At 72.3% G+C, this 110,800-nt stretch carries 108 protein-coding genes and 2 pseudogenes (1 of these 110 cut by a window edge); 53 read left to right on the forward strand and 57 right to left on the reverse strand.

What is annotated here, in order from left to right; all coding sequences use genetic code 11:
- The first annotated feature begins 187 nt into the window (after positions 1-187).
- The 4 genes and pseudogenes from msrA to DCW30_RS28375 all read left to right on the forward strand — a co-directional run.
- On the forward strand, positions 188-895 hold the full coding sequence (gene msrA, locus DCW30_RS28360) for a peptide-methionine (S)-S-oxide reductase MsrA (protein WP_062771077.1): 708 nt from the start codon (positions 188-190) through the stop codon (positions 893-895).
- 102 nt (positions 896-997) lie between these two features.
- On the forward strand, positions 998-1,858 hold the full coding sequence (locus tag DCW30_RS28365) for a hypothetical protein (protein WP_123985600.1): 861 nt from the start codon (positions 998-1,000) through the stop codon (positions 1,856-1,858).
- A 161-nt stretch (positions 1,859-2,019) separates the two neighbouring features.
- Positions 2,020-2,688 (forward strand): ClpP family protease, encoded by a 669-nt coding sequence (locus tag DCW30_RS28370; RefSeq protein ID WP_076684826.1) that lies wholly within the window; start codon positions 2,020-2,022, stop codon positions 2,686-2,688.
- 16 nt (positions 2,689-2,704) lie between these two features.
- Positions 2,705-3,316 (forward strand): annotated as a pseudogene (locus DCW30_RS28375) (ClpP family protease); the annotation flags it as partial.
- Positions 3,317-3,335: 19 nt separating this feature from the next.
- Here the strand turns inward: DCW30_RS28375 and DCW30_RS28380 are convergent.
- The gene (locus DCW30_RS28380) at positions 3,336-3,695 is read right to left on the reverse strand and encodes a helix-turn-helix domain-containing protein (protein ID WP_076684828.1); all 360 of its coding nucleotides are present in this window, start codon (positions 3,693-3,695) and stop codon (positions 3,336-3,338) included.
- A gap of 216 nt (positions 3,696-3,911) precedes the next feature.
- Positions 3,912-4,832: a helix-turn-helix transcriptional regulator gene (locus DCW30_RS28385; RefSeq protein WP_062770941.1), complete on the reverse strand. Its 921-nt coding sequence runs from the start codon at positions 4,830-4,832 to the stop codon at positions 3,912-3,914.
- A 117-nt stretch (positions 4,833-4,949) separates the two neighbouring features.
- Here DCW30_RS28385 and DCW30_RS28390 point away from each other — a divergent pair, with 117 nt between their 5' ends.
- Positions 4,950-6,002 (forward strand): NAD(P)-dependent alcohol dehydrogenase, encoded by a 1,053-nt coding sequence (locus DCW30_RS28390; protein WP_076684829.1) that lies wholly within the window; start codon positions 4,950-4,952, stop codon positions 6,000-6,002.
- A gap of 218 nt (positions 6,003-6,220) precedes the next feature.
- Positions 6,221-6,607: a VOC family protein gene (locus DCW30_RS28395; RefSeq protein WP_076684830.1), complete on the forward strand. Its 387-nt coding sequence runs from the start codon at positions 6,221-6,223 to the stop codon at positions 6,605-6,607.
- A gap of 19 nt (positions 6,608-6,626) precedes the next feature.
- Here DCW30_RS28395 and DCW30_RS28400 read toward each other — a convergent pair whose 3' ends face one another.
- The gene (locus DCW30_RS28400; protein ID WP_076684831.1) at positions 6,627-7,016 is read right to left on the reverse strand and encodes a winged helix-turn-helix transcriptional regulator; all 390 of its coding nucleotides are present in this window, start codon (positions 7,014-7,016) and stop codon (positions 6,627-6,629) included.
- Positions 7,017-7,040: 24 nt separating this feature from the next.
- Between DCW30_RS28400 and DCW30_RS28405 the strand changes: the two genes are divergently transcribed.
- Positions 7,041-7,424, forward strand: a complete 384-nt coding sequence (locus DCW30_RS28405; protein WP_076684832.1) for a YybH family protein — start codon at positions 7,041-7,043, stop codon at positions 7,422-7,424.
- Between the two features lie 6 nt (positions 7,425-7,430).
- Here DCW30_RS28405 and DCW30_RS28410 read toward each other — a convergent pair whose 3' ends face one another.
- Both DCW30_RS28410 and DCW30_RS28415 read right to left on the reverse strand, forming a co-directional pair.
- On the reverse strand, positions 7,431-8,690 hold the full coding sequence (locus DCW30_RS28410; RefSeq protein WP_076684833.1) for a L,D-transpeptidase: 1,260 nt from the start codon (positions 8,688-8,690) through the stop codon (positions 7,431-7,433).
- Positions 8,691-8,990: 300 nt separating this feature from the next.
- The gene (locus DCW30_RS28415; RefSeq protein WP_076684834.1) at positions 8,991-9,341 is read right to left on the reverse strand and encodes a hypothetical protein; all 351 of its coding nucleotides are present in this window, start codon (positions 9,339-9,341) and stop codon (positions 8,991-8,993) included.
- A 110-nt stretch (positions 9,342-9,451) separates the two neighbouring features.
- On the opposite strand from DCW30_RS28415, the gene DCW30_RS28420 reads away from it, so the two are divergent.
- Positions 9,452-9,778, forward strand: a complete 327-nt coding sequence (locus DCW30_RS28420) for an LAETG motif-containing sortase-dependent surface protein (RefSeq protein ID WP_076684835.1) — start codon at positions 9,452-9,454, stop codon at positions 9,776-9,778.
- Here the strand turns inward: DCW30_RS28420 and hutH are convergent.
- The 5 genes from hutH to DCW30_RS28445 form a co-directional block, all read right to left on the reverse strand.
- Positions 9,759-11,297, reverse strand: a complete 1,539-nt coding sequence (gene hutH, locus DCW30_RS28425; RefSeq protein ID WP_418347331.1) for a histidine ammonia-lyase — start codon at positions 11,295-11,297, stop codon at positions 9,759-9,761. The genes DCW30_RS28420 and hutH overlap by 20 nt on opposite strands.
- Before the next feature lie 317 nt (positions 11,298-11,614).
- The gene (locus DCW30_RS28430; protein WP_076684837.1) at positions 11,615-12,784 is read right to left on the reverse strand and encodes a GGDEF domain-containing protein; all 1,170 of its coding nucleotides are present in this window, start codon (positions 12,782-12,784) and stop codon (positions 11,615-11,617) included.
- 151 nt (positions 12,785-12,935) lie between these two features.
- Complete coding sequence (locus DCW30_RS28435; protein ID WP_076684838.1) at positions 12,936-13,733, reverse strand: enoyl-CoA hydratase/isomerase family protein; 798 nt, start codon at positions 13,731-13,733, stop codon at positions 12,936-12,938.
- Between the two features lie 122 nt (positions 13,734-13,855).
- Entirely contained in the window at positions 13,856-15,016 is a 1,161-nt protein-coding gene (locus tag DCW30_RS28440) for an adenylate/guanylate cyclase domain-containing protein (RefSeq protein ID WP_062783577.1), read from the reverse strand.
- A gap of 153 nt (positions 15,017-15,169) precedes the next feature.
- Entirely contained in the window at positions 15,170-16,033 is an 864-nt protein-coding gene (locus DCW30_RS28445; RefSeq protein ID WP_062783582.1) for a biotin--[acetyl-CoA-carboxylase] ligase, read from the reverse strand.
- Between the two features lie 124 nt (positions 16,034-16,157).
- Here DCW30_RS28445 and DCW30_RS28450 point away from each other — a divergent pair, with 124 nt between their 5' ends.
- From DCW30_RS28450 to DCW30_RS28460, 4 genes are all read left to right on the forward strand, one after another.
- Positions 16,158-17,732, forward strand: a complete 1,575-nt coding sequence (locus DCW30_RS28450) for an acyl-CoA carboxylase subunit beta (RefSeq protein ID WP_076684839.1) — start codon at positions 16,158-16,160, stop codon at positions 17,730-17,732.
- A 22-nt stretch (positions 17,733-17,754) separates the two neighbouring features.
- The gene (locus DCW30_RS28455) at positions 17,755-17,961 is read left to right on the forward strand and encodes an acyl-CoA carboxylase subunit epsilon (RefSeq protein ID WP_076684840.1); all 207 of its coding nucleotides are present in this window, start codon (positions 17,755-17,757) and stop codon (positions 17,959-17,961) included.
- 86 nt (positions 17,962-18,047) lie between these two features.
- A complete protein-coding gene (mmpB, locus tag DCW30_RS37970; RefSeq protein ID WP_257788577.1) occupies positions 18,048-18,176 on the forward strand; it encodes a morphogenic membrane protein MmpB in 129 nt (42 codons plus the stop codon).
- 23 nt (positions 18,177-18,199) lie between these two features.
- A complete protein-coding gene (locus tag DCW30_RS28460) occupies positions 18,200-18,805 on the forward strand; it encodes a nucleoside triphosphate pyrophosphatase (protein WP_062783592.1) in 606 nt (201 codons plus the stop codon).
- Here DCW30_RS28460 and DCW30_RS28465 read toward each other — a convergent pair.
- Complete coding sequence (locus tag DCW30_RS28465; RefSeq protein WP_237283388.1) at positions 18,786-19,202, reverse strand: hypothetical protein; 417 nt, start codon at positions 19,200-19,202, stop codon at positions 18,786-18,788. The genes DCW30_RS28460 and DCW30_RS28465 overlap by 20 nt on opposite strands.
- Positions 19,203-19,558: 356 nt before the next feature.
- On the opposite strand from DCW30_RS28465, the gene DCW30_RS28470 reads away from it, so the two are divergent.
- Together DCW30_RS28470 and DCW30_RS28475 are read left to right on the forward strand one after the other, a co-directional pair.
- Positions 19,559-21,334: an acetyl/propionyl/methylcrotonyl-CoA carboxylase subunit alpha gene (locus DCW30_RS28470; protein WP_062783598.1), complete on the forward strand. Its 1,776-nt coding sequence runs from the start codon at positions 19,559-19,561 to the stop codon at positions 21,332-21,334.
- 485 nt (positions 21,335-21,819) lie between these two features.
- Positions 21,820-22,434 (forward strand): TetR/AcrR family transcriptional regulator, encoded by a 615-nt coding sequence (locus tag DCW30_RS28475; protein WP_076684842.1) that lies wholly within the window; start codon positions 21,820-21,822, stop codon positions 22,432-22,434.
- Between the two features lie 57 nt (positions 22,435-22,491).
- Here DCW30_RS28475 and DCW30_RS28480 read toward each other — a convergent pair whose 3' ends face one another.
- Positions 22,492-23,466 (reverse strand): DeoR/GlpR family DNA-binding transcription regulator, encoded by a 975-nt coding sequence (locus DCW30_RS28480; RefSeq protein ID WP_076684843.1) that lies wholly within the window; start codon positions 23,464-23,466, stop codon positions 22,492-22,494.
- Positions 23,467-23,642: 176 nt separating this feature from the next.
- Complete coding sequence (locus DCW30_RS28485) at positions 23,643-25,091, reverse strand: NAD(P)H-quinone dehydrogenase (protein ID WP_076684844.1); 1,449 nt, start codon at positions 25,089-25,091, stop codon at positions 23,643-23,645.
- A gap of 121 nt (positions 25,092-25,212) precedes the next feature.
- On the opposite strand from DCW30_RS28485, the gene DCW30_RS28490 reads away from it, so the two are divergent.
- The 4 genes from DCW30_RS28490 (at position 25,213) to DCW30_RS28505 (ending at position 30,444) form a co-directional block, all read left to right on the forward strand.
- Positions 25,213-25,650, forward strand: coding sequence for a gamma-glutamylcyclotransferase family protein (locus DCW30_RS28490; protein ID WP_062783610.1), 438 nt, complete (start codon positions 25,213-25,215; stop codon positions 25,648-25,650).
- Positions 25,651-25,761: 111 nt separating this feature from the next.
- Positions 25,762-26,586 (forward strand): purine-nucleoside phosphorylase, encoded by an 825-nt coding sequence (locus DCW30_RS28495; RefSeq protein WP_076684845.1) that lies wholly within the window; start codon positions 25,762-25,764, stop codon positions 26,584-26,586.
- 777 nt (positions 26,587-27,363) lie between these two features.
- Positions 27,364-29,007 carry a phospho-sugar mutase gene (locus tag DCW30_RS28500; protein ID WP_076684846.1) on the forward strand — a complete coding sequence of 548 codons (1,644 nt, stop codon included), beginning with the start codon at positions 27,364-27,366 and terminating at the stop codon, positions 29,005-29,007.
- Between the two features lie 228 nt (positions 29,008-29,235).
- A complete protein-coding gene (locus DCW30_RS28505) occupies positions 29,236-30,444 on the forward strand; it encodes a hypothetical protein (protein ID WP_076684847.1) in 1,209 nt (402 codons plus the stop codon).
- Between the two features lie 109 nt (positions 30,445-30,553).
- Here the strand turns inward: DCW30_RS28505 and DCW30_RS28510 are convergent, their stop codons facing one another.
- Positions 30,554-31,195 (reverse strand): PH domain-containing protein, encoded by a 642-nt coding sequence (locus DCW30_RS28510; RefSeq protein WP_076684848.1) that lies wholly within the window; start codon positions 31,193-31,195, stop codon positions 30,554-30,556.
- Between the two features lie 1,389 nt (positions 31,196-32,584).
- Here DCW30_RS28510 and deoC point away from each other — a divergent pair.
- From deoC to DCW30_RS28525, 3 genes are read left to right on the forward strand one after another with little or no spacing between them, the layout of a single operon-like run.
- On the forward strand, positions 32,585-33,523 hold the full coding sequence (gene deoC, locus DCW30_RS28515) for a deoxyribose-phosphate aldolase (RefSeq protein WP_103557615.1): 939 nt from the start codon (positions 32,585-32,587) through the stop codon (positions 33,521-33,523).
- Between the two features lie 5 nt (positions 33,524-33,528).
- Entirely contained in the window at positions 33,529-34,965 is a 1,437-nt protein-coding gene (locus DCW30_RS28520) for an aldehyde dehydrogenase family protein (RefSeq protein ID WP_062782629.1), read from the forward strand.
- A complete protein-coding gene (locus DCW30_RS28525; protein WP_076684849.1) occupies positions 34,958-35,842 on the forward strand; it encodes an aldehyde dehydrogenase family protein in 885 nt (294 codons plus the stop codon). The genes DCW30_RS28520 and DCW30_RS28525 overlap by 8 nt, the downstream gene beginning before the upstream one ends.
- Positions 35,843-35,913: 71 nt before the next feature.
- On the opposite strand, the gene DCW30_RS28530 is transcribed toward DCW30_RS28525, so the two are convergent.
- Positions 35,914-36,327 (reverse strand): hypothetical protein, encoded by a 414-nt coding sequence (locus tag DCW30_RS28530; protein WP_076684850.1) that lies wholly within the window; start codon positions 36,325-36,327, stop codon positions 35,914-35,916.
- 216 nt (positions 36,328-36,543) lie between these two features.
- Between DCW30_RS28530 and DCW30_RS28535 the strand changes: the two genes are divergently transcribed.
- On the forward strand, positions 36,544-37,182 hold the full coding sequence (locus tag DCW30_RS28535) for a uridine kinase family protein (RefSeq protein ID WP_076684851.1): 639 nt from the start codon (positions 36,544-36,546) through the stop codon (positions 37,180-37,182).
- A 219-nt stretch (positions 37,183-37,401) separates the two neighbouring features.
- Here the strand turns inward: DCW30_RS28535 and DCW30_RS28540 are convergent, their stop codons facing one another.
- Positions 37,402-38,127: a SigE family RNA polymerase sigma factor gene (locus tag DCW30_RS28540; protein ID WP_076684852.1), complete on the reverse strand. Its 726-nt coding sequence runs from the start codon at positions 38,125-38,127 to the stop codon at positions 37,402-37,404.
- 216 nt (positions 38,128-38,343) lie between these two features.
- Here DCW30_RS28540 and afsQ1 point away from each other — a divergent pair, with 216 nt between their 5' ends.
- The 5 genes from afsQ1 (at position 38,344) to DCW30_RS28565 (ending at position 42,081) form a co-directional block, all read left to right on the forward strand.
- Entirely contained in the window at positions 38,344-39,021 is a 678-nt protein-coding gene (afsQ1, locus tag DCW30_RS28545) for a two-component system response regulator AfsQ1 (RefSeq protein ID WP_030562528.1), read from the forward strand.
- Positions 38,919-40,568, forward strand: a complete 1,650-nt coding sequence (locus tag DCW30_RS28550; RefSeq protein ID WP_373569026.1) for an ATP-binding protein — start codon at positions 38,919-38,921, stop codon at positions 40,566-40,568. The genes afsQ1 and DCW30_RS28550 overlap by 103 nt, the downstream gene beginning before the upstream one ends.
- Entirely contained in the window at positions 40,565-41,167 is a 603-nt protein-coding gene (locus DCW30_RS28555; RefSeq protein ID WP_076684853.1) for a hypothetical protein, read from the forward strand. The genes DCW30_RS28550 and DCW30_RS28555 overlap by 4 nt, the downstream gene beginning before the upstream one ends.
- Before the next feature lie 71 nt (positions 41,168-41,238).
- Positions 41,239-41,787, forward strand: a complete 549-nt coding sequence (locus DCW30_RS28560; protein WP_373569027.1) for a VanZ family protein — start codon at positions 41,239-41,241, stop codon at positions 41,785-41,787.
- Between the two features lie 90 nt (positions 41,788-41,877).
- Positions 41,878-42,081, forward strand: coding sequence for a PspC domain-containing protein (locus DCW30_RS28565; RefSeq protein WP_062782603.1), 204 nt, complete (start codon positions 41,878-41,880; stop codon positions 42,079-42,081).
- Positions 42,082-42,155: 74 nt separating this feature from the next.
- Here the strand turns inward: DCW30_RS28565 and DCW30_RS28570 are convergent, their stop codons facing one another.
- Both DCW30_RS28570 and DCW30_RS28575 read right to left on the reverse strand, forming a co-directional pair.
- The gene (locus DCW30_RS28570) at positions 42,156-42,518 is read right to left on the reverse strand and encodes an ATP-binding protein (protein WP_119271243.1); all 363 of its coding nucleotides are present in this window, start codon (positions 42,516-42,518) and stop codon (positions 42,156-42,158) included.
- Between the two features lie 151 nt (positions 42,519-42,669).
- On the reverse strand, positions 42,670-43,839 hold the full coding sequence (locus tag DCW30_RS28575) for an adenosine deaminase (protein WP_076684855.1): 1,170 nt from the start codon (positions 43,837-43,839) through the stop codon (positions 42,670-42,672).
- Between the two features lie 102 nt (positions 43,840-43,941).
- On the opposite strand from DCW30_RS28575, the gene DCW30_RS28580 reads away from it, so the two are divergent.
- Positions 43,942-44,706 carry an alpha/beta hydrolase gene (locus tag DCW30_RS28580; protein ID WP_076684856.1) on the forward strand — a complete coding sequence of 255 codons (765 nt, stop codon included), beginning with the start codon at positions 43,942-43,944 and terminating at the stop codon, positions 44,704-44,706.
- Between the two features lie 54 nt (positions 44,707-44,760).
- Here DCW30_RS28580 and DCW30_RS28585 read toward each other — a convergent pair whose 3' ends face one another.
- Positions 44,761-45,720, reverse strand: a complete 960-nt coding sequence (locus DCW30_RS28585) for a LysR family transcriptional regulator (RefSeq protein ID WP_076684857.1) — start codon at positions 45,718-45,720, stop codon at positions 44,761-44,763.
- Positions 45,721-45,782: 62 nt separating this feature from the next.
- Here DCW30_RS28585 and DCW30_RS28590 point away from each other — a divergent pair, with 62 nt between their 5' ends.
- Both DCW30_RS28590 and DCW30_RS28595 read left to right on the forward strand, forming a co-directional pair.
- Positions 45,783-47,075, forward strand: coding sequence for an MFS transporter (locus tag DCW30_RS28590; RefSeq protein WP_076684858.1), 1,293 nt, complete (start codon positions 45,783-45,785; stop codon positions 47,073-47,075).
- A 119-nt stretch (positions 47,076-47,194) separates the two neighbouring features.
- Positions 47,195-48,178, forward strand: a complete 984-nt coding sequence (locus DCW30_RS28595) for a sigma-70 family RNA polymerase sigma factor (RefSeq protein WP_076684859.1) — start codon at positions 47,195-47,197, stop codon at positions 48,176-48,178.
- Here DCW30_RS28595 and DCW30_RS28600 read toward each other — a convergent pair.
- From DCW30_RS28600 to DCW30_RS28650, 11 genes and pseudogenes are all read right to left on the reverse strand, one after another.
- Positions 48,089-48,457 carry an STAS domain-containing protein gene (locus tag DCW30_RS28600; protein ID WP_232626815.1) on the reverse strand — a complete coding sequence of 123 codons (369 nt, stop codon included), beginning with the start codon at positions 48,455-48,457 and terminating at the stop codon, positions 48,089-48,091. The two genes, DCW30_RS28595 and DCW30_RS28600, sit on opposite strands and share 90 nt — an antisense overlap.
- 64 nt (positions 48,458-48,521) lie before the next feature.
- A pseudogene (locus DCW30_RS28605) lies at positions 48,522-49,102 on the reverse strand (Uma2 family endonuclease).
- Positions 49,103-49,224: 122 nt separating this feature from the next.
- A complete protein-coding gene (locus DCW30_RS28610; protein WP_076684861.1) occupies positions 49,225-50,502 on the reverse strand; it encodes a thymidine phosphorylase in 1,278 nt (425 codons plus the stop codon).
- 132 nt (positions 50,503-50,634) lie between these two features.
- On the reverse strand, positions 50,635-51,036 hold the full coding sequence (locus DCW30_RS28615) for a cytidine deaminase (protein WP_076684862.1): 402 nt from the start codon (positions 51,034-51,036) through the stop codon (positions 50,635-50,637).
- Entirely contained in the window at positions 51,033-52,295 is a 1,263-nt protein-coding gene (locus DCW30_RS28620; protein ID WP_076684863.1) for an ABC transporter permease, read from the reverse strand. Before DCW30_RS28620 ends, DCW30_RS28615 begins: the two co-directional genes overlap by 4 nt.
- Entirely contained in the window at positions 52,292-53,431 is a 1,140-nt protein-coding gene (locus DCW30_RS28625; RefSeq protein ID WP_062782570.1) for an ABC transporter permease, read from the reverse strand. Before DCW30_RS28625 ends, DCW30_RS28620 begins: the two co-directional genes overlap by 4 nt.
- Entirely contained in the window at positions 53,428-55,017 is a 1,590-nt protein-coding gene (locus DCW30_RS28630; protein ID WP_198505121.1) for an ABC transporter ATP-binding protein, read from the reverse strand. The genes DCW30_RS28625 and DCW30_RS28630 overlap by 4 nt, the downstream gene beginning before the upstream one ends.
- Before the next feature lie 256 nt (positions 55,018-55,273).
- Positions 55,274-56,326, reverse strand: a complete 1,053-nt coding sequence (locus DCW30_RS28635; RefSeq protein ID WP_062782564.1) for a BMP family lipoprotein — start codon at positions 56,324-56,326, stop codon at positions 55,274-55,276.
- A 255-nt stretch (positions 56,327-56,581) separates the two neighbouring features.
- Entirely contained in the window at positions 56,582-57,667 is a 1,086-nt protein-coding gene (locus tag DCW30_RS28640) for a BMP family lipoprotein (protein WP_076684864.1), read from the reverse strand.
- Between the two features lie 215 nt (positions 57,668-57,882).
- The gene (locus DCW30_RS28645; protein WP_416069346.1) at positions 57,883-59,142 is read right to left on the reverse strand and encodes an amidohydrolase; all 1,260 of its coding nucleotides are present in this window, start codon (positions 59,140-59,142) and stop codon (positions 57,883-57,885) included.
- 119 nt (positions 59,143-59,261) lie between these two features.
- Complete coding sequence (locus tag DCW30_RS28650; protein WP_232626814.1) at positions 59,262-59,765, reverse strand: hypothetical protein; 504 nt, start codon at positions 59,763-59,765, stop codon at positions 59,262-59,264.
- 2,047 nt (positions 59,766-61,812) lie between these two features.
- On the opposite strand from DCW30_RS28650, the gene DCW30_RS28655 reads away from it, so the two are divergent.
- On the forward strand, positions 61,813-62,262 hold the full coding sequence (locus DCW30_RS28655; protein ID WP_076684867.1) for a protein-tyrosine phosphatase family protein: 450 nt from the start codon (positions 61,813-61,815) through the stop codon (positions 62,260-62,262).
- 4 nt (positions 62,263-62,266) lie between these two features.
- On the opposite strand, the gene DCW30_RS28660 is transcribed toward DCW30_RS28655, so the two are convergent.
- Genes DCW30_RS28660 through DCW30_RS28675 form a run of 4 tightly spaced genes read right to left on the reverse strand, consistent with a single transcriptional unit; the run spans position 62,267 to position 67,150 of the window.
- On the reverse strand, positions 62,267-63,397 hold the full coding sequence (locus tag DCW30_RS28660) for a hypothetical protein (RefSeq protein WP_076684868.1): 1,131 nt from the start codon (positions 63,395-63,397) through the stop codon (positions 62,267-62,269).
- Between the two features lie 38 nt (positions 63,398-63,435).
- Entirely contained in the window at positions 63,436-64,389 is a 954-nt protein-coding gene (locus DCW30_RS28665) for an N-acetylneuraminate synthase family protein (protein WP_062770538.1), read from the reverse strand.
- 14 nt (positions 64,390-64,403) lie between these two features.
- Positions 64,404-65,720 (reverse strand): N-acylneuraminate cytidylyltransferase, encoded by a 1,317-nt coding sequence (locus tag DCW30_RS28670; RefSeq protein ID WP_062770535.1) that lies wholly within the window; start codon positions 65,718-65,720, stop codon positions 64,404-64,406.
- 44 nt (positions 65,721-65,764) lie between these two features.
- Positions 65,765-67,150, reverse strand: a complete 1,386-nt coding sequence (locus tag DCW30_RS28675) for a DUF6716 putative glycosyltransferase (protein ID WP_076684869.1) — start codon at positions 67,148-67,150, stop codon at positions 65,765-65,767.
- A gap of 198 nt (positions 67,151-67,348) precedes the next feature.
- Between DCW30_RS28675 and DCW30_RS28680 the strand changes: the two genes are divergently transcribed.
- The 3 genes from DCW30_RS28680 to DCW30_RS28690 are packed head-to-tail and all read left to right on the forward strand — an operon-like array spanning position 67,349 to position 70,832.
- A complete protein-coding gene (locus tag DCW30_RS28680) occupies positions 67,349-68,326 on the forward strand; it encodes a glycosyltransferase family 2 protein (RefSeq protein WP_062770529.1) in 978 nt (325 codons plus the stop codon).
- Positions 68,326-69,681: a polysialyltransferase family glycosyltransferase gene (locus DCW30_RS28685; protein ID WP_076684870.1), complete on the forward strand. Its 1,356-nt coding sequence runs from the start codon at positions 68,326-68,328 to the stop codon at positions 69,679-69,681. Before DCW30_RS28680 ends, DCW30_RS28685 begins: the two co-directional genes overlap by 1 nt.
- Entirely contained in the window at positions 69,678-70,832 is a 1,155-nt protein-coding gene (locus DCW30_RS28690) for an acyltransferase family protein (protein WP_076684871.1), read from the forward strand. Before DCW30_RS28685 ends, DCW30_RS28690 begins: the two co-directional genes overlap by 4 nt.
- Here the strand turns inward: DCW30_RS28690 and DCW30_RS28695 are convergent.
- Positions 70,829-71,479 (reverse strand): TetR/AcrR family transcriptional regulator C-terminal domain-containing protein, encoded by a 651-nt coding sequence (locus tag DCW30_RS28695; RefSeq protein ID WP_079250024.1) that lies wholly within the window; start codon positions 71,477-71,479, stop codon positions 70,829-70,831. The genes DCW30_RS28690 and DCW30_RS28695 overlap by 4 nt on opposite strands.
- Before the next feature lie 29 nt (positions 71,480-71,508).
- On the opposite strand from DCW30_RS28695, the gene DCW30_RS28700 reads away from it, so the two are divergent.
- Both DCW30_RS28700 and DCW30_RS28705 read left to right on the forward strand, forming a co-directional pair.
- Positions 71,509-72,984: an FAD-dependent monooxygenase gene (locus DCW30_RS28700; RefSeq protein ID WP_076684873.1), complete on the forward strand. Its 1,476-nt coding sequence runs from the start codon at positions 71,509-71,511 to the stop codon at positions 72,982-72,984.
- Between the two features lie 29 nt (positions 72,985-73,013).
- On the forward strand, positions 73,014-73,481 hold the full coding sequence (locus DCW30_RS28705; RefSeq protein ID WP_076684874.1) for a MarR family winged helix-turn-helix transcriptional regulator: 468 nt from the start codon (positions 73,014-73,016) through the stop codon (positions 73,479-73,481).
- 30 nt (positions 73,482-73,511) lie between these two features.
- Here the strand turns inward: DCW30_RS28705 and leuE are convergent, their stop codons facing one another.
- A complete protein-coding gene (leuE, locus tag DCW30_RS28710) occupies positions 73,512-74,168 on the reverse strand; it encodes a leucine efflux protein LeuE (RefSeq protein ID WP_076684875.1) in 657 nt (218 codons plus the stop codon).
- A 169-nt stretch (positions 74,169-74,337) separates the two neighbouring features.
- On the opposite strand from leuE, the gene DCW30_RS28715 reads away from it, so the two are divergent.
- The gene (locus DCW30_RS28715; protein WP_076688939.1) at positions 74,338-75,243 is read left to right on the forward strand and encodes a L,D-transpeptidase family protein; all 906 of its coding nucleotides are present in this window, start codon (positions 74,338-74,340) and stop codon (positions 75,241-75,243) included.
- A gap of 324 nt (positions 75,244-75,567) precedes the next feature.
- On the opposite strand, the gene DCW30_RS28720 is transcribed toward DCW30_RS28715, so the two are convergent.
- The 5 genes from DCW30_RS28720 to DCW30_RS28740 all read right to left on the reverse strand — a co-directional run bounded on the left by DCW30_RS28720 (position 75,568) and on the right by DCW30_RS28740 (position 80,661).
- On the reverse strand, positions 75,568-76,638 hold the full coding sequence (locus tag DCW30_RS28720; RefSeq protein WP_076684876.1) for a hypothetical protein: 1,071 nt from the start codon (positions 76,636-76,638) through the stop codon (positions 75,568-75,570).
- A complete protein-coding gene (locus tag DCW30_RS28725; protein WP_076684877.1) occupies positions 76,638-77,303 on the reverse strand; it encodes an RNA polymerase sigma factor in 666 nt (221 codons plus the stop codon). The genes DCW30_RS28720 and DCW30_RS28725 overlap by 1 nt, the downstream gene beginning before the upstream one ends.
- Positions 77,304-78,168: 865 nt before the next feature.
- The gene (locus DCW30_RS28730) at positions 78,169-78,954 is read right to left on the reverse strand and encodes a hypothetical protein (RefSeq protein ID WP_123985601.1); all 786 of its coding nucleotides are present in this window, start codon (positions 78,952-78,954) and stop codon (positions 78,169-78,171) included.
- Positions 78,955-79,028: 74 nt separating this feature from the next.
- A complete protein-coding gene (locus DCW30_RS28735) occupies positions 79,029-79,655 on the reverse strand; it encodes an RNA polymerase sigma factor (RefSeq protein ID WP_062778348.1) in 627 nt (208 codons plus the stop codon).
- 127 nt (positions 79,656-79,782) lie between these two features.
- The gene (locus tag DCW30_RS28740) at positions 79,783-80,661 is read right to left on the reverse strand and encodes a hypothetical protein (protein WP_076684879.1); all 879 of its coding nucleotides are present in this window, start codon (positions 80,659-80,661) and stop codon (positions 79,783-79,785) included.
- A 252-nt stretch (positions 80,662-80,913) separates the two neighbouring features.
- On the opposite strand from DCW30_RS28740, the gene DCW30_RS28745 reads away from it, so the two are divergent.
- Positions 80,914-82,383 (forward strand): FG-GAP and VCBS repeat-containing protein, encoded by a 1,470-nt coding sequence (locus DCW30_RS28745; protein ID WP_079250025.1) that lies wholly within the window; start codon positions 80,914-80,916, stop codon positions 82,381-82,383.
- 51 nt (positions 82,384-82,434) lie between these two features.
- On the opposite strand, the gene DCW30_RS28750 is transcribed toward DCW30_RS28745, so the two are convergent.
- The 3 genes from DCW30_RS28750 to DCW30_RS28760 form a co-directional block, all read right to left on the reverse strand.
- A complete protein-coding gene (locus DCW30_RS28750) occupies positions 82,435-82,941 on the reverse strand; it encodes a hypothetical protein (RefSeq protein ID WP_076688941.1) in 507 nt (168 codons plus the stop codon).
- Between the two features lie 82 nt (positions 82,942-83,023).
- On the reverse strand, positions 83,024-83,866 hold the full coding sequence (locus tag DCW30_RS28755; RefSeq protein WP_079250026.1) for a DUF4328 domain-containing protein: 843 nt from the start codon (positions 83,864-83,866) through the stop codon (positions 83,024-83,026).
- 82 nt (positions 83,867-83,948) lie between these two features.
- Positions 83,949-85,571: a family 20 glycosylhydrolase gene (locus tag DCW30_RS28760; protein WP_198503476.1), complete on the reverse strand. Its 1,623-nt coding sequence runs from the start codon at positions 85,569-85,571 to the stop codon at positions 83,949-83,951.
- 432 nt (positions 85,572-86,003) lie between these two features.
- Here DCW30_RS28760 and DCW30_RS28765 point away from each other — a divergent pair, with 432 nt between their 5' ends.
- The 8 genes from DCW30_RS28765 (at position 86,004) to DCW30_RS28800 (ending at position 92,665) form a co-directional block, all read left to right on the forward strand.
- Positions 86,004-86,687 (forward strand): 2-oxo-4-hydroxy-4-carboxy-5-ureidoimidazoline decarboxylase, encoded by a 684-nt coding sequence (locus DCW30_RS28765; RefSeq protein WP_373569162.1) that lies wholly within the window; start codon positions 86,004-86,006, stop codon positions 86,685-86,687.
- Between the two features lie 147 nt (positions 86,688-86,834).
- The gene (sdhC, locus tag DCW30_RS28770; protein ID WP_076684883.1) at positions 86,835-87,215 is read left to right on the forward strand and encodes a succinate dehydrogenase, cytochrome b556 subunit; all 381 of its coding nucleotides are present in this window, start codon (positions 86,835-86,837) and stop codon (positions 87,213-87,215) included.
- Positions 87,216-87,222: 7 nt separating this feature from the next.
- Positions 87,223-87,717, forward strand: a complete 495-nt coding sequence (locus DCW30_RS28775) for a succinate dehydrogenase hydrophobic membrane anchor subunit (RefSeq protein ID WP_062778362.1) — start codon at positions 87,223-87,225, stop codon at positions 87,715-87,717.
- A gap of 16 nt (positions 87,718-87,733) precedes the next feature.
- Entirely contained in the window at positions 87,734-89,488 is a 1,755-nt protein-coding gene (gene sdhA, locus DCW30_RS28780) for a succinate dehydrogenase flavoprotein subunit (protein ID WP_062778364.1), read from the forward strand.
- Positions 89,488-90,258 (forward strand): succinate dehydrogenase iron-sulfur subunit, encoded by a 771-nt coding sequence (locus DCW30_RS28785; protein WP_062778366.1) that lies wholly within the window; start codon positions 89,488-89,490, stop codon positions 90,256-90,258. Before sdhA ends, DCW30_RS28785 begins: the two co-directional genes overlap by 1 nt.
- Positions 90,259-90,401: 143 nt before the next feature.
- The gene (locus tag DCW30_RS28790) at positions 90,402-91,046 is read left to right on the forward strand and encodes a hypothetical protein (protein WP_076684884.1); all 645 of its coding nucleotides are present in this window, start codon (positions 90,402-90,404) and stop codon (positions 91,044-91,046) included.
- Positions 91,046-92,122 carry a hypothetical protein gene (locus tag DCW30_RS28795; RefSeq protein ID WP_076684885.1) on the forward strand — a complete coding sequence of 359 codons (1,077 nt, stop codon included), beginning with the start codon at positions 91,046-91,048 and terminating at the stop codon, positions 92,120-92,122. The genes DCW30_RS28790 and DCW30_RS28795 overlap by 1 nt, the downstream gene beginning before the upstream one ends.
- Positions 92,123-92,218: 96 nt before the next feature.
- Positions 92,219-92,665: a VOC family protein gene (locus DCW30_RS28800; RefSeq protein WP_076684886.1), complete on the forward strand. Its 447-nt coding sequence runs from the start codon at positions 92,219-92,221 to the stop codon at positions 92,663-92,665.
- 3 nt (positions 92,666-92,668) lie between these two features.
- On the opposite strand, the gene DCW30_RS28805 is transcribed toward DCW30_RS28800, so the two are convergent.
- Positions 92,669-94,024, reverse strand: coding sequence for a metallophosphoesterase (locus DCW30_RS28805; RefSeq protein ID WP_076684887.1), 1,356 nt, complete (start codon positions 94,022-94,024; stop codon positions 92,669-92,671).
- 2 nt (positions 94,025-94,026) lie between these two features.
- Positions 94,027-94,269, reverse strand: coding sequence for an SCO4848 family membrane protein (locus DCW30_RS28810; RefSeq protein ID WP_062778448.1), 243 nt, complete (start codon positions 94,267-94,269; stop codon positions 94,027-94,029).
- Between the two features lie 109 nt (positions 94,270-94,378).
- Between DCW30_RS28810 and DCW30_RS28815 the strand changes: the two genes are divergently transcribed.
- Entirely contained in the window at positions 94,379-95,629 is a 1,251-nt protein-coding gene (locus DCW30_RS28815; RefSeq protein ID WP_463403240.1) for a D-alanyl-D-alanine carboxypeptidase family protein, read from the forward strand.
- Here DCW30_RS28815 and DCW30_RS28820 read toward each other — a convergent pair.
- The 4 genes from DCW30_RS28820 to DCW30_RS28835 all read right to left on the reverse strand — a co-directional run bounded on the left by DCW30_RS28820 (position 95,574) and on the right by DCW30_RS28835 (position 98,581).
- A complete protein-coding gene (locus DCW30_RS28820) occupies positions 95,574-96,569 on the reverse strand; it encodes a YihY/virulence factor BrkB family protein (protein WP_076684889.1) in 996 nt (331 codons plus the stop codon). The two genes, DCW30_RS28815 and DCW30_RS28820, sit on opposite strands and share 56 nt — an antisense overlap.
- The gene (locus DCW30_RS28825; protein WP_076684890.1) at positions 96,557-97,015 is read right to left on the reverse strand and encodes a GtrA family protein; all 459 of its coding nucleotides are present in this window, start codon (positions 97,013-97,015) and stop codon (positions 96,557-96,559) included. The genes DCW30_RS28820 and DCW30_RS28825 overlap by 13 nt, the downstream gene beginning before the upstream one ends.
- Positions 97,016-97,086: 71 nt before the next feature.
- Positions 97,087-97,977, reverse strand: a complete 891-nt coding sequence (locus tag DCW30_RS28830) for a decaprenyl-phosphate phosphoribosyltransferase (RefSeq protein ID WP_232627179.1) — start codon at positions 97,975-97,977, stop codon at positions 97,087-97,089.
- A gap of 82 nt (positions 97,978-98,059) precedes the next feature.
- A complete protein-coding gene (locus tag DCW30_RS28835; RefSeq protein ID WP_076684892.1) occupies positions 98,060-98,581 on the reverse strand; it encodes a phosphatase PAP2 family protein in 522 nt (173 codons plus the stop codon).
- Positions 98,582-98,821: 240 nt separating this feature from the next.
- On the opposite strand from DCW30_RS28835, the gene DCW30_RS28840 reads away from it, so the two are divergent.
- On the forward strand, positions 98,822-100,201 hold the full coding sequence (locus DCW30_RS28840) for a decaprenylphosphoryl-beta-D-ribose oxidase (RefSeq protein ID WP_076688945.1): 1,380 nt from the start codon (positions 98,822-98,824) through the stop codon (positions 100,199-100,201).
- 46 nt (positions 100,202-100,247) lie between these two features.
- The gene (locus tag DCW30_RS28845; protein WP_062778385.1) at positions 100,248-101,003 is read left to right on the forward strand and encodes a decaprenylphospho-beta-D-erythro-pentofuranosid-2-ulose 2-reductase; all 756 of its coding nucleotides are present in this window, start codon (positions 100,248-100,250) and stop codon (positions 101,001-101,003) included.
- 37 nt (positions 101,004-101,040) lie between these two features.
- Here DCW30_RS28845 and DCW30_RS28850 read toward each other — a convergent pair whose 3' ends face one another.
- Positions 101,041-101,622, reverse strand: a complete 582-nt coding sequence (locus tag DCW30_RS28850; protein ID WP_062778388.1) for a 2'-5' RNA ligase family protein — start codon at positions 101,620-101,622, stop codon at positions 101,041-101,043.
- A gap of 87 nt (positions 101,623-101,709) precedes the next feature.
- On the reverse strand, positions 101,710-102,723 hold the full coding sequence (gene trpS, locus DCW30_RS28855; protein WP_062778452.1) for a tryptophan--tRNA ligase: 1,014 nt from the start codon (positions 102,721-102,723) through the stop codon (positions 101,710-101,712).
- A gap of 260 nt (positions 102,724-102,983) precedes the next feature.
- Here trpS and rocD point away from each other — a divergent pair, with 260 nt between their 5' ends.
- A complete protein-coding gene (gene rocD / locus DCW30_RS28860) occupies positions 102,984-104,246 on the forward strand; it encodes an ornithine--oxo-acid transaminase (RefSeq protein WP_237283389.1) in 1,263 nt (420 codons plus the stop codon).
- Positions 104,247-104,288: 42 nt separating this feature from the next.
- Here rocD and DCW30_RS28865 read toward each other — a convergent pair whose 3' ends face one another.
- The 3 genes from DCW30_RS28865 to pdxR form a co-directional block, all read right to left on the reverse strand.
- Positions 104,289-105,476 (reverse strand): glutathionylspermidine synthase family protein, encoded by a 1,188-nt coding sequence (locus tag DCW30_RS28865; RefSeq protein ID WP_076684893.1) that lies wholly within the window; start codon positions 105,474-105,476, stop codon positions 104,289-104,291.
- A 24-nt stretch (positions 105,477-105,500) separates the two neighbouring features.
- Positions 105,501-105,884 (reverse strand): hypothetical protein, encoded by a 384-nt coding sequence (locus tag DCW30_RS28870; RefSeq protein WP_076684894.1) that lies wholly within the window; start codon positions 105,882-105,884, stop codon positions 105,501-105,503.
- A 181-nt stretch (positions 105,885-106,065) separates the two neighbouring features.
- Entirely contained in the window at positions 106,066-107,478 is a 1,413-nt protein-coding gene (gene pdxR, locus DCW30_RS28875) for a MocR-like pyridoxine biosynthesis transcription factor PdxR (protein WP_076684895.1), read from the reverse strand.
- A 47-nt stretch (positions 107,479-107,525) separates the two neighbouring features.
- Between pdxR and DCW30_RS28880 the strand changes: the two genes are divergently transcribed.
- The 3 genes from DCW30_RS28880 (at position 107,526) to DCW30_RS28890 (ending at position 109,224) form a co-directional block, all read left to right on the forward strand.
- Complete coding sequence (locus DCW30_RS28880) at positions 107,526-108,047, forward strand: carboxymuconolactone decarboxylase family protein (RefSeq protein ID WP_076684896.1); 522 nt, start codon at positions 107,526-107,528, stop codon at positions 108,045-108,047.
- Between the two features lie 65 nt (positions 108,048-108,112).
- On the forward strand, positions 108,113-108,514 hold the full coding sequence (locus tag DCW30_RS28885) for a carboxymuconolactone decarboxylase family protein (protein ID WP_062778458.1): 402 nt from the start codon (positions 108,113-108,115) through the stop codon (positions 108,512-108,514).
- On the forward strand, positions 108,511-109,224 hold the full coding sequence (locus DCW30_RS28890; RefSeq protein WP_076688951.1) for an isocitrate lyase/PEP mutase family protein: 714 nt from the start codon (positions 108,511-108,513) through the stop codon (positions 109,222-109,224). The genes DCW30_RS28885 and DCW30_RS28890 overlap by 4 nt, the downstream gene beginning before the upstream one ends.
- 64 nt (positions 109,225-109,288) lie before the next feature.
- On the opposite strand, the gene DCW30_RS28895 is transcribed toward DCW30_RS28890, so the two are convergent.
- The gene (locus DCW30_RS28895; RefSeq protein WP_076684897.1) at positions 109,289-110,254 is read right to left on the reverse strand and encodes an ABC transporter substrate-binding protein; all 966 of its coding nucleotides are present in this window, start codon (positions 110,252-110,254) and stop codon (positions 109,289-109,291) included.
- A gap of 1 nt (position 110,255) precedes the next feature.
- On the reverse strand, positions 110,256-110,800 hold the 3' portion of the coding sequence (locus DCW30_RS28900; RefSeq protein WP_076684898.1) for an ABC transporter permease subunit. The gene runs 1,423 nt beyond the window's last position; only the last 545 of its 1,968 coding nucleotides appear in the window; the start codon falls outside the window, past its right edge; it ends in the stop codon at positions 110,256-110,258.

Below are 110,800 nucleotides of genomic sequence, written 5' to 3' on the forward strand. Positions count from 1 at the left end.
CCCCGCCGACCCCAGCCCGCCAGCCCCGGCGGAACCGGTCCGCCATCCCCACCGGACTGGCCGGAGGCCCCCGCCGGAATGCGGGCCCGCTCGACGGCGTTGTGCCGGAGGCACGCCGTTCCACGGCCACACGCCCACACCCACCCGGTCAGCCCGTTTTCACGGTCAGCACGAGGAGAGCCACCACATGATCTTCGGCCGCACGCCCGAGCTCCCCACTCCGGAGCAGGCGCTCAAGGGCCGGGCGACCCCGGAATTCGAGGTCCCCTCCCGCCACACGGTCCTCGGCAACCCCCTCCTCGGCCCGTACCCCGAGGGCATGCGGGTCGCGGACTTCGGCCTCGGCTGCTTCTGGGGCGCGGAGCGCAAGTTCTGGCAGACGGAGGGCGTCTGGACGACGTACGTCGGCTACCAGGGCGGCTACACGGAGAACCCCTCCTACGAGGAGGTGTGCTCCGGTCTCACCGGTCACGCGGAGGTGGTCCGCGTGGTCTTCGACCCCGAGCGCGTCTCGTACGAGTCGCTCCTGAAGGTCTTCTGGGAGTCCCACAACCCCACGCAGGGTTTCCGCCAGGGCAACGACGTGGGCACGCAGTACCGCTCGGCGATCTACACGCACTCCCCCGAGCAGGAAGCGGCGGCGGAGGCGTCCCGTGACGCCTACCAGCAGGTCCTCACGGCCGCGAACCACGGTGAGATCACCACGACGATCCTGCCCGCGGGCCCGCGCCCCTTCTGGCCGGCGGAGCCGTACCACCAGCAGTATCTGGACAAGAACCCCGACGGCTACTGCGGCATCGGCGGCACGGGCGTAGAACTGGAAAGCCCCTCGGAAACGAACTGGGGCCGAGCCTGCCCGACGGGCATCGCACCCGCGCCGGAGGCGGGCCTCTAGGACCCGTCCTCCGCCGGTCCCGTCCGTCGCCCCGGCTCTGGTGACGACGACCCGCGAACCAGGGATCATGGCCGTCGAGACGCGGTGACACCTGGGGGGAGCGTGCTGACACAACTACTTCCCGGTTTCCGGGAGTTGCGCTCCCCCCTGGCGACCGGAGTGCTCTGGCTGCTCACCCTGTGGGTGGCCGTGGGTGACCGGATGCCCAGCCGCACGGAGGCCACGGGCTTCGCCGCGAGGGTCTACGACCTGGCGGAGCTGACAGGGCGGCCCGGGGTCGGCGCCGCCCTCATCTTCACGGCGTACGTCATCGGCAGCGTTGTGAGCATTCCGGCGAACCAGCTGCTCCGTGAGCCCGCGCACGCCGCCTGGGACGCCGACAACGTGCTGCCGGACCGGTGGCCCGTCCTGCAAGGGCGGCCCGTCCTCACGCAGCACCCCTCGGCACCGGCAGGAGCGGGGTATCCGGCCTTCTCGGACACCCGGCTGCTCACCCGGCAGGCCTGGGCGGACCTGCAGAGTCACGTGAGCGCGGTCCCTCTTCTCCTGTGGCTCGAATCGCAGAGGTCGGAGCGGCACCGTGACGTCGCCAGGAGGATTCTCCTGCGTAGCATCCTGGAAGAACTCGGCCAGTTGGGCACACGGCTGCACGCCCAGAACTCGGCTCTCTACGACGACCACGACCGGCTGATGGCGGAGGCGGACCTACGGGTCAACATAGGCGCCGGTGTCGCCGTCCTGGCGGGCGCGCTGTCCGTGCGGGTCTCCCCCCTGTGTCTGCTGGTCTTCGCCGTGTCGGCTCTCCTGATCATCATGGGCCTGGCGCGTGCCCGGCAGGCGAATGACGTGATCGTCCAGGCACTGGTGATCGGCGAAGTCACCTCCACTGCCCTGGCCGAGGCGGACCGCACCGCCGAGGCTCTGGCCGGAGCACCCGCCGATGGGCGGCCCGGAGCACCGTAGCGGCGGCTCGCGGCGTCAGGGCACGCCCCCGCCCCCCGCCCCCCGCCCCTCTGCCCTCAGCGAATCTGCCCCCAGCCGATATCCCCGTCGACCGCCGCCCCGCCGGGTGACAGTGAAGGAACCAACGCGGCGTCGGGAGCCGCGGTTTCTGAGGAGGCTTCATGTCCGTGCTCGGTTCGTCCGTACTCGGCAGTGGTGGCGGGGCGCGGCCTCGGGGGGAGGACGGGGACACCGCTCCGTCGCGCTTCGACGATCACCTCGCCGCCCAACTGCTCGACCAGCGCATCGTGTTCCTCGGCACCCAGGTCGACGACGTGTCCGCCAACCGCGTCTGCGCGCAGATGCTGCTCCTGTCGGCCGAGGACCCCAAGACCGACATCAGCCTCTACATCAACAGCCCCGGCGGCTCCGTCAGCGCCGGGCTCGCCATCTACGACACCATGCGGCTCATCCCGAACGACGTGGCCACGCTGGCCATGGGGTTCGCCGCCAGCATGGGGCAGTTCCTGCTCAGCGTCGGCACCCGGGGCAAGCGGTTCGCGCTGCCCAACGCGCGGATCATGATGCACCAGCCGTCGGCCGGCATCGGCGGCACCACCGCCGACATCGCCATCCAGGCAGAGAACCTGGACTTCACGAAGAAGGCCATCGAGCGGATCACCGCCGAGCACACCGGCCAGAGCGAGGAGACCATCTCGCGGGACGGCGACCGCGACCGGTGGTTCACCGCCGAGCAGGCCAAGGAGTACGGGATGGTCGACCACGTGGTGCAGTCCCTGGAAGACGTGCGGCCCGCCGGGTCGAAGCGGCGCATCGGTCTGGGCATCTGAGGATCAGGGGAGACACGACATGAGCCAGTACACGATCCCCACCGTCGTCGAGCGCACCCCGCAGGGCGAACGCTCCTACGACGTCTACAGCCGGCTGCTCGCCGAGCGGATCATCTTCCTCGGCACGGAGATCGACGACGGCGTCGCCAACGTCGTCATCGCGCAGCTCCTCCACCTGGAGTCGTCCGCACCGGACCGCGAGGTCGCCATCTACATCAACTCGCCGGGGGGTTCCTTCACCTCGCTCATGGCCATCTACGACACGATGAGCTTCATCTCGGCGCCCATCTCCACCTTCTGCGTCGGCCAGGCCGCGTCCACGGCCGCCGTGCTGCTCGCCGGGGGCGATGCGGGGCGGCGGTTCGTGCTCGACCACGCGCGCGTGCTGCTCGGGCAGCCCGCGAGCCGGGGGCAGCAGGGGACGGTGTCCGACCTCCAGCTCCAGGCCAAGGAGATGCTGCGCATCCGCTCGCAGGCGGAGGAGGTCCTCGCGCGGCACACGCACCACGACGTCGCCACCCTCCGGGCCGACATGGACCGCGACAAGTTCTTCACCGCGCAGGAGGCCGTCGCGTACGGACTCGCCGACCAGGTGCTCAGCAGGCGGGTCCTGCCCGCCGCCGCCTGAACCGCGCGGCGGGGAGGCGTCAGGCCGCCAGGCGGACCTGGCCCTGGTGCGGAGCCCCGGCGGGCCGCGTGCGCGGGGAGGCGGCCAGCCGGCTCTGGACCAGGGAGAGTACGTCGGTCAGCCGCAGGCCGAGCGCGTGGGCCGCGGCCGCGAGGACCTCCGAGGAGGCTTCCTTGCGGCCGCGCTCCAGCTCGGAGAGGTACGGCATGGAGATGCGGGCGGCGTCGGCCACGTCCTTGAGGGTGCGCTCCTGGGCGAGGCGCTCGCGGCGCAGGACGTCCCCCACGACGTCCCGCCAGAGCGGCTCCCTGGCCGCGGGGGCTCCGGTGTTCCCGCCCCGCGCGGGAGGCCCCGCCGTGACCGGACGCAGGGGGATCACCCGGGCCCCGCCCGGCTGCTCCCGGCGCGGTCCGGCCGCACCGCCCGCGCCGCTGTCGGCCCCACCCCGGACTCGCCTGCTCGCTTCGCTGCTCACCGTCCCAGCCTAGGAGCCGATCCGGCGGCCGGGCAGCGCGCGGCGTTCCGCCCGGCGCGAAATCGAGGAGCGTGACGCGCCCGAGAGGGTCCGCCACCGCGCGCGCCCGAGAGGGAACCGCTACCGCGTCCCCGACCCCACCGACGAGGCGTCCCGCCCCCAGCTCGCCAGCAGCCGCAGCGCCTGCGCGGACGCCGAGTCCGGCTCCGCGTGATACATGATCATCGACTGGTCGCAGTCGTCCGGCAGCCGCAGCGTCTCGAACGACAGGGTCAGCTCGCCCACGAGCGGGTGGCGCATGCGCTTCACGCCGTGCCCCTTCTCCCGCACGTCGTGCGTGGCCCACAGGTTCCTGAACTCCTCGCTCTTGACGGAGAGTTCACCGACGAGCGCGGAGAGCCGGGGGTCGTTGGGATAGCAGCCCGCGTCCATGCGGAGGTAGCCGACGATGTCGGACGCCTTCTGCTCCCAGTCGACGAAGAACTCGCGCGAGCGCTCGTCGAGGAAGCAGATCCGCGCCCAGTTGCGGTGCTCGGGCGCCAGCTCGCTCCAGTCGCCGAAGAGGGCCGCCGCCAGCGCGTTCCACCCGAGGATGTCCGAGCGACGCCCGACGACGTACGCGGGGACGCCGTCCACGGAGTCCAGGAGCTGCTGGAGCCCGGGCCGCAGGTGCTGCGGGCGCGCGGCACGCTTCTTCTTCACCGTCTTCGGCTTCGCGAGCCGCGTGAGGTGGGCCTGCTCGGCGTCCGTGAGGCGCAGGGCGCGGGCGATGGCGTCGAGCACCTCGGTGGAGACGTTGCGGCCGTTGCCCTGCTCCAGGCGCGTGTAGTACGCGACGGAGACCCCGGCGAGCTGCGCGAGCTCTTCGCGGCGCAGGCCCGGCACCCGGCGGTGCCTGCCGTACTCCGGCAGGCCGACGTCCGCGGGCCGCAGCCGGGCCCTGCGGGTGCGCAGGAACTCGCTGAGCTCGGCCCGGCCGTCCAGTGGCGCGGCGTCGACGCCCCGGGGGCCCCCGGCGGGCGTCTCGTGCGTGTCGTCCATGCCTCCAGTATCCCGGGTCGTACGCCGCTGAGACTGTCCCCGCCAGTGGTAGGACCGCTGGTCGTAGGCGGAACGGGTGTCTGGGCGGCCGCCCCGGCGGCTGGCAGCCTCGATGACATGACTGAGCAGATCACCACCGTTTCCGCCTACGCCGCTCCCGCCGCCAACGCGCCCCTGGAGCGGACCACCGTGCCGCGCCGCGCCGTCGGCGAGTTCGACGTGCTGATCGACATCAAGTACGCCGGGATCTGCCACTCCGACATCCACCAGGCCCGTGACGGCTGGGGCGAGGGCATCTTCCCGATGGTGCCGGGCCACGAGATCGCCGGTGTCGTGGCCGAGGTCGGCCCCGGGGTCACCAAGTTCGCCGTCGGCGACCGCGTGGGCGTCGGCTGCATGGTCGACTCCTGCCGCGAGTGCGACAACTGCAAGGCCGGCCTCGAGCAGTACTGCGTGCGGGGCAACGTCCCGACGTACAACGGCCTGGACCACAGCGGCGAGCCGACGTACGGCGGCTACTCCACGCACATCGTCGTGGACGAGGCGTTCACCGTCGGCATCCCCGAGGGGATCTCGCTGGACGTCGCCGCGCCGCTGCTGTGCGCCGGCATCACCACGTACTCACCGCTCAAGCGCTTCCACGCGGGCCCCGGCAAGAAGGTCGCTGTGGTCGGCCTCGGCGGGCTCGGACACATGGCCGTCAAGATCGCGCACGCGCTCGGCGCCGAGGTGACCGTCCTGTCGCAGTCCCTGCGCAAGAAGGACGACGGCCTGCGGCTCGGCGCGGAGCACTACTACGCGACCAGCGACGACGCCACGTTCGAGCAGCTCGCGGGCTCCTTCGACATGATCCTCTCCACGGTCTCCGCGCCGCTGCCGCTGGACAAGTACCTGGGCCTGCTGCGCTCCGAGGGCGCCTTCGTCAACGTCGGCGCCCCCGAGGAGCCGGTCTCGCTGAACCTCTTCTCCGTGATCGGCGGCGGCAAGACCCTCGCGGGTTCCATGATCGGCGGCATCGCCGAGACCCAGGAGATGCTGGACTTCTGCGCCGAGCACGGCCTCGGCTCCGAGATCGAGCTGATCCGCGCCGAGCAGGTCAACGAGGCGTACGAGCGGGTCCTCGCCAGCGACGTGCGCTACCGCTTCGTGATCGACGCCGCGACGATCTGATGCCGCTCCCCGCGGGGGCACGAGTGGCTTGAACGCGTCTCGGTCGCCGGTCCTGGTCCGCATGGCTTCGCGGACCGGGACCGGCGACCGATGCGTCGTCCGGACCGCCGGAACTAGCGTCGTTCCCGTCACTGCAGGACGACAGCAGTGCAGGACATCAGCGGTTCAGGACGACAGCAGTCCAGGACGACGACAGTTCGACCCGAGGAGAGCACACGATGACCGTCTCGTTGAACCACACCATCGTCGCGGCGGCGGACAAGAAGGCGTCGGCGCGGTTCCTCGCGGACATCCTGGGGCTCGACGTGAGCCCGCAGTACGGCCCGTTCATCCCGGTGGAGATCCCGAACGGCGTCACGCTCGACTTCTACGAGCGGGGCGACGGGCCGTTCGTGCCGCAGCACTACGCGTTCCTGGTCTCCGAGGACGACTTCGACGCGATCTTCGGGCGCATCAAGGACCGGGAGCTGCCCTACTGGGCGGACCCGTACCACCACCGCCCGAACGAGATCAACACCAACGACGGCGGCCGCGGCGTGTACTGGGAGGACCCCGACGGCCACAACCTGGAGATCATCACCAGGCCCTACGGCAGCGGCGCCTGAGCCGGGGCGCGCGACCCGCCTACGCGCGGCCCTCCCCGGCGGCTCCCCAGTCCCACAGCGCCTGGATCACCGGCCCCAGCTCCCTGCCGCGCGGGGTGAGCGCGTACGTGACCGTCGCCGGCCACCCCGGGGTGCGGGTCCGCTCCAGCACGCCCGCGTCGAGCAGCTGCGTGAGGCGGTCCGCAAGGACCTTGGGCGACAGGTGCGGGAGCGCCGCGGCCAGCTCCGTGTACGTGCGGTGCTCGTGCGGCAGCAGTTCGCGGACCAGGAGGGTCGTCCAGCGGCCGCGCAGGGCGGCGAGGGTGATCTCCACGGGGCAGGCCGGGTGCGGCGACGTGACCCGGGCGAACACGTCGTCCGGGAGGCCCGGGGGCGTGTCCGTGCCGTCGCTTACCGTTCGGTGAGTCACGAGGCGTCCTCCTACTGTCCCCGTATGACGATAGCGACCTCGCCCCTGCCCACCCGGGCCGAAGACGTCCCCGCCGCGTTCGCCGCGCGGTTCAACAGCGGTGATCCCGACGCCGTGCGCGCGCTGTACGAGGAACGGGCCGCCTTCGTGCCCGAGCGCGGGGAGGCCGTGCACGGCGGCGCGGAGATCGCCGCCGCCAACGCGCCCTTCCTCGCCCTCGGCCTGCCGATCTCCGTCACGCCACGGCATGTGCACGTGGCCGGGGACATCGCGCTGCTGGTCGTGGACTGGGAGATCGGCGACGGGACGGTGCGCTCCACGGCCACGGATGTGGCACGACGCGGCGCCGACGGGTACTGGCGATACGTGATCGACAGTCCCTTCGGCGCCGCGTCGGCAGGTGCCTAGGGCAGGTCAGACGGCGGAGCCGGCCTTCCACTGCGCCCAGTCCATGTTCCAGCCGTTGAGGCCGTTGTCCGGGGCGATGGTCTTGTCGCCGGTGTTGCGGACGTCGACGACGTCACCAGTGATGGTGTTCTCGTAGAACCAGGAGCCCGGGGTGCTCTTGTCGCCCGCGCCCTTGGCGTCCTGGAGGCCGATGCAGCCGTGGCTGGTGTTGGCGTTGCCGAAGATCGAGGACGAGCCCCAGTAGTTGCCGTGGATGAAGGTGCCCGAGCTCGACAGGCGCATGGCGTGCGGCACGTCCTTGATGTCGTACTCGCCCTTGCCGTCGCCGTCCTTGAAGCCGACGGTGGCACCGTCCATGCGGGTCTCCTTGAACTTCTCGGAGATCACCATCTTGCCGTTGTACGTCTTGTTCTCCGGCGAACCGGCGGAGATCGGAATGGTCTTGACGACCTTGCCGTCCCGGGTGACCTTCATCGTCTTGGTCTTGGCGTCGACGATGGAGACCTGGTTGCGCCCGATCTTGAACTGGACGGTCTTCTGCTGCACGCCGTACACCCCGTCGGCGCCCTCGACGCCGTCGAGGTTCAGCTTCAGGGTGACCGTGGAGTTGCCCTTCCAGTAGTCCTCGGGGCGGAAGTCCAGGCGGTTGTTGCCGAACCAGTGGCCGACGATCTCCTGGCCGCTGTCGGACGACACCTTGATGGCGGACTGCACGGCCTTCTTGTCGGTGATGCCCTTGTCGAAGTTGATCGACACGGGCATGCCGACGCCGACCGTGGAGCCGTCCTCGGGCGTGAAGTTCCCGATGAAGCTGTTGGCCTGCGACACGGTCGTGAACGTCGTGTTCTCGTGCGCCTTGCGGCCCTCGGAGTCCGTGGCGGTTGCCGAGATCTTGTACTTCGTGGCGCGTTCGAGCTGCTTGCCGGGCTTCCAGCTCTTCTTGTCGGCGGATATCTGACCGGCCACGGCGGTGCCGTCGGCGGCCTCCATGGTCACGTCGGTGAGCGTGCCCTTGCTGACGGTGACGGCTGCCGAGCTGTTGATGCCGACGTTGTCGGAGCCGTTCTTCGGCGCGATCTTGATCTGGGCGACCGACGTCTTCTTGGCGGCGGCCTCGTCGACCTGGTTCTGCGACTCCTTGCCGCCGGCCTTGTCGCCGCCGTCGTCGCTGCACGCCGAGAGCACGAGCACGCCGCCCACGAGCGCGGACACGGCCGCGAGGCCCCTGCGTCCACGTCCCGTCGTCCGGCGCCTACTGTCCGTCATCACACACATCTCCATAGTTGCCGAATCCCGAACAAAACCGAGAGTCCCCGTAGACCTGCATAACGTCCTGCCCGGTTCGTCCCGTTCCACTACTGGGCGGAATGTGGGGAACACCACGCTCCGCACGCTGGACCGAGCCTCTTCCCTCCCCCTGTCCACTGTGCACCGGGAGACGACCGGCGGGTCAACCGCCCACTCTGCACGACGGACGCCGGGAGGGACGACAGAACCCCGGACAGCGGTTGCTGTCCGGGGTCCCCGATTCCGGATGTCTCAATCCGGCGTCCGGCGTCCGGCGTCTCAGATCAGCCGGTCCTCCTCGTCGTCCTCGTCGCCGTCGGCGGCGTCCTCGTCGTGCTCCCAGTCCGGTGCGTCGGGGTCGTAGTCGATCGTCTCGCTGCTCCAGGAGGCCTGGGCGAGTTCGACGCCGGGGACCTGGCTGACCAGGTCGAACGGGTCCACGAGGTAGGCGAGCGCCTCCGCGTCGTCGTCCCGGACCGCGGCCTCGGCGTGGGCCCTCTCCTCCGCCGGCATCTGCTCGTCCTCCGCGATGCGGCCGAGCGCGGCGCCGGTCAGCTTCCCGGTGTCCTCGACCTCGACCACCATTTCGACGCGCAGCCGCACAAACCGTGATGTCTCGTCTCCAGTCATACGGGGGAGCGTACGGCCCGCCTCCCCCGCGGCTTTCCCACGACCCGCGGCTTTCATTACCATCGCCCCACACGGCCAATTCGCCAGCGCCACAAGGGGGATCCGATTCCGTGTCCGCACGCCGATCGTTGCTGACCGCCACCGCCGCCGGAGCCCTTCTCGGCGCCCTGTGGTTCGTCCCCTCCGCGAACGCGACGTCCCCCGCGCCCCCCGCTGCCTCGGCCGGGGACGCGGCCCGGGACCGGCACGCCGACCAGGCGTCGGTCCCCGGCCCCGAGGCCCGCGAGGGCGCCGCCCGCCTGGCCGACACGGGCAGCTTCGACACGACCCCGTATGTCGCCGGCGGCACGGCGCTCCTGGGCCTCGGCGCCGGTTTCGTGGCGTTCTCGGTGCGCAGGGAGCGGGCGGGCGCGGACGTCAGGCCAGCGGCCCCGTAACCCCTTCGACCGTCGTCACCAGCACGCCCGAGCGGACGAACGCCTCCGCCCCCGCCAGGTCGGGCGCCAGGTGGCGGTCCGGCCCCGGACCCTCGACGCCCGCCTTGCGGAGCGCCACGACGACCTCGTGGGTCGCGGGCGCCGGCGTCAGGTCCTCGCGGAGTTCGACCGCGCGCGTGGCCGCGTACAGCTCGATCGCGATGACGCGGGTCAGGTTGTCCACCGCCGTACGCAGCTTGCGCGCGGCGGACCAGCCCATGGACACGTGGTCCTCCTGCATCGCGGAGGACGGGATGGAGTCCGCCGACGCCGGGACCGCGAGCCGCTTCAACTCGCTGACCAGGGCGGCCTGCGTGTACTGGGCGATCATCAGGCCGGAGTCGACGCCGGCGTCGTCCGCGAGGAACGGCGGAAGGCCGTGCGAGCGGTTCTTGTCGAGGAGCCGGTCGGTGCGCCGCTCGGCGATCGAGCCGAGGTCGGCCGCGGCGATGGCGAGGAAGTCCAGGACGTACGCGACCGGGGCCCCGTGGAAGTTGCCGTTGGACTCGACACGCCCGTCGGGCAGGACCACGGGGTTGTCGACGGCGGCGGCCAGCTCCCGCTCGGCGACGAGCCTGGCGTGCGCCACCGTGTCCCGGCCCGCGCCCGCGACCTGCGGCGCGCACCGCACGGAGTACGCGTCCTGGACGCGCGGCGCGTCGTCCTGGTGGTGGCCGGTGAGCCCCGAACCGGCGAGGACCTTCAGCATGTTGGCGGCGGACACGCCCTGGCCCGGGTGCGGCCTGATGGCGTGCAGCTCGGGCGCGAGGACCTTGTCCGTGCCGAGCAGGGCCTCCAGCGTCAGGGCGGCCGTGACGTCGGCGGACTTGTAGAGGGTGTCGAGGTCCGCGAGGGCCATGATCAGCATGCCGAGCATGCCGTCGGTGCCGTTGAGGAGCGCGAGGCCCTCCTTCTCCCGCAGCTCGACCGGGGTGATGCCGTGCGCGGCGAGCAGTTCGCCCGCGGGCCTCACCTCGCCGTCGGGGCCCTCGGCGTCGCCCTCGCCCATCAGCGCGAGCGCGCAGTGGCTGAGGGGGGCGAGGTCGCCGGAGCAGCCCAGCGAGCCGTACTCGTGCACGACCGGCGTGATCCCGGCGTTCAGCACGTCCGCCATGGTCCGCGCGACCTCGGGCCGTACGCCCGTGTGGCCCGAGCAGACCGTCTTCAGGCGCAGGAACATCAGCGCGCGCACCACCTCGCGCTCCACCCGCGGACCCATGCCCGCGGCGTGCGAGCGGACGATGTTGCGCTGGAGCTGCGCCCGCAGTTCGGGGCCGATGTGGCGGCTGGCCAGGGCGCCGAAGCCGGTCGACACGCCGTAGACCGGCTCGGGCTTGGCGGCGAGCGCGTCGACGATCTCGCGCGAGGCGGCCAGGGCGGTCAACGCCTCATCGGTCAGTTCGATCCGCGCGTTCCCGCGCGCGACGGCGATGACGTCCGCCGCTGTCGTCCCGGACGTCCCAAGGGCCACGGTGCCCACGCTGTGCATAGTCATATTCAGCAGCGTACGGACTGAATCGCCAGGTGTCACGGGTGGGGCCGGGAGGGGCCACTTACCTCGACCTCACCGCCCGTGCCCGGCACCGGTTCCCCCTCGCTCGAGCGCCCCGCGGAACGTCAGCCGTACCGCGTGCGCAGCCGGTGGAGCTCCCCCACCGACAGCGCGGTCACCGGGATGGGAGCCCCGAACATGAACGCGTGGAGCACGCCGGGCGGCGCCGCCACCACCGCGTCGTCGAAGAACCGCAGGGCCGCGAGCCCCCACAGCCGCAGGGGCGAACGACCGGGAACACCGCTTCAGGACGGCGGCTGCCCCCGGCCCCGGAACGTCCGCCGCTCCCCCGCGTCACCCGGCGCCGGCGGCGAGTCGGCGAGCCGCAGCACCGGGTCGCCCTCCCCGTCGCCGCCCTCCCGGCCCGCGACCACCGGCTTCACCGCGTGCGCCGCCTTCGCGCGGTACTGCGCCGCGTCGGCGAGGCGGAAGAGACGGCGCGCCGAGCGCACGGGGCCGATCGGGTCCCCGGTCGACGCGACCCCGCACGCGACCCCGTCACCGAGCTCCAACTCGGCGGCGCGCCCGCACAGTTCGTCGGCGACCCGGACCACCTCGTCGGCGGTCGGGCCCACGGAGAGCAGACAGAACTCGTCGCCGCCGAGGCGTGCGGCCAGCGTGCCGGGGAGCATCGCGCCGCAGAGCGAGAGGACCGAGCCGAAGCGTTCGAGGAGGCGGTCGCCGACCGCGTGGCCCAGGGTGTCGTTGACGCGCTTGAGGCCGTTCACGTCACAGACGACGAGGCTGACCACGTCCCCCTCGGCGCGGTGCCGCTCCACCGCCTCGTCGAGGCGCAGGTCGACGGCGCGGCGGTTGGCGAGCCCGGTCAGCGCGTCCGTGAAGGCCAGCCTGCGCGCCTCCTCCAGGCGCTCGGTCTGCGCGATGCCCGCCGCCACCACCGAGGCGAGGACGGTCGCGAAGTCCGCGTCCGGGCGGCCGAAGACCGGCGCCCCCAGCGGGCGCGCCACATACAGCTCGCCCCAGGCCCGCCCGTGCAGCACGACCGGCGCGACCACACAGCAGCCGCGTCCGCGCCTGCGCAGGGCGCTGACGCGCTGGTGGCAGTAGCCCGCGAACCGGCCGCCCGCCGCCCCGCCGGCGGTCTCGACCCAGGCGTCGGGCTCACCGCCGCCCGCCCAGCGCTCGTGCAGGAACTCGGTGATCTCCGGGAACTGGTGGACGGGGTAGGCCTCGCACTCCGGGAACTCCTCCTCGCCCTCGCTCCGTTCACCCGTGTTCACGAGCACCCGGAGCCTGCCGAGTTCGCGCTCCCACAGGGAGAGCGCGGCGAAGCTCCCGCCCAGCGCGCGGCAGGCGCCCGCGGCCGCGGCCCGCCAGGTCTCGCGCGGGGTCCGCGCGGCGGCCATCCCTTGCGCCAGCTCCACCACGGCCCGCAGCCGCACGTCCTCTCCCATCACCCTAGGCTAGGAGGTTTGCGGCATTTTGGAACTTCGAGACATATCGCGAGCCGCAAGACGGGCCGTGGAGAGCGGGCCGCGGGGTGCGGGAAGCGGGCCGCGGGGAGGGCGGACCACGGAGCGGTCCGCCGACGGCGGGCCACCCGGATCACTCCCCCGGCCACTTCGGCTTCCGCTTCTCGTTGAACGCCGCGACGCCCTCCGCCCGGTCGCCCGAGAACGCCACCGCGCGCCACGCCGCGTCCTCCACCTCAAGGCCCGCGCGCAGGTCGAGGCCGTGCCCGAGGCGCAGGGCGCGCTTGGCCGCGCGCAGGCCCACGGGCGAGTTGGCGGCCATGCGGACGCCGAGCGCCAGCGCCTCCGCACGGGCCCCGCCCTCCTCGGCGACCACGTCGACCAGGCCCAACTCCCGCGCCTCCGGCGCCTCGACCCGCCGCGCCGAGAAGATCAGCTCGGCGGCGCGGGCGGCGCCGACCCGGCGCGGCAGGAGTTGCGTGCCGCCGCCGCCCGGGATGACGCCGACGGACACCTCGGGCAGCCCGACGACCGTGGTCGGGTCGGCGACGATCACGTCACAGGAGAGCGCGAGCTCGAAGCCGCCGCCGAGGGCGAAGCCGTGCACGGCGGCGATGGTGGGCATGGGCAGGTCCAGCACGCCGGTGTAGGCGGCCCGCGCCGTGGGGCGCTGGCGCAGCAACTCGGCGTCGCTGAAGGAGTTGCGCTCCTTGAGGTCGGCCCCGACGCAGAACGCCCGCTCGTGCGTGGACGTCACGACGACCACCCGGGCGCCCGCGTCACCGGCGAGGGCCGCGCAGGCGGCGGCGATGGAGCGGGCCATCTCCGAGGAGACGGCGTTCATGGCCTTGGGGCGGTCGAGGACGAGCTCGACGACGTGACCGTGCCGCCGGACCGCGACGTGCTCCCCGTACCGTTGCTCGTCACCCATGACGCCTCCTGAACCTCCGGTTAACGGCCGTTACCCGGGGATCATGTCAGCCGGGTCCGCCCAGGGGGAAGGGCTCCTCAAAACCCTGCGGCCCCCGGCCGACCCCGCGGCTCCTGCGGCTCTCAGCCCCGCCGCGCCAGCAGCCACGGCTCGACCACGCCGAGACCGCGCACGGGCCGCTGCCACATCGGCTGGAGTGCGAAGCGGTACGAGGGCGGGTCCTCGCCCTCCTTCTCGGCCGCCGCTGCCGCCTCCGCGGCCTCCGCCTCCGAGGCGGGCGCGTCGCCCGACCGCTTCAGCTCCTCCGCGAGCGCCCCGTCGACGAGGACGGCGTCCTTGGGCGCTATGGAGGTCAGGCGGCTCGCGAGGTTCACCGTCGTGCCGAAGACGTCGCCCATGCGCGTGGTGACCGTGCCGAAGGCGATGCCGACGCGCAGCTCGGGCATGGTCTCGTCGTTCGCCATCGTCTCGATGAGGCGCAGGGCGATCTCGGCGGCCACGCCCGCGTCGTCGGCGGCGTACAGGACCTCGTCGCCGAGGGTCTTGATGAGCCGTCCGCCGTGCGCGGCGACGAGGTCGGCCGCCGTGGTCTCGAAGGCCTCGACGAGTTCCCCGAGCTCCTCCTCCTCCATGCGCCGCGTCAGGCGCGTGAAGCCGACCAGGTCGGCGAAGCCCACGGCGAGCCGCCGGTCGACCATCTCCTCGTCGTCGGCGGCCTGCACGACGCGCCCCGTGGCGGCGGCGAGCTGACGGCGCCAGACGTAGACCAGGAACTCCTCCAGCTCCGGCAGGAGCAGCTCCACCAGGGGATACGTGACTTCCGTACGGGTCATGCCCGGCTCGGGCGGCTCCGTGAGCCCCTCCAGGAAGGAGTCGATCTGCCACTCCGCGAGCCGCGCGGTGGTCTGCCCCGTGGACCGGGCCACCTGCACCGCCATGGCCTCGCTGAGCAGCCCCGCCTCGACGAGGCCCGCGAGGCGGCGCAGGGCCAGCACGTCGGCCTCGGTCAGCGCCTTGGCCTGGCCGATGTCGGGGAAGCCCATGGCCCGCCAGAAGCGGGAGGCGAGCTCCATCGAGACGCCCGCGCTGCGGGCGGCCTGGAAGGGGGTGTAGCGGCGGTCCGCGCCGAGGATGAGCCCTTCGAGCCGGAGGGCGAGGGGGTCCTTGGCGGACTCGCCGTCCTTGCTCTCGTCCTGCACCTCGGGAACGCCGGCCGCGCCGCCCGGCCCGTCGTCGGGGCCACGCTCTGCGCCCGCGCCGGAGCCCGTGTCGTCGACGGTCACGCCTGCTGCCCTTCCGATCTGCCGCGGTCAGGTATCGACCGGCGTCAACTTTACGGCAGGTGTGCCGCAGCTCACTCCCGAGTCCCGTGACCCGTACCCCCGGCCCGGGGCACGCCGGGTGACCGGCCGTCCCCCGGCGCGCCCGGCCGCCGGTCACCCGGCGGGACGCAGGTGGACGATGTCACCCGCCCCCACGGGCCGGCGCACGCCGTCCTCGGTGGCGAGCACCAGGCGTCCGTCGCCGTCGACCGCGACGGCCTCGCCCACGATCGAACGGTCGCCCGGCAGCTCCGCCCGTACGCGGCGGCCGAGCGTGGCGCAGCCCGCCGCGTACGCCTCCTGGAGCCGGGCGGCGGCGGGGTCGCCGCCCGCCGCGCGCCAGTCGCCGTACCACTGCTCCAGGGAGCGCAGCACGGCACGCAGCAGCGGATCGCGGTCCGTCGAGGCGGCCCCGGCGAGGGCGAGGGAACCGGCCGTCGGCACCGGCAGCTCGTCCGCACCCAGGGTGACGTTGAGGCCGACGCCGATGACCACGCCGCCGCCGGCGGCGGTCCCGGCCCGCTCGGCGAGGATGCCGCCCGCCTTGCGCTCCTCGTCACCCACGGTGACCAGGAGGTCGTTGGGCCACTTGAGTGCCGTGTCGACCCCGGCGGCCCGAGAGAGGCCCGTGGCGACGGCCACGCCGGTGAGCAGCGGCAGCCAGCCCCACCGCTCGACCGGCACCTCGGCGGGCTTGAGCAGCACGGAGAAGAACAGGCCCGAGCGGGCGGGCGCCGACCACTTCCGGTCGAGGCGGCCGCGGGCCGCGTTCTGCTCCTCGGCGACGAGCACCGCTCCCTCGGGGAGGCCGTCGGCCCGTGCCGCGAGGTCGGTGTTGGTCGAACCGGTGGCGGCCACCACGTCCAGGGAGGTCCACAGACCCCCCTCGCGCACGAGCGCCCGTCGCAGGGAGGTGGCGTTCAGGGGCGGGCGGTCGAGGTCGGACCAGCGGTTGTCTTGAGCATCTCGCGGCGTCATGCAAGCCACCCTAGGTGTGGTAAACACCGCACTGCCGAACGGTATCCGCGCCGATACGCTACGGGTCAGTAGCCAGCCGTAAGCCGCCATACGCACCTTTGAGCAGGCAGGGAGCCGCATCCCTATGTCCGAGATCGACATCCACACGACCGCCGGCAAGCTCGCGGACCTGCAGCGCCGCATCGAGGAGGCGACGCACGCGGGGTCGGCCCGCGCGGTCGAGAAGCAGCACGCCAAGGGGAAGCTGACGGCGCGTGAGCGGGTCGGGCTGCTGCTCGACGAGGGCTCCTTCGTCGAGTTCGACGAGTTCGCCCAGCACCGCTCGACCCAGTTCGGCCTGGAGCGGAACCGGCCCTACGGCGACGGCGTCGTGACCGGTTACGGCACCGTCGACGGCCGTCCCGTGGCGGTGTTCTCGCAGGACTTCACCGTCTTCGGCGGCGCGCTCGGCGAGGTGTTCGGGCAGAAGATCGTCAAGGTCATGGACTTCGCCCTGAAGACCGGTTGCCCGGTCATCGGCATCAACGACTCCGGCGGCGCCCGCATCCAGGAGGGCGTCATGGCCCTCGGCATGTACGGCGAGATCTTCCGCCGCAACACCCACGCCTCCGGCGTGATCCCGCAGATCAGCCTGGTCGTCGGCCCGTGCGCGGGTGGCGCGGTCTACTCCCCCGCGATCACCGACTTCACGGTCATGGTCGACCAGACCTCGCACATGTTCATCACCGGGCCCGACGTGATCAAGACGGTCACCGGTGAGGACGTCGGCTTCGAGGAGCTGGGCGGCGCCCGCACCCACAACGCGACGTCGGGCGTGGCGCACCACATGGCGGGCGACGAGAAGGACGCCATCGAGTACGTGAAGTCTCTGCTGTCCTACCTGCCGTCGAACAACCTCAGCGAGCCGCCCGCGTTCCCCGAGGAGGCCGACCTCGCCCTCACCGACGAGGACCGGGCCCTGGACACGCTGATCCCGGACAGCGCGAACCAGCCGTACGACATGCACACGGTCATCGAGCACGTCCTCGACGACGCGGAGTTCTTCGAGACGCAGCCGCTGTTCGCGCCGAACATCCTCACCGGCTTCGGCCGCGTGGAGGGCCACCCGGTGGGCATCGTCGCCAACCAGCCGATGCAGTTCGCCGGCTGCCTGGACATCGACGCATCGGAGAAGGCCGCGCGCTTCGTGCGCACCTGCGACGCGTTCAACGTGCCGGTCGTCACCTTCGTGGACGTCCCCGGCTTCCTGCCGGGCGTCGAGCAGGAGCACACGGGCATCATCCGCCGCGGCGCGAAGCTGATCTTCGCCTACGCCGAGGCCACCGTCCCGCTCATCACGATCATCACCCGCAAGGCCTTCGGCGGCGCGTACGACGTGATGGGCTCCAAGCACCTGGGCGCCGACCTGAACCTCGCCTGGCCGACGGCGCAGATCGCCGTCATGGGCGCGCAGGGGGCGGTCAACGTCCTGCACCGCCGCACCATCGCCGCGGCCGACGACGAGGAGGCCACGCGGGCGCGGCTCATCCAGGAGTACGAGGACGCCCTCCTCAACCCCTACACCGCGGCCGAGCGCGGCTACATCGACGCCGTGGTCATGCCGTCGGAGACCCGCTCGCACCTCGTGCGCGGTCTGCGTCAGCTGCGCACGAAGCGGGAATCCCTGCCTCCGAAGAAGCACGGCAACATCCCCCTGTAAGCCGCGAACCCGAGGAGCCCTCGTGATCAAGGTCGTTCGGGGCAACCCGACCCCAGAGGAGCTGGCCGCCGCCCTGGCGGTGGTCCAGGCACGCGCCGCGGCGGTGGCGGACCGGCCGTCCGGCGCGCCCGTGCCGCCCGACTCCTGGGCCGACCCGGCGCGCGTCGCCAGGGACCGGCTCCCGGCGCCGGGACCCACCGCGTGGAGCCGCACCTACTGGCCCTCGTAGCCCGGTGATCCTGTGAGCGGGCCGGCCGGGAACCTGAGTACGCGTACTCAGGCGCCCCGGCCGAGCCGGGGCGCACCATCGACGTCATGCTGTGGTCCGACCCGGAGAACGACCCGCCCCAGGACATGCGGGACATGCAGGCGAAGATGCGCCGTGCGGGCTGCGTCCTCGCCCTCGCCATGGTGGTGGCGATGTTCGTGCTCGGCATCCGCTGAGCCGGAAGCCGTACGCTGACGGCATGAGTGATCAGCCCCGCCGTCTCGTCCTCGCCTCGCAGTCGCCCGCGCGCCTCGGCCTGCTGCGGCAGGCGGGCTTCGCCCCCGAGGTCATCGTCAGCGGCTTCGACGAGGACAAGGTGACCGCGCCGACCCCCGCCGAGCTCGCCCTCGCACTCGCCGAGGCCAAGGCGTCCGTGGTCGCCGCGCGGCCCGAGGCCAGGGGCGCCCTGGTCATCGGCTGCGACTCCGTCCTCGAACTGGACGGGCAGGCCCTCGGCAAGCCCGCCGACGCCGAGGAGGCGACCGCCCGCTGGAAGGCCATGCGCGGACGCGCGGGCGTCCTGCAGACGGGCCACTGCGTCCGCGACACGGCCGCGGGGACCTACGCGTCGGCGACGGCGTCGACCGTCGTCCGCTTCGGCGAGCCCTCCGACGAGGAGATCGCCGCGTACGTGGCGAGCGGCGAACCGCTGCACGTGGCGGGCGCGTTCACCCTGGACGGCCGCTCCGCCCCGTTCATCGACGGCATCGAGGGCGACCACGGCAACGTCATCGGCCTCTCGCTGCCGCTGCTGCGCCGCCTGCTCGGCCGACTCGGCGTCAGCGTCACGCAGTTGTGGGCGTAGCCCGGCCGGCCCTGTCGTAGGCCACGAGCGGCAGCACGATCAGGCCGAGCACGACCATCATGAAGGCGAACGCGGGCCAGCCGACCAGGCCCACGCAGAACGCGCCGAGCACCCCGTGCACGACGGCGCAGGTGATGAGCAGCAGCCGCCCGAAGCGGCCCGGCGCGCGGTCGCGGGCGGCGGCGCGGGCCAGGGCGAACGCGCAGAGCGCGAGGTAGCAGCCGAAGACGGCGCCGGCGATCCACGTCGACACGGTCATCGCGTGCGGATCGAGTCCCGCGAGGGACATCTCCTGCTTGTCGACGACCATGCCGAGGAACCAGTTCAGCAGCGCGACGCCGACCGCCTCCACGAGGAGGACGATCGCGCCCAACCAGGCCACCGGTCTGCGCGCCACGGCGCCCCACCCACTTCCACTCTGCTGTTACCGCTGGTACGTCCGATCCATCGCGCACGCTACTCACTGGTAAACAGCGGGACAAGAGCCGCGCCAAGGGCAAAGAATCATTGGGCCATTGGTAGGGACTCCACAAAGAAAGCCCCTCCGCCGCAGCACTCGTTCACAGAGACCTTGACCACACCCGCGGGCTACGCTTCCGCCAAGGAACCCTGGCTACCGTGGTAGGACAAGGGTTTTCGCGGACCGAGCGAGCGGCGCATCACACTCCGTGTGGGCAAGCTCACCCTTGGGGACGGGTCGTAGAGCCGTGTCCACAGTCCCTAAACTCGGCTTGTTTCAAGGAGGGAGCCATCGTGCGCAAGGTGCTCATCGCCAACCGTGGCGAAATCGCTGTCCGCGTTGCTCGGGCATGCCGGGACGCAGGGATCGCGAGCGTAGCCGTATACGCAGACCCGGACCGGGACGCTCTGCACGTCCGGGCGGCCGATGAGGCGTTCGCGCTGGGCGGTGACACTCCGGCCACCAGCTACCTGGACATCTCCAAGGTGCTGGCCGCGGCCAAGGACGCGGGGGCGGACGCGATCCACCCCGGCTACGGCTTCCTTTCGGAGAACGCCGACTTCGCGCAGGCCGTCATCGACGCGGGCCTGAACTGGATCGGCCCGCCCCCGCAGGCCATCCGCGACCTGGGCGACAAGGTCGCCGCGCGGCACATCGCGCAGCGCGCCGGCGCCCCGCTCGTCGCGGGCACCCCGGACCCGGTCTCCGGAGCCGACGAGGTCGTCGCCTTCGCCGAGGAGAACGGCCTGCCGATCGCGATCAAGGCCGCCTTCGGCGGCGGCGGCCGCGGCCTCAAGGTCGCCCGCACCCTCGAAGAGGTCCCCGAGCTGTACGACTCCGCGGTGCGCGAGGCCGTGGCGGCCTTCGGCCGCGGCGAGTGCTTCGTGGAGCGCTACCTCGACAAGCCGCGGCACGTCGAGACCCAGTGCCTCGCCGACAAGCACGGCAACGTCGTGGTCGTCTCCACCCGTGACTGCTCGCTCCAGCGCCGCCACCAGAAGCTCGTCGAGGAGGCGCCCGCACCGTTCCTGACGCCCGAGCAGAACGAGCAGCTCTACGCCGCCTCCAAGGCGATCCTGCGCGAGGCCGGCTATGTCGGCGCGGGCACCGTGGAGTTCCTCGTCGGCGTCGACGGCACGATCTCCTTCCTCGAGGTCAACACCCGTCTCCAGGTGGAGCACCCGGTCACCGAGGAGGTCACCGGCATCGACCTGGTCCGCGAGATGTTCCGCATCGCCGACGGCGAGGAACTGGGCTACGACGACCCGCCGATGCGCGGTCACTCCTTCGAGTTCCGCATCAACGGCGAGGACCCGGGCCGCAACTTCCTGCCCGCGCCCGGCACCGTCACCGCCTTCGCGCCGCCCTCGGGCCCCGGCGTCCGCCTGGACGCGGGCGTCGAGTCCGGCTCGGTCATCGGCCCGGCCTGGGACTCCCTCCTGGCCAAGCTGATCGTGACCGGCGCGACCCGCGAGCAGGCGCTGCAGCGCGCCGCCCGCGCCCTCGCCGAGTTCACCGTCGAGGGCATGGCCACGGCCATCCCCTTCCACCGCGCGGTCGTCAAGGACCCGGCGTTCGCGCCGGAACTGACCGGCTCCAGCGACCCGTTCACGGTCCACACCCGGTGGATCGAGACCGAGTTCGTCAACGAGATCCCGGCGTTCACCGCGCCCGCGGCGGACGCCGAGTCCGACGAGGAGCCGGGCCGCGAGACGGTGGTCGTCGAGGTCGGCGGCAAGCGCCTGGAGGTCTCCCTCCCGTCCTCGCTCGGCATGACGATCGCGCGCACCGCGGCGGCGGGCGGCGCCCGCCCGAAGCGCCGCGCGGCCAAGAAGTCCGGCCCCGCAGCCTCCGGCGACACCCTCGCCTCGCCCATGCAGGGCACGATCGTGAAGATCGCGGTCGAGGAGGGCCAGGAGGTCAACGAGGGCGACCTGGTCGTCGTCCTCGAGGCCATGAAGATGGAGCAGCCCCTGAACGCCCACCGCTCGGGCACGATCAAGGGCCTCACCGCGGAGGTCGGCGCGAGCCTCACCTCCGGCGCGGTGATCTGCGAGATCAAGGACTGACAGCGCCCCAAGAACGCGCCCCGACCCCGAGCTGACCTCCAGCCGGGCGCCGGGGCGCGTTGCCGCGCGGCGCCGCGAACGGTTTTCCGCCCCGCCCCGGCGCACGTTCCCGACCCGGCCTCGGCGGGCGAACCCCAGCCCCGCCCGGCACCCGAGGACCAACACGGCGAAGCCGGCGACAGCCCGAGCCAGGGCCCGAGAACGACGCCCGCTCCCCACCCGGCCCCCGTTGGCAATCCCAACCCGCCCGGCGCCCGAGGACCAACACAGCAAAACCGACGACAGCCCGAGCCAGGACCCCGAGAACGAGACCCGCCCCCCACACACGACCTCCGCGGGGAAACCCAGCCCGTCCGGCGCTTGAGGACGAACACGGCGAAGCCGGTGACAGCCCGAGCCAGGGCCCCGAGAGCGAGGCCACCGCAACCGCGCCCCGCGAGCAGTGGCATTCTGGATTACGCGAAGAGCGACCGGAGGTGCGGGGAATGACGACAGCCATGGGCCCCCAGGCCGGCACGGGCCCCCAGGCCAGAGCGCAGCGGGCCGACGCGCGCCGGAACTACGACCGGCTGCTCGGTGAGGCGAGGGCCGCGTTCGCCGAGCACGGCACCGGCACGTCCCTGGAGGACGTGGCGCGCCGCGCGGGCGTCGGCATCGGCACGCTCTACCGGCACTTCCCCAACCGCCACGCGCTGATGAGCGCGGTCTGGGAGGACGCCGTATGCGACCTCCTGGCCCGCTCGCACGCCCTGCTCGACGACCCGCACCCCTGCTCGGCGCTGGTGACGTGGCTGCGCGCCATCGTCACCCACGCGGGTGAGTACCGCGGCCTGTCCAGCGCCCTCATGGCGGCGTCGCACGACGACACCTCGGCGCTGGCCCGGTGCAGCAGGCCCATGCGCGAGGCGGGCGCGGCGCTGCTCGCCCGCGCGCAGGAGGCGGGGTCCGTACGGCCCGACGTCTCCATCTCCGACCTGCTCCAGCTGACCAACGCGATCTCGCTGGCGGCCGAGGAGACCCCGGACGACCCGGAGTTGGCCGACCGCCTGCTCACCCTGACCCTGCGCGGCCTGCGCGCCGAGGACCGGGCGACGGCCTAGGAGCGTAAGCGGGCCTGGGAGCGTACGCGCCGCTCGGCGGCGCGCGTGCCGTTCCGCTCAGCGGCGGCGCATGTCCGCGACGCGCGCGGCCCGCTCCCCCGGCGGCTGCTCCCCGAGGAGCGCGCTGCGCAACTGCTGGCCCGACCCCGCCCCGTGGTTGCGCCGCTGACCCGGCAGGGGCACGTCCCTGCGCGGCTGGCGCCCCGCCGGGAGGGAGTCGGCACCGGGCGCGGCCTCATCAGGGCCGGCGGCGCCGCCCGTGACCGCGATCTGCACGCCCTGGTCGGCCAGGGCCTGCAGTTCCGTGCCCGCGCGGTCGTCGTGCGCGGGCGGTTCGTCCGTGACCAGACGCGTGATCACGTCCGTCGGCACGGTCTGGAACATCGTGTCGGCGCCGAGCTTGGTGTGGTCGGCGAGGACGACGACCTCGGCCGCCGCCTGCACCAGCGCGCGGTCCACGCTCGCGGAGAGCATGTTGGACGTGGAGAGGCCGCGCTCGGCGGTCAGACCACTGCCGGAGAGGAACGCCCGGGAGACGCGCAGCCCCTGGAGTGACTGCTCGGCCCCACTGCCCACGAGCGCGTAGTTCGAGCCGCGCAGGGTGCCGCCGGTCATGACGACTTCGACCCGGTTGGCATGGGCCAGCGCCTGGGCCACCAGCAGGGAGTTGGTGACCACGGTCAGACCCGGGACCCGCGCGAGCCGTCGGGCCAGCTCCTGCGTGGTCGTACCGGCCCCGACGACGATGGCCTCGCCCTCTTCGACGAGACCCGCCGCGAGATCGGCGATGGCCGTCTTCTCGGCGGTCGCGAGATGTGATTTCTGCGGAAAGCCGGACTCCCGCGTGAATCCGCCCGGCAATACCGCACCGCCATGTCGGCGGTCGAGGAGTCCTTCTGCCTCCAGCGCGCGCACGTCCCGCCGTACGGTCACTTCGGAGGTCTGGACGACGCGGGCGAGCTCACGGAGCGATACCGCTCCGTTGGCCCGCACCATTTCGAGGATCAATTGGCGACGTTCTGCAGCGAACACGAAACTGACAGTAACCCCAACGACCGTCTGCTTTCAGCAGTATGCGCCGAATTACAGAAGTTGTTCGCACGGCAGGGTGGAAGGTGGTATAGCTGCCCACTCCCCGTGCCTATGCCGCCCGACTGGGCGACAACACTGCGTGACCTGCGGCGAGTTGATTCCAGCCGCCGTCTCGATCAGCTGTCGCCGGCCGTCTTCCGCGTGTGGAGTTGCCGCGCCACCTCGGCGATCGACCCCGAAAGCGACGGGTACACCGTGAACGCGTTCGCGATCTGCTCGACGGTGAGATTGTTGTCGACCGCGATCGAGATGGGATGGATCAGTTCCGAAGCACGCGGGGCGACCACGACGCCGCCGACCACGATGCCCGTGCCGGGACGGCAGAAGATCTTGACGAATCCGTCGCGGATGCCCTGCATCTTCGCGCGCGGATTGCGCAGCAGCGGAAGTTTGACGACGCGGGCGTCGATCTTGCCCGCGTCGACGTCGGCCTGGCTGTAGCCGACGGTCGCGATCTCGGGGTCGGTGAAGACGTTCGACGACACGGTCTTCAGGTCCAGCGGCTGCACCGCGTCGCCCAGGAAGTGGTACATCGCGATGCGCCCCTGCATGGCGGCGACGGAGGCGAGCGCGAAGATGCCGGTCACGTCACCGGCGGCGTACACACCGGGAGCGGACGTGCGGGAGACCTTGTCGGTCCAGATGTGCCCCGAGTCCTTGAGCCGGACCCCGGCCTCCTCCAGACCCATGCCGCTGCTGTTCGGGATGGCGCCCACGGCCATCAGGCAGTGCGTGCCGGAGATGACGCGCCCGTCGGCGAGCGTGACCTCGACCCGGTCGCCGACCCGCTTGGCGGAGGCGGCGCGCGACCGTGACATCACGTTCATCCCGCGCCGCCGGAAGACGTCCTCCAGGACGGCGGCGGCGTCGGGGTCCTCCCCGGGCAGCACCCGGTCACGGCTCGACACGAGGGTGACGTTCGACCCGAGGGCCTGGTAGGCGCCGGCGAACTCGGCGCCCGTCACACCCGAACCGACGACGATGAGCTCCTCGGGCAGCTCGTCGAGGTCGTAGACCTGGGTCCAGTTCAGGATGCGCTCGCCGTCGGGCTGGGCGTCGGGGACCTCGCGCGGGTGGCCGCCGGTCGCGATCAGCACGGCGTCGGCGACGAGGGTCTCCTCGGTGCCGTCGGCGGCGCGCACGACGACCTTGCGGGACCCGTCGGACTCCTGCTGGCCCTCCAGCCGCCCGCGACCGCGCAGCACGCGCGCGCCGGCCCGGGTGACGGAGGCGGTGATGTCGTGGGACTGGGCGAGCGCGAGCCGCTTCACACGGCGGTTGACCTTCCCCAGGTCCACGCCGACGACCCGGGCGGGGCTGTCGATGTGCGGGGTGTCGTCCGCGACGATGATCCCCAGCTCTTCGTACGACGAATCGAAGGTGGTCATCACCTCGGCCGTCGCGATCAGGGTCTTCGACGGCACGCAGTCGGTGAGCACCGACGCCCCGCCCAGACCGTCGCAGTCGACGACGGTCACCTCCGCGCCGAGCTGGGCGGCCACCAGGGCCGCCTCGTATCCGCCGGGTCCGCCGCCAATGATCACGATCCGAGTCACGTACTCCATTGTCCCGCACGCTTCAAGGTGCGCACGCGCCGGGGCCCCGTCGTCGGTGCGGCGCCCCTCGTACGGGCGCTCCTCCCGTCACAGGAGGGACGTACGTGATTGCTGCCGTACCCTCGTCCTCATGTCGCTCTACGCCGCGTACGCCGGCAATCTGGATCCGCGGCTCATGTCACGCCGCGCCCCGCACTCACCGCTGCGCGCGACCGGCTGGCTGAACGGCTGGCGGCTCACCTTCGGCGGGGAGCACATGGGGTGGGAGGGCGCCCTCGCCACGATCGTGGAGGCGCCCCGCTCGCAGGTCTTCGTCACGCTCTACGACATCGCGCCCATGGACGAGGAGTCCATGGACCGCTGGGAGGGCGTGGGCCTGGACATCTACCGCCGGATGCGCGTACGGGTCCACACCCTGGAGGCGGAGGAACCCGCCTGGGTGTACGTGCTCAACGGCTACGAGGGCGGGCTCCCCTCCGCGCGGTACCTCGGGGAGCTGGCGGACGCCGCGGAGTCGGCGGGCGCGCCGCACGACTACGTGATGGAGCTGCGCAAGAGGCCCTGCTAGGCCCCGCCGGACCCGCTCCGGGCCCCTCGTCGGAAACGACAACACAACAATCGGAATCCCGTGAGCATCGTCATCTACGCGCGTAGGGCGAGAGCGGCTACTCTCGTCCGCGTGAACGCTTCAGTTATTCCGGACAGCATCCAGGGCGACCCCTACGCCGCCGCCGACGCCGCCGCCGCGCGCCTGCGCGAGCTGACGGGCGCAGAGACCCACGACGTCGCCCTCGTGATGGGCTCCGGCTGGGCGCCGGCCGTCGGCGCGCTGGGCGAGCCGGAGGCGGAGTTCCCCGTCACCGAGCTGCCCGGCTTCCCGCCGCCGGCGGTCGAGGGCCACGGTGGCCGCATCCGCTCCATCAAGATCGGTGAGAAGCGGGCGCTGGTCTTCCTGGGCCGCACCCACTACTACGAGGGCCGCGGCGTGGCCGCCGTCTCGCACGGCGTGCGCACCGCGGTGGCCGCGGGCTGCAAGACGGTCGTCCTGACCAACGGCTGCGGCGGCCTGCGCGAGGGCATGCGGCCCGGCCAGCCGGTGCTGATCAGCGACCACCTCAACCTCACGGCGACGTCGCCGATCGTCGGGGCGAACTTCGTGGACCTGACCGATCTGTACTCGCCGCGGCTGCGGACGCTGTGCAAGGAGATCGACCCGTCCCTGGAGGAGGGTGTCTACGCGCAGTTCCCCGGCCCGCACTACGAGACTCCGGCGGAGATCCGCATGGCCCGCACGATCGGTGCGGACCTGGTCGGCATGTCCACCGTCCTGGAGGCGATCGCCGCGCGCGAGGCCGGGGCGGAGGTGCTGGGCATCTCCCTGGTCACGAACCTCGCCGCGGGCATGACGGGGGAGCCCCTCAACCACGAGGAGGTGCTCCAGGCGGGCCGCGACAGCGCCACGCGCATGGGCGAACTCCTCGGCCAGGTCCTCACCCGCATCTGACCCCACCCGGGGCCGGCCGTCCCGGCCTCCGCCCCACCAAGGCCGCCCGTCCCGGTTCCTGTGCACTACGGGGTCCCCCATCTGCCCAACCCCGGCGCTCCGCGCCGGATCCCTCCCACCCACCCGCCCGTTGCTCCGAGGCTTCGGGGGGATGGGGGGACCCCAGGGATGGGGGCCCAGGGGATGGGGGGACCCCAGGGGATGGGGGGACCCCAGGGGACGGAGAACCCCAGGGGGACGGAGAACCCCGAGGGATGGGGGACTCCGGGGGATGGGGTCCCCGAGGGATGGGGTCCCCCGAGGGAGAATGAATGGGACCCGGCACGGGACAGGAACCGGCCGACGGCCCGCAGACGCGATCCGACCGAAGGGGACGTGTCGGTATGTCCGCCCGGAGCACAGTACGCACGACTCCGGAGACCCGAAGCGACCCGACGGCCACGCAGGCGATAGCGAGGACGGACATACCGGCGCGGCCCCGCCCCACCCACGGACCGCAGACACAGCGACCACAACCGGCCGAGACCCGCCAGCACGGCCCCGCCACACACACGGACCGCAGACACAGCGACCACGACCACCCGAGACCCACCGGCACGGCCCCGCCACACGCGCGGGCCGGCGGCGCAACGGCCGAGGCCCGCCAGGACGGCCCCGCCCCACCCACGGCCCGCAGACGCAGCGACCGACCGGCCAAGCTCCACCGCCCCATAAGCGGACCCAAGGCGCACCGCCCCCCCGACAGACAGCGAAGCCGCAACGAAAGGCTGACGAGACGTGCAGGACACCTCCAACCTCATCGCGCGGGCCCAGGCCTGGCTGGCCGAGGACCCGGACCCCGAGACCCGCGACGAGCTGGCCAAGCTCATCGACGCCGAGGACACCGAAGAGCTGACCGCACGCTTCACCGGCACCCTCCAGTTCGGCACAGCGGGCCTCCGAGGCGAACTCGGCGCTGGCCCCATGCGGATGAACCGCTCCGTCGTCATCCGCGCCGCCGCCGGCCTGGCCGCCTACCTCAAGGCCAAGGGCCAGACCGACGCCCTGGTCGTCGTGGGCTACGACGCCCGCCACAAGTCCGCCGACTTCGCCCGCGACACCGCCGCCGTGATGACGGGCGCCGGTCTGAGGGCGGCCGTACTCCCCCGCCCCCTCCCCACCCCCGTACTCGCCTTCGCCATACGCCATCTCGGCGCGGCGGCAGGCGTAGAGGTGACGGCCAGCCACAACCCCCCGCGCGACAACGGCTACAAGGTCTACCTGGGCGACGGCTCCCAGATCGTCCCGCCCGCCGACGCGGAGATCGCCGCGGAGATCGACGCGATCCGCAGCCTGAACGACGTCCCGCGCCCGGAGACCGGCTGGGAGACGCTCACCGACGACGTCTTGGACGCCTACCTGGCCCGCACGGACGCGGTCCTGTCCCCGAAGTCCCCCCGCACCGCCCGCGCCGTCTACACGGCGATGCACGGCGTCGGCAAGGAAACCCTCCTCGCGGCGTTCGCCCGCGCCGGCTTCCCCGCCCCGGTGCTCGTGGCCGAGCAGGCCGAGCCGGACCCGGACTTCCCGACGGTCGCGTTCCCGAACCCGGAGGAGCCGGGCGCGATGGACCTGGCCTTCGCGACGGCGGCTCGTACGACGCCCGCCCCCGACCTGGTCATCGCCAACGACCCGGACGCGGACCGCTGCGCGGCGGCCGTCAAGGACGGCGACGAGTGGCGGATGCTGCGCGGCGACGAGGTGGGGGCGCTCCTCGCCGCGCACCTGGTGAAGCGCGGCGCACGCGGCACGTTCGCCGAGTCGATCGTCTCCTCCTCGCTCCTGGGCAGGATCGCGGCGAAGGCGGACCTCCCGTACGAGGAGACGCTGACCGGCTTCAAGTGGATCGCCCGCGTCGAGGGCCTGCGCTACGGCTACGAAGAGGCGCTCGGCTACTGCGTGGACCCCGACGGCGTACGCGACAAGGACGGCATCACGGCCGCGCTCCTGCTCACGGAGCTGGCGTCCGAGCTGAAGGAAGAGGGCCGCACGTTCCTCGACCTGCTCGACGACATCGCCGTGGAGCACGGCCTGCACGCCACCGACCAGCTGTCGGTCCGCGTGGAGGACCTGTCGCTGATCACGGACGCCATGCGCCGCCTGCGCGAGCAGCCGCCGACGGAGCTCGCGGGACTGCCCGTGACGAAGGCGGAGGACCTGACGCGCGGCACGGAGACGCTGCCGCCCACGGACGGCCTGCGCTACACCCTCGACGGAGCCCGCGTCATCGTCCGCCCGAGCGGCACCGAGCCGAAGCTCAAGTGCTACCTGGAGGTGGTCGTCCCGGTGGCGGAGAAGTCCGCCCTGCCGACGGCCCGCGCACGGGCGACGGACCTCCTGACGGCCATCAAGCGCGACCTCTCGGCGGCGGCGGGCATCTGAGGGCACGGCTGTGCAGAGGCGCAGCTGAGCCCGGCCCACCGGACTCAGCTCAGCTCCACCCGGTCAGCCCAGCCCCACCCGGCTCAGCCGGGCCGAAGCCCGGCCGCACCGGCGGACCACCCCTCCGGGTGATTCCGCCGAAGCAACTGACGCAGTGCCCCGGTGCGCTGCCGGTCCCCCAGGAAGGGAGGACCGGTAGCGCACTTTCACGTTCCGGGAGCCGCCGCTGTGCCGTACGGATTCTTCGAGCCCTCGACCGCCGCCCCGTCACGCGTCCCCGCGTCGAGGAGCCCGCAGGAGACCGGCCACGCACCGCGCGGCACGGCGTGGCGCGCGGCCCGCGCCCTGCGCCGGGCCTGGCCCGCCCTCGCCGGCTACGCGGCGGTACGCGGCCTCGGCCTGCTGGTGTTCACCGTGTGGGCACACCGCGAGCACCGCGGGGTGCGGCATCTGCTCATGGAATCCTGGGACTGCGACTGGTACCTGCGGATCGCGAGCGACGGCTACGCCCATGAGCTGGGCACCCGCATCGACGGCAACAACCTCGCCTTCTTCCCGCTCTACCCCCTCCTCGTCAGGGCGGGCGACGCCCTTCTGCCCTGGCTGCCGCGCGGCGCGGCGGGCCTCTCGGTCTCGCTGGCCGCCTCGCTGCTCGCGGCGTGGGGGATCTTCGCGGTCGGCGACCGGCTGTACGGCCGCACGGCCGGGGTCGTCCTCGCCGTGCTCTGGGGCAGCCTGCCGGTGGCCCTGGTGCAGTGGATGGGCTACACCGAGTCCCTGTTCACGGCGCTCTGCGCCTGGTCGCTGTACGCGGTGCTCAGTGGGCGGTGGCTGTGGGCGGGCTCCCTGGCGGCCCTGGCGGGCCTCACGCGCCCCACGGGCGTCGCGGTGGCCGCGGCGGTGTCCCTGACGGCCCTGCTCGCCCTGCGGCGGTCCTTCGCCGCACGGCCGCTGCTCGGCGCTGTCGTCGCACCCCTCGGCTGGCTCTCGTACGTCGCCTGGGTGGGCCTGCGGCTCGGCCGCTGGGACGGCTACTTCGCCGTGCAGAAGCTGTGGCGCAACGAGTGGGACGGCGGTGTCGCGACGCTGCGGCGGATGCGGGACGTGTTCCTCACCGAGCGGCCGGCGCTGTTCGTGGCGATGGTGACGGCGGTACTGCTCGGCTCGGTCGTGCTCTTCGTCCTGTCGGCGGGCGACCGGCAGCCGCTGCCGCTGCTCGTCTTCAGCGGCCTGCTGCTCGCGATCGTGCTGGGCAGCAGCGGCGTCTACTTCCCCCGGGCCCGCTTCCTGCTCCCCGGTTTCCCGCTGCTGCTGCCGGTCGCCGTGGCCCTGGCCCGCGCCAGGACGCACGTGCTGGTGACGTTGCTGGGCGCGGCGGCGCTCGTGTCGGCCGCGTTCGGCGGGCACATGCTGCTGGGGTGGCACGGGCCGCCGTAGGCGTCCGCCGCAGGCGTCCGCCGTAGGTGCCCGCCGCAGGTGCCCGCCGTCCCGGGTGGGATCAGGTGACGGGGGGATCAGGCGACGGGGGGATCAGGTGACGGGGGGATCAGGTGACCGCGAGCAGGACCGCGAGCAGGACCGCTCCGATCACGCTCGGCGCGACGATCTCGTAGGCCCAGCGGACCGTGGGCTCGCCCTGCGCCGTCTCGGCGTCGGCCTGCCGCTCGGCCAGCTCGCGGAGCTCGTCCATGGCCTGGTCGCCGTCGGAGCGGGTGGGCCGGGCGGCCGTGGGGTCGAGGAAGGGCCGTCCGCCCGTCACCGGGTCGCCCGCCGCCGCGGCCTGCGACTGCCTGCGGGCGGCCTTCTTGCGGCCGCGGAGGGAGACGGGGATGGCCCAGAGCTGGTACTTGGCGCCGGACGTGGTGAGCGCCTCGTTGGAGTAGCCGGAGCGGAGCGTCGCGATGGACGCCCAGGGCAGCGTGACGGTGCGGAAGGGGTTGCGGACGCGGAGCCGGTCGTCGTTGGCGTACACGGCGGGGCGCACGGTGAACGCCACGACCAGCGGGACCGCCAGGAGCAGCCCGGCGAGCGCGAGCCACGGGGTGCGGCCCTCGCCGCGGATGACGGCGTCGACGCCGAGCCAGGCGCCCAGGGCGAGCAGCAGGACGCCGCCCGCGATGCCGGCGGGGGACCGGAAGGTGCGGTCCTTGTATGCGGGCTCCGCCACGGGGTTCTGAGGGTCGCTCATACCCCGATTCTGCCTGACGTCGGGGGTGGGGGCCGTGGTGGGTGACTGTGGGGTGATATCGACCGGTCCCGGCCGCCAGGGCCCGTGCGCGGGGCGAGTCTCGGCCGGTCGTGGCCGCTGCGTCGGCGGCCCGTGCGTGTGGCGAGGCCACGCTGAGGGTCTCGGCCGATCGCGGCTACTGCTGCGCCTGCGGCCCGTGTGCGGAGCAGGACCGCGCTGGCGAGTCTCGGCCGGTCGTGGTCGCTGTGGCTGCGGTCCGCGTGCAGGCCGGGGACACGCTGGCGCGCCTCGGCCGGTCATGGCCGCTGCGGCTGCGGTCCGTGCGAGGGGCGGGGCTGCGCTGGCGGGTCTCGGGTGGTCGTGGCCGCTGCGCCTGCGGTCCGCGTGCGGGCCGGGGACACACTGACGAGTCTCGGCCGGTCATGGCCACTGCCGCGCCTGCGGTCCCTGTGTGTGGCGGGACCACGCTGGCGGGTCTCGGGTGGTCGTGGCCGCTGCGCCTGCGGTCCGCGTGCGGGCCGGGACCGCGCTGGCGGGTCTCGGCCGGTTGTGGTCGCTGTGTCTGCGGTCCGTGGGTGGGGCGGGGCCGCGCCGGTATGTCCGTCCTCGCTATCGCCTGCGTGGCCGTCGGGTCGCTTCGGGTCTCCGGAGTCGTGCGTACTGTGCTCCGGGCGGACATACCGACACGTCCCCTTCGGTCGGATCGCGTCTGCGGGCCGTCGGCCGGTTCCTGTCCCGTGCCGGGTCCCATTCATTCTCCCTCGGGGAGCCATCCCTCGGGGTCCCCCATCCCCTTGGGCCCCATACCCGTGGGCCCCCGGAGTCCTCCGTCCCCCCTGGGCCCCTCTTCCTCGGGGCCACATCCCCCTGGCACCCCCACCCCTCGGAGTCCCCCAACCCCCTGGATCCCCATCCCTCGGAACCCTCCACCCCCTGGGGGCCCTCTATCCCTTGGGGTCCCATACCCTTGGGGTCCCCCATCCCCCGGAGTCCTCCGTCCCCTGGGGTCCCCCCATCCCCTCGAAGCCCGGAGTAACGGGCGGGTGGGTGGGAGAGATCCGGTGCGGAGCGCCGGGGCAGGGTGGACCCGGGGTAACCGGCGGCGACCACCGCGAGGGCACACGCGGGGTACCGCCAACACCGAGAGGACACCGCAGAGCACCGCGAGGCCACCCGCAGGCACCGCAAGGACACCGCAGAGCACCGCGAGGCCACCCGCAGCCACCCCGAGGCCGTCCGCAGGGCACCCCAAGCCGGCGCGAGGAAGGAGACCCGGGGCACCCCGCGGCGACCGCCGCGAGGCTGGAGGCCGGGCCGCGGCGGGGGCTGCCGCGAGGACAGCCGCCCCTGTACAGCCGCTACGCGCGTAGATATGCTCAGCTCGTGACCATGCCCACTGCATTCGCTGACGTGACCGCGTCCGACAGCACGCTCCGCCGCTTCCTCCACGGGCTGCCCGGCGTCGACGCGGTCGGCCTGGAGGCGCGTGCCGCCTCGCTCGGAACCCGTTCGATCAAGACCACGGCCAAGGCGTACGCCATCGACCTGGCCATCTCGATGATCGACCTGACGACCCTTGAGGGCGCCGACACCCCCGGCAAGGTCCGGGCGCTCGGCGCGAAGGCCGTCAACCCCGACCCCACGGACCGCGGCACGCCGCGCACCGCCGCCGTCTGCGTCTATCCGGACATGGTCGCCACCGCCAAGGCGGCCGTCGGGGACAGCGGCGTGAAGGTCGCCTCCGTGGCGACCGCCTTCCCCGCGGGCCGCGCCGCCATCGACGTGAAGCTGGGCGACGTGCGCGAGGCCGTCGCCGCTGGCGCCGACGAGATCGACATGGTCATCGACCGGGGCGCGTTCCTCGCCGGCGACTACATGACGGTGTTCGAGCAGATCCGCGCCGTGAAGGAGGCCTGCGGCACCGCCCGCCTGAAGGTCATCTTCGAGACCGGCGAGCTCTCGACGTACGACAACATCAGGCGCGCGAGCTGGATCGGCATGATCGCGGGCGCCGACTTCATCAAGACCTCGACCGGCAAGGTCGGCGTCAACGCCACCCCGGCCAACACCCTGCTCATGCTGGAGGCCGTCCGCGACTTCCGCGCGCAGACCGGTGTGCAGATCGGCGTGAAGCCCGCCGGCGGCATCCGTTCGACCAAGGACGCGGTGAAGTTCCTCGTACTCGTCAACGAGACGGCGGGGCCCGACTGGCTGGACAGCCACTGGTTCCGCTTCGGCGCCTCGTCGCTCCTCAACGACCTGCTGATGCAGCGCCAGAAGCTGGCCACCGGCCGCTACTCCGGCCCCGACTACGTGACGGTGGACTGATCCAGATGACTTCCCCCTTCGAGTACGCCCCGGCGCCCGAGTCCCGCTCGGTCGTCGACATCGCGCCGAGCTACGGCCTGTTCATCGACGGCGAGTTCACCGAGGCCGCCGACGGCAAGGTCTTCAAGACGGTCTCCCCCGCCACGGAAGAGGTCCTCTCCGAGGTCGCGCAGGCCGGCGAGGCCGATGTCGACCGCGCGGTGCGGGCCGCCCGCAAGGCGTTCGAGACCTGGTCGGCGCTGCCGGGCGCCGAGCGCGCCAAGTACCTCTTCCGGATCGCCCGCATCATCCAGGAGCGCAGCCGCGAGCTGGCCGTCCTGGAGACGCTGGACAACGGCAAGCCCATCAAGGAGACCCGCGACGCCGACCTCCCGCTGGTCGCCGCGCACTTCTTCTACTACGCGGGCTGGGCCGACAAGCTCGACCACGCCGGGTACGGGAAGAACCCCGCGCCGCTGGGCGTCGCGGGCCAGGTCATCCCCTGGAACTTCCCGCTCCTGATGCTGGCCTGGAAGATCGCCCCGGCGCTCGCGACCGGCAACACGGTCGTCCTGAAGCCCGCCGAGACGACTCCGCTGTCCGCGCTGTTCTTCGCGGACATCTGCCGCCAGGCGGGCCTGCCCAACGGCGTCGTCAACATCCTGCCCGGGTACGGCGACGCGGGCGCGGCCCTGACCGCCCACCCCGACGTGGACAAGGTCGCCTTCACCGGCTCCACCGCCGTCGGCAAGGCCATCGCCCGCCAGGTCGCGGGCACGGACAAGAAGGTCACGCTCGAACTGGGCGGCAAGGGCGCGAACATCGTCTTCGACGACGCCCCCATCGACCAGGCCGTCGAGGGCATCGTCACCGGCATCTTCTTCAACCAGGGCCAGGTCTGCTGCGCCGGGTCGCGTCTCCTCGTGCAGGAGTCGATCCAGGAGGAGCTGCTCGACTCGCTCAAGCGGCGTCTGTCCACCCTGCGCCTCGGCGACCCGCTGGACAAGAACACCGACATCGGCGCCATCAACTCCGCCGAGCAGCTCGCCCGCATCACCGCGCTCGCCGACACCGGCGAGGCGGAGGGCGCCGAGCGCTGGTCGGCCCCGTGCGAGCTGCCGGAGAACGGCTACTGGTTCGCGCCGACCCTCTTCACCAACGTCACGCAGGCGCACACCATCGCCCGCGACGAGATCTTCGGCCCGGTGCTGTCCGTCCTGTCCTTCCGCACCCCGGACGAGGCGGTCGCCAAGGCCAACAACACGCAGTACGGCCTCTCCGCCGGCATCTGGACGGAGAAGGGTTCGCGCATCCTCGCGGTCGCGAACAAGCTCCGGGCGGGCGTCGTCTGGGCCAACACTTTCAACAAGTTCGACCCGACGTCGCCGTTCGGCGGCTACAAGGAGTCGGGCTTCGGCCGCGAGGGCGGCCGGCACGGGCTGGAGGCGTACCTCGATGTCTGACCGACTCACGGTTCTGAAGACCTACAAGCTGTACGTCGGGGGCAAGTTCCCCCGCTCCGAGAGCGGCCGGGTGTACGAGGTGAACGACTCAAAGGGCAGGTGGCTCGCGAACGCCCCCCTCGCCTCCCGCAAGGACGCCCGTGACGCGGTCGTCGCCGCCCGCAAGGCGTTCGGCGGCTGGTCGGGCGCGACCGCGTACAACCGCGGCCAGGTCCTCTACCGCGTCGCGGAGATGCTGGAGGGCCGCAAGGACCAGTTCGTGCGGGAGGTCAGGGACGCGGAGGGCATCTCCAAGTCCGAGGCCGCCGCGCAGGTCGACGCGGCGATCGACCGCTGGGTCTGGTACGCGGGCTGGACCGACAAGATCGCCCAGGTGATGGGCGGGGCGAACCCGGTCGCGGGCCCGTTCTTCAACCTGTCGACGCCGGAGCCGACGGGCGTCGTCACGGTCGTCGCGCCCCAGGAGTCGTCGTTCCTGGGCCTGGTCTCGGTGCTCGCCCCGGTGATCGCGACGGGCAACACGGCCGTGGTGATCGCCTCGGAGAGGTTCCCGCTGCCCGCCCTCTCGCTGGGCGAGGTCCTCGCGACCTCCGACGTGCCCGGCGGCGTGGTGAACATCCTCACCGGGAAGACCGCCGAGATCGCGGCCCCGCTCGCCGCCCACCAGGACGTCAACGCGATCGACCTGACGGGCGCGGACGCCGGCCTGGCGCGCGAGCTTGAGGTCGCCGCGGCCGACAACCTCAAGCGCGTGCTGCGTCCACAGGCTGTGGACTTCTCGGCCGACCCGGGCACGCACCGCCTGACGGCCTTCCTGGAGACCAAGACGGTCTGGCACCCCACGGGTTCGCTGGGCGCGTCGGGCTCGGCCTACTAGCCGCTTCTCCGCACACCGGAGCCCCGGCCTCCGCCGTCCAGGAGACCGGGGCTCCGCCATGTCCGCCGCCGCTAGCCGGGCAGCAGCCCCGCCGCGGCGCCCACCACCGGCAGGTCGTCCAGGGAGCCGCCCCGGGTGACCGGGTCGGTGACGGCTGCCGTGCTGACCGGCCGGAAGTCCGCGACCTGCGTGCCGAGGGAGTTGTCGAGCGGGTCGATGCCGGTGTTCGCCAGCGGGTCCAGCTGCAGCGACTTGGCGGGGCCGACGCCGCTCCTCGTCACACTGAGCGCCGCGTCCGTCAGACCCCCGAGAGCCGTGGCGTCCTCCGGCGCGGCGGCCGCGTGCGGCGCGGGGACGGGCTCCGCGGCGCCGGCGGCCGTGGCGCCCACGCCGAGCGCGGCGCCGGCCGCGGTGAGCGTCAGTCCCGCGCGCAGCAGTGCGCGGACGCCGGACCCGGGTGACGTGTGTGCCGCATGTCGTGCCATGAGTACCGCCCATATCCAGGTGAGATGAGTAAGCGCGCGAGCACGTACCGTAGTTGACGCCGCCCGCGCGGCGCCACAGGCGACCCGCGGCCCGGACGCGCGTTCGCACGCCCCTCCGCGGTCCGTTCACGGCCGGTATGGGCAGGCTTCGGCGCGCCGTTGATAATGACTTCCGACCACGCCGAGTCGAACCAACATCTGAAAAGGGTCAGTGCATTGGGCTCCCATCCCCCGATACCCACGCGCGTCGTGCTGCTCTGCGGCCCCTCGGGCTCGGGCAAGTCCGTCTTCGCCGCCCGCTCCGGGCTCCCCGTGCTCTGCCTCGACGACTTCTACAAGGAGGGCGACGACCCGACGCTGCCGCAGGTGCCCGGCAGCCCGGACATCGACTGGGACTCCCCCGCCTCGTGGGACGCGGACGTGGCGCTCGCCGCCATCGAGGAGCTGTGCCGTACGGGGCACACGAAGGTGCCGGTGTACTCCATCGCGACCAGCTCGCGCACCGGCCGGGAGTCGCTGGACATCGGGCGCTCGCCGCTGTTCATCGCCGAGGGCATCTTCGCGGCGGACATCGTGGAGCGGTGCCGGGAGATCGGCGTGCTCGCCGACGCGATCTGTCTGCGGGGGCGGCCCTCGACCACGTTCCGCCGGCGGCTGCTCCGTGATCTGCGGGAGGGCCGCAAGTCCGTGGCGTTCCTGCTGCGCAGGGGCTGGCGGCTCATGCGCGCCGAGCGCGAGATCGTCGCACGGCAGGCCGCCCTCGGGGCGTATCCCTGCGGGGCCGACGAGGCGTGGGGGCGGGTCGCCGTCGCGGCGGCGGGACGGCGGGACACGGCCCGAGCCGACGTGGCGTGAACCGGCGCGGCGCGCCCCCGCCCGCTCGTTCCGCGCCCGGGAACGCGCCCGGGAACTCGTGCGGAAAACGCGCCCGGAAAGGCAGAAGGACCGGAAAGACCCCCCGGCCTTCCGGTCCCGCTGCTTCTCTCCCCCGTGATCCCCGTTGTTCCCCCGTGCTCCGCCGCGTCCCCCCGGAGCGGCGGCCCCCGTGCTTCCCCCGTGTCTCCCCCCGATCCTTCAGGCGACCAACTCGCCGAAGGACTCCTCCTGGTCACGGCCGAAGCTGAGGACCTCGTCCTCGCGCAGCCGGCGGAGCGACCGCCAGATGCTGGACTTCACCGTGCCCACGCTGATGTCGAGGATGTCCGCGATCTCCGGGTCGGTGCGGCCCTCGTAGTACCGGAGGACCAGCATCGTGCGCTGGAGTTCGGGCAGCCGGGCCAGGGCCTGCCACAGCACGGCGCGCAGCTCGGTGCCGCGCATCGCGTCCGTGTCGCCCACCGTCTCCGGCAGTTCCTCGGTCGGGTACTCGTTCAGCTTGCGGCGGCGCCACGCGCTGATGTGCAGGTTCGTCATGGTGCGGCGGAGGTAGCCCCCGACCGCGGCCTTGTCGCTGATCCGGTCCCAGGCCCGGTACGTGGAGAAGAGGGCGCTCTGCAGCAGGTCCTCGGCCTCGTACCGGTCACCGGTCAGGTGGTAGGCGGTGGCGTACAGAGAGGCGCGGCGTTCCTGGACGTAGGCGGTGAACTCCGCCTCCGACAAGGTCTTCCGCTCCCCCGAGGCCTCTCCGTACGCGGTTCCCCCGTGCGGTGCGTCAACCACCGTCATGTACGCGGTGTGCTGACGCCCGGTGCCGCGAGCGCACCCCCGCCCGCTCACGGCACCGGACTTCTCAGAGCTCCGGCCGACGTCGTGGAGACGCGTGACAACTGCGCTTGACCTGGTGCTGTGCAGCGTACTCATCTCGCGCCCCCCGTCGGGTGGAGTCCGGTTCGTTCGGTCTGTGCTGTGGTGCTCGTTCCGTCTGACCAAAAGATTGCCGGACCGACTTCATGACGGTGTCCGCCGACTGTCACAGGCCTGTCACAGGGGTCCGGCGCCCCTTCCGTGCGTGAGGGTGAGGTGAGGGAGCGCTCCAGCAGTCGTACTGGAGCCCTGCCATGGGACAGAATGACGTTCGTGCCTTCCCTGTTGCTGATCGAGGACGACGACGCCATCCGGACGGCCCTGGAGCTTTCGCTGACGCGCCAGGGACACCGGGTGGCCACTGCTGCCACCGGCGAGGACGGCCTGAAGCTGCTCAGCGAGCAGCGGCCGGACCTGATCGTGCTGGATGTGATGCTGCCGGGCATCGACGGGTTCGAGGTGTGCCGTCGCATCCGGCGCACCGACCAGTTGCCGATCATCCTGCTCACCGCGCGCAGTGACGACATCGACGTGGTCGTGGGCCTGGAGTCCGGCGCCGACGACTACGTGGTCAAACCCGTGCAGGGCCGTGTCCTCGACGCCCGGATCCGGGCCGTGCTGCGGCGCGGCGAGCGCGAGGCGAACGACGCGGCGACGTTCGGTTCGCTGGTCATCGACCGCGCCGCGATGACCGTGACGAAGAACGGCGAGGACCTCCAGCTCACCCCCACCGAGCTGCGGCTCCTCCTCGAACTGAGCCGCAGGCCCGGGCAGGCGCTGTCGCGGCAGCAGTTGCTGCGCCTGGTCTGGGAGCACGACTACCTCGGTGACTCCCGGCTCGTCGACGCGTGCGTGCAGCGGCTGCGCGCCAAGGTCGAGGACGTGCCGTCGTCGCCCACCCTGATCCGTACGGTGCGCGGGGTCGGATACCGGCTGGACACGCCTCAGTGACCAAAGCGCAGGACAAGCTCCGCGGGCTGCCCGCGGCGCGCAAGGCCCTCCTGGCGGGGTTGCGCTTCACGAGTCTGCGGCTGCGGCTCGTCCTGGTGTTCGCCCTGGTGGCGCTCACCGCCGCCGTCTCCGCGTCCGGCATCGCGTACTGGCTCAACCGCGAGGCCGTGCTGACGCGCGCGCAGGACGCGGCGCTGAAGGACTTCCGGCAGCAGATGCAGACCCGGGCCGGCGCGCTGCCCGCCAGCCCCTCGCAGGAGGAACTGCAGATCGCGGCCGGGCAGATGGCGAACAGCAGCCAGCGCTACAGCGTGCTGCTCGTCGCCGAGAAGAAGGGCGGCGGCCGGATAGTCGGCTACTCCGACCTGGACGCCTTCACGCTCGCCAAGGTCCCCGCCTCGCTGCAGAAGGCGGTGACCAAGCGGCAGCCGGTCACCTCGGGCAACAAGAGCGCCTACCACCTGTACTGGCAGCGGACCTCCGAGCACGGCACCCCGTACCTCGTCGGCGGCGCCAAGGTGATCGGCGGCGGCCCGACCGGCTACATGCTGAAGTCCCTCGAACCGGAGGCCAAGGACCTCAGTTCGCTCGGCTGGTCCCTCGCGATCGCCACCGCGCTGGCCCTGATCGGCTCCGCGCTGCTCGCCCAGGCCGCCGCCACGACCGTGCTCAAACCGGTGCACCGCCTCGGGGTCGCCGCGCGCAGGCTGGGCGAGGGCAAGCTCGACACCCGGCTGCGCGTCTCCGGCACCGATGAACTCGCGGACCTGTCGCGCACGTTCAACAGGACCGCCGAGAACCTGGAGAAGAAGGTCGCCGACATGAGCGCCCGCGACGAGGCCTCGCGCCGCTTCGTCGCCGACATGTCGCACGAGCTGCGCACCCCGCTGACCGCCATCACGGCCGTGACCGAGGTCCTGGAGGAGGAGCTGGACGCGGAGACCGGCTCGGTGGACCCGATGATCGAGCCCGCCGTACGCCTCGTGGTGAGCGAGACGCGCCGCCTGAACGACCTCGTGGAGAACCTCATGGAGGTGACCCGCTTCGACGCGGGCACCGCGCGCCTGGTCCTGGACGACGTGGACATCGCCGACCAGATCACCGCGTGCATCGACGCCCGCGCCTGGCTGGACGCGGTCGAGCTGGACGCCGAGCGCGGCATCACCGTGCGGCTCGACCCGCGCAGGCTCGACGTGATCCTCGCCAACCTGATCGGCAACGCCCTCAAGCACGGCGGTTCCCCGGTGAACGTCTCCGTGCGCCTGGAGGACGCCGAGCTCGTCATCGCCGTACGCGATCACGGTCCCGGCATCCCCGAGGACGTCCTGCCGCACGTCTTCGACCGCTTCTACAAGGCGAGCGCGTCCCGGCCGCGGTCCGAGGGCAGCGGTCTGGGCCTGTCCATCGCCCTGGAGAACGCGCACATCCACGGCGGCGAGATCTCCGCGGCCAACTGTCCGGAGGGCGGCGCGGTCTTCACGCTGCGGCTGCCGCGGGACGGCGGCAGCGCCGACGAGCGTGCCGAGACCGAGGGAGGCCCCGCATGACCGGGCGTCGGATACGCGCCGCGGTCGTCACCGCCGTCCTGGCCGCCGGGCTCGCCGGATGCGGGATCAGGTCCACGGAGGTGCCGACCGACTTCGGGCCCGCGCCGTCGCGGGTGCCGTGCCTGATGTCGGGCTCCAGCATCGCCTCGCAGTCGGGCAGCGAGGTCCCCGTGCAGGTCTTCCTGGTCTGCGCGGCGCAGCTCGTGACCGTCGACCGTGCCGTGCGGGTCCACGAGGGCAAGGCGACCACCGACCGGGTGCGGATCGCGCAGGCCCTGCTCGACGAGCTGGCGGCGTCCCCTTCGGAGGGCGAGAAGCAGGCCGGCTTCGCCACGGACGTACGCGGCGGGATCACGGTCTCCGGGCCCGCGCGGGGCGAGCCCGAGGAGGCGGTGCGCCTGAGCAGGCCGCCGCAGGATCTCTCCGCGTTCGCGCTCGCGCAGATCGTGTGCACCCTGGCCGACAGCGCCGCGTCGGCCGAGGACCAGACGGTGATCATGGGCGGTCCCGGGGGTGATCCGCTGCGGCGCTACACGTGCGCGCCGGAGGTCCGGTCGCGGCCGGGCTCGGCGGAGCCGCCTTCTGAGACGGTGCGGTAACGGAAGCGACCGTGGGGTAACAGGCGCACGGGCGCGGAACCGATCCTGCCGCCCATGACGTCTTGGGGGGCGTGCGTCAAGGCTCGGGCGGCCGTACTGCCGCCATCCGCTTCCGTGCGGCGGGAGGATTCCTCCTCGCCGCACATCTTCTGCTCGTCGGATGGATCACGCTGCGTCCGCTGGACGTGCCCTGGGTGAGCGCCGCGAACCTGCAGCCGCTGGCCGGGATCAAGGCTGATCTGGCGCTCGGCGGGGTGCAGGCCACCCGCAGGATCGGTGAGGCCGTGCTGCTGCTCGCGCCCCTCGGCGTACTGCTCCCGCTGGCCGGCGGCCGACTCGTCGTGTCGCCGTGGGGTTCCCTGGTGCGAACCGTCGCCGCGGCGGCGCTGCTCTCGCTCGGCATCGAACTGCTGCAGACCGGGGTGCCCGGCCAGGTCGTCGACATCGACTCGCTGCTCCTGAACACGCTCGGGGTGGCGGCCGTCCACCTCGCGGTCGTGCCCGCGGCGCGGGCCAGGCTCCGCCACCGTGCCGAGCCGGAGCGCGGCGCCGCCCTCCCCCGGGAGGAGGCGTCTCAGGGTCCGACCCCGACGATTCCCAGGGTCGGGATCGCACCGTAGAGCGATGCTTCGTACCGGTTTCGGCCCGTAGCGTGGAGACATCGAGGCGCACCCAAGGCCTCCCGCCCATGGTTCGAGAAGGAGCCCGAGATGACCGCCCTTGCCCGCCCCACCCACGGCCGGATGATCGGCGGAGTGTGCGCAGCCCTCGCCCGGCGCTTCGGCACCTCCGCGAAGACGATGCGTGTGATCTTCCTGGTCTCCTGCCTGCTCCCGGGCCCGCAGTTCCTGCTCTACCTGGCGCTGTGGCTCCTGCTGCCCTCCGAGGACAAGGCCCGCCGCACGGCCTGGTGACCGCGGCGGCGCCGACGACGAAGGGGGCGTCCCTCCCGTGCGGGAGGGACGCCCCCTTCGTCTGCCGCGGAACCTCAGAGCGGCAGGCCGTTCAGTCCGCTGCCGCTGACCGGCAGGCCGTCGAGCACGGCGCCGAGCGCGCGGTCGCGGTCGGTCGACGTGAGCGACTGGACGGCCGCTTCCGCGGCGGGCTGCGCGGCGGCCATGCCGCCCAGGAGGGCGCCCTGCCCGGCGGCGACGGACTCGGGGGCGCCCGCGGGCAGCGTCTCGGCGGTGTGGCCGGCCGGGAGGGCCGAGGCGACGGCGCCGAGGACCGCGGGGGCGGGGGTGGCGGGGGCGGGGGTGGCGGGGGCGGCGTTCGCCGCACCGGCTCCGGCGGCGGCGAAGGCGACACCGAGAGCGGCGACACCGAGGGTCTTGGCGGCAGTCTGCTTCATCTTCAGGGCGTCCTTGCGAAATCGATGACGGGGTACCGGGCGGTTCAACGACCGGGCCGCCGCCGGATCACGGTCGGCAGGACGCGGAGAAGCGGCCGGGTGACGTGCGACCCGGCCGCTCGGCCGCCCGCGGCGACGCGCGGGCCGTGCGTTACTTCGCGGCGGACGTGCTGGTGGAGACGGTCTGCCGGAACAGCCACTCGGACTTCAGCTCGGCGTAGCCGGGCTTGATCACGTCGTTGATCATGGCGAGGCGTTCATCGAAAGGAATGAACGCTGATTTCATCGCATTGACTGTGAACCACTGCATGTCGTCGAGCGTGTAGCCGAACGTGTCGACCAGGTGCTCGAACTCGCGGCTCATGCTGGTGCCGGACATCAGCCGGTTGTCGGTGTTCACCGTGGCCCGGAAGTGCAGCTTCCGCAGCATGCCGATGGGGTGCTCGGCGTACGAGGTCGCGGCGGCCGTCTGGAGGTTCGACGTGGGGCAGAGCTCCAGGGGGATGCGCTTGTCCCGTACGTAACTGGCGAGGCGGCCGAGGCGGACGCTGCCGTCCTCCGCGACCTCGATGTCGTCGATGATGCGCACGCCGTGGCCGAGGCGGTCGGCGCCGCACCACTGGAGGGCCTGCCAGATCGACGGCAGGCCGAAGGCCTCGCCCGCGTGGATCGTGAAGTGGTTGTTCTCGCGCTTCAGGAACTCGAAGGCGTCGAGGTGGCGGGTGGGAGGGAAGCCCGCCTCCGCGCCCGCGATGTCGAAGCCGACGACGCCCAGGTCGCGGTAGCGGTTGGCCAGTTCGGCGATCTCCAGGGCGCGGGCGGCGTGCCGCATGGCGGTGAGCAGGGCGCCCACGCGGATGCGGTGACCGTTCTCCTTCGCGCGGCGCTCGCCCTCGCGGAAGCCCTCGTTGACGGCCTCGACGACCTCTTCGAGGGTGAGGCCCTGCTCCAGGTGCTGCTCGGGGGCGTACCTGATCTCGGCGTAGACCACGCCGTCCTCGGCGAGGTCCTCGGCGCACTCGGCGGCCACGCGCTTGAGGGCGTCCCTGGTCTGCATCACCGCGCAGGTGTGGGCGAAGGTCTCCAGATACCGCTCCAGGGAACCGGAGTCGGCGGCCTCGCGGAACCAGATCCCGAGCTTGTCGGGGTCGGCCTCGGGCAGGGCCTCGTACCCGTTCTCCCGGGCGAGGTCGACGATCGTGCCGGGGCGCAGGCCGCCGTCCAGGTGGTCGTGGAGGAGGACCTTGGGGGCGCGGCGGATCTGTTCGGCGCTGGGCGTCTCGCGGTCCGTGTGACCGGTCGTGTGAGTCTGGCTCGTCATTTCGGCACTCTAGCGCCTACGCGCGTAGAACTCACTGGTCGATACGTAACAGTGACCCTGCGGACGGGTGGCGTACACCGACGCTTCTGACACTGTTCTGTCATGGCACAGCATGGGACGGCGGGGCCCGCGGGCGCGCCCAGGCTCGGGCGCGTGGTCGGAACGGCCCCTTCGGCGGTGAGCGGCGCGGTCCTGCTGCTGCCCGGCGGCGCCGAGACATCCACCCGTAGACCCTCTCCGCTCGCGGCCGGCGCCGTGCGCGCTCTCGGCCGCAGGCTGGCCCACGACGGGCGCGCGGCGGGGCTCGCCGCGCACGTCGTGCACTACCGCAGCCGCGGCTGGAACGGCGCGCAGGCGCAGCTCGCCCACGACGCGGCCTGGGCGGCGGACGAGATCGTGCGTCTCTACGGCGACGTCCCCGTCTGCCTCGCCGGGGTGGACATGGGCGGCAGGGCGGCGTTGCGCGCCGGCGGGCACAGCGCGGTCGAGTCGGTCCTCGCGCTGGCCCCCTGGCTGCCGGAGGAGGACATGGCCGCGTCGCCCGAACCGGTGAAGCAGCTCGCGGGGCGGCGGGTGCTGATCGTGCACGGCACGAACGACGAACGGACCGATCCCGAACTGTCGTTCCGGTTCGCGCAGCGGGCCAAGAAGGCCAACCGTGACGTGTGCCGGTTCGAGGTGCACTCCGACGGGCACCGGCTGCACCAGCATCATGACGAAGTCCTCGCGCTGGCCTCGGACTTCGTCATGGGGACGCTGTTCGGCGCCGGGTTCGCCCGGCCGCTGGAGGACGCGTTGGCGGCTCCGCCGCCGCTGGGGCTCCGGATGCCGCTGGCCTCCGGGTTCGGGCAGTCGCTGCGGCGGTGACACCGGGGCGCCCGGTCACGCCGGCTGCCGGCGGTGGCGCCATGGCCCGTCCGGTTACGCCGACTGTTGCAGCAGCTTCCCCTTCCGGCTCAGCAGGAACTGCTTGAACGCCGTCACCGGCGGCGTGTCCGGGTGGCCGTCCAGCCAGGCGACGCCGATCTCGCGCACCGCCCGCTGGCCCGTCACCGTCAGTTCCACCACTCCGGGGCGCGGCACGGCGGGCGGGGGCAGGAGCGCCACGCCGAGGCCCGCCGCGACCAGGCCGCGCAGGGTCTCCGCTTCCTCGCCCTCGAAGGCCACGCGGGGCCGGAAGCCCGCCTCCTGGCAGAGGTCGTCCGTGATGCGGCGCAGGCCGTAACCGGGCTCCAGGGTCACGAAGGCCTCGTCGGCGGCCTCGGCGAGGCGGACCCGTTTGCGCGCGGCCAGGCGGTGGTCGTCGGGGACGACCAGGCGCAGCCGCTGCTCGTCGAGGCGCCGGGCGACCAGGTCGGGGGCGTCGGGCACGGGCGAGGTGAGGCAGAGGTCGAGCTCACCGGCGCGCAGCCGCTCCAGCATCGCCTCGCCGTAGTTCTGCACGAGGCTGAAGCGCACCCGCGGGTGGTCGGCGCGGAAGGCGCGGAGCAGCCCCGGCACGGTCTCCGAGCCCATGGTGTGCAGGAAGCCGAAGGCGACCTTGCCGGTCTCCGGGTCCGCGTCGGCCCGCACCGACTCGGCGGCGCGCTCCACCTCGCCGAGCGCACGCTCGACCGAGGCGAGGAAGGTGCGGCCGGCCGGGGTGAGCGAGACGGTGCGGCCGCGGCGCGCGAACAGGTCGACCCCCAGGTCCCGTTCGAGGCGCACGAGGGCGCGGGAGAGCGTCGACTGGGGGATCTGCATCTCCTGGGCTGCGCGGGTGACGTGCTCGGTGCGGGCGACGCCCGCGAAGTACGCCAGGCGTGGAGCGAGCAGCGTCACGATGTCCTCCGGGTCACTGTTGTGTGACACGCGCGGCGCTGGCCTCGGTTGATGCTGCATGGGAACGATTATGGCGATTCCATGCATTGGACGCATCAAAAACGCGGTCGTACGTTCGTGGCATGCCTCCTGCCAGTAGCGGGGCGTCCGCCACCACCCCCGCGGTCGCCCTCACCCCGTCGTCCCCCTCCCCCTCGGCCGCCGACTCGCGCATGACGCCCGGCGGCCCCGGCTACCGCAGGATGAGCTTCGCGCTCTTCCTCGCGGGCGTCGCCACCTTCGCGCTCCTCTACTCCACGCAGGCCCTCCTCCCCCTCGTCTCCGACGACTTCGGGGTGAGCGCGAGCACGGCGAGCTGGACGGTGTCGGCGGCGACGGGCGCACTGGCTCTCTTCGTCCTCCCCCTCAGCGCGCTCAGCGAGCGCTTCGGGCGGCGCGCGGTCATGACCGCCTCGCTCACCGTCGCGGTCGCCGTCGGCCTCCTGGTGCCCTTCGCCCCCTCGGTCGAGGTGCTCATCGCGCTGCGCGCCGTGCAGGGCGCGGCCCTCGCGGGGCTCCCGGCGTCGGCAATGGCGTTCCTCGCCGAGGAGGTGCGGCCGAAGGCGCTGGTCGCCGCCATCGGCATGTTCGTGGCGGGCAACTCCATCGGCGGCATGAGCGGGCGCATCGTCACCGGTTGGGTCGCGCAGGCCTGGGGCTGGCGCGCGGCGCTCGCCGTCGTGGGCGTCGTCGCCGTCCTGTGCGCCGTCGCCTTCCGCGCGCTGCTGCCCGCGCCGCGGCACTTCACCCCGGCCTCGCTGAGCCCGCGGGCCCTGGCGCGCACGGTCCGCACGCACCTGTCGAACCCGCTCCTGTGCCGGCTGTACGCGATCGGGGCGCTGTTCATGACCGTCTTCGGCGCGGTCTACACGGTGATCGGCTACCGGCTCACCGAGGCGCCCTTCTCGCTCCCGCAGGGCGTCATCGGCTCGATCTTCCTCGTCTACCTCGTCGGCACGGTCTCCTCCGCCGCCGCGGGCAAGCTGGTGGCCCGGCTCGGGCGGCGCGGCGCGCTCTACCTCGCCGTGAGCACGACCGCGGGCGGGCTGCTCCTGTCCCTCTCCCCCTCGCTGGTCCTGGTGCTGCTCGGTCTGGTGCTGATCACCGCGGGGTTCTTCGCCGGGCACGCGGTGGCGTCGTCCTCGGTGAGCCGTACGGCGACCACGGGCCGCGCGCAGGCCTCGGCCCTGTACCAGTCCGCGTACTACCTGGGGTCCAGCGCGGGCGGCACCCTCGGCGCCGTCGCCTTCCACGCGGGCGGCTGGGCCGGGACCGTGGGGCTCGGCATCCTGGCGGTGCTCGGCGTCGTGTCGGTCACGCTGTGGGGCTCGCACGCCGCCCGCGCGAGCGAGCGGGCGCTCCCCGCGTCCGCCTGAACAACAGGCCCCGGCCTGTGGGTTCGCCGACTCGGGGGGCCGTTGTCGGTGGGCTGCTGTAGCTTCCGATGTAGGCCCTTCGCGGGGCCGTTCGACAGTGGCCTCCGGGGTGGGTGGGGATGAGCGACATGGCAGGGACGACGACCGATCTGGACGTCACGCTGGAGAAGCACCGGGTCGAGCTGACCGGGTACTGCTATCGGATGCTGGGGTCGGCCTTCGAGGCCGAGGACGCCGTGCAGGACACGATGGTGCGGGCCTGGCGCAGCTTCGAGAAGTTCGAGGGCCGCTCCAGCGTCCGCTCCTGGCTGTACCGCATCGCGACGAACGTCTGCCTGGACATGCTGAACGCGGGCAACCGCCGCGCCCGCCCCATGGACCTGACCGCCGCCGCCCCGCTGGCGCAGGCGGCGCTCACCCCGCGCCCGGACAACACCTGGCTGGAGCCGATGCCGGACGCCCGTGTGCTGCCCTCGCTCCACGACCCCGCCGAGGCGGCCGTCGCCAAGGAGTCGGTGCGGCTGGCCTTCGTCGCGGCCCTGCAGAACCTGCCGCCGAAGCAGCGGGCCGTGCTGATCCTGCGGGAGGTGCTCGCGTGGAAGGCCAGTGAGGTCGCCGAGCTGATCGACACCTCCGTCGCCTCGGTCAACAGCGCGCTGCAGCGGGCCCGCGCCACCCTCGCCGAGCGCCCGGAGGACGACACCGCCGTCTCCGACCCGCTCGACGAGGAGCAGCAGAAGCTCCTCGACCGCTACGTCGCCGCCTTCGAGGGCTATGACATGGCGGCGCTCACGGCACTGCTCGCCGAGGACGCCGTCATGACGATGCCGCCGTTCGACCTGTGGCTGCGGGGCACCGCGGACATCACGGGCTTCATGTCCACGATGGGCGCCCCGTGCGCCAACGGCCGCCTCCTGCCGGTGAACGTGAACGGCACACCGGGCTTCGCGCAGTACAAGCCCGACCCGGAGAACGGCGGTTACATGCCCTGGTCGATCCAGGTCATCGAGATCTCACAGGGCCGGATCGCCGGCTTCCACTGCTTCTTGGACACCGAGCGGTGGTTCCCCCTCTTCGGGGTGCCGCTCCATCTCGACGACTAGGCCGAGGAGTTCGGTCAGCCCGACGAGACCGAGGAGGGCGAGCAGGGCCGGGGCGGGGTTGCGGAGCCGTATCCGTCTCCCCGCTCTGCGGGCGGCCAGTTGCAGTCGGGCGATGGCGTCGACGGTCGCGAGATCGGAGGTTGTCACGGCGGTGACGTCGCAGATGACGTCGGCGCCGGCCCCGTGCCTCGCGTCGGCCACCTGCTCGCAGAGACGGGGCACGTCGTCCGGCCGCAGCGGGCCCGAGATGCGGATGAGGTGCGGTTCGGTGTCGGCCATGCAGGGTGGACCGCCGGGGCGTGCGGAACTCATCGGTGGGTCCGAGCGGTGAAGCCTGCGTGCGTCAGTCCACGGGGAACGCGCTGGTGTAGATCTCCAGGTCGAAGGGGGCGGGGAGTGTGACCGGCTCGCCGAACTTGCAGGCGCTCAGAACTCGGTACACGTCGCCTTGCGGCTCACCGTAGAGGGTGATGGTGGGGCCGCCGGCGGCCCAGCGGTCGATGAGCAGGTAGAGGGGAATGCCCGCGGCGGTGGGCGGCGGGCTTGCTGACGCGGTCGTGGCGGGCGTTGGAGGGCGAGGTCACCTCGACGACGAGTTCGGCGGCGCCTGCCGGAACGTGGTTGCCTGGAACCTCCACCTCAGCGATCGGCACAACCACCAGGTCAGGGATGAACATGCCTACCTGGAGGGGACGGCAACGGACAGCGTCTGGAAGAACCCCAGTCCTCGGGAAGCACGGAGTCAAGGCAGCGGTGCACCTTCTCCGCGATGACGTTGTGCTGAATGGACGGGCTGGGCGACACGGTGATGACCCCTTCAATGATCTCCACCTTGCTGCCCTCGGGCTACTCCATCTCCTCCCAGAGCCGGACGAGGTCGTCCCAGCTCTGACCAGGCTCATGGCCTACGGTGAGTGCGCTCATGGCGGTCTCCTTCTCAGGTGCGTCGCCGATCCCAGCATGCCGAACGGGACCGGTGGCGGTCCACCGGTCCCGTTCGCCCGTACGAGTACGCCTTGGCCAAAGCCCCGTCCCAGGGCGTGGGGTCAGCCGATCCGGTCGAGCACGATCGGCGTCGGCGCGAAGGGCGTTCCCGCCGCAGCGATGTCGAACGCGCCCTCCAGGGACTGGAGCGCGTACGCGAAGCGTTCCGGGGTGTCGGTGTGGAGGGTGAGGAGAGGGGCGCCCGCCTCGACGGAGTCGCCCGGCTTCGCGTGAAGCTCCACGCCCGCGCCCGCCTGGACGACGTCCTCCTTGCGGGCACGGCCCGCGCCGAGACGCCAGGCGGCGACGCCGACGTCGTAGGCGTCCAGGCGGGTCAGGACGCCGGAGGACGGGGCCGTCACCACGTGGGTCTCGCGGGCCACCGGCAGCTTCGCGTCCGGGTCGCCGCCCTGGGCCGCGATCATGCGGCGCCACACGTCCATCGCCGAGCCGTCGGCCAGCGCCTTGGCGGGGTCGGCGTCCTTCAGGCCCGCCGCGTCGAGCATCTCGCGGGCCAGGGCGAGGGTCAGCTCGACGACGTCGGCGGGGCCGCCGCCCGCGAGGACCTCCACGGACTCCCGGACCTCAAGGGCGTTGCCGGCCGTGCGGCCGAGGGGGGTCGACATGTCCGTCAGCAGGGCCACCGTGCGGACGCCGCTGTCGGTGCCCAGCTCGACCATCGTGGACGCCAGTTCCCGCGCGTCACCGAGGTTCTTCATGAAGGCGCCGGTGCCGACCTTGACGTCGAGGACGAGCGAGCCCGTGCCCTCGGCGATCTTCTTGGACATGATGGACGACGCGATCAGCGGGATCGCCTCGACCGTGGCGGTGACGTCCCGCAGGGCGTAGAGCTTCTTGTCGGCGGGCGCCAGGCCGTCGCCGGCCGCGCAGATGACCGAGCCGACGCCGTCGAGGACGCTCAGCATCTCCTCGTTGGAGAGCAGCGCGCGCCAGCCGGGGATGGCCTCCAGCTTGTCCAGGGTGCCACCGGTGTGGCCGAGGCCCCGGCCCGAGAGCTGCGGGACGGCCGCGCCGCACGCGGCGACCAGCGGGGCGAGCGGCAGCGTGATCTTGTCGCCGACGCCGCCCGTGGAGTGCTTGTCGGCGGTCGGGCGGGAGAGCGAGGAGAAGTCCATGCGCTCACCGGAGGCGATCATCGCGGCGGTCCAGCGGGCGATCTCCCTGCGGTTCATGCCGTTGAGCAGGATCGCCATGGCGAGGGCGGACATCTGCTCGTCGGCGACCGCGCCGCGCGTGTACGCGTCGATGACCCAGTCGATCTGCTCGTCGCTGAGCTCGCCCCGGTCGCGCTTGGTGCGGATGACGGAGATGACGTCCATTGGCATGTCCTTCCAGCGGTACAACAGCGTACGTATGCGGATGTGTTCGGGACTCTACGCGCATAGAGGGCAGAGATGAAGGCGGCCCCGCACCCCGGATCCGCATGATCCGGAGGGCGGGGCCTTCCGTGCTCAGCCGAGGTGCTGCGGGCCGAACGCGTCCGGCAGCATCTCCGCGAGGGCGCGGACGCCGGAGGCCGTCTCCAGGAGCAGCTCCGGGCCCCCGAACTCGTACAGGAGCTGGCGGCAGCGGCCGCACGGCATGAGGATCTCGCCCTTGCCGTCCACGCACGTGAAGTGGGTGAGCCGGCCGCCCCCGGTGAGCTGGAGCTGCGAGACGAGGCCGCACTCGGCGCACAGGCCGAGGCCGTAGGAGGCGTTCTCCACGTTGCAGCCGGAGACCGTCCTGCCGTCGTCTACCAGGGCCGCGGCGCCGACCGGGAACCCGGAGTAGGGCGCGTACGCGCGGGACATGGCCTCGCGCGCGGCTTCCCGCAGGGCGTCCCAGTCGGTGGCTGCGGCAGCAGTCGTCACTTGCCTTGTCCCTTCCGGTACGGCATTCCGTCCGCCTTCGGCATGCGCAGCCGCTGGGCGGAGAGCGAGAGGACCAGCAGGGTCACCACGTACGGCGTGGCGGTGACGACCTGGTTGGGCACCTCGTCGGTCAAGCCGTACCACACGAACATCAGCGCGGAGACGGCCGCGGTGATCGCCGCGGGGATGTGCCGCTTGCGCCAGACGAGGTAGATCGCGCCGATGACCAGCAGGATCGCGAGGAGCAGCAGGAGCGCGTGGACGTTGGTGCCGCCACCTCGGAGCTTCAGGCTGTCGGTGTAACCGAACAGGCCCGCGCCGAGCGCGAGGCCGCCCGGCATCCAGTTGCCGAAGATCATCGCGGCGAGGCCGATGTAGCCGCGCCCGCCGGTCTGTCCCTCCAGGTAGATGTTGGAGGCGACCAGGGAGAGGAAGGCGCCGCCGAGGCCCGCGAGGCCGCCGGAGATGACCACGGCCAGGTACTTGTACTTGTAGACGTTGACGCCCAGCGACTCGGCCGCGATCGGGTTCTCGCCGCAGGACCGCAGGCGCAGGCCGAACGAGGTGCGCCACAGGACCCACCAGCTCAGCGGCACCATCGCCACGGCGATGACGGTGAGCGGCGACAGGTCGGTGATGAGGCCGCCGATCAGGCCGGCGAGGTCCGAGACCAGGAACCAGTGCTTGTCGTTCAGGTCCCGGAGCCCGTCCGAGAGGCCCGGCACGGAGAAGTTCCCGAGCGATTCGACGGGCGGCGACTGCTTCGACGTACCGCCCTCCTCGCCCTCGAAGGCGAAGGTGGCGAGGTAGCGGGTGGCGCCGAGGGCCAGGATGTTCAGGGCCACACCGGAGACGATGTGGTTGACGTTGAACGTGATCGTGACGATCGCGTGCAGCAGTCCGCCGAGCGCGCCGCCGAGGATGCCGAAGAGGACGCCGACCCACGGGCCCCACTGGAAGCCCGCCCAGGCGCCGAACCACGTGCCGAGGATCAGCATGCCCTCGAGGCCGATGTTGACCACGCCCGCGCGCTCGGCCCACAGGCCGCCGAGGCCCGCGAGGCCGATCGGCACGGCGAGCTTGAGGGCCGTGGACATCTGGCCGGTGGACGTGATGCCGTCCGCGCCCGTGATGAGGCGGACCACGGAGGTCAGCACCAGGACGCCCGCGATGATCAGCAGCAGGACGGGGAGCGAGACGCGGCGGCGGCCCGGCGAGGGCTGCTTGGCCGAGGGCTTGGCGACGGTTGCCGTGCTCATCGGGCAGCCACCTCCTTCACGGAGTCGTTGTTGCCGTTGTTGCCGTTCGCCCGGGCGGCGGCGGCCAGTTCCTCACCTACGCGGCGCTGCTGACGGCGCAGGCCCCAGCGGCGCACCTCCTCGTAGGAGACGACGACCGCGATCACGATGAGGCCCTGCATGATCACCGCGATCTCCTTGTCGTACGCCTCCGGCTGGGCGTAGTCGAGGGCGGGCGACGCCTTGTCGAGGAAGGCCCAGAGCAGCGCCGCGAAGGCGATGCCGACCGGGTTGTTGCGGCCGAGCAGCGCGATGCCGATGGCGGTGAAGCCGAGGCCCGCGGGGAAGGAGAGGCTGTAGGTGTGGGTGTCGCCGAGCAGGATCGGCAGGCCCGCGAGGCCCGAGACCGCGCCGGAGATCAGCATGGCGCTGAGCACCATGCGCTTGGCGTTGACGCCGGAGGCCGCGGCGGCCGACTCGGAGGCGCCGGTGGCGCGCAGGTCGAAGCCGAACCGGGTGCGGTTGAGGATCAGCCAGTACAGGACGCCCGCGAGGACCGCGATGACCACGAAGCCGTAGATCTCGCCGCCCGCGACCTCGATGCCGGGGAACCAGCCGGACTTCTCCATGACGCCGGTCGTCTGGTTGTTGCCGACCGGGACGCCGAAGTTCTCGGTGAGGGTGAGGTAGGCGATGACGCTCGTCGCGATGGCGTTGAGCATGATCGTCGCGACGACCTCGCTGACGCCGCGGGTGGTCTTGAGGATGCCCGCGATGCCGGCCCAGAAGGCGCCGGTGAGCATGGCGACCAGCATGAGCATGGGGATCTGCAGGAACGACGGCAGCGCGAGGTGCGTGCCGACGACGGCGGTCACCATCGCGGCCAGGCGGTACTGCCCGTCCACGCCGATGTTGAACAGGTTCATGCGGAAGCCGATGGCCACCGCGAGCGCCGCCAGGTAGTACATCCCGGCCTGGTTGAGGATCAGGACCTGGATGTCGGAGAAGGTGGCCTGCTCCAGCATCAGGCTGTACGGCTCGATCGGGCTCTTGCCCGAGGCGAGCAGCACGACCGAGGTCAGCGCCACGGCCACCACGAGGGCGATGACCGGTCCGGCCACCGCGAGGAGCACACGCTCCCTGTCGAACTTCTTCATCGGATGTCGTCCTCCTCCGAGCCGTCACCGGACTCGACGTGTTCCAGGTGACCGGAGGCGGCACCCGTCATCGCCGACCCCAGTTCCTCCGGCGTGATGGTGGCCGGGTCGGCGTCCGCCACGAACTGCCCGCGGTAGATCACGCGGAGGGTGTCGGAGAGGCCGATCAGCTCGTCGAGGTCCGCGGAGATCAGCAGTACGGCGAGGCCCTCACGGCGGGCCTCCCGGATCTGGTCCCAGATCTGCGCCTGCGCGCCGACGTCCACACCGCGGGTGGGGTGGGCGGCGATCAGGAAGCGCGGCTTGTGGCTCATCTCGCGGCCGACGATCAGCTTCTGCTGGTTGCCGCCGGAGAGCGAGGCCGCCGTCACGTCGATGCCGGGCGTACGGACGTCGTACTCCTCGACGATGCGGCGCGTGTCGGCCTGGGCGCTCTTGAGGTCCAGCCAGAAGCCCACCTTGCCGCCCGCGTTCGGCCGCTCGGTGACGTGGCCGAGGATGCGGTTCTCCCACAGCGGGGACTCCAGGAGGAGTCCGTGGCGGTGGCGGTCCTCGGGGATGTAGCCGATGCCGTCCTCGCGCCGCTTGCGCGTGGGGTGGGCGGTGATGTCCTCGCCCGCCATGCGGATCGCGCCCGAGTCGGCGTGCTTGAGGCCGATGAGCGCGTCGATCAGCTCGGTCTGGCCGTTGCCCTCGACACCCGCGATGCCGAGGACCTCGCCCTCGTGGATCGTGAACGAGATGTCGTCGAGCAGGGCCCGGCCCGAGTCGCCCTCGGCGAGCAGCTTCAGGTTCTCGACCTGGACCATCGGCCGGTCGGTGACCGTCGACTCCGCCGTCTCCGGGGTGGGCAGCTCGCTGCCGACCATCAGTTCGGCGAGCTGGCGCGGCGTCGTCTCGGCGGGGACGGCCGTGCCGACCGTCGTGCCGCGCCGGATGACGGTGATGTCGTCGGCGACGGAGAGGACCTCGCCCAGCTTGTGGGAGATGAAGATGACGGACAGGCCCTCGGACTTCAGCTCGCGCAGGTTGTCGAAGAGCGCGTCGACCTCCTGCGGCACGAGCACGGCCGTGGGCTCGTCGAGGATCAGCGTGGTGGCGCCGCGGTAGAGGACCTTGAGGATCTCCACGCGCTGGCGGTCGGCCACGCCGAGGTCCTCGATGTACGCGTCGGGGCGCACGCCGAGGCCGTAGCGGTCGGAGAGGTCGAGGATCGCGCGGCGGGCGGCGCCGCCGATGCCGTGCAGCTTCTCGCTGCCGAGAACGATGTTCTCCAGGACGGTCAACTGGTCGGCCAGCATGAAGTGCTGGTGCACCATGCCGATGCCGCGGGCGATGGCGTCGGCGGGGCTGCCGAAGGCGACCTGCTCGCCGTCGACGGTGATGGTGCCCTCGTCCGGCTTCTGCATGCCGTAGAGGATCTTCATCAGGGTCGACTTGCCCGCGCCGTTCTCGCCCACGAGGGCGTGCACGGTGCCCTTGCGGACGGCGAGGCGGATGTCGTGGTTGGCCACGACTCCGGGGAAGCGCTTGGTGATGCCGACGAGTTCGACGGCGATGGGCGGAGGGTTGGTGGACGCGTCGATGGCGCACTCTCCTCGGGGAACTGAAGGAAAGGGGCCGCCTACGCGCGCAGTGCCCCTGCTATTTGGTGCTGCTGGGTCCTCGTGGATGCTGCTGAGGAGGCCCCTCGCACGAAGTGCCGTGGTACGAGGGGGGAATCGGGCCGCGGTCCGCGCGAACGGGGCGCGGGGTGAACCATCGTCCCCCACACCCCGTCGCACGGACATCCCGCTGCCGTCACGGCGTCACGCCGTCATGTCATGGCCTTGTGGCGTGACCTTACGGCGTGGCCTTGACCTTGATCTTCCCGTCCTTGATGCCCGCCTCGGCCTTCTCGAGGGCGGCCTGGACGTCCTTCATCTTCATGAACTCGGGGTTCGACTCGGCGAGCGAGACACCGCCGGACTTGAGGTCGGCGCGGACGACGCCGCCCTTGGCGGTGCCGTCCTCGACGGCCTTGGCCAGGTTGTAGACCGAGCCCGCGACGTCCTTGAGGGCGGACGTCAGGATGTACTTCTTGTACTTGGCGAGCGCGTCCTGCTTGTACTGGTCGGAGTCGACGCCGATCGCCCAGACCTTCTTGGCGGCGGCGGCCTCGATGACGCCCTGACCGGAGAGGCCCGCGGCGTGGTAGACCACGTCGGCGCCCTTCTCGATCTGGCCCTGCGCGGCCGTCTTGCCCTTGTCGGGGCTGGTGAAGCCGCCGTCCTCGGCCTTCTCCGTCAGGTACTGCTTGACGACCTTGACCTTGGGGTCGGTGTCCTTGACGCCCTGCGCGTAGCCCGCCTCGAACTTGTGGATGAGGGGGACGTCCACGCCGCCGACGAAGCCGACGGTCTTGGACTTGGTGGTCTTGGCGGCGGCGACACCCGCGAGGTAGGACGCCTCCTGCTCGCTGAAGACCAGGTCGGAGACGTTGTCCGCCTTGACGGTCTCGTCGTCGACGATGCCGAAGGTGGTCTTCGGGAACTTCGCCGCGACCTCCTTGATGGCGGGCGCGTAGGCGTAGCCGACACCGATGACGGGGTTGTAGCCCTGCTTGGCGAGCTGCGTCAGGCGCTGCGCCTTGTCGGCGTCGGACTCGCCGTCGACCGGCTCGACGGCCTTCTCACCGGTCTTGAACTCGGCGGCGGCCTTCTTCATGCCCTGGGTGGCGGCATCGTTGAAGGACTGGTCGCCGGCGCCACCGACGTCGTAGGCGATGGCGACGCCCTTGTTCTTGTCGTCCTTGCTCGCGGCGGCGTCGCTGGACGTGCCACCACAGGCGGAGACGGAGACGGCAAGGGCCGCGGTCGCGGCGCCCGCGACAGCAATTCGAGACACCCGGCGCATAGAGACGAACTCCTTGAGTCAAGCAAGCACAAGAACGTACGAGCGCCTCACCTGGCGCTGATTTCGCCGCAGCGTAACGCGCGTAGACCTGACATAAGAACCCTTCTGTCCGGTCCGTTATCGAGCTGTGGCCACGCGGCGTCGAAGGGATGACGGGGGCACGAACACGCCAAGGGCGCCCCCGTCGACAGGGGCGCCCAGGTGGCAGAGGGGGTGCTACGTAAAACCTTCTGCGCCCCCGCGGCGGGTTCCGCCCTACGGGGCGGTCTTGACCTCGACCTTGCCGCTGATGACGTCCTCCTTGGCCTTCTCGACCGCGGCGACGACGTCCTTCATCTCCCGGTACCTCGGGTTGGAGTCGGCGAACCCGACGCGGCCCGACTTCAGGTCGTAGCGCTGCTCGCCCTTCATCGGCTCGCCCTCGACGACCGACTTCGACAGGTCGTACACCGCGCCGCCGACGTCCTTCAGCGCCGAGCCGAGGATGTAGTCCTTGTACTTGGCGAGCGCCTTCTGCTTGTACTGGTCGGAGTCGACGCCGATCGCCCACTTCTTCTGCGAGCCGGCCTCCTGGATGACGCCCTGCCCGGAGAGGCCGGCGGCGTGGTAGATCACGTCGGCGCCCGCCTCGATCTGCCCGCTCGCCGCGTTCTGGCCCTTGTCGGGACTGGAGAAACCGCCCTCCTCGGGCTTCTCCGTCAGATACCGCTTCTCGATCTCGATCTTCGGATCAACGGATTTCACGCCCTGCACGAATCCGGCCTCGAATTTGTGGATCAACGGAATGTCCACTCCGCCGATGAATCCGACGTGCTTGGCCTTGCTCGCCTTCGCGGCGGCCACACCCGCCAGATAGGAGCCCTGCTCCTCGTGGAACACGAGATCGGCGACGTTGTCGGCCTTCACGGTGTTGTCGTCGATGATCCCGAAAGTGGTCTTCGGATACTTCTTCGCGGCCGCCTCGACGGCGGGCGCGTAGACGAAACCGACGCCTATCACCGGGTCGTAGCCCTGCCTGGCGAGTTGTTCGAGGCGCTGGACCTTGTCGGCGCTGGACTCGCCGTCACCCGGCTCCATGTCCACGCCGCCGATCTTGAACTCCTTGCGGGCCTTGTCGTAGCCGCTGAACGCCGCGTCGTTGAAGGACTGGTCGCCCTGCCCGCCGATGTCGTAGGCGAGACCGATGCCCTTGCCCTTGTACGACGAGCCCGCCGGCCCCTTGCCGTCCCCGTCGCCGTCGTCCTTGGACGCCTCGCTGCTCGTCTTGCCGCACGCGGAAGCCGCGAGGGCGAGGGACGCCACCGCCACGGCCACTTGGGAAAGTTTCGATACACGACGCATAGGACGTACTCCTCACGTTCCCCAACGCACCGTTGACGGCGTTGATTTCGGCGCACATTAACGCGCGTAGAAAGGGAGGGGAACGGGTTTCCGTGCGGCCGTTACCCATTCGTGCCGCGCGCGGGCCCACGCCTCGGGGAGGGGCACCCGGTAGGCGCCCCTCCCCTTTCTCGTGTCACTTACGGGCTTCTCGCGTCATGTGCGGGTTTCCGCTGTCACAGGCGGGCGGCGTCCAGGAGGGCGGCCGCGGTGAAGAGCTCGACGCCGACCGTGATCGCCGACTCGTCCGCGTCGAAGTCGCCCTGGTGCAGGTCACGGACCCCGCGCTCACCCGGCTTGCGTACGCCGAGCCGCGCCATGGCTCCCGGCACGTGCTCCAGGTACCACGAGAAGTCCTCGCCGCCGAGGCTCTGCTCGGTGCTCTCCACGGAGAGGGGGCCGCGCCGCGCGATCATGGCGTCCCGCAGCAGATCGGCCGCTCCGGGGGCGTTGACGACGGGCGGGACGCCCCGCAGGTAGTTGATCTCCAGCTTTGCGCGGTACTGGTCGGCGACCTCCTGGATGGCCGCGTGCACCAGGTCGGGCGCCTCCCGCCAGGTCTTCAGGTCCAGGCAGCGCACGGTCCCGGCCAGCTCGGCGTGCTGCGGCACGACGTTCGGGGCGTGGCCCGACTCGATGCGGCCCCACGTCAGCGAGAGCCCCGAGCGGGCGTCGACGCGGCGGGCGACGAGGAACGGCGCCTCGGTGGCCACCTTGGCCGCGGCGGTCACGATGTCGGTGGTCAGGTGCGGGCGCGCGGTGTGCCCGCCGGGGCCGTCGAGCGAAACCTCCAGGCGGTCGCACGCGGAGGTGATCGGGCCGTGCCGCAGCCCGATGCGGCCCGCGTCGACGCGGGGGTCGCAGTGCACGGCGAGGATCTTGCCCACGCCTTCCAGGGCGCCCGCCTTGATCGCGTCGGCGGCGCCGCCCGGCAGCACCTCCTCCGCGGGCTGGAAGATCAGCCGCACCGGAAAGGGCAGCTGCCCCTTCGCCGCCAGGCCGGCGAGGACGATGCCGGCGCCGAGGACGACGGTGGTGTGCACGTCGTGGCCGCAGGCGTGGGCGCGGTCGGGCACGGTGGAGCGGTACGGCACACCGCGCTTGGTGTCGGGGATGGGCAGCGCGTCGATGTCGGCGCGCAGGGCGAGCATCGGGCGCACGCCGTCCCACTCCCCGATGTCGCAGACGAGCCCCGTCCCCGCGGGGAGCACCCGGGGCGCGAGGCCCGCCTCCTCCAGGCGGGCCTTGAGCGCCGCGGTGGTACGGAACTCCTGGTTGCCGAGCTCCGGGTGCATGTGGAGGTCACGACGGAAGGCGATGAGCTCGACGCGCAGCGGTTCGGGCAGCGCGCCGGGAAGCGATTCCGCTGGCGCGGACTCCGTTCCTGACACGTCGTCGGACTCCTCTTCGGACGCACGGGACATCAGTTGGTTCACCCTCTGAAGGGTAGGGCTGAGCAGCCGCCAACTGACCCACGATCAACAAAAGTTCAGCCCGTTAGGGGAAGAATTTCTGGCCTCGTGGCGCATGGCCGCTGGTCGAGATGGGTAAACTTTTACGCCGCCACGGGCGATGTGCGTGCCGTCCGACGCCTGTGATAGGCCAGGGCGACCGCCGTCAGCAGGGGCGGCCAGGCAATCAGCGGAACGTAGCAGACCACGAGCAGTACGTGCTGCGCCGCGCCGTCGGTGACACCTCCCTCTCTCCCGAGACCGGCGAACTGGGCGTAGAAGGCCCAGCCCCCGATCGCGAACAGCCCCGCGGCGCCGAGCAGCGCCGGCACCACGGCGGCGAGCGTCGGCACCCGCCGGCCGCCCAGTCCGGGTACCCACGCCGGGACGATCTCACCCCACCCGCGCACAAGGCCGAGCGTCAGCAAGGCGAGCCCCTCCGACACCACGCTCAACATCAGGATGTACGCGGCCTCAGCGGCCCCCCGCTGCTCCACGGCGGCCACGGGCAGGCCGGCGACCAGGGCCACGCGCCACACCCCGGACGGCAGGGTCAGCCAGGGCACGGCGTGCGCGGCGACGACGGCCCACCGGGGTACTCCGGGCAAAGCGATCACTTTCATCATGCGTTCGATGCTGCCGCCGGGCGGTCGGGGGCGCGTCGGCTTGGCGGTGGATGTGGGGGGGTGGGGTTCCGCCGGGTGGGGGAGGCGGGGTCGGCCCGGGGGTTCGGGGGGCTGCGGCCTTGGGCTGGCCGGGGGCGTTGGTCGCTTGCCGGGGCCGCCCGGTTCTCCGGGAGTGTGGCGGTTCCGCCCCGCCAGTAAAGGGCGCTCCGCTTCGCTACGCGTCGGCTGCGCCGATGTCCCTTCGGGCCACCCTTGACTGCTGGCGCTCCACCGCAGGGGTCTTGCCGGCCGGGCGGCCGGGGTGGGGCGGCGGAAACGGGTGGATCGGGGGCACGGTTTTCCTGCCGGGTGCGGACTGGTTCGTCGCGGCTCGGCGGGGCGTGGGGCGGCTCGGCCGGGTGGACCGGCTCCGCTTCGGTGGCAGTGGCGGGTGTCGCTGACGGGTGCGGTTCGGTCCATACGGGGGCGCGGGAAAGGGGCAACGCTCAGCCCGGCGGATGGCGGCTCAGCTCCGGTGGCAGTGTCGGGTGTCGCGGCCGACCGCCGACCGGCCCATACGGGGCGCGGAACAGGGGCAGCGCTCAGCCCGGCGGATGGCGGCTCAGCTCCGGTGGCAGTGTCGGGTGTCGCGGCCGACCGCCGACCGGCCCATACGGGGCGCGGGACAGGGGCAGCGCTCAGCCCGGCAGGCGGCTCGGCTTCGGTGGCGGTGGCGGGTGTCGCGGCCGGGTGCGGTCCGGTCCATACGGGACGCGGGTCGGGGGCAGCGCTCAGCCGGGCGGGCGGCTCGGCTTCGGACCGGTGGCAGTGTCAGGTGTCGTGGCCGACCGCCGACCGGCCCATACGGGGCGCGGGGCAGGGGCAGCGCCCGCCTGGCGAGTCGACGACTGATCCCCGTAACTCCGCAGTGACACGCGGACCGATTCGGTACGAACGGACTGGGGCCCCGGGGGGAGTCTGCCGGTGGAGGGGACGCCGAACCCCTCTCGGAGGGCCTCCCCCGGGGGACCAACTTCGCGCAAGTTGCGTTTCACCCTACGAGGGGCGCGCGCGGCACCGAATGCGCCCTCAGCAAAGTAGGTCCCGCCCACGCCACCACCCACACTGATGGCCTATCACCGACACCGGACCGGCCCCAAGCCCTCACCTTCCGGGGGTGCGGACGGGGAGCTGGGGCGTGATGGCCTGGGGGGGGGCTTGCAGTGGCTGCCCAGCCGAGGCCCCGGCTGAGAACGTCCAGGCCTCGGCGGTCCTGACGGGCAATCCGCCCCGCGCCCTGCCCGCAAGGATCGGGGGATCACAGAAGAGTCCCCCCATAGTCAGAGAAACAGCAGGCCGGAAGCAGATAGCCGGCCCCGCTAGTGAGACTTCCCTGCAATGCCATGCGATGTGATGCGGTGCACTGGCGGGCATGGTCCGCCGCGCTGTCGCACCGCCGCGACGGCTTGCACTCGGAAGCGCCCTGAGCGGCGGGGCCCCGCACCGGCGAAGCCGGGCGATCGGCGAACTGATCCACACCCGGCAGCGAAAGCCGATGCCCCAGCCAGGCTGGGCCGCCCGGCGGGGACAAGCACCCGTGTCGCCCGCACCGGAAGAACCAGCCCGCACCCGGCAGCGAAGCCGATGACCACCCAAGCTGGGCTGCTTGTCCGGCGGCAACCCGTCGCCCCTGACGCCCACACCGGAAGAACCAATCCGCACCCGGCAGGAAAACCCGATGCCTCCCGGCCCGAAGTCACCGGGCCGACGGCAACCCGTCACCCCCGTGACGCCCGCGCCAGAAGAACCAGTCCGCACCCGGCAGCGAGAGCCGATGACCCGCCCAAGCCCGGCCGCCGGACCGACGGCCACCCGTCACCCCGTAACGCCCACACCAGAAGAACCAGTCCGCACCCGGCAGCGAAAGCCGATGCCCCAGCCGGCCCCGGCAAGCACGCAACGCCCCCGCCCGGCCGAAGCCCCAGAACGCACCCCGCCCAACACCCCCGCTCGCTACCGTGAGCCGGACGTCGAACACGGGAGCCGCCTCATGACCGAAGCCGCCGCAGAGCTCTGGGACCCCACCGCGCCCGGTGTCCTCCAGTTGCCCTCCGGGCGGCTCGTGCGGGGGCGGGGGCTTCGGCGGGCGCTTCCCGAGGGGGCCGTCCCGGGCTTCGGGGTCTATCTGCTCGGCAAGGAGCCCGCTCCCCTCCCCTGGGAGCACGTCTGGCTGCGGTGGCCCGACTTCCGGCTGCCCAGTGACAGGGCGCGGGCCAGGGACGTGTTGCGTGACGCCTGGTCGAGGGCCGAGGGCGAGCGGGTCGAGGTGGCCTGCGAGGGCGGGCGGGGGCGCACCGGGACCGCCCTCGCCTGCATCGCCGTACTGGACGGTGTTCCGGCGGCCGAAGCCGTGGCGTACGTACGGCAGGGGTACGACCGCCGCGCCGTGGAGACGCCCTGGCAGCGGCGGTACGTGGAGCGGTTCGCGGACCGGGGCTGACGCGTCAGCCCGCGGCCGATCCCATGCCCCGCGCCGCCCCCGCCCCGGTGAGCACCGAGGTCAGCCGGTGCACGTCCCTCGCCGTCCCCGTCACGCCCGACAGGAACCCCTCCGCCCGCGGCGACGCGGACTCCGTGAGCCAGGCGGGGTCGATGTCGCAGACCGCCACCTTGACCTCCGTGCCCGCGAGGGCGAGCGGCAGGGTGTGGACCACCGTCGAGGGGAAGCTGAGGACCGTGCGGCTGATGGGGCCGCGGCGGGCGATGAGCTCCAGAGGGAGGTCGGGGCGTACGACCTGGAGGCCGGTCTCGACCGCGAGGCGGTGCAGCTTCTCGGAGCTCTCGCGGCGGTGGGCGAAGTAGCGGGTCGCGCCGTGAGTGCGGGCGAGGGCTTGGACGGCTTCGACGTAGCGGTCGGGATCGACGACGCCGGTCTCGACCAGGGACGTGCCGACGAGGTCGGCTCCGCGCGTGATGCGGGGCGGCCCGAAGCGTTCGCGGGTCCAGGAGAAGGCGTTGACGGAGATCGTCACGCCGTCCGGTGCCGAGTCGATCGGCATGGAGGAGAAGACCTCCACCTCACGCGTGCCGCCCGGCGTGAGGCGCCGCCTCGCCGAGGCCGAGACCGGGGCGAACAGCAGGTCGCGGGGGCCGGGCCGGCCGCCCTTGCGGTGCCAGCGCACGAGGCGCTCGCCGCGGGCCAGCTGGGAGATGAACTCCATGGTGGCCGTGCCGTCGTCGACCACGACCAGGGAGCGGGCCCTGGTGATGGTGAGGAGGAGCTGTACGTAGCGGGAGAACGGGTCGCCTATGACAATCCGGTCGGCCCTGCGCAGCGGGCCCGCGAGGCCGCCGATCGTCTGGAAGGGGGCGCTCGCGCCGCCGCGTGCCTCTTCCCAGCGGACCTCGACGCCCTCGTCGCGGGCGAGCTGCGACATGCGGCGGAGCTGGCCGCGGGTCATGGGGTCGTTGGGCGAGAGGACGACGACGGTGAGGCCCCCGGCCGGTCCGGTCGCGGCCGCGGCGTGCGCCCACTCCAGGACGTTGAGCAGCTGGACGGGGCTCTCCACGAAGGCGAGTGTGGTGAGCGTGGGTGCTGCCGCGGTGTCGGCGGTACGGCCGGCTCGGGGGCTCATCGTCGTCTGTCCGTCTCCCGGTAAGGCGGGCCGGGCGCTCAGACCGCGACCGGCTCGGCGGCGGACGAGGACTCCTGCTCGGCCACGACGCCCGCGACGCGGCGCAGCTTCTTCATCGGGCCGAGCTCCGACTCGTAGACCTTCTTGACGCCGTCGCCGAGGGAGGCCTCGATGGTGCGGATGTCGCGGACCAGGCGGGTCAGACCCTGCGGCTCGACGGAGGCGGCCTGGTCGGAGCCCCACATGGCGCGGTCGAGGGTGATGTGACGCTCGACGAACGTGGCTCCGAGGGCGACGGCGGCCAGCGTGGTCTGGAGGCCGGTCTCGTGGCCGGAGTAGCCGATCGGGACGTTCGGGTACTCCTGCTGGAGGGTGTTGATGACGCGGAGGTTGAGCTCCTCGGCCTGCGCCGGGTACGTCGACGTGGCGTGGCACATCAGGATGTTGTCGCTGCCCAGGACCTCGACCGCGTGGCGGATCTGCTTCGGGGTCGACATGCCGGTGGAGAGGATGACCGTGCGGCCGGTGGCGCGCAGGGCGCGGAGCAGCTCGTCGTCCGTGAGGGACGCGGAGGCGACCTTGTGGGCGGGGACGTCGAACTTCTCCAGGAAGGCGACGGCCTCGGTGTCCCACGGGGAGGCGAACCAGTCGATGCCGCGCTTGGCGCAGTGCTCGCTGATGGCCTGGTACTCGGACTCGCCGAACTCCACGCGGTGGCGGTAGTCGATGTACGTCATGCGGCCCCAGGGGGTGTCGCGCTCGATGTCCCACTGGTCGCGCGGGGTGCAGATCTCCGGGGTGCGCTTCTGGAACTTCACCGCGTCGCAGCCGGCGTCGGCGGCCACGTCGATCAGCGCGAACGCGTTCTCCAGGTCGCCGTTGTGGTTGATGCCGATCTCACCGGTGATGTACACGGGCTGACCGGGACCGGCCGTCTTGGAACCGAACTGGCGGAGACGGGAGTTGGCGCCGATGGAGGTGATGTTGCTCATGGCAGGAACAGTCCTTAACTGTGGAGGGAATCGAGAGAGGGGCCGAGGATCCAGGTGGCGATCTCTCGGATCGCGCCTTCACCGCCGGGGGTGGTGGTGACCGCGCGGGCCGCGCCGCGTACGACGTCGTGGGCGCTGGCGACCGCCACCGGCCAGCCCACGAGGGCCAGGCAGGGGAGGTCGTTGACGTCGTTGCCGACGTAGAGCACGCGCTCGGGCGCGATGCCCTGTTCCTCGCACCACTGCTTCAGTGCGAGGTCTTTCCGGTCGATGCCGTGCAGCACGGGGAGCTTGAGCTTCCTGGCGCGTGCGGCGACGACCGGGTTCTGTTCCGTGGACAGGATCAGCAGCGGGATGCCCGCGTCACGCAGGGCGGCGATGCCGAGTCCGTCTCCGCGGTGCACGGAGACGTATTCGCGTCCTTCGGAGTCGATCAGCACCCGGTCATCGGTCTGGGTGCCGTCGAAGTCGAGGATGACCGCGTCGATGTCGGCGGCGGTCGGGAGGGCGTCCGCGTCTTCGGGCCGGCCCGTGTCGAAGAGCGGGGCGAGTGCGCGGGCGCGGGCGAGGTCGTGCGGGTCGTCGACCTCGAGGACCCGGGCGGGGTCGGTGCGGACCGGCTCGGTGTGCCCGAAGAAGCGGTGCTTGTGGGTACGGAAGCCCGCCGCGTCCATCGCGTAGGCGGCGCCGGTCTCCAGGAGGTCCTGGGGGCGGTCCTGGCGGCGGGGTCGGAAGGACTTGTCGTGGTTGACGCCGTATCCGCCGCGGGTGCGGGTGGAGGAGGCGGCGAGGGTCGCGGTGCCGCCGGCGGTGTCGGTGCGCTGCGCGGGAACCTCGGCGCCCTCGGTGGCGTCGTCGGCCGCGTCGCGCCAGATGAAGCCGTGGAAGGGGGCGACGGTGACGGCGGTGTCGGCGCCGTTCTCGACGACGGCCGACGCCACTCCGTCGATGTCCTCGCGGGTCAGGAAGGGGCTGGTGCACTGCACGAGGAGCACGGCGTCCATCCGGGCGCCGTGCAGCGCCTCGTGGGCGTCCATGGCGTGCAGGACCGCGGCCTCGCTGGTCGCGGTGTCGCCGGCGATGGCGGCGGGGCGCAGCACGACCTCGGCGCCCGCGGTGCGGGCGGCCTCGGCGATGACGTGGTCGTCGGTGGAGACGACGACGTCGGTGACGAGCCGCGCGGCGAGGCACTCGCGGATGGCGCGGCCGACCAGGGGCACACCGCCGACCGGGGCGAGGTTCTTGGCGGGCACGCCCTTGGAGCCGCCGCGGGCGGGGATGACGGCGAGGACGCGGTGGTCCGGCGTGCTCGCTCGGCCGGGGTCGGGCATGGGTGCTCCTCGGTCGGGGTGGGAGGTCTCGGCTCGTCCGGTGGTCACAGCTCGCCCATCCGCCGGATGACGGGGGCGACGCGCTGGACGCCGTGGCGGTAGGCGCCGCGGGCGGCACGGCGCACGATCTGCCGTACGGGGCCGGGGTCGCGTTCGGCCGAGGGGGCGCCCGGCAGCGGGGTGCCGTCGGGGCCGAGGTGGTGGCGGGCCAGGATGCCGGGCAGGTAGCCGCGGGCGGTGGTGAGGCTGTAGTAGGGCGCGATGGGCGCGAGGCGGCCGTCGGCGGCTTCGGCGAGGAGGTCGCCGACACGCTGCCGTGCCGTGTCGAAGGCCTGCTCGTACGTCCTCCCCCCGGAGGAGGCGCCCCCGGCGGCGACGCCCTGCCGGGAGAGCCAGCGCTCGTCGGGTTCGGGCAGGTGCCCGGCGTCGAGCTGGTCGAAGGAGGCGAGGCAGCCGGACCCGGTGAAGTGGTGGTTGCCGAGCGCCTCGCGCACCCCGAGGTCGGTGAGGATCGCGGTGGGGATGCGCCGGTGCAGGGATTCGAGGGCGGCGGTGGAGCTGACGGTGACCAGGAGGTCGGTGCGGTCGAGGACCTCGCCCATGTGTCCGTAGACGAGGCGGAGGTTGTCCGGCAGCCCGCCGTCGAGGCGCTGCGTCAGCTTCTGGTAGGGCAGTTCCTCGATGTGCGTGGTGTGTTCGCCGGGCTTGCTGCGGAGTTTGAGCAGGACCTCGCGGTCGGGGTGGAGCCGGGCGTGCTCGGCGAGGCGGCGCAGCAGGTAGGTGCGGTGCGCGGCGGTCTCGGGCACGGAGGGCTGGGCGGCGAAGACGACGGTGTAGGGGTCGTCCTCGGCGCGGGGTTCGTTCTTCTTCACGTAGGGCGCGCCGCCGAGGAACGGCAGGGCGGCCTCGGTGACGGACGACGCGTCGGCGCCGACTCCTTCGTACACGGCGCGGAAGCGTTCGGCGTCCTGGCGGGAGTTGGCGAGGACGATGTCCGCGCCGTGCCGCAGGAGGAGGCCGTCGGCGAGCTTCTCGTAGACGACGCCGACGTAGCCGGTGACGACGACGGGGCGCTTGGCGGAGGCGCCGGTGAGGCGGGCGTCGGCGGTGACGCGGGCGAGTCCGTGCAGCATCGCCTGGACCGCGCCGCCCACGAGGGCGAGGACGATCACGTCGGGCGTGTCCCGCTCCATCTCGCTCAGGAACTCGACGGCGGTGACCTCGCGCAGGGAGTCCGCGCGGACACCGACCTCTTCGAGCTGCCGGGGGGTGGGGGTGGCCCGGCCGCGGAGCAGGAACCCGCTGAGGCGGTGGCCGTCGGTCCGGTTCCCGGTGACGATGCGGTCCGCCGTGAGGGCGCCCCATTTCCATCGCGTGTCGGAATCGGCGAGCACGGCCACCCGGAGCGGGTTTCGGTTACTTGCTGGCACGTCTCAGACGCTAGGAAGCGATTTCGATTCGCGGCCCAACTCAGGTGCAACAAACGGTTAACAGCATGCCGACGAATGGCGAATCAGCCCCGGGAATGCCGGTGGGGCGGTCCGGTTAACCATTCCGCCACACGTCGTTCACCTTGCGGCCCACCACGGGTCGACACGAATGCCGGGCCGACACCTAACGTCACCCGCGTGGTTAAGCTCTCCGTCATCGTGCCGTTCTACAACGTGCAGCAATACGCGCCCGACACCTTGAAGAGTCTGCGTGCGAACGCGCGGGACGACTTCGAATTCATTCTCGTCGACGACTGTTCGCGCGACGAGACCCCGGACATCCTGGAGCGCGCCGAGCGCGAACTCCCCGGTGCCGTGCTGCTCAGACATGAGCGGAACGGCGGGCTCGCGACGGCCCGCAACACCGGGCTCGACGCGGCGCGGGGCGAGTACCTCACCTTCCTGGACGGTGACGACTGGCTCGCGCCCGGCTATTACGAGCGGCTCGTGGCCGCCATCGAGGATCTGGGGTGCGACTTCGTCCGGACCGACCATGTGCAGTGCACCGCGCGGGCCCGCAGCGTCCACCGGGTCCCGCACGGCAGGCGCGGGGCCGTGCTGAGCCCGCGGGAGGTGATCCTGCCCGCGGACCGCTCGACGTCCGTCGACTACGCGTACGCCTGGGCCGGCGTCTACCACCGGCGGCTGGCCGACAAGGGCCTGCTGCATTTCACCGACGGGCTGCGCACGGCGGAGGACCGGCCGTGGATCTGGCGGCTGCACCGGGAGGCCGAATCGTTCGCCGCGGTCAGCCTGCTCGGCGTGTTCTACCGGCGCGGTGTCGCGTCGTCGCTCACCCAGATCGGTGACGTGCGCCAGCTCGATTTCATCAAGGCATTCGACCAGGTGGTACGGGAAACCGCCGCGGACAGGGACGCCGCGGAACTGCTGCCGAAAGCCGTGCGCACATACTGCGCGATCATCTCCCATCATTTGGGTTCCATCGAAAGGTTCGAGCCATCCGTGGCCCGCAAATTGAAGTCGATGAGTGCGGCCGCGCTGAAGCGGATGCCGCAGGACGTTCTCGAGCAGGCGCTCGACTCCATGGACGTCCAGCGGGCGACCCGGCTGCGCAGGCTGCGCCGGCGCCCGGTCCCCGCGGAGGTGGCCGCGTAATGCCGACGCAGATCTTCCTGGCGTCCACGCTGTACGGTGCGGCGACGCTCGCCGCGGCCCTGGACGCCGACCGCTTCGGCCCCGCCGACCGGCGCGTCCTGCTCGTCAGCAACAACGCGGCGACGCCCGAGACGACGACGGCGCTCGACGCGATGCCCGGCTTCGAGCGGCTGCGCGGCCGCTTCGACGAGGTGCGGTCCTGGAACGAGGCGATCTTCCCGTTCCACCCCGGCGGCTGGTCGCCGCGCGGCGACGACGTGACGCTCTGGGAGCGCTACGTCCGCATGCTCTGGGATCTCGGCGACGACGACGTCGAGTTGGCCGTGGAGTCGATCCAGGTCAACCCGGCGCTCGCGCTGGCGCAGATCTTCACCGGCGCGCCCGTGGACGTCTACGCCGACGGCCTGATGAGCTACGGCCCCACCCGCAACAAGATCGACCCGCTGGTCGGCACCCGGGTGCGGCGGCTGCTCCACCTCGACCTGGTGCCGGGCCTCACGCCGCTGCTGCTCACCGAGTTCGGCGTCGAGCCGGAGATCGTGCCGACGGAGGCGTTCCTGAAGGTCCTCGCCGAGCTGGGCGAGGACGACGCGGACGCGGCGGAGCTGCCCGCGCTCGAAGCGCCGGCGCTCGTGCTCGGCCAGTACCTCTCCGCCCTCTCCATCCTCACCCCCGAGGAAGAGGAGGAGCTGCACGTCCGCATGGTGCGGGGCGCCGCCGAACTGGGTCACACGCAGGTCGTGTTCAAGCCGCACCCGACGGCCCCGGCCCGTTGGTCGCGCACCCTGGAGAAGGAGGCGCGGGCGATCGGCGTCGAGCTGACGGTGCTCGACTCCCCCGTACTCGCCGAGGTGCTGTACCAGCGGATGCGGCCCGCGCTCGTCATCGGCTGCTTCTCCACGGCCCTGCTCACGGCGTCCGCGCTCTACGGCGTGCCCGTCGCCCGCACCGGCACGGACCTGCTCCTGGAGCGCCTCGCGCCCTACCAGAACAGCAACCGCGTGCCGGTCACGATCGTCGACGCGCTGCTGCCGGAGCTCTCCGACCGGGCGGCGGTCGGTGAGGCCCGCGCCGACATGGGCACGGGCGAGCTGGCGAACCTGCTGAAGGCCGTCGGCTTCGCGATGCAGCCGCAGATCTATCCGGGGCTGCGCGCGGACGCCGAGCACTACCTCGCGCGGAACCTCACCACCCGCACCTGGCGCTACTTCAAGCGGCGGCGGCTGACCGCGCTCGCCCTGCCGGGGGCGGTGCCCTCGCAGCTCGCGTTCATCCCGCGCAACGCGGCGGTGCGGCGCGTGGCCCGCCGGGCGCGTTCGGTGCAGCGTTCGCTCAAGCGGACCGCGCTCGGATGACCGCCCCCGCGTCCACGCTCCCGGAGTCGCGCCCGGGAGCGGGCGCCTCCTCCGGCATACCCCGGGCCGCCGCGGTGCCCGCGCGCGCGAAGCCCCGGCTCCGCGCACTCGACGGGTTGCGTCTGGTCGCCGCCCTCATGGTGGCGGCCTACCACTACGGCGGCCGTGACGGCGAGATAGCACAGGCGTGGGGCTCCTCGCCCAGACTCCAGTTCCCCACCGCGTCCGAGTGGTTCGCGTACGGCTGCCTCGGCGTACAGATCTTCTTCGTGATCAGTGGCTTCGTCATCTGCATGAGCGGCTGGGGCAGGCCCCTGCGCTCGTTCTTCGCCTCCCGCGCGTCCCGCCTGCTGCCCTCCTACTGGGCGGCGATCCTGCTCGTCACGGCGGTCTTCGCGCTGCCCGTCGTGGCCTACGACGCGGTGTCCCCCAGCGACGCGCTGGTCAACCTCAGCATGCTGCAGCAGCCGCTCGGCGCGGACCGCGTGCTCGGCGTCTGCTGGACGCTCTGGGCCGAGCTGCGCTTCTACGCGCTCTTCGCGCTGTGCGTGGTCCTGCCGGGCGCGAGCCGCGCGCGGGTCGTGCTGTTCTGCGCGGTGTGGACGCTGGCGGCGGCGCTCACCGAGGCCGCGGACCAGCCGCTGCTCGACCTGGTCCTCATGCCGGAGTACGCGCCGTTCTTCATCGGCGGCATCGGCGTCTACCTCCTCCACCGCGACCGCCGCGACCTCACCGCGTGGGGCATCGTGGGCGTGAGCTGGCTGATCGGCCAGCACTACGCGGTCGCCGGGCTCTGGCACGCGCCGAACCCGGACTTCTTCTCCTACCGCTCGTCCGCGGTGATCATCGCGGTCGTGACGGCGGGCTTCGCCGCCGTGCTCCTGATCGCCCTCGGCCATCTGGACCGCGTCGACTGGCGCTGGCTGACCGTCGCGGGCGCCCTCACGTACCCGTTCTACCTGGTGCACGAGCACCTCGGCTGGGTGGCGGTGGAGGCGCTGCACCAGGGCTTCGGACTGCCGTCGTACGCGACGCTCGGCCTGACGGTCGCCGCGATGCTGGTCCTGGCGTGGCTCCTGAACCGGTACGTGGAGGGGTGGCTCACCCCCGCGATCCGCAAGGGGCTGCTGACCGCGCGGGGCCGTCCCTAGGCCGTGTCCGGGGCGGCGAGCGTCGCCCCGATGCCGGCGATGACGGCCTCCAGGCCCGCCGCGAAGCCGCGGTCGTGGGCGCGGAACAGTTCCTCGCCCGCGGCCGCGGCGAGCGGGTACGCGGCGAGCCGTTCGGCACGCGCCGCCAGGCCGCCGCCCCCGTCCTCGTCGGGGCCCGGGGCCTGCTCCTCGATGACGTGCCCGATGGTGAAGCTGTACGCGGTGGACCACGCGCGCGCCGCGGCCGGCGGCGTGAACCCCGCCTCGGTGAGCGTGCGGAGGTGGGCCTCCAGGGGGGCCGCGTAGGACAGGTCCGTGAAGTGGGTGCCGCTGTAGACCCTGGCCCCGTCGCGGTAACGCAGCAGGTGCTCGCGCATGCCCCGCATCGAGGTCCTGATGGCCACGCGCCAGTCGGGGTCGGGTTCGGCCAGGAAGTCGGCGCTCATGCGGCGCATCATCTCCGTCGCCATCTCGTCGAGCAGCGCCTGCTTGTCCTTGAAGTGCCAGTACAGAGCGGGCGCCTTGACGTCCAGCTCCTTGGCGATGGCGCGCAGGGTCAGCCCTTCGAGCCCGGTCTCGTTCAGCAGGTCGAGCGCGGTGCGGGCGACCTTGGTCCGGTCGAGTCGTGTCGTGGCCACGTTGACAATTTAACACCGTTAAGCGCATCCTCGGAGCCATGACAGCACTTAACAGCGTTAAGTCAGCGGCGGCGCGGACCGCCGACGTCCTCGTGGTGGGCGCCGGGCCGACCGGCCTCGCCCTCGCCTGCGACCTCGCGCGGCGCGGCGTACGCGCCCTGGTCGCCGAACGGTCCGGCCCGCCCTCCCCCGCCCTGCCCGGCTCCCGCGGCAAGGGCCTCCAGCCGCGCACCATGGAGGTCTTCGACGACCTCGGCGTGCTCGACGCGTTCCTCGCGGTGGGCGGCGGCATCCCCGTGGGGATGATCTGGCGGGACGGCGAGCGGCGGGGCGAGCACCACCTGGCCGACGTCCCCGCGGTGACGCCCACCGCCCCCCACACCGGCCGGGTCGTCCCCCAGTGGCTCACCCAGCGACTGCTGCTCGACCGGCTGCGGGAGCTCGGCGGCGACGTCGCCTTCGACACGGCCGTGACGGAGCTGACGCAGGACGCCGACGGGGTCACCGCCGCTTTGTCGACGGGCGGCACGGTCCGTGCGGCGTACGCGGTGGCGGCGGACGGCGGCCGTTCCGCCCTGCGGCAGGCGCTCGGCATCACCATGACGGGCGAGACGGTCGACCCGAGGCAGGCCCTGGTGGCCGATGTCCGCATCCCCGCGCTCGACCGCGACAACTGGCACATGTTCCCGCCCGCCGAGGAGGGCGGCCCCTTCGCGGCGCTCTGCCCGCTGCCCGGCACGGACGTCTTCCAGCTCGCCGCCCAGCTCCCCGAGGGGGCGCAGGCGGACACCACGCTCGACGGCGTACGGGCCGTCGTCGCCGCCCGCACCCATCTCGCTCCCGAGGACGTGGCCGAGGTGCGCTGGGTCTCCGCGTTCCGGCCGCGCGCGGCCCTCGCCGACCGCTTCCGCGAGGGCCGCGTCTTCCTCGCCGGGGACGCGGCGCACGTCCACTCGCCCGCGGGCGGGCAGGGGCTGAACACCAGCGTCCAGGACGCCTACAACCTGGGCTGGAAGCTCGGCGCGGTCCTGCGGCACGGCGCCCCCGAGGCCCTGCTCGACACCTACGAGGAGGAGCGGCTGCCCAACGCCGCCCAGATGCTCGGCCTCTCCACCCGCATCCACCGCGGCGAGGCCCGGCGGGGCGCCGCCACCCGGCAGCTCGGCATCGGCTACCGCGAGTCGTCGCTCGCGTTGGACGCCCGCGCGGGGCTCCCGGCGGACGCGCTGCGGGCGGGCGACCGCGCGCCGGACGGGCCGTACGGCGCGGGGACGCTGTTCGACGCCTTCCGGGGCCCGCACTTCACGCTCCTCGCGGTGGGCGTGGACGGGGAGCCGCCGCGGCCGGCCGACGACTTGATCCACGTACACCGGCTGCCCGCGTACGAGCCGTACGGCAAGGGCTTCTTCCTGATCCGGCCGGACGGGTACGTGGGCTGGGCGGGCGAGGACACGACAGGTCTTCGGGAGTACGCGGGGCGAGTTTCGGCGCCCGGCTCACGGCCCTTGACCTGAAGCGGACTTGAGGTCCTACGTTCGTCCCCATGACGACCTTCACGTACTCACACGCCGACGCCGACCTCGTCAACCAGCCGATCGGCTACTGGAGCTCGGCCGCCGGCTCCGCCGTGGTGCACCACATCCGCACCATGCTGGCCGAGATGGGCCTCACCCAACCGCAGTGGTGGATTCTGAACCAGCTCGTCGACGCGCCGGAGGGCCGTTCCCGCGACGAGGTGGTGGCGGTCCTGCGCGGCTACCTCGACACCGGCGACGGCGCCCTGCTGCACGATGTCAGCGCCCTGCACGACCGCGGCCTGATCACGGAGGACGCGGCGGGCCGCATCGCGCTCACCGAGGAGGGGCGCGCGCTGCGGAGCCGCACGGCCGGGCGCCAGCAGAAGGTGCGCGCGGAGATCCACGAGGGCATCACGGACGAGGAGTACATCGGGGCGCTCAAGGTCCTCCAGCGCATGATCCACAACGTGGGCGGCGCGGCCTGGCACCACTGAGGCCCGGCCGCCGGGTCCGCCGCCGCGGGCTCAGACGCTGCTGAGCGACAGCTTCACCGCGAACCCGAGGAACAGCGCGCCCGCCGCCGAAGTGGCCCCCGCCGAGAGCCGCTTGCGGCGGCGGAAGGCCGCGGCGAGGCGGGTGCCGCTGAAGATCAGGGCGGTGAGGTACAGGAAGCTGGCGGCCTGCGCGAAGGCGCCGAGGACGACGAAGGAGAGGGCGGGGTAGGCATAGCCGGGATCGACGAACTGCACGAAGAACGCGATGAAGAAGAGGATCGCCTTCGGGTTGAGCAGGCTGATCACCAGGGCCCTGCGGAACGGCCGTTCGGCGGGCTCGCCGCCGGCCGCGTCCGCGTCCGCGCCCGCCGCGCGCTCGTGCCGCGTCCGCCACATCGCGACGGCGGCCCGCAGCATCCCGAACGCGAGCCAGGTCAGATACCCGGCGCCCGCGTACTTCACGATGCCGAAGAGCAGGGCGTTGGCCTGGAGCAGCGACGCCACCCCGGCCGCGGAGAGCGTCATGAGGACGGTGTCGCCGCACCAGACGCCGGCGGCGGCCGTGTAGCCGGTGCGCACGCCCCGCCGAGCGGCGACGGAGAGCACGTACAGCGAGTTGGGGCCCGGCAGCAGAATGATGAGGACGAGGCCCGCGAGATACGTCGGAAGATCGGTGACACCCAGCATGGCGGGAGTTTCGCACGCCTTTCCGAACCGGGGCACAGGGTGTCCGGAAAGCGGACGACAGGGCTGCCCGGGAAAGGTCTTCTTCCGGCGTTCGCCGTGAGGAAGCGTCACGCGCGGCAGAGTTGGGAAACACTTCCCATGGTGTTGTCCGGTGACCGGGGGGGGCGTGATGGTCGAGGGAACGGTCCGCAGGGGTGTGGGCGGCAGGGCCGCTGCCGCCGTGGCGGTGCTCGCGCTGGTCGGGGGGTGCAAGGCGGTGGCCGTCGACGCGGAGGGCGGGCGGGCGGGAGCGGCAGCTTCCGGGGACGCGAAGCCCGAGGCGGCGGCCACGACCGCTCCCGGCACACCCGGCGCACACACGTCACCCGACTTGCCCGAGTCCCCCGAGCCCCCGGCGTCGCCCGAGCCTCCGGCGCCCTCCACGACCCGTGCCGCGCCCCCACCCAAGACCCTCATGGCGCAGGGCGCCCAGGGGAAACAGGTACGGGAACTCCAGGCCAGACTGCGGCAGATCGGCTGGTTCCACGTCCACCCGACGGGGAACTACGGTCCGGCCACCGCCGAGGCGGTCAGGGGCTTCCAGGCCAAACGCGGGCTGCCCGTCACCGGCCGGACGGACACCGTCACCTGGCAGCGGCTGCTCGGCATGACGCGCGAGCCGACGCGGCAGGAGCTGTACTCCGGCGGCGGCATGCCGGCCGCGAAGCCGGACCCGCGCTGCATGACGGGCCGCGTCCTGTGCATCGCCAAGAGCAGCCGCACGCTGACGTGGATGATCGACGGCAAGGTCAAGTCCACGATGGACATACGCCTCGGCTCCCAGTACACGCCGACGCGCGAAGGCGGCTTCAAGGTCTACTGGAAGTCCCGCCACCACGTCTCGACGCTCTACGACACCCCCATGCCGTACGCGATGTTCTTCAGCGGCGGCCAGGCGGTGCACTACTCGGCGGACTTCGCGGCCAGGGGCTACGCGGGCGGCTCCCACGGCTGCGTCAACGTCCGGGACAAGGGGAAGATCGCGAGCCTGTACGCCCAGGTGCGGAACGGCGACCGGGTCGTCATCTACAAGTGAGCCGGGGCCCGACGGGGCCTTCGCGAAGCGGCCGTGGGCGGGTCGGCGAAAAGCGGCGTGGGCGGGATCGGGGGAACGTATCCCGCCCACGCCGAGGGCACGGAGCCGAAGGTACGGGGGGAACCCCCGGCTCGTGCGTGGGCCGATGACCAGTCGGCTCACTTCTTACTGCGCCACCGGCTCGAAAAACGTCACACCTGGTCCGTGGGGGTGCGAGGAGCAGGGAGCGGGGTGCCGGCAAAGGGGCCGGGGACGGGGGTCGAGCAAGGCGTGGCGGCCGGGCCGAGGGGCGGCCACGAGGCGGTTCCGAGGCGGTTCCGAGGATCACCGCACGGCGGGCAGGCCGCTGTCGCCCGCGGCGGGAGCCGCAGGGGCGGTCGTCGCCGGGAAGCCGGGAATCCCGCCCGTGTCACCGCCGGAGCCGCCCGCCGCGCCGCCGTCATCACCCGGCGCCTCGTCGCTGTCGCCGTCGCCGTCCTCGCCGTGGTCTCCGCCGTTGCCGCCGTTGCCGCCCTGCTGGCCGCCGTTCGGCCGGCCGCTCCCCTGCCCGCCGCCGTGCTGGCCGCCGAGGACCCGGCCGCAGAACTCCTCCACGCGCGCCGTCCCCTTGGCGAACTCCTCGAGGCGGCGGCGCTTGTCGCCCTGGAGTTCGCCGCTGCGGTAGTCGCGGCAGGCGATGACGACCTTGCGGTACCAGTCCTTGGCGCCGTCGGTGCGCGGCGGCCTCGGCACGGCGCCGGGACGCCGCGTCGGCTGACCGGTGGGCGCGCCGTCGGCCTCCGCCTCCGGGGCCCGCGAGGTCTCCGGCTCGCGGGTGGCCGCTTCGTCGTCCGGCGCCTCGCCGTCGTCCTGCGCCTGCTCCTCGGGGGGCTCGCCCGCGCCGTCCGACGGGGAGGGCCGCGGCTCGTCCGGGGTCGCCACGGCGGAAGCGGAAGCGGCGGGCTCCGGCTCGTGCTGTTCGCCGAACGGCGAGGGCAGCACGCCCGTACCCGCCGCCACGGCGACACCGCCGATCATGCAGCCCGCGAGCGCCGCGGCAAGCCCGAGGCGCACCGGCCGGCCCCAGCGGCTCGGTCTGGGCCGGTCGGCGGCGCGGCCGAGCCGTACGGTCTTCGCGGCGGCGGTCTCATGGGCGGACGTCGCGTAGGCAGCACGTGCCCCGGCCTTCGCGGAGTCCGCGCGAGCGGCGCGGAACGCGGCGAGCGCCGCGGCCTCCCCCGGAAGTTCCGCTTCTGCGGGAACGGTTCCGCGGTCCTCCGCCGCCAGCGCGCCGAGCGCCCGCGCGAGCCGGTCGGCCTGCGCGCGCACGTGAGGGTCGACGTCGTCGAGGGGCTCCCCGCGCAGCAAACGCTCCGCCGCGTCGGGGTCCAGCCACTTCTCCTGCTCGTCGGCCATCACATGTCCTTCTGCGTCCGCGTACGCGTTTGCGTCACACAGACAGATGTCGCCGCGCGCCCGCGCGGTTCTCTCTGCGGGGGCACGCCGGCGAGCGCTTCCGCGGGGTCGGCGGGGTCCGCGCCGAGCAGCTCGGCGAGCCGCTTCAGACCGCGGTGGGCCGCCGTGCGGACGGCTCCCGGGCGCTTGCCGAGGGTCAGGGCCGCGCTCTTGGCGTCGAGTCCCATGACGACCCTGAGCACCACGGCCTCCGCCTGGTCCTGCGGCAGTTTGGCTATCAGCGCCATGGTCTCGCCGGTGGCCAGGGACTCCATCGCCTCGTCGGCGGTGTCCGCCTCGGCGGGCTTGCCCGCGAGCTCGGTCTCGTCGCCGCCTATCACCGGGCGGCGGCCCCGCATGCGGATGTGGTCGAGGGCGCGGTTACGGGCGATGCGCGCGGCCCAGCCCCGGAAACGGTCCGCGTCCCCGCTGAACCTCTCCAGGTCCCGCGCTATCTGCAGCCATGCCTCGGAGGCCACGTCCTCGGCGTCCGGCTCTCCCACCAGCGTGCGTACGTACCCCAACAGCCGCGGGTGCACAGCGCGGTACACAGTACGGAACGCGCTCTCGTCCCCGTCCTGCGCCGCAAACACCGCGGCGGTCAGCTCCGCGTCGTCCCCCAGCACTTTCAATCCTGCCCACTCGGAGATGTGCGCCCGGCCCCGGCGCGAAGCAGCACGCTACGGGTTCGCCAGGGGCCGCGTCCATGTTTGTACAACGTGCAACTACCGGGTGACAGAGTGCGGTGTGACAGAAAACGCACGGGCGGCGCTGAAGGTAGTACGGACCGCACGCGGTCCGCACCGTGTGCCGGCCGGGGCCTCTCCTGTGGGGGGTGGCGGCCCCGGCCGGTCCTCGCGGGGGCGCGGTTCCACGGAGCCCGTGGCTCTGGGGGTTCCCGCCTCGGCGTGGCGGTCCCGACGCCGCGCTCCGTCTCCGGCTCCGCCGGGGGTTATCCCGCCCGCCCTTGGGGGCGCGGTTCCACGGTGCCCGCGGCTCTCGGGGCTGTCGCCTCGACGCGGCGGTCCCGACGCCGCGCTCCGTCTCCGGCTCCGCCGGGGGTTATCCCGCCCGCCCTTGGCAGCACGGTTCCACGGTGCCTGCGACCCTGGGGATTTCGCCTCGGAGCCGTGGTTCCGGCCCGCGCTTGGTCCGGCTTCACCGGGGGTCTCCCCGCTCACCCTCCCTCGGCGGTGCGGTTCCACGGTGCCGCGGCTCTCGGGGCTGTCGCCTCGGCGTGGCGGTCCCGACGCGCGCCTCGTCTCCGGCTTCGCCGGGGTCATCCCCGCTCGCCCGCCCTTGGGGGCGCGGTTTCACGGTGCCTGCGGCTCTCGGGGCTCTCGGGGCTGTCGCCTTGGCGTGGCGGTCCCTGCCCGCGCCTCGCCTCCGCTTCGCCGGGGGTGTCCCCGCCCGCGCATCGTCTCCGGCTTCGCCGCGGGTCACCTTTCCGCTCACACGCCCTGGCTCCCTCTCGGGAGCCGTGGATCGGGTTCAGGGCCTCTTCTGCTGGGGCTTCTGGTGGCCCTGCTTCTGCTGTGGCTTCGTCTGCTTCGTCTGCTTCGGCGTCCCGGAGCCCTGGGGACCGCCCTGCGCGGGGCCGCGGTTGTGCGCCTTCGCCTTTCCGGGCTTCCCCTTTGCCGGCTTCGGCTTGTCGGCCCGTGCCTTGTCGGGCTTCGGCTTCTTGGCCTCGGGCTTCTGCGGCTTCGGCGGCTTCTCCGGCTTCTCCGGCTTCTGCGGCTTCTGCGGCTTCGGCTTCTGGGCCTTCGGGGCCTTGGGCTTCGGCTCCTTGGCCTTCGGGGTCTTGGCCTTGGGGCCCTTCGCGTTCTGCTCGGTCTCGTCGCGGTCCTTGCCCTTCGCCTTGCCCTTGCCCTCTGCCCGGCGTTCGTCCTTGGTCTTGGCCCGCTCGCTGTCCTTCTCCCTGTCCTTCTCCCTCTCCCTCTCCCCCACCTCGCGGCTCCGGGGCGGCGTCGAGGACAGGGGGCGGGGTGGCGTGGCCGTGCGGTCGGGGGTCAGGTGGGGGGACGAAGGGGCCGGGCGGGGGCTGTCGCCGGGGAGGAGGCCGGGGGTGCCGCCCATGGCCAGGGCCACGCCGCCCAGGAGGCCGCCGGCCAGGGTCACGCCCGCGGTGGCCCGCAGCGGAAGCCTGCCGAGGCGGCGACCGCGGGGGCGCCAGTCGTCCCGGCGGCGCGTGCGCGCCTGGTGCGCCCCCGCGTCCCGCGCCACGCGAAACGCCTCGACGGCGGCCCGCAGCCCCTCCTCGCCCGTCGGCTCGCCCACGGGGCCCCGTCCCTCGGACCCCCCGTGCCCCGCCGGTTCCCGGGCGTCGCCGGGGTTCATCGGATCGTGCGCGGTCATCGTGATCCCCCCAGCGCCCCGGGGCCCTCGTCCGTCACGCCGGCCAGCCGCAGGCGTTCACCCAGTTTCCGCAGGCCCCGGTGGGCCGCCGTGCGGACCGCCCCGGGGCGTTTGCCGAGGACGCGGGCCGCGGCGGGCCCGTCCAGGCCCACCACCACCCTCAGCAGAACCGCCTCCGCCTGTTCCCGCGGCAGGGTCGCCACCAGGGCGAGGACCTGTTCCGTCGAGACCGCCTCCAGGGCCGCCGCCGACGTGCTGTGCGGGCCGGGGAGTTCGAGCATGTCCTGTTCGAGGCCGGAGGGGCGCGGCCGTGTCTTCTGACGGCGCAGATGATCGTAGGCGCGGTGGCGCGCGATCGTCGCCGTCCAGCCGCGGAAGCCCGGCCCGTCGCCCCGGAACCGCCCGAGGTCCCTGGCGATCTCCAGCCACGCCTCGGCCGTGACGTCCTCCGCGGCCTCGCCGTGCGTGCCGACCAGACCCCGCACGTAGCCGAGGAGCCCCGGCTGGACGATGCGGTACGCGACCGCGAAGGCCGCCTCGTCACCGGCCTGGGCCGCCGCGACGGCCCTGCCGAGCTCCTCGTCGTGCGCCCGCGCGCGACGGGGCTCCCCACCCTGGCCCAACGCTCTCCCATCCGGCCGACGCGGCACGCCCGGCCGCGCCCGTGCCTTCACGCTCACCAGCGTCAGTAGGGGCGGAAATGTCACAGGGGGGGGCGCACGCCGGGGGCGCCATCCGTCAGACCGCGGCTCAGACTTCGAAGAGTGCGCCGCCGCCCCGGATGCGGGAGATGTCGATGGTCAGCGCCGCCGCCGGGGCCTTCGCGACGACCGGCTCGTCGTACGCGGACATCCGCATCGACATCGTCTGGCCGCCGTCCTCGATGCCTTCGACGCCGAGTATGTAGGGGCGGCCGGACGCGGCCACGTAGACCGTCGTCTCCTCGCCGTCCCCGCCGCCCTCGGTCTCCACGAGCGGCGTGACGCTGCGGCCGTAGCGCCGGGTCTCGGGCAGGGCCTTGATGACGTCGCCCTCGTCGGGTCCGCCGACCATCTTGTCGGTCAGTTCGTCGAGGTCGCACTTCATCCCCGGCACGGCGCGGCTGCTGTCCGTGCCCGCCGGGATCTTCAGGTACTTGCCGCGCGCGAGCGCCGTCCGCTCCCGGATGGTGGCCGCCGCGTCGGGCCCCCGCAGCTCCGCCATGTCCCGGATCGCGTCCAGCGAGGCGTCGGAGAACCGCACGTAGGCCGTCCCGCCGTCGACGACGATGAGCTCGCCGCGCTGCATGGGGCCCGCGTCGAAGGTGCCTGTGCAGTTGCTGTCGCGGTCCATGTGCAGCGTGACCTTCTGGTGGCCCTTCGGGGTCGTCATGTCGACGCCCATGCGCACGGTGTCCGCCGTGCGGAGCAACTCCATGCCTTCCACGGCGAGTTTCTTGCCGCGCACCTCGTCCGCGGACGCGGCCCGTGCCGTGGCGCCGGGCGTGACCTCGTCGAACGTGCCGCCCGCGTACGTCACTTCGCCGCCCGAGCCGCACGCCGTGAGCGTGGTCGCCGCCGCGCCGAGGGCGAGGGCCAGCGCGACCGCCCGTGGCCACCGCCCACGCACCGCAGCCGACCGGCCGTTCACGCGCTGTGCCACCTGATCCCCCGCCCGAGTCCCGAGTCCCGTCCGCCGTGCCGCGGCGCCACTGTCCACTGTCACATGCGTCAGCGCGGAGATCCCGCGCGTTGTCACACCTGCGACGTGCGGTATACGTCACGTGACGAATACCGCGCGCGCGTACAACCCTTTGCCCTCTCGATCAGTCGTAGGAACTCGCTTGGTTTACCTGCAATTCACTAAGGGGTGGGGCACTTGAGCCCGCGCAAACCGCGTGAAATGGCGCATAGCACGTCGTATGCCTACAGACCGCTGAGTCTGCGGCGCAGGGCGCTGCTGACGATCGGTGCCGTCGTGCTCGGGGGCGCGGGCGCGGTGCCGTGCACGACCGCGCTGAGCCCGGTCGCCTTCGCGGCCGAGGGCAACGCCCCCGAGACCGCCGAGGGTGACTACAACGGCGACGGCGTCACCGATCTGATCGCCGGCACCCCGAAGGCGTCGAGCAGCCGCGGCCGCGTCACGGTCGTCCCCGGCGGCGACGAGGGCCCGGTGGGCGGCGCGAGGATATCCCTGACGCAGACCAGCACCGGCGTCCCCGGTGTCTCGGAGTCCGGCGACGAGTGGGGTGCCGCGACCGCCTGGGGCGACCTGAACGGCGACGGTCACGCGGACCTCGTCATCGGCGCCCCGGGCGAGGACGACTCCTCGCACAAGGACCGCGGCGCGGTCACCATGCTGTACGGCCCGACGTTCAGGTCCGGCACGGACATGCAGCTCTCGGCGGACTTCCACTACCCGGGGGCCAGGTTCGGCTCGGCGGTCGCGTCCGGCGACTTCAACGCCGACGGCAAGGACGACGTCTTCTCGGTGGCGACGGGCACGGGCGGCTCGTGGGCCGCGCGGCTCGACCCCGAGCACGAGTCGGGCGGCAGCCTCACTCCGGGCGACACCGCCATCGCCTTCCCCGACGCCGCGTCCGGCGACTTCAACCGCGACGGCTACGCGGACGTGGCGCTGACCTACCGCGACCAGGCGGGCAAGGGCAAGCTCGCCTGGTTCAGGGGCGGTCGCTCGGGGCTGAGCCGGGTCGGCGTGCTGTCCGTGCCCGGCGGGCGCTCGGTCGCCGTGGGCGACGTCAACGGCAACGGCTACGACGACCTGGTCATCGGCCAGCCGTACACCGCCGAGTCCGGCGCGCACGCGGGCGGCCAGGTGACGGTGGTGCCCGGCACGTCGACGGGGCCCGGTTCGTCGGGCGCGAAGACGGTCCACCAGGCGACATCCGGTGTGCCGGGCGCCGCGGAGGCGGGCGACGCGATGGGCTGGTCGGTCGCGGCGGGCGACTTCAACGGCGACGGCTACGCGGACGTCCTGACGGGCGCTCCGAACGAGGACATCACCCGCGCCGAGAAGAACCGCAAGGACGCGGGCACCTCGCTGCTCCTGAAGGGCTCCGCGTCCGGTCTCACCGGCACCGGCGCGAAGGCGTTCTCGCAGGACGAGCCCGGCGTCCCCGGCTCCACGGAGACCGGCGACCGCCTCGGCTCCTCGGTCACCCTGGCGGACCTCACGGGCGACGGCCGCGCGGACCTCGCGATCGGCGCCGAGGGCGAGGACGCGGCCGACGGCACGATCCTCCAACTGGACAGCACGGGCTCGACCGTCCCGGGTTCGAGCGGCGTCTACTACGGCCGGACGCTGCTGGGCACCCCGGCAGGGGCGAAGCTGGGCCAGGCGCTCACGCCGTAGCCCGCGCGCACGGGCGCCGCGCCCGTCCCGGAGAGCCGGGCGGGCGCGGTGTCACTGCGGCACGATGCCGAGCCGGTCCAGGAAGCGGAAGAAGAGTTCCTCCGCCGAGGGCTCCGCGTCGGCGTTCAGGACGTCGAGGAGTGGGGACTCCCCCACCGTCCTGCCCGACTCGGCGGCCCACGCGACCGCGCGCCGAGCGGCGTCGCGCGGTTCGAGGAAGTAGTCGTCCACGGTCAGGCCGCTGTCGCCGAGGTAGCCGGCCATGGCGCCGCGGGCCAGACACGTGGTCCATGCCCCGCTCTCGGGGGCCGCGGCCTCGATGACCACGCAGTCGCTGTCCATCACGTAGCCGAAGAGGGCGGGCGCGCCGGTCTCCAGGGCGAGGGCGTTCATGTTGCCCACGTCGCGCCCGCCGTCGCCGCCCGGCACCTCCCACACCTGCCAGCCGTCGGACCGCTGGACCAGGAGGGTCAGCTCGTCCCGCACGCCCGCCACCGCCGCGAGTTCGCCGAGCGGCCGCTCGCTCCTGCCCACGACGTAGTAGCCCCAGTACCCCATCCACGTCCCCCCGCGGTGCTCCATGCCCTTCTCGGCCGAATACACCACAGACGTACGCGATCCCGCTACCGGTAGCGGGAAACTACGGGGCCGGGAAGGGCTCGGTCACGGGCCGCGGGGGCGGGCCGGAGCGGGCCTTCGCGTCCTGCATGCGGGTCAGCCGGAGGACGAAGACGATGGCGGCGACGGCGGCGGCGATGTCCAGGGCGTCGGAGAACATCAGCTGCGTGACCGTCGACTTGATCTCCTCGGCGTCGTCGGCGTCCTGATACGCCCGCGTCGCCCACCGCGAGACGAGCAGGTTCGACACCCACAGGGTCCACCAGGCGTTGACGACGGGGTGCGGGGGCCGCGACGCCGAGGCGTCCAGGGTCAGCGTGCGGTCCAGGGCCACGGAGCGGTCGCCGCTCGCGTCCCAGATGTCCACGGCGATCCGCCGCGGGTACCAGAGGTTGACGATCGGCACGAACCAGCCGCCGATCGCCCAGCCGCGCGACTTCCGGTGGATGTGCGGTTCGAAGACCTCCGCGTTCACGCGGACCCGGTGGAACCAGACGAGGAAGACCACGCAGGTCACGACCAGCGCCGCCACCTGCGCGACACCGCCGGCGATGTACAGCGCGTCGGCCCGGTCGGCCCGCTGGTCGATGTCCGTGCCGTGGTCGCCGGTGACCACGTCGCCCATGACGTCGCGGAGGACGGTCCCCGTCCAGAGCGCGAACACGTCGACGGCCGCGACGACGCCGAGCAGGACCACGACCGCCCGGGCGAGGCCGACGGGCGAGCGCAGCCCCGCGGGGCGTCCCGCGGCCGGGGGCACGGGCGGACCGGGCGGCGGTCCGGCCGCGGCGGCGGCCCGGACGCAGGCGTCGCAGAGCCCCTCCGGCGTCGTGGCCGTGTTCGACCGGCACGTTGTGCACAGCATCGCTGAGGGACCCCCCACGGGTTCGAGATCAAGAGCTACGGGATCGCCGCCCGCGGCCCTCTCCCCAGGGGCGTTCCGGCGGCTACCGGACCGTATCAGCGAGTTTCGCGAAGTCGTTCCAGGACAGCGCGGGTTTCCTGGGGTCCCACAGCTTCTGGACGGTCGCCGCGAGCGGCATGCGGATGCCCTGCGCGACCTGTTCCTGCGTCTGCGATCCGGCGAGGTCGCACCAGACCGCGAAGGAACCGCCGAGGATCTGGTCGTCGTACTCCTCGCTCACCGGGCTCGTGCCGCGGATCACCCGCGGGGTCCAGCTCTCGTATATCCGCTGCCCGGTCGGATAGCGGAAGTCGTTGGGCTGGCCGAGGACGTAGTAGAGGTACTCGTCGTTGTAGTTGGTGAGCTCGCGGCCGGCCCGCAGGTACTCGACGGGGTCGCGCGCGCCGATCTCCTTGCCGGTCCAGTACGCGACCTCCAGGTCGTCGGCCGCCCGGGTCTCGCCGCCCCGGAAGAAGCCGTCGTTCCAGGCCTTGAGCTTCTTGCCGAGGGGTCGCACGGCGTCCGCCCGGTCGTTGAGCCAGCCCGTGGTCAGGTCCCGCACCCGGGCGTCCGGCCCGTACTTCTCGCGGGCCGCGGCGGCGAGCTGCGGGAAGGAGGCCTCCGGGTCCTCGACCGTCAGGGCGAGGTACTCGTCGGCGCCGAGGTGCCAGTAGGCGCCGGGGAACAGCTTCCCGTACTCCTTGAGCAGGTCGTCGACGATGCGGGCGGCCTCCGGCTTCGCTATGTCGACGGCGCCCTTGGGCGCGCCGCCCTGGGCGCTCCTGAGCTGGAGGGAGGGGTGGGCCCGGATGACCGCGCCGAGGTGTCCCGGTGAGTCGATCTCCGGCACGACGGTGATGTGCCGGCTCTCGGCCAGCTTCAGGATGCGGCGGACCTGGTCCTTCGTGAGGTGGTCGGCGGAGACGATCTCCGGGTGCGAGTCCGACGCGATGCGGAAGGCCTGGTCGTCGGAGAAGTGCAGACCGAGCTGGTTGTACTTGAGGTCGCCCAGCTCGCGTATGCGGTCCTCTATCCACGTGGCGTCGAAGTGCTTGCGGGCTATGTCGATCATGAAGCCCCGCTGCGGCTTGGCGGGCCGGTCGCGCACGACGCCCTCGGGGGCGGTCCGCTCGCCCTTCACCTCCTGCTTGAGGGTGCGGGTGCCGTAGAAGACGCCGGCCTCGTCGGGGGCGGTGATCCGTACCTTCCGCTCCTTGACCGACAGGGTGTACGACTCGGGGCCGCTGTCCGCGTCCTTGTCGAGCGCCAGTTCCACGTCGCCCTCGCGGGGCTTCTCGTCCCCGGCGTACCGGAGCCTCAGCTCACCGGCGAGCAGCCGGGCCTCGTCCTTGAGGCCGTCGTCGCCCGTGACCACGCGGCCCTCGCCGCCGGGGCGCCAGCCGGGGCCGCGGGCCGCCTCGTGCTCCCGTACGGCGGGGATGGTGGCCGGGGCCTCGGAGAGCGCGTGGCTCTTGCCGGGCCGGGGGCTCTCCTTCGCGCTCGGGCTCTCCTTCGGGCTCGGCGCCGCCGCGGTCTTCCCCGCCGCCGGCCGGTTCTCCGGGGCGGAGGTGCCGGCCGGCCACAGGCCGACGGTCAGGGCGGCGGCGGCTCCGGCCGCGGTCACACCCGCGGCCACGAGAGGGCCACGCCGCGGGCCGGCCCTCACCGCGCGCTCCCGGGGCCGTGGGCGCGGGGCCCGCCCCGCGGTGCGCGGAGCCACCACGCGCCGCGTCGCCGCACGCCGTCCCGCCGTCCAGCGTCTCGTCGTACACCGTCTCGCCGCTGAGCCGCGGCACCGCACGTACCAAGAGTCACAGCCATGCCCACCACGCTACGACGCGCCCGCGAAGCTCACCCGTTCGCCGGGAGGCCGTCCGGGGCCGTCCGGCGGGCCGACCCGTGCCCAGCCGCCCCACCCGCCCCTGTGCCCCCACGCCCCACGTCCAACGTCCGAGACGAAACTCTCCCATTCGGGTGAAATTCACTCGGCGGCCCGACACCACACGCCTCGGCTCGCTAGCGTGGCTACTCACTCACGCGTGCGCGCCACCCGCACCACCCCCGCGCACCGCCCGTACCACCGCGCACCACCCCTGCCGTGCCCGGTTCCCGACCGCCCCCCGCCCAGGAGCGCCCGCTGTCCCCGTACCGTCCCCCTCGACTCCCCGGTGACGACGCGCCCGACGTCACCCCTGTCGTCACGCCGGTGCAGCTCAACTCCGCCGAGCCGGACGTCGCGGAAGCCGCCCTCCTGACCTGCGGCGGCAGCCGCCGCTGGGCCCGGCGTGTCGCCGCGCACCGCCCCTACCCCGACCTGGAGGCCCTGCTCGCCGCCTCCGACGAAGCGCTGTACGACCTGTCGCACGCCGACCTCACCGAGGCCCTGACCCGCGAACCCCTCGATCCCGGCGTCCTCCGGCAGGGCGCGCCGCACGGCACGTACAGCGCGGCGGACACCGCCCTGCGCGCCGCCCACGCGGCGTACGAGAGCCGTTTCGGACACGCGTTCGTGATCTGCCTCGACGACGTCGCCCCAGGTGAGGCCCTCGATCATCTGCTGTCCGCCATCCGGTCACGCCTCGGCAACGATCCGGACGAGGAGCGCGCCGTGGCCGCCGAGCAGCTGCGCCGCCTCACCCGCGGCAGACTCGCCCGTCTCGTACTCGGCACGGACCCCGCGACCAGCGACGACGCCGGGAAGACGGGCTCCGGGGGCCCGGGACACGCCGCACACGGAGGTCGCCCGCAATCGCGTCCCGATAGCCCGTACGTGCCTGTTTGATTGCCTGTTTGATCACACCTGCGGACCCGGGGCAAGGCCACCGACAACTCGTCGATACGATGACGAGCGGCCGGTGGACCGTACCCGGCCGGGCTCGTCCGACAAGAAGCCGGCCGGCCCCAATCCCCGCTCCCGGAGGGTTCTTCCGTGCCGGCTGGAACGCTGTACCGCGGCCGGGAAGGAATGTGGTCCTGGGTGGCTCATCGAGTCACCGGCGTCCTCATCTTCTTCTTCCTGTTCGTGCATGTGCTCGACACCGCTCTCGTCCGCGTCTCCCCGGAGGCGTACGACGATGTCGTCAGCACCTACAAGACGCCCCTCGTCGCACTCCTTGAGTACGGCCTGGTCGCCGCCATCCTCTTCCACGCCCTCAACGGCCTGCGCGTCATCGCCGTCGACTTCTGGTCGAAGGGTCCCCGCTACCAGAAGCAGATGCTCTGGACCGTCGTCGGCATCTGGGTCGTCCTGATGGTCGGGGCGCTCTACCCCGTCCTGGGCCACGCCGTCCGCGAAGTCTTCGGGAGCTGAGGCCGACATGTCTTCTGACACCACGCTCGACAAGTCCGGCACGTCCGGAGTCGGCCCCGTCGAGGGCGCCCGGCTCTACGACGTCGACAACCCGGCCCCGGTCATCGAGCCGCCGCGCAAGCGCACGACCAAGACCCCGCGCTCGACCCGCGGCAACTTCGAGATGGCCGCATGGCTCTTCATGCGCCTGTCCGGTGTCGTCCTGGTCGTCCTCGTCCTCGGCCACCTGCTGATCCAGCTCGTGCTCGACGGCGGCGTCTCGAAGATCGGCTTCGCGTTCGTCGCGGGCCGCTGGGCCTCGCCGTTCTGGCAGGTCTGGGACCTGCTGATGCTGTGGCTCGCGATGCTGCACGGCGCGAACGGCCTGCGCACGGTCATCAACGACTACGCCGAGCGCCCGAACACGCGTCTGTGGCTCAAGGGCCTGCTGTACACCGCCACGGTGTTCACCATCCTTCTGGGCACGCTGGTGATCTTCACCTTCGACCCGAACATCCGCTAAAGCCGAGGCGACCCCAGTGAAGATTCACAAGTACGACACCGTCATCGTCGGCGCGGGCGGCGCCGGCATGCGCGCCGCCATCGAGGCGACGAAGCGCAGCCGCACCGCCGTGCTCACCAAGCTGTACCCCACCCGCTCCCACACGGGCGCCGCGCAGGGCGGCATGGCCGCCGCGCTCGCCAACGTGGAGGAGGACAACTGGGAGTGGCACACCTTCGACACGGTCAAGGGCGGTGACTACCTGGTCGACCAGGACGCCGCCGAGATCCTGGCGAAGGAGGCCATCGACGCGGTCCTCGACCTGGAGAAGATGGGCCTGCCGTTCAACCGCACGCCGGACGGCACCATCGACCAGCGCCGCTTCGGCGGTCACACCCGCAACCACGGCGAGGCCGCCGTGCGCCGGTCCTGCTACGCGGCCGACCGCACCGGCCACATGATCCTCCAGACGCTGTACCAGAACTGCGTCAAGGAGGGCGTGGAGTTCTTCAACGAGTTCTACGTCCTGGACCAGCTCATCGTCGAGGTCGACGGGGTCAAGAAGAGCGCCGGCGTCGTCGCGTACGAGCTGGCGACCGGTGAGATCCACATCTTCCAGGCCAAGGCCGTGATCTACGCGTCCGGCGGCACCGGCAAGTTCTTCAAGGTGACCTCGAACGCGCACACGCTCACCGGTGACGGCCAGGCGGCCTGCTACCGGCGCGGTCTGCCGCTGGAGGACATGGAGTTCTTCCAGTTCCACCCGACCGGCATCTGGCGCATGGGCATCCTGCTGACGGAGGGCGCCCGCGGTGAGGGCGGCATCCTCCGCAACAAGGACGGCGAGCGCTTCATGGAGAAGTACGCGCCGGTCATGAAGGACCTCGCGTCCCGTGACGTCGTCTCGCGCTCCATCTACACGGAGATCCGTGAGGGCCGCGGCTGCGGTCCCGAGGGCGACCACGTCTACCTCGACCTCACGCACCTCCCGCCGGAGCAGCTCGACGCCAAGCTCCCGGACATCACGGAGTTCGCGCGCACCTACCTCGGCATCGAGCCCTACACGGACCCGATCCCGATCCAGCCGACCGCGCACTACGCCATGGGCGGCATCCCGACCAACGTCGAGGGTGAGGTCCTGGCGGACAACACCACCGTCGTCCCGGGCCTGTACGCGGCGGGCGAGGTCGCCTGCGTCTCGGTGCACGGCGCCAACCGCCTCGGCACCAACTCGCTCCTGGACATCAACGTCTTCGGCAAGCGCGCGGGCATCGCCGCGGCCGAATACGCCGCGTCGCACGACTTCGTCGAGCTGCCGGAGAACCCGGAGGAGCTGGTCGTCTCCCAGGTCGAGCGTCTGCGCGACGCCACGGGCGCCGAGCGGGTCGCCGAGCTCCGCAAGGAGCTGCAGGAGACCATGGACGCCAACGTCATGGTGTTCCGCACGGAGCAGACGATCAAGACGGCGGTGGAGAAGATCGCGGAGCTCCGCGAGCGCTACCTCAACGTCTCGATCCAGGACAAGGGCAAGCGGTTCAACACCGACCTCCTGGAGGCCATCGAGCTGGGCAACCTGCTCGACCTGGCCGAGGTCATGGCGCAGTCCGCGCTCGCCCGCAAGGAGTCGCGCGGCGGTCACTACCGCGAGGACTTCCCCAACCGCGACGACGTCAACTTCATGCGCCACACCATGGCGTACCGCGAGGTCGGCGACGACGGCACGGAGACGATCCGTCTCGACTACAAGCCGGTCGTCCAGACCCGCTACCAGCCGATGGAGCGTAAGTACTGATGGCTACCCCGACCCTCGAGAAGGAAGACGCCAAGCCCGAGGCGGGCTTCGCCGACTCCCCGTACATCACGGTCACCTTCCGCATCCGCCGCTTCAACCCCGAGGTCTCGGCGGACGCGGTCTGGGAAGACTTCCAGATGGAGATCGACCCCAAGGAGCGCGTCCTCGACGGCCTCCACAAGATCAAGTGGGAGCAGGACGGCACGCTCACGTTCCGCCGCTCCTGCGCGCACGGCATCTGCGGTTCGGACGCCATGCGGATCAACGGCAAGAACCGTCTGGCCTGCAAGACCCTGATCAAGGACATCAACCCGTCCAAGCCGATCACGGTCGAGCCCATCAAGGGTCTGACGGTCCTGAAGGACCTGGTCGTCGACATGGACCCGTTCTTCCAGGCCTACCGCGACGTCATGCCGTTCCTGGTGACGACGGGCAACGAGCCGACGCGCGAGCGTCTGCAGTCCGCCGAGGACCGCGAGCGCTTCGACGACACCACGAAGTGCATCCTGTGCGCGGCGTGCACGTCGTCGTGCCCGGTCTTCTGGAACGACGGCCAGTACTTCGGCCCGGCCGCGATCGTGAACGCCCACCGCTTCATCTTCGACAGCCGTGACGAGGCGGGCGAGCAGCGCCTGGAGATCCTGAACGACAAGGACGGCGTGTGGCGTTGCCGTACGACGTTCAACTGCACGGACGCGTGCCCGCGTGGCATCGAGGTCACGAAGGCGATCCAGGAAGTGAAGCGCGCGCTCATCACCCGCCGCTTCTGATCCTGTTCCGCCCTGTACGTCCCCATGGGCCCCGCTCCTTCTGGAGCGGGGCCCATGTGCGTGCGCGACGCCCGCGGTTATAGCTTGGGTCCGCTCGCGTCCCCCACGGACGGCCCCTTGTCCCCACACTCCTGGAGTTCCGAGTGACTCGCTCCCTCCGCCTCGTGACGGCCGCTCTGACCGCGTCCGCGGCCCTGCTGTTGACCGCCTGCGGCTCGGGGGGCGGTGACAGCGACGCCTCCGACAAGATCGAGGGGGCGGACGGCGGCGGTGCCACGTCCGCTTCCCCCGCTCCCTCGAAGCCGTCCGGCCCGGACCGCCCGGAGGTGAAGCTGCCGAGCACGTTCAAGGCCGAGTTCGTGGGGTGGAGCAGCGGGGATCCGAAGAAGCAGGCGATCCTGGACGACGGGCGCGAGGAGCTGCGGGCGAAGTACGCGGCGATCATCGAGGCAAACCCGCAGTCGGAGGCCGTGGCGTTCTACGACTCCGGTGCGTCCCTCACCACGGCCCGAAAATGGATCAAGAGCTTCGTCGAGACCGACGACAGCCTGGTCGGCTCGGTCAGGGTCTACAACGCCAAGGCGCACATCAGCGACAACGGCGCCGGGTTGCTCTTCTACTGCGTCGACGAGCGGAAGTCGGCCACGAAGAACCGGGAGACGAAGAAGGTCACGCGGACCCCGGACAGCCCGGACTCCGTGCTCCAGTACCGGGCCAGGCTCACCAAGTCCTCGAAGGGCGTGTGGCAGACCGTCTCCCTGGAGACCGTGGCGGGAGGCTGCAAGTGATGCGGATTGTCGCCACGAGCACCTTCCTCATGGCCGCGGCCCTCACCGTGGTCTGCTCCTCGACGGCCGCGTACGCCATCGGTGACAAGGGCGACCAAGCGCCGCCCGGCCCGTCCGGTCCGTCCGGAGGCGCCAAGGGCAACACCCTCATGGCCGGGGTCAGCCAGAGCAGCATCGAGGTCACGCAGGTCAGCGGCGGGAAGGGCGGGTCGTCCAACAAGCCGGTGGTGCCGGTGGACCCCAACTGGAAACCACCGGCGTGCTGGTACGAGCCCGTGGCGACCTCCGAGCAGGTGAAGGCCGCCGTCGACCAGCTCAAGAAGACCCCCAACGAGAACTTGGTGCCGGTCACGCCCTCCCTCTACTGGGGCCAGCAGCTGATGGTCGACCACTACGAGAAGGGCAAGACCCAGTCCGACGGCGCCGAGGGCTACAAGAATTTCAACATCGGCAAGAAGGGGAAGTTCTGGCGCGGGGTCGTCAACCCCGACATGCGGGACGACCCGGAGGCGTACGACTGCGAGAAGAACCTCTTCTGGCAGGACGCCGGCACCGTACCCAAGATCGACCATGCTCCGACACCCGAGGTCCTCGCCTCGTACGCGTACAACCAGATCAAGGTCCCCGAGACCGAGGTCGAGATGAAGCCCGAGGGCAAGTCGACCGTGAACCTGCCCACCTGGGTCTGGCTGGACAAGGGCAAGTTCGAGCCGGTGAAGGTCCGTGCCGAGCTGCCCCACACGAACCTGTACGCGGAGACCACCGCCAAGCCCGTGAGTCTGCACCTGGACCCCGGCACCGCGGACGCCGAGACGTTCCCCGCCGACGGCGAGTGCGCGGTCAACGAGGACGGCAGCATCGGCGCCCCGTACACGAAGGGGTCGTCGAAGGAGGACCCGCCGTGCGGCATCACCTACCTGCGGGCCACCGGCGGCGAGCCGTACCGGCTCAAGGCGTCCATCACCTGGGAGATCACCTGGGAAGGCACCGGCGGCGCGGGCGGTGACCTGCCGAACGGCACCTTCGAGGGGACACAGGACGTCGACGTCCAGGAGATCCAGTCCATCAACCGGTGACGCCCGTGCCGCCGGACGGCCGAAGATCGTGCCGCCCGGCGGCACGGCGCTCGCGCGCCTGCGGTCGCGCGACGCCCGCCGCCCTACCCTGACGGAATGTCAGACAACCAGTCCTTCGGTCTGTCCGTTGACCGGTCCGCGGAGCCGTCCACCGCGCTGCTCGGCTTCGACAACGTCCTCTTCCCCGTCGGCGACCTCGGCGAGGCCGTCGGGTTCTACGAACGGGCCGGCTTCCCCGTCGCCCTCCGGCTCGACGAGCTCGGGCTCGCGATCCTGAAGGTGGGCAAGGAGACGCCGGGCGTGCTGCTCCGCGTGGAGGACGGAATCCTGCCGCGGACGCCCGTGTGGCCCTCGCCCCGGTTCTGGCTGGAGGTGCCGGACGCCCGCGCCAAGGGGCGGGCCCTCACGGACGCGGGCGTCGTGCTGCTCGCCGAGCCGTTCTCCGTGGCCACCGGGTGGACCGTGGAGATCGCCGACCCGTGGGGCAACGTCATCGGCTTCACGGACTACCTCAAGCGGCCGGAGCTGGCCCGCACCCCCTGAATCTCAGGCCTGCCGTGAGGCCAGTTCGACCACCGTGATGTCCGAGGGCGCCCCGACCCGCACCGGCGGGCCCCACGCGCCCGCCCCGCGGCTGACGTAGAGCTGGGTGTCGCCGTACCGTTCCAGGCCCGCGAGCGTCGGGTTGGCCAGGTCGGCCACGAGGTTGCCCGGCCAGAGCTGGCCGCCGTGGGTGTGGCCGGACAGCTGGAGGTCCACGCCGTGCTCGACGGCGTCGTGGATCACGACCGGCTGGTGGGCCAGCAGCACCGAGGCCCGCGCGCGGTCCCGGTCGCCGAGCGCGGCGGCGAAGTCGGGGCCCGCGCCCTCGTCCTCACCGGCCACGTCGTCGACGCCCGCGAGGTCGAAGCCGGGCAGTTCGGCACGGGCGTTGCGCAGCGGACGCAGGCCGAGTTCCCGTACGTGGTCGACCCACTGGTCGGCCCCGGAGAAGTACTCGTGGTTGCCGGTGACGAAGTACGCGCCGTGCCGCGCCCGGAGCCCGGCGAGCGGCGCCGCGGCCGGGCCGAGGTTCTCGACGCTGCCGTCCACCAGGTCGCCGACCACGGCGACCAGGTCGGGCTGCGTGGCGTTGATCGTGTCGACGACGCGCTGCGTGAAGCCGCGGCCGAGGATCGGGCCGAGGTGGACGTCGCTGACCACGGCGATCCGGAAGCCGTGCGCGGCGCGCGGCAGTTTGGCCAGCGGAACCGTGAGCCGCTTGACCTTGGGGCCGCTGAGCACGCCGTGCGCCCCGTAGCCGACGGTCCCCACGGCGGCCGTCGCCACGGCGCCCCCGACGATCCGGGAGACGAAGAGACGGCGGGAGGGGGCGGACGCGGCGGGGGGTGTGGGGGTGGACGCGGTGGCGCCGGTTCCGGGCGTGGGCTGCTCCGGCTCGGGCCGCCCGGAAGCCGGCTCCTCGGGGGCCGGCTCCACCGAAGTCCCCTCCTCCGAGGCAGGCTTCGGACCGGCAGCGGCCGCGACGGCGACCGGCCTCTGCTCGGCGGCGGGCCTCTCCGCGGGCGCCGTCCCGCCCCCGCGGGATTCCACCCAGCGGCGCAGCAGCGGACGTGCCAGCTCTCCCACGAGCAGTGCGAGCAGCAGGTAGAGCGAGAGGGCCAGCCACAGGAAGCCGGGCCAGGCGAGGATGCGCTGGAGCAGGAAGGGCGCTCCCGCCCGCTCGGCCAGGAGGGCGGCGAACGTGAGCACCGGGGCGACGGCGAACAGCACCGTGCCGGCCCGCCGGGCGGGCCCGGGGCCGGCGGTGGTGTCCCGCACCAGGCGGCGCCACGCGAACCAGTGCAGGGCCGCGAAGGCGGCGAGGACGAGGAGGCCCACCAGGACCGCGATGACGACCATGGCTATGAGGTTCTCCGCAGTGCACGGACTCCACGGAACCCGATGACCCCTACCACCGTCCCCAAGACAAAGGAGACAACGGCAAGCGTCAGGTGCACCCAGAAGTAGCCGGTCGGGTTGTCCGCGTCGTCGAAGGCGAGCCCGCTGCCGTCCTTCCACAGGTTCTTGACGAAAGTGATCCAGATGAACCAGCTCCACACCCCGAAGGCGAGCAGGAACCAGGAGACAGGGCGGCTGAGCTTCATACGTTCAGTATCGCGATCCGGCCTGTCGAACCGCTCCCGGGGTGGGGACGGCACGGCGGGACGCACCTCGGCGCCGGGTGCCACGGCCGCCACCTGTACGTTCACGTCCGTGCCTGCCTTGAGAAAAGCCGCCTTGCTGCTCGCTTCCGCGACCATGCTGACCCTGTCGACCACGGCGCCCGCCCTCGCGGACGACAAGCCGGACGACGGGCAGCCCAAGCCGCCCTCCTCCATGTCGACGGTCGGCGGTGCGAGGCTCGGCAAGCCCGGCACCCAGGTGCGGCTGAAGCAGGGCGCCCCGGTGCTGCCCAAGGACCTCTCGGCGCGCTCCTGGATGGTGTCGGACGCGGAGTCGGGCGAGGTGCTCGCCGCGCACAACGCGCACTGGCGGCTGCCTCCGGCGAGCACCCTGAAGATGCTGTTCGCGGACACGGTCCTGCCGAAGTTCCCCAAGAGCCAGAAGCACGAGGTCAAGCTCTCCGACCTGGAAGGCGTCGGCGCGGGCAGCAGCCTGGTCGGCATCAAGGAGAACGAGACGTACACCGTCCACGACCTGTGGCTCGGTGTCTTCCTGCGCTCGGGCAACGACGCGGTGCACGTCCTGTCCGCGATGAACGACGGCGTGCAGCAGACCGTCAAGGACATGCAGGAGCACGCCGAGGAGCTCCAGGCGCTCGACACGCACGTCGTCTCGCCCGACGGCTACGACGAGAAGGGGCAGGTCTCCTCGGCGTACGACCTGACGCTGTTCGCCCGGTCGGGGCTGCAGAAGAAGGACTTCCGCGAGTACTGCTCGACGGCCACCGCCCAGTTCCCCGGTGAGACGAAGAAGATCACCAAGGGCAAGGACAAGGGCAAGACCAAGCGCGGGTCGTTCGGGATCCAGAACACCAACCGGCTGCTTACCGGCGCCGACGGGGTCAGCGCCTACAAGGGCATCGCCGGTGTCAAGAACGGCAGCACCACCAACGCGGGCAACACCTTCACCGGGGTCGCCGAGCGCGACGGCAAGGTCCTCCTGGTGACGGTCATGAACCCCTCGTCCGGGGAGCCGCACGCGGTGTACAAGGAGACCGCGCGGCTCCTCGACTGGGGTTTCGAGGCGGCGGACAAGGTCGAGCCCGTGGGCGAGCTCGTGGCCCCGAAGGGTGCGACCGGTTCGGGCAAGGGCGCTCCCGGCGGCGGCAAGGGTGACGCCGCCGCGAAGATGGCGCACACGTCCGGCGGGGGTTCCAGCGGCATGGGCGTCGCCCTCGGGGTGGCGGGCGGTGTGGTCCTGCTGCTCGGTGCGGGCGCCTTCGTGCTCAGGCGCCGGATGCCGCTCCCGGGGCAGGCCGGCCGGCGGACTCCGCGGGACTGACGGCGGGCGGCTCGGCACGGGGGGCGCTCTGCGCGCCGCCCGCGCCATCCGTGTCGTCCGCGCCCTTCGTGTCATCCGCGTCGGCCGTGCGTGACGCCTTCCGCGTCGCCGTCCACGCGGCGCAGAACAGCAGCAGCTTCGCCGTGAGGTTGATCCACAGCAGCAGGGCGACGGGCACGCCGAAGGCGCCGTACATGCTCTTCGCGGCGACGCCCTTCATGTAGCCGCCGAGCAGCAGCTTGAGCAGTTCAAAGCCGGCGGCGCCGATGAGGGCGGCGGTGACGAGGTCTCGGCGGTGCGGCTGCACGCCGGGCAGCAGTGTCAGGACGTAGAGCAGCAGCAGGAAGTCCGCGAGGATGGCGATCGCGAACGCCATGGCCTGGAGCAGCGCGGCGCCCCAGCCGGTCTCGTCGATGCCGATGAGGCGGGCCGTCCAGCCGACGGCGACCGAGGCGAGGCCGGAGGCCGCGAACGAGGCGAGGCCCGCGCCGCCGAGCCCGAGGAGCACCCCGGCGTCCTTGGCCTTGCGCAGGAAGGGGTTCTCCTCCTCGTCCTCGCACTCCCAGACGGCCCGCAGGCACTCCCGCATGGAGCCGACCCAGCCGATGCCGGTGAACAGCAGCAGGGCGCCCGCGATGAGGCCGACCGTGCCCGCGTTGGCGACGAGGGCGTCCAGGTCGAGCTGGTCGGAGATGCCGGGCACCTGCTCGGCGAGCTTGTCCTTGAGGGTGTCCTGCTGCTCGGCGGAGAGGGTGGCGGCGGCGACCGCCGCGGCGACGGTGAGCAGCGGGAAGAGCGCCAGGAAGCTGATGAAGGTCATCGCGGCGGCGAGGCGGGTCCAGTGGACCTCGTCGAGCCGTTCGTAGGCGTGCCACGCGTGCGTGCGCATGCCCTTGACCACCAGGGGCCCGATGCCGGGAAGTCTCTTCAGCCAGTCCATGACGCCTCTCCGCCCGCTGCCGCGCCCTTCGCCGTCCCCGCCGTCTCGCGGGACACCCGGAAGACCAGGGTCCGGGTACCCCAGAATCGCAGGGCGGTGGCCAGCGCCATGCCGATGCCCGCCCCGGAGACGGTGTCGGCGCGCTGCGAGGTGAGGCCGAGGCCGTAGTGCGACACGGCGATGCAGAGCAGTTGGACGAGGGCGCCCGCGATGTTGACGGCGAAGAAGACCACGTACTGGCGCAGCCGTGACACCCGCGCGGCCCTGCGCCGGTAGGTGCCGAGGGCGTTGCCCGCGTACGCCACGGAGCAGCCCGCCACGAAGGACAGGGCCTTGGCGGTCAGCGGGTCGAGGCCGGCGGGGCCGCGCAGCCAGATGAAGAGGCCGAGGTCGGCGGCGTAGGCGCAGACGCCGGCGGCGGCGAAGCCGAGGATTTCGGGGCCCATCGCCCGCAGCCGTTCGCGCGGGGAGGGCCCGGCCCGCCTCCGGCCGGGTTCCGGGGGCCGGGTGGGCGGCGTCACCAGTCCGCGACCGCGAGGCCGTACAGGGCCACCCAGACGACGCCGATCACGGCCAGGGCCCGGTCCCGCAGGACGACGTCCTCCGGCTCGCCGGCGGCGCCCCGGTCGGCGAACACGGCGTAGCGCAGGACCGCGAGGATGAAGGCCGCCATGGAGAGCTGGCGCCAGGGCAGCGTGCCGCCGTCGGCGGTGCCGCCCTCCTCCATGGCCCACAGGCAGTACGCGAGGACGGCGACGCCCGCGGCGAGCTGCCATACGAAGCGCAGATAGCCCGTGGTGTATTCGGTGAGCAACGCGCGCGTGGCGCCCGGTCTGCCGGGGCCCGCGGACATCTGGACGGCTTCGGAGTAGCGCTTGGCGGAGACCATGAAGAGCGCGCCGAAGCCGGTGGTGATCAGGAACCACCGCGAGAGCGGGATGCCGAGCGCGAGGCCGCCGATCATGGCGCGCATCAGGAAGCCGGTCGTGACGATCGTGAGGTCGACGACGAGGACGTGCTTGAGGCTGACGCAGTACGCGAGTTGCATGACGACGTACGCGGCCAGGAGGCCCGCGGTCAGCGGGGTGCACAGGACGACGGCGGCGGTGGGCGCGAGGACGGCGAGGAGCCCGCCCACCGCGTACGCGACGGGCGCCGGCACCTGTCCGGCGGCCACGGGTCTGCGGCACTTGGTGGGGTGGGCGCGGTCGGCGTCGGCGTCCCGCGCGTCGTTGATGAGGTAGACGGCGGACGCGGCGGCCGTGAACAGCGCGAAGACGAGGACGAGTTGGACGGCCGCGTGGCGCGAGAAGAGCTCGCCCGCCGCCGCGGGGGCGGCGACGACGAGGACGTTCTTCACCCACTGGCGGGGCCGCGCGGTCTTCAGGAGGCCCAGGGGCAGGCCCAGGGCCGTCGGCCGGGGCGGATCGAGGGCGGCCGCGGCGAGGTCCGGCGCGGCGGCGGAACGTTCGGGCACGGCTGCGGAGCGCTCAGACACGGCTGCGGTCCCCGTTCATCCAGCGGGCGCCCAGGCGGGCGGTGAGCGCGCCCAGCGCCGCGCCCGCGGCCACGTCCGAGGGGTAGTGGACGCCGACGACCATCCGGGAGACGCACACGGCGGCGGCCAGTGGCGGCACGAGGCGGGCTCCGGCGGGGCGCAGCGCGCCGTACGCGACGGCCGCGGCGGCCGAGGACGTGGCGTGGGAACTGGGGAAGGAGTGCCGGCCCGCGGTGCGCACGAGGGGCGCCGCGCCGTCCGGTCCCTCCGGGCGCGGCCTGCGGACGACCCGCTTGACGGCCATGCTCGTCACATGGGCGGCGACGGTGAGCGCCGTGCCGCGCAGCCAGGCGCCGCGCCGCTCGCGGTCCACGGCGGCGCCGACGAGACCGGCGGCGATCCACAGGGCGCCGTGTTCACCGCCCCGGGACAGGGCGCGGGCCGCCGCGGCGATGCGCGGGTCGGTCCCGCAGTCGCGCAGGGCCGACAGCAACCGGTGGTCCATGTCGTGCATGTGGCCTCGTTTTCGAAGACGTTCGACGACGTTCGAGAGGTGGGCGTGGAGGTGGGCGTGGAAGTGGGCTCGGGGACGGGCGGGGAGGTGGGCATCTCTTCATCCGGGCAGTTCAACTCTCTAAGGGATCAGCCCGATTATTAGGTCAATACAGGGTGACACTCCCCTAATCACCCATTTCGGTGAGAGCGCGGACGATCCTGAGCAAATCCCCCTCCATCCGGCGCTACCGTCGTGGCCATGCCTGCCGACTCCCCTTCCGTGGCGCCCTTCGAAGCCGTCTCCGTCTCCGGCTGGGGGCGCACGGCCCCGACCACCGCCCGGCTGGTGAGACCCCGCACACAGGAGGAGGCGGCGGCCGCGGTGCTCGGCTGCGGCGAGCGCGGCGGCATCGCCAGGGGCCTCGGCCGGGCCTACGGGGACGCCGCGCAGAACGCGGGCGGCGACGTCTTCGACATGACGGGCCTGGACCGGGTGCACACCATCGACGCCGACGCGGGCACCGTCGTCTGCGACGCGGGCGTCTCGCTGCACCACCTGATGGAGGTCCTGCTCCCCCTCGGCTGGTTCGTGCCCGTCACCCCGGGCACGCGCTACGTCACCGTCGGCGGGGCCATCGGCGCCGACATCCACGGCAAGAACCACCACGGCTCCGGCGCCTTCGCCCGCCACGTCCTCGCGATGGACCTGCTCACGGCCGACGGCGCGGTCCGCACCCTCGTGCCCGGCACGCCCCTGTTCGACGCCACGGCGGGCGGCATGGGCCTGACCGGTGTGATCCTGTCGGCGACCGTGCGGCTCCAGCCGGTCGAGACGTCCCTGATGAGCGTGGACACCGAACGCGCGACGGACCTCGACGACCTGATGGCCCGGCTCACCGCCACCGACCACCGCTACCGCTACTCGGTGGCCTGGATCGACCTCCTCGCCCGCGGCGCGGCCATGGGCCGCTCGGTCCTCACCCGCGGCGACCACGCCCCCCTGGACGCCCTCCCGGCACGGGCACGCGCGCGCAGGGCTCCCCTCGCCTTCCGCCCGGGGCAGCTCCCCGCCGCCCCCTCCTTCGTCCCCGAAGGGCTCCTCGGCAGGAGGTCCGTGGGCCTCTTCAACGAGCTCTGGTACCGCAAGGCGCCTCGCTGGCGCACCGGGGAGCTGCAGAAGATCTCCACCTTCTTCCACCCGCTGGACGGCGTCCCGCACTGGAACCGCGTCTACGGCCGCGGCGGCTTCGTGCAGTACCAGTTCGTCGTCGGCTACGGCAAGGAAGAGGCCCTGCGCCGCGTCGTGCGCCGCATCTCCGAGCGCGGCTGCCCGTCCTTCCTCGCCGTCCTGAAGCGCTTCGGCGACGCCGACCCCGGGTGGCTGTCGTTCCCGATGCCGGGCTGGACGCTCGCGCTCGACATCCCGGCGAACCTGCCGGGGCTCGGCGCCTTCCTCGACGAATTGGACGAGGAGGTGGCCGCCGCCGACGGGCGCGTCTACCTCGCCAAGGACTCACGGCTGCGGCCCGAGATGCTCGCCGGGATGTACCCCCGGCTCGACGACTTCCGCGCCCTGCGGGCCGAGCTCGACCCGCGCGGCGTGTTCCGCTCGGACCTCTCGCGCCGCCTCGCCCTCTAGCAGCCCCCGCCCGCCAGAGACCTCGCCCGCCAGGAGATCGGTACTCATGAAAGACGCCTTCGGCACCCCCCAGTCCCTGCTCGTCCTCGGCGGCGCCTCCGAGATCGGCCTCGCCACCGCGCGACGCCTCGTCGTGCGCCGCACCCGCACCGTGTGGCTGGCGGGACGCCCGTCCCCGGCCCTCGACGAGGCTGCCGCGGGCCTGCGCGACCTGGGCGCCGACGTGCGGACCACCGCCTTCGACGCGCTCGACCCCGAGTCCCACGAGGAGGGCCTCGGCAAGGTCTTCGCCGAGGGCGACATCGACATGGTGCTGCTCGCCTTCGGCGTCCTCGGCGACCAGGCGCGCGACGAGGACGAACCCCTCTCGGCGGTGCGCGTAGCCCAGACCAACTACACCGGGGCCATCTCCTCCGGCCTGGTCTGCGCGCGGGCGCTGCAGACGCAGGGCCACGGCTCCCTGGTGGTGCTCTCCTCGGTGGCGGGCGAGCGGGCACGCCGCTCCAACTTCATCTACGGCTCCAGCAAGGCCGGCCTCGACGCCTTCACCCAGGGCCTCGGCGACGCGCTGCACGGCACCGGGGTGCACGTGATGGTCGTCCGCCCCGGCTTCGTCCGCTCGAAGATGACCGCGGGCCTGGAGGAGGCCCCCATGTCGACCACGCCCGACGCGGTGGCGGCGGCCATCGAGACGGGGCTGCGGCGTCGCTCGGAGACGGTGTGGGTGCCCGGGAAGCTGCGGGTGGTGATGTCGGCGCTGCGCCACGTGCCGAGGCCGCTGTTCCGGCGCCTGCCGATCTGACGGCGCCGCCGGGGCCCGGCCCCGGCCGCCGCCCGGGTCAGCGGGTGGGCAGCGTGCCGCGGGCCGCCGGGGGCGAGGCCTGGGACGGCACCATGGGGCCGCCGAAGTCGAAGTCGCGCAGCTTGCGCCAGATGCCGTCCGTGCCCTGTTCGTAGAGCGCGAAGCCGGTGCAGGGCCAGGCGGCCTCGTACTCCGAGAGCTCCGCGTACGCCCGGTCCATGGCCTCCTCGGAGATGCCGTGGGCCACCGTGACGTGTGGGTGGTACGGGAACTGCAGTTCGCGTGCCATCGGCCCCGACGCGTCCCGCACCCTCTTCTGGAGCCAGGAGCAGGCCGCGCCGCCCTCCACGACCTGCACGAAGACGACCGGCGACAGCGGCCGGAACGTGCCCGTCCCCGACAGGCGCATCGGGAAGGGCCGCCCGGCCGCCGCGACCGACATCAGATGCGACTCAACCGCGGGCAGCGCGGACGCGTCCACTTCGGTGGGAGGCAGCAGGGTCACATGCGTGGGGATGCCGTGCGCCGCGGGGTCCCCGAAGCCCGCGCGCCGCTCCTGGAGCAGGCTGCCGTGTGGCTCCGGGACCGCGATCGAGACGCCGATCGTTACGGTCCCCACGTCGTACTCCTGTCGTCGTGTCGATGGGCAGGGGGCGCTGCTCGCCGTGCAGCGCGGGTGCGGTTGTCGTGCCGGGTGCGGTGGGGCTCAGTGCTTGGCGGGCAGGAAACCCACCTTGTCGTACGCCTGCGCGAGGGTCTCGGCGGCGACGGCACGGGCCTTCTCCGCGCCCTTGGCCAGGATCGAGTCCAGCGTCTCCGGGTCACCCAGATATTCCTGGGTGCGGTCCCGGAACGGGGTCACGAACTCGACCATGACCTCGGCGAGGTCGGTCTTGAGCGCACCGTAGCCCTTGCCGGCGTACTTCTGCTCCAGTTCCGCGATACCGGCGCCGGTGAGCGTGGAGTAGATGCTGAGGAGGTTGCTGACGCCGGGCTTCTCGGCCACGTCGTAGCGGATGACGGTGTCCGTGTCGGTGACGGCGCTCTTGACCTTCTTGGCGGTGGCCTTGGGCTCGTCCAGGAGGTTGATCAGGCCCTTCGGCGTGGACGCCGACTTGCTCATCTTGATCGACGGGTCCTGGAGGTCGTAGATCTTCGCCGTCTCCTTGAGGATGTACGCCGAGGGCACGGTGAACGTCTCGCCGAGGCGGGCGTTGAAACGCTCGGCGAGATCGCGGGTCAGCTCGATGTGCTGGCGCTGGTCCTCACCGACCGGGACCTCGTTGGCCTGGTAGAGCAGGATGTCCGCGACCTGGAGGACCGGGTACGTGAAGAGGCCCACGGAGGCCCTGTCGGCGCCGTGCCTGGCCGACTTGTCCTTGAACTGCGTCATCCGGGAGGCCTCGCCGAAGCCGGTGAGGCAGTTCATGACCCAGGCGAGCTGGGCGTGCTCGGGGACGTGGCTCTGGACGAAGAGCGTGCAGCGCTCGGGGTCGAGACCCGCGGCGAGCAGCTGGGCCGCGGCGAGCCGGGTGTTGGCGCGCAGCTCCGCGGGGTCCTGCGGGACCGTGATCGCGTGCAGGTCCACCACCATGTAGAAGGCGTCGTGGGACTCCTGGAGGGCGACCCACTGGCGCACGGCGCCGAGGTAGTTGCCGAGGTGGAACGAGCCGGCGGTGGGCTGGATACCGGAGAGCACACGAGGACGTTCAGAGGCCATGCGGCCCATTCTCTCAGGTGACTCTCATAACTCGGAAACAGGTGTGTGGCAGGGGGGAACCGATTCGACCCGACCGGTGGAGCGCGGGGGACGCCGGGGCAGGGGGCGCCGTTGCCCATCCGCCAGTCGCCGCGCTGTCCAGCCCGCCCCGGCTGGCACGCCGATACGGCATGTTTCTTCGTCCGCGACACGAGCGACGATAGAACTTGGGCGCCACCTACACGCCACACCGCAGGACGATCGGAGAACCCGTGTCGACCATGTCATCACCGTTCGCGTCATCTTCCTCAGCGCAGCCGGCGACGCCCTCGCCGTCGTCCCCCTCGGCCACCGCGGAGTACATCGCGTCCGCCGAGGCGCACAGCGCGCACAACTACCATCCGCTCCCGATCGTGGTGGCCTCGGCCGAGGGCGCGTGGATGACCGACGTCGAGGGGCGCCGCTACCTCGACATGCTCGCCGGGTACTCCGCGCTCAACTTCGGGCACGGCAACCGCCGCCTGATCGACGCGGCCAAGGCCCAGCTGGAGCGGGTGACCCTGACGTCGCGGGCCTTCCACCACGACCGCTTCGCCGAGTTCTGCGCGCGCCTGGCCGAGCTGTGCGGCAAGGACATGGTGCTGCCGATGAACACCGGCGCCGAGGCCGTGGAGACGGCCGTGAAGACCGCGCGGAAGTGGGGCTACCGGGTCAAGGGCGTGCCGGAGGGCCGGGCGAAGATCGTCGTGGCGGCCGGGAACTTCCACGGCAGGACGACGACCATCATCAGCTTCTCCACGGACGAGGAGGCACGGGCCGACTACGGTCCGTACACGCCCGGCTTCGAGATCGTGCCCTACGGCGACGCGGCGGCGCTGCGGGCCGCCGTCACCGACGACACGGTGGCGGTGCTCATCGAGCCGATCCAGGGCGAGGCCGGGGTCCTCGTGCCGCCGCCCGGCTATCTGGCGGGGGTCAGGGAGCTGACCCGGGAGCGCGGGGTGCTCTTCATCGCGGACGAGATCCAGTCGGGGCTCGGCCGGACGGGCCGTACGTTCGCGTGCGAGCACGAGGGCGTGGTGCCGGACGTGTATCTGCTGGGCAAGGCGCTCGGCGGCGGGGTCGTGCCGGTGTCGGCGGTGGTCGCCGACGCCGATGTGCTCGGGGTGTTCAGGCCGGGCGAGCACGGGTCGACGTTCGGCGGCAACCCCCTGGCCTGCGCGGTGGGCCTGGAGGTGGTCGCGATGCTGTCCACGGGCGAGTTCCAGGCCCGCGCCACGGAGCTGGGCGATCATCTGCACGCCGAGCTGAACCTGCTGACCGGCGCCGGTGTGGTGACCGAGGTGCGCGGGCGCGGCCTGTGGGCGGGCGTCGACATCGCTCCGGGGCACGGCACGGGCCGCGAGGTCTCCGAGAAGCTGATGGACCGCGGGGTCCTGGTCAAGGACACCCATGGCGCGACGATCCGCATCGCTCCCCCGCTGGTGATCAGCAAGGAGGACCTGGACTGGGGCCTCGACCAGCTGCGGGCGGTGCTCGCCTAGCTTCGGACGCCGCCCGCCCGGCCACGGGCGGCGCCCGACGGGCTACGGCATGATCACGTGCGGCAGGAACCGCGCGTACTCGTCCGTGATGAGCCCCGTCGACTCCCTGATGCCGAGCCCGGCCGCCTCGTCCTCGACGACCCACGCGCCGAGGACGACGCGGTTGCCGTCGAAGTCGGGCAGCGGCGCGAACTCCTGGTAGCAGCAGGGCTCGTCGCGGACGGCCGGGGCGGCGCCGGGCTCGTGCACCGTGACGCCCGCGCCCTCGCGGCCCAGCAGGGGCTTGGCGACGTAGCCGCGTTCGCCGGCCAGCTCGCGCGGGCCGTCCAGATAGGCGGGGAGCAGGTTCGGGTGGCCGGGGTAGAGCTCCCACAGAACGGCGAGCAGCGCCTTGTTGGACAGGAGCATCTTCCAGGCGGGCTCGATCCAGAGCGTCGATCCGGTGCCGCCGCCGTTGTCGAGGGTCTCCAGGACGTGCGGGGCGAAGCGGTCCGTGGTCAGCCACTCCCACGGGTAGAGCTTGAAGCAGCCGCGCAGGAAGCGGAGCTTCTTGTCGACGAAGCGGCGCGAGAGGCGGTCCCAGCCGATGTCCTCCATGGCGATGGCCTCGGTGGCGAGGCCCGCCTGTTCGGCCGTCTCCCGGAGGTACGCCACCGTCATCAGGTCCTCGCCGAGTTCGTCGGCGGCGGAGTGGGCGAAGTACAGCGGGCCGCCGGGCGGCAGCAGCGCGGCCTGCTTCCTCCAGGCGTCGACGAGGCGTTCGTGCAGGGAGTTCCACTGGTCGGCGCCGGGGAAGCGCTCTTCCATCCAGAACCACTGCGGGCTCGCGGCCTCGACCAGGGAGGTGGGCGTGTCGGCGTTGTACTCCAGCAGCTTGGCCGGGCCGCTGCCGTCGTAGCGCAGGTCGAAGCGGCCGTAGAGGGACGGGAGTTCGGCGCGTCGGCGCCAGGCCTCGGTGACGGCGGCGGCCACGCGCGGGTCCGTGATGCCGAGGTCGGCGAGGCGGTCGTGGTCGACGATGTGCGCGGCGGCGGCCAGGCACATGGCGTGCAGCTCCTCGACGACCTCCTCCAGCGCCTCCACCTCGGGCAGCGAGAACACGTAGTACGCGCTCTCGTCCCAGTAAGGGCGCAGGGAGCCGTCGGGGTAGCGGGTGAGCGGATAGATGAGGCCCTGGTCCTCGACGGTCCGCTGCCAGCCGGGGCGCGGGTCGATGGCGCGGCGTTCCATGGCGTACGCGTCCTCGTCCCCGGGTCAGCCGCCGCCGCTGCCGCTGCCCGAGCAGCCGAAGCCGTCGCGGTCCACGGCCTCGCTGCGGCTGAAGGTGCCGTTGTCGGCGTGACGCCCCTCGACGTCCGCGTCGTAGTACCAGGCCGGGTCGGTGCGGCCCGAGGTCTTGCCCGTGCCGTGGGAGCCGGAGCCCCCGGTGCGGCTCTTGCCCGACGAACGCCCCGGCGAGGTCGTGCAGTTCTTGTCGGCGACGACCTTGTAGCCGAGGAACGTGTCGTAGCTGTCCCGGTCCACGCACCGCCGGTCCGGGTCCGAGCCGCAGGACGTCAGGGTCGCCGCGAGGACGCCCATGCCGCCGAGCACGACCGTGCTGGACCGCAGCCGCCGTGGCTTGTTCTTCTCCGCCATTGGTGTGCTCCCCCGTTCACCGTGCCCCGCCGTGCCGTGTGGCGGGCGGGCGGCCCGGACACGCGCGTCCGGCCGGCGTTCAGCGTAGGCAACACGCCGCGCCCCGCGCCGGCCGCCCACCCCCGGTGTCCGCCGTGTGCCTGTTGCGCCGCCTTTGCCTTGTGGCCGCCGCCTGCCGCCGTCACGGAAGGACCCGGCACAGGGCCGCGAGGGCGCCGGTCCACGCATGCTCCGCCGGGGTGCCGTAGCCGACGACCAGCGCGTCGCCCTGCTGGGCCGCCGCGAGGGGGTGGCGGAAGCGGGAGAGGCCCTGCACGGCCAGGCGCTCCCAGTTGGCGGCCTCGACCACGGAGTTCTCGGTGCCCGGAGGGAGTTCGACGACCGCGTGGAGGCCGGCGGCGATGCCCGTGGCGCGGGTCCCGGGGGCCTGCTCGGCGAGGGCGGCCACGAGCTGGTCCCTGCGGCGCCGGTAGCGAAGCCTGGCGGCGCGCACATGGCGGTCGTACGCGCCGGAGGTGATGAACTCCGCCAGGGTGAGCTGGTCGAGGGCGCCGCAGGACCAGCCCGCCGCGTCCTTCTCGCCGAGTGCCTCGTCCCGCAGCCCGGCCGGGAGCACCATCCACCCGATGCGCAGTCCCGGCGCGAGGGACTTGCTGGCCGTGCCGAGGTAGACGACGTGCTCGGGGCCGAGGCCCTGGAGCGCGCCGACGGGCTGGCGGTCGTAGCGGAACTCCCCGTCGTAGTCGTCCTCCAGGATCAGCCCGCCCTCGCGCCGGGCCCAGTCGACGGCCGCCGCGCGCCGCTCGGGGCGCAGCGGCATCCCCATCGGGAACTGGTGCGCCGGGGTGAGCAGCACCGCCTTCGCCGCGCCCGCGCCGCCGGTGAGGTCCGCGACCACCGTGCCGAGCCCGTCGAAGCCGAGGGGCGCCGTCCGCAGGCCCGCCCGGTGCAGCAGCTTCCAGTGGATGTCCAGGCCGTACGACTCCACGCCCACCTGCCGCTGCCCCCGGGCCCGCAGCACCCGGCCGAGGATCGACAGGGCGTGCGCGAACCCGGCGGTCACGACGATGCGGTCGGGGTCCGCGTGCACGCCGCGGGCCCGCGCGAGGTACCCGGCCAGGGCCTCGCGCAGCTCCACCCGGCCGCGGGGGTCGCCGTACCCGAGGGCGTCGTTCGGAGCCGCGGCGAGCGCGCGCCGGGCCGCCTTGAGCCACTCGGCGCGCGGGAAAGCGGAGAGGTCGGGCTTGCCCGGGGTCAGGTCGTACGTCGGCTCCCCGCCCCTCCTGCGGGGCGACGCGGCCCGCTCGGGCGGCGTGACGACCCGCTCGGCGACCCGGGTGCCCGAGCCCTGCCGGGCCGTCAGCCAGCCCTCGGCGACCAGGTCGGCGTACGCGTCGGCGACGGTGTTCCGGGCGATGCCCAGGTCGACGGCGAGGGAGCGGGAGGACGGCAGCCGCGTGCCCGGCGCGAGCCTGCCGCCGCGCACCGCCGCCCGCAGCGCGTCCGTGAGGCCCTTGCGGACACCGTGGCGGGAGGCGTCGCCGCCCGTCTCCAGATGCAGGTCGACGCCGAGATTGGCCCACGTTTCTCCCATGGAAATGGACCATACCGCTGGGCTGCATCGAGCCTAGGCTCGACCGCATGACGACCATGGACGAGACCGGCGCCGGAACCGACACCACCACGGAGTACCTGCACGAGCACACCCCCCGCCTGGCCTGGGCCACCCACGCCCCCGAGGTCTTCAAGGCCATGATCAAGCTGGACGCGGCGGCCCGTAAGGGCCTCGACCCGGTCATCTACGAGCTGGTCAAGATCCGCGCCTCGCAGATCAACCGCTGCGCACTCTGCCTCGACATGCACGCCAAGGACGCGCTCGCGGCGGGCGAGAGCGTCGAGCGGATCGTCCAGCTCAGCGCGTGGGAGGAGTCGCGGCACTTCTACACCGCCAAGGAGATCGCCGCGATCGAGCTGACCGAGGCCGTCACCGTCCTGACCGACGGTTTCGTGCCGGACGAGGTGTACGCGAAGGCCGCCGAGCACTTCGACGAGGCCGAGCTGACGCAGCTCATCGCCGCGATCACCGTCATCAACGCCTGGAACCGCTTCGGCGTGACGACGCGCCAGGTGCCGGGCCACTACAAGCCGGGCGACCACAAGTGACCGTCGGCGCCGCGCCGCACCCCGGTCCCCGGACGACGTGCCTGGACCCGGGTGTGGCGGGCGCGATGAGCGCGCTGAGCGCCGCCGCCAAGCGGGGGCTCGGCGACCCCGTGCTCGCCGAACTGGTGATGGTGCGCGCCTCGCAGATCAACGCGTGCGCGTTCTGCCTCGACATGCACGTGGACCTCGCGCTGGAGCGGGGCGAGACGCCGAAGCGGATCGCGCTGCTCGACGCCTGGGCGGAGGCCGGGGACCTGTTCACCGAACGGGAGCGCGCGGCCCTCGCGCTGACCGAGGCGGTCACGGTCCTGACCGCGGACGCCGTCCCCGACGCGACGTACGCGCGGGCCGCCGAGCACTTCGGCGACGCCGGGCTCGCCCACCTCATCGCCCTGATCACCGTCATCAACGGCTGGAACCGGCTGATGGTCAGCCGCCGCATCGCACCCGGAGGCCCCGCATGGTGAACCACGTCGAGACGCTGCGCGCCCTGCACCACGGGCGGACGCCCGGGGACCCGCTGGTCCTGCCGGGGCCGTGGGACGCGGTCAGTGCCCGCACGTTCGAGGCGGCGGGCAGCCCCGCGCTCGCGACGCCCAGCGCGGGGATCGCCCTGTCCCTCGGGTACGAGGACGGCCAGGTGCCGCCGGACGAGATGTTCGCGGCGGTCGCGCGGATCACGCGGTCCGTCTCCGTGCCGGTGACCGCGGACATCGAGGCCGGGTACGGGCTCCCGCCCGCGGAGCTGGTCGAGCGGCTCCTGGAGGCGGGCGCGGTCGGCTGCAACCTGGAGGACTCCAGGGACGGCGTCCTCAAGGACCCGGCGGAGCAGGCGGACTTCCTCGCGGCGGTACGGCAGGCCGCGGGCGACCGGGTCTTCGTCAACGCCCGCGTGGACACGTTCCTGCGGGGCGTCGCGGAGCCGGGCCCCGCGATCGAACGGGCCCGGCTGTACGTGGCCGCGGGCGCGGACTGCGTCTACCCGATCCTGGCGCCCGCCGAGGTGGTCCCCGCGCTGCGGGCGGGCATCGAGGGGCCGCTCAACGTGGTCGCCCTGCCGGACGGCCCCGGCCCCCGGGAACTGGGGGAACGGGGCGCCACGAGGATCACGTTCGGGCCCGGCCTGCTGCACCGGACCATGGCCGCCCTGCAGGCGATGGCGAAGGAACTGGTCTAGACACGCCGGCGCCGGGTGCTCGAAGAGGTCACCCGGCGCCGGGTGCACGACGCGGGCAGCGGGGTCACTCGGGGAGCCACGCCCGCCACGTGGACTCGTTCTTCTTGATCCAGGACTTCGCCGCGGCGTCCGGCGACATCTTCTTGTCCGCGATCATCAGGGAGACCTCGTTCTGGTCCTCCTCCGACCACCGGAAGTTCTTCAGGAACTCCGCGGCCTCGCCGCCCTTCTTCGCGAAGTCCGCGTTGAAGTACTTCTGCAGCGGCGTGTGCGGATAGGCACACTTGATCTTGGCGGGGTCGGCGTCGCAGCCCTCCTTGTACGCGGGCAGCTTCACCTCCGTCATCGGCACCTTCTCGAACAGCCACTGCGGCTTGTACCAGTAGGTGAGGAACGGCTTCTTCTGCTTGGCGAACTGCTCGATCTGGGTGATCTGCGCGGCCTCGGACCCGGCGAAGACGACCTCGTAGTCCAGGCCCAGGTTCTTCACCAGGGCCTTGTCGTTCGTCACGTACGACGGGGAGCCGTCCATGAGCTGGCCCTTGCTGCCGCTCTCGGACGTCTTGAACTGGTCGGCGTACTTGTTGAGGTTCTTCCAGTCCGTGACGTCCGGGTGCTTCTTCGCGAAGTACGTGGGGACGTACCAGCCGATGTGCCCGGTGACGCCGACGTCGCCGCCGCGGACGATCGTCTTCTTGTCCTTGACGTACCGCTGTTCCTGTTCGGGGTGGCCCCAGTCCTCCAGGATCGCGTCGACGCGGCCCTGGCTGAGGGCGTCCCAGGCGGGGACCTCGTCGATCTGGACCTTGTCGACGCGGTAGCCCAGCTCGTTCTTGAGCAGGTACTCGGCGACCGCGACGTCCGCCTGCGCGCCGACCCAGGACTGGACCGAGAGGGTCACGGTCTTGGCGCCCTCGGCGTTGGCGTACGGGGACGCCTGCTTGGTCATGTCGGCCGCGCCGCAGCCGGAGAGCGCGAGCAGCGCCCCGCCGGCCGTGACGGCACTCATGACACGCGTACGAGTGCGCATGTCACGCTCCCTTCTTGACGCGGCGTTCGGTGGGCTGGGTGACCCGGTCGAGCATCAGGCCGAGGCAGACGATCGCCACACCGGCCACCAGGCCCGTGGCGAGGTCGCCCTGCGCGATGCCGAACACGACGTCGTAGCCGAGCGCGCCACCGCCGACCAGGCCGCCGATGACGACGACGGCGAGGACCAGGACGACGCCCTGGTTGAGGGCGAGCAGCAGCGCGGGGCGGGCCAGCGGGAGCTGGACCTTGCGCAGCAGCTGCCAGCTCGTGGCGCCGAGGGAGCGCGAGGACTCCATCGCGGCGGCGTCGACCTCGCGCAGGCCCTGCGTGGTGATGCGGACGACGGCGGGCAGCGCGTAGACGACGGCCGCGGCGACCGCGGGGGCGCGGCCGATGCCGAAGAGGGCGACGACCGGGATGAGGTACACGAACTGCGGCAGGGTCTGGAAGACGTCGAGGACCGGGCGCAGCAGGCGTTCGAACCGCGTGCTGCGGGCGGCCGCGATGCCGATCGCGAAGCCGAGGACCAGCGTCACGGCGACAC

The organism is Streptomyces alfalfae (assembly GCF_004127445.1).
Taxonomy (GTDB): Bacteria; Actinomycetota; Actinomycetes; order Streptomycetales; family Streptomycetaceae; genus Streptomyces; species Streptomyces alfalfae.

What these genes read in the sequence shown, in the direction of transcription:
- DCW30_RS28670 (WP_062770535.1), bottom strand. Translation starts at nt 65,720, where the DNA reads ATGCCCGACCCCGGCCGAGCGAGCACGCCGGACCACCGCGTCCTCGCC.
- DCW30_RS28825 (WP_076684890.1), bottom strand. Translation starts at nt 97,015, where the DNA reads ATGGGCCCCGAAATCCTCGGCTTCGCCGCCGCCGGCGTCTGCGCCTAC.
- DCW30_RS28540 (WP_076684852.1), bottom strand. Translation starts at nt 38,127, where the DNA reads ATGAGTACGCTGCACAGCACCAGGTCAAGCGCAGTTGTCACGCGTCTC.
- pdxR (WP_076684895.1), bottom strand. Translation starts at nt 107,478, where the DNA reads ATGGGAGAAACGTGGGCCAATCTCGGCGTCGACCTGCATCTGGAGACG.
- trpS (WP_062778452.1), bottom strand. Translation starts at nt 102,723, where the DNA reads ATGGCCTCTGAACGTCCTCGTGTGCTCTCCGGTATCCAGCCCACCGCC.
- DCW30_RS28555 (WP_076684853.1), top strand. Translation starts at nt 40,565, where the DNA reads ATGACCGGGCGTCGGATACGCGCCGCGGTCGTCACCGCCGTCCTGGCC.
- DCW30_RS28750 (WP_076688941.1), bottom strand. Translation starts at nt 82,941, where the DNA reads ATGGGGTACTGGGGCTACTACGTCGTGGGCAGGAGCGAGCGGCCGCTC.
- DCW30_RS28405 (WP_076684832.1), top strand. Translation starts at nt 7,041, where the DNA reads ATGACGATAGCGACCTCGCCCCTGCCCACCCGGGCCGAAGACGTCCCC.
- DCW30_RS28880 (WP_076684896.1), top strand. Translation starts at nt 107,526, where the DNA reads ATGACGACCATGGACGAGACCGGCGCCGGAACCGACACCACCACGGAG.
- DCW30_RS28370 (WP_076684826.1), top strand. Translation starts at nt 2,020, where the DNA reads ATGTCCGTGCTCGGTTCGTCCGTACTCGGCAGTGGTGGCGGGGCGCGG.
- rocD (WP_237283389.1), top strand. Translation starts at nt 102,984, where the DNA reads ATGTCATCACCGTTCGCGTCATCTTCCTCAGCGCAGCCGGCGACGCCC.
- DCW30_RS28640 (WP_076684864.1), bottom strand. Translation starts at nt 57,667, where the DNA reads ATGCGTCGTGTATCGAAACTTTCCCAAGTGGCCGTGGCGGTGGCGTCC.
- DCW30_RS28700 (WP_076684873.1), top strand. Translation starts at nt 71,509, where the DNA reads ATGACAGCACTTAACAGCGTTAAGTCAGCGGCGGCGCGGACCGCCGAC.
- DCW30_RS28660 (WP_076684868.1), bottom strand. Translation starts at nt 63,397, where the DNA reads ATGAGCCCCCGAGCCGGCCGTACCGCCGACACCGCGGCAGCACCCACG.
- leuE (WP_076684875.1), bottom strand. Translation starts at nt 74,168, where the DNA reads ATGCTGGGTGTCACCGATCTTCCGACGTATCTCGCGGGCCTCGTCCTC.
- DCW30_RS28595 (WP_076684859.1), top strand. Translation starts at nt 47,195, where the DNA reads ATGAGCGACATGGCAGGGACGACGACCGATCTGGACGTCACGCTGGAG.
- DCW30_RS28745 (WP_079250025.1), top strand. Translation starts at nt 80,914, where the DNA reads ATGGCGCATAGCACGTCGTATGCCTACAGACCGCTGAGTCTGCGGCGC.
- DCW30_RS28450 (WP_076684839.1), top strand. Translation starts at nt 16,158, where the DNA reads ATGTCCGAGATCGACATCCACACGACCGCCGGCAAGCTCGCGGACCTG.
- DCW30_RS28840 (WP_076688945.1), top strand. Translation starts at nt 98,822, where the DNA reads ATGCCTGCCGACTCCCCTTCCGTGGCGCCCTTCGAAGCCGTCTCCGTC.
- DCW30_RS28435 (WP_076684838.1), bottom strand. Translation starts at nt 13,733, where the DNA reads ATGGGTGACGAGCAACGGTACGGGGAGCACGTCGCGGTCCGGCGGCAC.
- DCW30_RS28705 (WP_076684874.1), top strand. Translation starts at nt 73,014, where the DNA reads ATGACGACCTTCACGTACTCACACGCCGACGCCGACCTCGTCAACCAG.
- DCW30_RS28715 (WP_076688939.1), top strand. Translation starts at nt 74,338, where the DNA reads ATGGTCGAGGGAACGGTCCGCAGGGGTGTGGGCGGCAGGGCCGCTGCC.
- DCW30_RS28800 (WP_076684886.1), top strand. Translation starts at nt 92,219, where the DNA reads ATGTCAGACAACCAGTCCTTCGGTCTGTCCGTTGACCGGTCCGCGGAG.
- DCW30_RS28485 (WP_076684844.1), bottom strand. Translation starts at nt 25,091, where the DNA reads ATGGAGTACGTGACTCGGATCGTGATCATTGGCGGCGGACCCGGCGGA.
- DCW30_RS28565 (WP_062782603.1), top strand. Translation starts at nt 41,878, where the DNA reads ATGACCGCCCTTGCCCGCCCCACCCACGGCCGGATGATCGGCGGAGTG.
- DCW30_RS28490 (WP_062783610.1), top strand. Translation starts at nt 25,213, where the DNA reads ATGTCGCTCTACGCCGCGTACGCCGGCAATCTGGATCCGCGGCTCATG.
- DCW30_RS28580 (WP_076684856.1), top strand. Translation starts at nt 43,942, where the DNA reads ATGGCACAGCATGGGACGGCGGGGCCCGCGGGCGCGCCCAGGCTCGGG.
- DCW30_RS28445 (WP_062783582.1), bottom strand. Translation starts at nt 16,033, where the DNA reads ATGACGCCGCGAGATGCTCAAGACAACCGCTGGTCCGACCTCGACCGC.
- DCW30_RS28655 (WP_076684867.1), top strand. Translation starts at nt 61,813, where the DNA reads ATGACCGAAGCCGCCGCAGAGCTCTGGGACCCCACCGCGCCCGGTGTC.
- DCW30_RS28510 (WP_076684848.1), bottom strand. Translation starts at nt 31,195, where the DNA reads ATGAGCGACCCTCAGAACCCCGTGGCGGAGCCCGCATACAAGGACCGC.
- DCW30_RS28430 (WP_076684837.1), bottom strand. Translation starts at nt 12,784, where the DNA reads ATGGGAGAGGACGTGCGGCTGCGGGCCGTGGTGGAGCTGGCGCAAGGG.
- DCW30_RS28635 (WP_062782564.1), bottom strand. Translation starts at nt 56,326, where the DNA reads ATGCGCCGGGTGTCTCGAATTGCTGTCGCGGGCGCCGCGACCGCGGCC.
- DCW30_RS28585 (WP_076684857.1), bottom strand. Translation starts at nt 45,720, where the DNA reads ATGCAGCATCAACCGAGGCCAGCGCCGCGCGTGTCACACAACAGTGAC.
- DCW30_RS28575 (WP_076684855.1), bottom strand. Translation starts at nt 43,839, where the DNA reads ATGACGAGCCAGACTCACACGACCGGTCACACGGACCGCGAGACGCCC.
- DCW30_RS28820 (WP_076684889.1), bottom strand. Translation starts at nt 96,569, where the DNA reads ATGGACTGGCTGAAGAGACTTCCCGGCATCGGGCCCCTGGTGGTCAAG.
- DCW30_RS28795 (WP_076684885.1), top strand. Translation starts at nt 91,046, where the DNA reads ATGCGGATTGTCGCCACGAGCACCTTCCTCATGGCCGCGGCCCTCACC.
- DCW30_RS28885 (WP_062778458.1), top strand. Translation starts at nt 108,113, where the DNA reads ATGAGCGCGCTGAGCGCCGCCGCCAAGCGGGGGCTCGGCGACCCCGTG.
- DCW30_RS28610 (WP_076684861.1), bottom strand. Translation starts at nt 50,502, where the DNA reads ATGGACGTCATCTCCGTCATCCGCACCAAGCGCGACCGGGGCGAGCTC.
- DCW30_RS28775 (WP_062778362.1), top strand. Translation starts at nt 87,223, where the DNA reads ATGTCTTCTGACACCACGCTCGACAAGTCCGGCACGTCCGGAGTCGGC.
- DCW30_RS28460 (WP_062783592.1), top strand. Translation starts at nt 18,200, where the DNA reads ATGAGTGATCAGCCCCGCCGTCTCGTCCTCGCCTCGCAGTCGCCCGCG.
- DCW30_RS28525 (WP_076684849.1), top strand. Translation starts at nt 34,958, where the DNA reads ATGTCTGACCGACTCACGGTTCTGAAGACCTACAAGCTGTACGTCGGG.
- DCW30_RS28865 (WP_076684893.1), bottom strand. Translation starts at nt 105,476, where the DNA reads ATGGAACGCCGCGCCATCGACCCGCGCCCCGGCTGGCAGCGGACCGTC.
- DCW30_RS28385 (WP_062770941.1), bottom strand. Translation starts at nt 4,832, where the DNA reads ATGGACGACACGCACGAGACGCCCGCCGGGGGCCCCCGGGGCGTCGAC.
- DCW30_RS28665 (WP_062770538.1), bottom strand. Translation starts at nt 64,389, where the DNA reads ATGAGCAACATCACCTCCATCGGCGCCAACTCCCGTCTCCGCCAGTTC.
- DCW30_RS28805 (WP_076684887.1), bottom strand. Translation starts at nt 94,024, where the DNA reads ATGGTCGTCATCGCGGTCCTGGTGGGCCTCCTCGTCCTCGCCGCCTTC.
- DCW30_RS28685 (WP_076684870.1), top strand. Translation starts at nt 68,326, where the DNA reads ATGCCGACGCAGATCTTCCTGGCGTCCACGCTGTACGGTGCGGCGACG.
- DCW30_RS28620 (WP_076684863.1), bottom strand. Translation starts at nt 52,295, where the DNA reads ATGAGCACGGCAACCGTCGCCAAGCCCTCGGCCAAGCAGCCCTCGCCG.
- DCW30_RS28395 (WP_076684830.1), top strand. Translation starts at nt 6,221, where the DNA reads ATGACCGTCTCGTTGAACCACACCATCGTCGCGGCGGCGGACAAGAAG.
- msrA (WP_062771077.1), top strand. Translation starts at nt 188, where the DNA reads ATGATCTTCGGCCGCACGCCCGAGCTCCCCACTCCGGAGCAGGCGCTC.
- DCW30_RS28475 (WP_076684842.1), top strand. Translation starts at nt 21,820, where the DNA reads ATGACGACAGCCATGGGCCCCCAGGCCGGCACGGGCCCCCAGGCCAGA.
- DCW30_RS28600 (WP_232626815.1), bottom strand. Translation starts at nt 48,457, where the DNA reads ATGGCCGACACCGAACCGCACCTCATCCGCATCTCGGGCCCGCTGCGG.
- DCW30_RS28410 (WP_076684833.1), bottom strand. Translation starts at nt 8,690, where the DNA reads ATGACGGACAGTAGGCGCCGGACGACGGGACGTGGACGCAGGGGCCTC.
- mmpB (WP_257788577.1), top strand. Translation starts at nt 18,048, where the DNA reads ATGCTGTGGTCCGACCCGGAGAACGACCCGCCCCAGGACATGCGGGAC.
- DCW30_RS28810 (WP_062778448.1), bottom strand. Translation starts at nt 94,269, where the DNA reads ATGAAGCTCAGCCGCCCTGTCTCCTGGTTCCTGCTCGCCTTCGGGGTG.
- DCW30_RS28625 (WP_062782570.1), bottom strand. Translation starts at nt 53,431, where the DNA reads ATGAAGAAGTTCGACAGGGAGCGTGTGCTCCTCGCGGTGGCCGGACCG.
- DCW30_RS28835 (WP_076684892.1), bottom strand. Translation starts at nt 98,581, where the DNA reads ATGCACGACATGGACCACCGGTTGCTGTCGGCCCTGCGCGACTGCGGG.
- deoC (WP_103557615.1), top strand. Translation starts at nt 32,585, where the DNA reads ATGCCCACTGCATTCGCTGACGTGACCGCGTCCGACAGCACGCTCCGC.
- DCW30_RS28390 (WP_076684829.1), top strand. Translation starts at nt 4,950, where the DNA reads ATGACTGAGCAGATCACCACCGTTTCCGCCTACGCCGCTCCCGCCGCC.
- DCW30_RS28870 (WP_076684894.1), bottom strand. Translation starts at nt 105,884, where the DNA reads ATGGCGGAGAAGAACAAGCCACGGCGGCTGCGGTCCAGCACGGTCGTG.
- DCW30_RS28530 (WP_076684850.1), bottom strand. Translation starts at nt 36,327, where the DNA reads ATGGCACGACATGCGGCACACACGTCACCCGGGTCCGGCGTCCGCGCA.
- DCW30_RS28755 (WP_079250026.1), bottom strand. Translation starts at nt 83,866, where the DNA reads ATGCTGTGCACAACGTGCCGGTCGAACACGGCCACGACGCCGGAGGGG.
- DCW30_RS28520 (WP_062782629.1), top strand. Translation starts at nt 33,529, where the DNA reads ATGACTTCCCCCTTCGAGTACGCCCCGGCGCCCGAGTCCCGCTCGGTC.
- DCW30_RS28690 (WP_076684871.1), top strand. Translation starts at nt 69,678, where the DNA reads ATGACCGCCCCCGCGTCCACGCTCCCGGAGTCGCGCCCGGGAGCGGGC.
- DCW30_RS28785 (WP_062778366.1), top strand. Translation starts at nt 89,488, where the DNA reads ATGGCTACCCCGACCCTCGAGAAGGAAGACGCCAAGCCCGAGGCGGGC.
- DCW30_RS28415 (WP_076684834.1), bottom strand. Translation starts at nt 9,341, where the DNA reads ATGACTGGAGACGAGACATCACGGTTTGTGCGGCTGCGCGTCGAAATG.
- DCW30_RS28720 (WP_076684876.1), bottom strand. Translation starts at nt 76,638, where the DNA reads ATGGCCGACGAGCAGGAGAAGTGGCTGGACCCCGACGCGGCGGAGCGT.
- DCW30_RS28570 (WP_119271243.1), bottom strand. Translation starts at nt 42,518, where the DNA reads ATGAAGCAGACTGCCGCCAAGACCCTCGGTGTCGCCGCTCTCGGTGTC.
- DCW30_RS28590 (WP_076684858.1), top strand. Translation starts at nt 45,783, where the DNA reads ATGCCTCCTGCCAGTAGCGGGGCGTCCGCCACCACCCCCGCGGTCGCC.
- DCW30_RS28895 (WP_076684897.1), bottom strand. Translation starts at nt 110,254, where the DNA reads ATGCGCACTCGTACGCGTGTCATGAGTGCCGTCACGGCCGGCGGGGCG.
- DCW30_RS28845 (WP_062778385.1), top strand. Translation starts at nt 100,248, where the DNA reads ATGAAAGACGCCTTCGGCACCCCCCAGTCCCTGCTCGTCCTCGGCGGC.